We start from the raw sequence: 101,471 nt of genomic DNA on the forward strand, positions 1-101,471 counted from the left end.
AGAACGGAATGGGAAGGAATTGCAACAGGAAGCCGAAGCTTAGCTGCTGGCGGAGCGACTTCTTTCTTCGATATGCCGTTGAACAGTACACCTCCGACGATCAATAAAGAGAACCTGGACTTGAAAAAGGCTTGCGCAGATGAAAAATCAATCGTCAATCCATATTTCTGGGGCGGCCTTGTTCCGGAAAATATAGCTGACCTGAAAGATCTTCATGACAATGGAGTAATCGGATTCAAAGCTTTCATGTCTCCGAGTGGTATCGCTGATTTCAATCATGTGGACGATGTAACGATTTTCAAGGGAATGAAAGAAATTGCTTCTCTTGGCTCATTACTTGCAGTTCACGCTGAAAGTACAGTCATTTGTGACCAGCTTGCCGAAGAAAAGCAAAAACAAGGTAAAACTACAGCAAGAGATTTTGTCGAGTCAAGACCGATCATCTCTGAAATCGAAGCGGTCAGAAGAATTATCTCTTATGCAGAAGCAACAGGTTGTAAATTGCATGTTGTCCATGCGAGCAGCAGGAAAGTCGTCGAAGTCATTCAGGAGGCAAAAGACAGAGGCGTAGACATCACAGTTGAAACTTGCCCACACTATTTAGCTTTGAATGTACAAGACTTTGAAGCAAAAGGCGGCTTGGCGAAATGCTGTCCTCCGTTACGCGATCAAGACGAAGTCGAAGATCTATGGGCTGCGGTCGCGAACGGCGAAATTAATGTCATCGCATCAGACCATTCACCGGCTCCGGCATCTATGAAAACAATAACAGACAACTATTTTGAAGGTTGGGGCGGAATTTCAGGAGCTCAGTCGACATTGAACATCATGTTGACGGAAGGCTATTTCAAACGCAATCTTCCATTGGAGAAGATTGTAGAATTGACTGCAACGAACCCTGCTAAACTATTTGGCCTTACGAATAAAGGGGTACTAGAACCTGGCTATGATGCGGATATCGCGATTGTTGACTTGAATGAAAGCTTTGAACTGAAGAATGAAGATCTCTTCTACCGTCACCAACATTCACCATATGTCGGGTTTGAGTTCAAAGGAAAAGTCAAAACGACTATCGTCAATGGAGAAGTTGTCTTCGAGAACGACAAAATCGTCTCTGAGAAAACAACTGTTATTCAATAAAAACAAAAAACCAAAGCCCTTTCGAACCGGGCTTTGGTTTTTATTCATTTTCTCTTAAAAGTGATCCGATCATTAACGCTACGCGTATGCGCAATGAGTGCGCCGGATCGCGGAAAGAGCAATTTAGTATTTCTTCCGCCTTCTCGATACGGTATTTGACAGTATTTCGATGAATGTACAAGCGGCGTGACGTCTCCGAAATCTCGCACTGGGAATCCAAATACACTTGAATCGTTTTGACCAGTTCCTGATTTTCCTTTGTCTTCGGATGAGCGAGAGATTTCAATGTATTTTCATACAATGCTTTTAAATCTTTTTCAGGAATCGTGTTCAATAAATCCTCAAGCTCTTTCATTTTATAGAAATTGATGAACCCGAGCATATTCATATCATATCCGCTCATAATTGCTTCACAGGCTTCTGCATAAGCGGTTGTAATATCCTTAATGGACTGAACCGTATTGCTGACGCCGAAGGAGATCGAATAATCACCTTGTAAGTTTTCTTGACATTTCTCGACGAATTCGTTCACTTCTGATGGGTCAACTTCATCAGCGTATTGCAAGATCATAACGTAGTACTTTTCCTTCGTAAATAGAATGCCGTCCAGTTCGCTATGAACGATTTCATCTTCGAGCTGATCATAAATACTATTGTATAGTTCTCCAGCCTTTTTCTCGTACAACTGTAGGTCTTCGTAATTCTGGCCTTTTTGGTCTACAGTACAAATGATGCAAATATTATTCAAGTTCTCGTTTAAGCCGTAATAATTGGCACGGCTTAAAATTTCTTCATCAGAATGAATTCGATTCTCAATCAAGTCGTCAAAGAAGTTATTTTTGAGGAGTCTTGAGTTTTCTTCAATCGCCTGCTCCTTGATTATTGTAAACGTAATAACGTTGCCGGCCTGTTCAATCGCCATTTGTGAAGATGGGTAAGGCAATGTCATCGAATCGACAATGACAAGCATGCTCGGATGCTGCCGTTTTGTTTGAACAGGAAAAGTGGAAATGGATTGATGTTCCCTTGAAGGAATCGTAAAGGTACTTCCTTCCCGGGCTGAAGCTAAGTCTGCTTTCACTATATCGATGATTTCCTGTTCGGCCACCTTCATGGAATCCATCCGGAAATCGTGACTATGAGCGATTTTCTCTCCCCTGTGGTTCAGTAGGAGGGTAGGGCGGGATAAAAAATGCCCCAATTGCTCGATAAGCGCAGTTAAGCTATAGCCTTTGATCATCATATCGGAAAATTCTTTTTGGACATGCAACGCATAATAGAGCTGTTCCGATTCAGCATCATTTAAATAATTCAAGATGTGGCGGGAAACTTCACCAAGTGTATGTTTCGTTGGCAAATCAATGATTGGAAATGCCAGGTCATCGGCGAGAAGCTTCACTTCACGGGGTAATTCTTTGAAGAATCGGTTGATCTTAATAGCAAGGCCCGAACAGTTCAGCTCATGCATCTGTTTAATCAATTCGCAGAATTTCTCAGGGTCATCCTTGAATGCATATCCCGTCGTAAGAAGGAGGTGGTTTTCCGCCAAGAAATTGATGATGTCCGGCGTGTCGGATATATTTACAAACTGCACATTTCTTGTAAGACCGCGATGGCCCGCAAGTACAATGCTTTCTTTCATGCCTTCCAATATAAATAAATCGTTTATTGTTTTCATTAGCATAACCTCTTTTATAGAATTCCCAACTAGACTATTACACATACGTACCACTCTTTATTGTACGTTAAAAGTAAACAAAAATCAAGCGTGTTTTTGTTCATAGTAGACAATGAAATTTCCAACGAATAGATGTAAACTAGAATAGATATAGGCGAAAAATAAGGGAATACTATACGTTTCGGATAGAATTCATTCATGGGGTGAGGAAATGGTTGATTCGACAAATGTAAACTCAAATCGTCATAGAGGTGCGTTTGTTTTGAAGGCCATCGCAGCGAGCGATGAAGTTTCCCGTATCTTGAAGGCAAACCCGAACGGACATGTCCATAGTGTTTTTACTACTAGTTTCAATTTAGCCTTCGGTGGGCATCTTGTCCATGTTGGCGCATTGGGGAATGGCCTCGCACCATTCGGAATCGGTTTGGAACAAGCGGGTGCCCATCTGCTGACCACTTTGCTTGCTGTCGATTTGGAAGCTGTGTGGGATGAAGAATCAATGTCAGTGCTGTTCCCGAAAGGAATTACGCTTTCGTTAGGCGATGCAAAATGGACAGATCATAAAATACAGCCTTTCATTTACAATCGTACTACTCTTGAGGATAACTTCATGTTTTTAGCGAATCGGCTTCTTCAAGATGATTGGAATACTGGTTTAGCTGAAACGACGGAAGAGAAAAAACGAATCATCCAATATATAGTCGACCCTACTTCATCCATAGATGAAATCCCTGTCCTGGACAAATTGAATGACTTGAAAAATCTTGTTATGCATCATGAGTTGGACGAGAAAAAAGTCTTCGACTATTGGATTGGCAGGGGACTAGGGCTTACGCCGAGCGGAGATGACGTCATTACCGGAATTTGTGCAGTGCTATCGGCGCTGGAAGGGACAGACCAAACGTTTCTGCGGAAGTTAAAGCCCTATCTGAATGAGTATGGCCAAAAACGGACTACGTACGTCGCTTTGGAATACCTTCTCTATGCAACAGAAAACGAATTCCATTCCCATCTCCTGCAGTTATGTTATGTTTTAGATAAACCCCGCGGGGCTGAATTTTTGAAAGCCCTTGAAGAGATGAAGGAAATTGGTCATACGTCAGGTGCAGATACAGTAGTAGGCATGTTACTCGGCATGAAAGCTGCCGTTATTCATAAAAAAGAAAGGTGATTGTTATCAAGGAGTTAGTAAAATCAAGTAACTGGATTTCGGGCTTACAGTGGCTCTTTTTTATTTTCACGAATATCGTAGTCATCCCGATCACTGTCGGGGCAGCATTTGATCTCTCTCCGGAGACGATTGTTAATATGCTTCAGCTTTCCTTTATCGTTACAGGTCTGGCCTGTATTATCCAAGCGTTTTTTGGGCATAAACGTGCCATCATGGAAGGGCAATCTGGCCTTTGGTGGGGTGTCATTCTCACGCTTTGTACGACAGCTGCGGCTCAGGGGATGCCATTGCATATTTTAGGGGGCAGCTTGACGGTTGGTATTATTATTGTTTCGATCATTACTTTCTTGATCGGAGTAACAGGGCTCGGACCTCAGATAGCCAAGTTATTCACTCCTGCAGTGATGGGTGTATTTATGTTCTTGTTCGGCTGTCAATTGATCGGGATCTTTTTAAAGGGGATGCTCGGTATACCTTTTGGCAACCAGGCTGTAAACCCGCATATTGACTTGTCCGTTTCACTATTAGCGATTGTCATTGCGATTCTGATCATCGTTATTAGTGTGAAGGCTCCTTCAAGTGTTAGGCGATATGGTTTGCTGATCGGGATTATCGTCGGTTGGATTGTTTATGCGCTCATATTCAAGCCGGAAAGCACAATAAGCGGAACAACAAAATTCACCCTTGAATTATTCCCATTAGGGAAGCCTGCATGGGACGTCGGAATTATCATTACAACTATTTTAGCGGGTTTATTGAACACTGCGAATACGTTTGGCGCATTAAAAGGTACGGAAAGCATGTATGAGGTGGAAACGACAAAGAGAGAATACAGGGCATCATTCACCATTACAGGTGTATTCACACTCATTGCAGGTATATTTGGCCTTGTTCCAAACTCGCCATTCGTTTCATCTATCGGTTTCTTGAGCCAAACAGGGATCATTAACAGGATTCCGTTTGTTCTTGGTGGATTCATGTTCCTGATCATGGGACTTATTCCGCCACTCGGCCACTTTTTCTCACAGCTTCCGTTAAGCATCGGTAGTGCTGCGTTGTTTGTTTCTTATTTGCTTCTGCTGAATTCTTCTTTGAATTTCTTCAAGCAAGTTGAATTTAATACGGTCAACGTTTATCGTTCAGCAATTCCGTTGTTCGTAGGTGTTGTCATTATGACTCTTCCGGCAACTTATTTTGTTACGATTCCAGGCGTGATCCGTCCATTGCTAAGCAGTGGGTTGCTAGTGGGAATCATTCTAGCCCTTCTGTTGGAGAACCTCTTCAAATGGGATACTTACGGCGTGGAAGTAAAGACGGAACAAAAGGAAAAAGTAGATTCTCTTTCCGATGGAGCCATTAGTAAATCAGAATGATGAATAGGAATAAAGAAAAGGGCTCGAGAATATTCTCTCAGCCCTTTTCATTTATTTCAGTTGATTGGTTAAGAAAGTGATCACTTCGTCAAATGCATTTTGTACGATTGGGCTTTGCCAGTCTTCGTCAAACTGATGCTTCCCATCCGGAATAGTGATCAGTTTATGATCAACGCCGTTTTGTTGTAAACCTTCAGCCATCAAGACGGATTGCTCATACGGGACATCCTCGTCCTTCGTTCCGTGGAGGAGAAGGGTAGGCGGGTAGTCCGGCTGGATGTTGAACAGTGGACAGTACTTCGAAAGCTCGTCTTTTGCCAAGACTGGAATAAGTCCGCTTACTTCCTCGATCCAAACACCATGCTGCCTCGCGTGCATGTAGATGGCGTAACGCTTTTCAATCGGGCCTACCGAAATGATTTCATCAGAAACTAGCATTTTGGCCAAATCCCTGGGTACAGTTGTCATTGCAGAATAGTGGGGGCTCGGCTTTACCGCCCAATCTCCGGTGATATCGCCATAACCGTAGAAGGAAACGATTGCTTTCGGCTTGTTCCGGAATGTACCCGTCAGAAGTGCGAGATATCCGCCCGCTGAACTTCCGATAACAGCGATATTCGTCGGGTCATAGTCAAACTGCTTGATCCCTTCTTGTTCGATCCAGTCGAGGGCGTCTGTAATATCTTCTTGAATCGCAGGCAGTTTTGACTCTGGCGCTAACCGGTAATCGATTGAAAAGATGTTGAAACCTGCTTGGCGATAAAAATCAATCTGTTCTTTCTTCATATCTTCACGGGATCCCCATAGAAGTCCGCCGCCGTGTATATAGACAATCACTGGGCGGGACGATTCTGCAGCCGGGTAAAAGTCCGCTTTCAACTTGAAGTTATCCTTCTGTTTATAGATGATTGTTGTTTTTGACATGACGTCACGCTCTTTCCTTTGTTAGATATGCTTTCGTTAGTATTGTATAATAAGAGGAATAATATTTCGAGATAAGGACTCTAGGATACATGGAAGAAAGGGGTGTGGCAAATGGAGTTTAGAGTAAAGGATTTGTTGGCGATCGAGCCGATGAAGGATGCTGAAATTTTAAGTGGTCGTACGTTTATTCAAAATGTGATTGAAGGCGTAACGATTATGGAAGGACCTGATATCGCGAATTGGATCAAGGGCGGTGAAGTGATCTTAACAAGCCTTTATTCGATCCGGGATTTCAATGTGCAGGAACAAAAGGAGTTTATCGCCAAATTAGCTGAAAAGAGCGTGAGTGCTCTTGTCATTAAGAAGCATAGTGAAGATATTTCCGATCAATTGCTTGAAGCCGGCGAAAAGTACAGAATGCCGATCATACAGCTTCCGCAAGAAGTTCCCTTTGTCGATGTCATGTATCCGATCATGGGGGAGCTTTTCAATAAGCAGGTCACGAAGCTGCGATACTTTAAGGAGATCCATGATCGATTTACAGCTTTATCTCTTGCTGATAAAGGTCTAGAGAAAATCATTTACACACTTGAAAAGTTAATTGGAAATCCGGTTGCACTTTTTGATAGGAATTTCAGATGCATTGTATCGACGTACCCTGAACTTGAACAATTCGAAATGGTAGAGAAAGTACACTTTTACGAACAGACTTCCGGCATTAAATTTCCTCACTATCGCCAAATTGTAAAATACCCTGAACTGGATAATGTGAAAGGACATCAAATTGTCGTTCCGATAGAAGCGCTGAACCATAACAAAATGTATTTATTGATTGGCGAAATTAATAAATCACTTGGAGAATTGGATTTGATTGCTGTCGAAAACGCAGCGACTTCCTTATCCTTAGAATTAGTGAAGCAATTTGCCGTGGCGGAAGTGGAGAAGAAGTATAAAAACGATCTCATTGAGGAATTGATCAGCGGGAAAATCCAATCGATTCAAGCGGTGTATGAAAAGGCGAACGTCATCGGTTGGGACTTCACTGGTTCATTTGCTGCGGTGTTATTTAAAATTAATCGCCAGTCGGAAGGCGCTTTGAAACAAAAAGGCGACCTCGCTGACCGTGCGCATTTCCTTGTGAATGAAGCGATTCATCATTATTTGCCGAACGGTATCATTTCAAACAAAAGCAACCTCTTCATTGTTCTTTGGAAAGTTCAGAAGGTGAGTAAAAATGATGCTGCATGGATGGAAGACATAAAGAAAACAGCACTGACCATTCAAGCAGTCATTCAAAAACAAGCTAAAGACATCGATGTCCAAGTGGGAATTGGAAGTGCAGTAGGAGATATTGCCGAAATCCCGCAAAGCTATCGGGAAGCGCATGATGCACTGGATTTAGGCGAAACGTTAAACGGTCTGGCATCAATTACAGCGTTTTCGGAACTTGGGATTTTTCGGTTGCTGCGTCATATTAAGGATTCATCGGCTCTGCTGCAGTTCATCCCGAAATCCCTTAAGGAATTGCTTGATTACCAACAGGCGAATCAATCCGATTTGCTGGAAACATTACAAACTTTTTTGGAGTGCAATCAAAACGCGGCCCAAACTGCAAAACTTCTCTTTGTTCACTATAAGACCGTTGTCTATCGCTTGGAGAGGGTTAGAGAAATTACGGGGATGGACTTTGAAGACTCCGAAGAAATGCTGTCTGTACGGGTTGGACTTAAAATTCACGAACTACTTCAACGTGAAAACGCAGAATAGGTACAGAGGCAGCCGTTCGCGCTGTCTCTTTTTTGTTTTGTTATCCACTTTAGATAAATAATAGATAAATCTTTATCAACTCACGCTAAAGACTATTTAGTTTAGAACGCTTACAATTAGAGGTGGAGCTAAAAAGTCAGTCGTTTATGAAAAACGATTCATTGCATACTATCCGTATGATTACAAACAATAATTGCGTTCTACAATAGTAATAAGCATACATAACGCGGAAAAGGGTGGTGAAATAGATGAACGATATGAAAGACATTATACAAAAGCTTGATCTGGCGGAAGAAACAGCCGGCAGACTTAATTGGCTCGGTGACTTCGGCAAAGATTCCGAAGGCGGTGTTTCTCGTTTACTCTATACAAAAGAGTGGGTTGAAGGTCAACACGCTTTGAAAGACTGGATGGAAAACGAAGGACTTGAAGCTCGCTTTGATGAAATCGGAAATCTGTACGGTACATTAAAAGGGAAGAACGCAAACGAAACGGTTTTGACAGGCTCCCATGTAGATACAGTGACAAACGGTGGACGCTATGATGGTGCATATGGCATCATCGCCGGTATCATTGCGTTGAAATACTTGAAAAAGCATTTCGGCCAACCGGTCAGAAACATTGAAGTCGTTTCAATGGCTGAAGAGGAAGGAAGCCGTTTCCCTTACTCTTTCTGGGGATCCAAAAACATTGTCGGTTTAGCCAAACGAGAAGACGTTGAAACAATTACGGATTTCGATGGCGTCCCATTTGTTGAAGCAATGAAGAATGCAGGTTTCGACTTTAAAGAAGAATCGAAAGGTCCGCGGAAGGATCTGACAGCATTCGTGGAAGTTCACGTAGAACAAGGCAGCGTTTTGGAAACCGAGAAAACGGCTATTGGTGTAGTGAATAACATTGTTGGACAAAGACGGTATACGGTTGAGATAACGGGTGAAGCTAATCATGCCGGAACAACGCCGATGGGGTATCGGAAAGATGCCATGTTTGCGGCTAGCCATATGATTCATGAAATCATTTCAATGGCTAGAAATATCGGAGACCCATTGGTGACGACTGTTGGAAAGATTGAAGCTTATCCGAACATCGTAAACGTCGTTCCAGGAAAAACAATTTTCACGATCGATGTTCGTCATACTGAAAAAGAAGCGATCGTTTCATTTACAGAACAAATGACGGCTAGGATGCAAGAAATCTCCAAAGAGCATGGAGTTGAAATGGACATTGATCTTTGGATGGATGAAAATCCAGTTCCAATGGATCAAAAAGTTGTTGAGCTCATTGAGAAACAATGTAAAGAAAATGGCCTTAATTATAAGGTGATGCACAGTGGTGCGGGTCACGATTCCCAAATCTTTGCTCCTGTTGTTCCGACAGCTATGCTGTTTGTTCCGAGTCTGAAAGGAATCAGCCATAACCCGGCTGAATATACAGAGCCCGCTGATTTGGCGGAAGGTGTAAAAGCACTGATCGGTGCTCTATATGAGTTAGGCTATAAAGAATAATTTTGTAAATCGGGGTGTACGCCCGGAAATATAAACTATCAGAGGAGAATGTAACGATGGGTTATCCACAAGATATACTTTCAAGCAGGTCAATTATTAAACCAGGACAATATGCGCTAATCGCTCCAGAAGGATTAGTGAATAACGTCATCCCTGGATTTGAAAATTGCAGAATCTCCATTTTAGCTTCACCGAAACTGGGTGCAGGCTTTGTCGACTACATGGTCACAATGCATGAAGGCGGCAAGAACAGCGAAGGCTTCTGTGGTGAAGAAGACGTACAGAGCTTTGTTTATGTTATTAGCGGAAAAGTGAAAGCGAAAGCTGACGATCAAGAGTTCATTCTTGAAGAAAGCGGCTACCTATATTGCCCACCAGGCGTAAAAATGTATTTGGAAAACATGGAGTCCGGCGATTCCCGTTTATTCCTATACAAACAAAAACACATTCCATTAAAAGATGGACGTAAGCCATGGGTTGTTTCCGGGCATGCGAATGCTATCGAGTACATGAACTATGACGATATGCACAACGTTCACCTGAAAGATCTATTGCCGTTGGATCTTGAATTCGATATGAACTTCCATATCCTTTCATTCGATCCTGCAGCAAGCCATCCGTTCGTAGAAACTCATTATCAAGGACATGGCGCGTACCTGCTATCAGGTGAAGGCATGTACAACTTGGATAATGAATGGATTCCAGTTAAAAAAGGCGATTACATTTTCATGGCACCATATGTGCACCAAGCAGCTTATGCAGTCGGCAGAGAGCCTTTGACATATGTCTATTCCAAAGATTGTAATCGGGATGCATCACTATAATAATCCCAGTAAAGAGGTGTCAAGATGAGAGTAAGTAGAGATGACTTGAAAAGTCTAATCAAAACAAAGCTTGAAAAGGCTGGCCTAATAGAGGAACATGCTGATGTCGCGGCAGACGTGCTAACGTTTGCCGACGAGAGAGGCATTCACTCCCATGGCGCAATGCGCGTGGAGTATTATGCTGAACGAATTGCCAAGGGTGGAATGAATACAAACCCGGACTTTAAATTTGAAAAAACAGGCCCGGCAACAGGTATATTCCACGGCGATGGCGGAAACGGCCATACAGCAGCGAAATTAGCTATGGATGAAGCAATCAAAATGGCGAAGGAAAGCGGAGTTGCCATTATCGGAGTAAGAGATATCTCTCATAGCGGAGCAATATCCTACTTCACAAACCAAGCAGCAGATGCTGACTTGATCGGCTTCTCCGTTTGTCAATCAGATCCAATGGTTGTTCCGTTCGGCGGCGCCGAGCCTTACTACGGTACAAACCCGATTGCCTTCGCTGCGCCAAGCAGTAACGGAAAGATGATTACATTGGATATGGCGACAACTGTTCAGGCGTGGGGGAAAATTCTTCATGCTCGTTCCAAGAACGAATCAATCCCTGACACGTGGGCGGTTGACAGCAATGGGGAGCCAACTACAGATCCAATGAACGTTAATGCTTTACTGCCAATCGCAGGTCCAAAAGGTTATGGCCTTGCAATGATGGTGGATGTTCTCTCGGGCATCCTTCTCGGACTTCCGTTCGGCAATAAAGTTTCGTCAATGTACGAAGACTTGGCGGAATACCGGAAATTGGGACAACTTCATATTGTCATCAATCCAGCATTCTTTACAGGTTTGACATCTTTCAAAGATGACATTACCCAAACGATGGACGATCTGAATGGGATCAAACCGGCACCAGGCTTTTCGAAAGTCCTTTACCCGGGTCAAAACAATGATGTAGTCATTGAAGATTATAAGGAAAATGGAATTGAGATTGTCGATGACATTTATGAGTATCTAAAATCGGATGTCATCCATAATAACCAATATGACCATAAGAACCCATTCGCTGAATGATATCCATTCTTTAAATAGAGAGCATCGGTGTAAAACTTAATAGGGGTGAGCGGAATGAGAGTAAGTAGTGAGCAGTTGAACGAGTTGATTACAACGAAGTTGCATAAAGCAGGATTGACTGAGGATCATGCGCGTGGTGTTGCTGACGTGCTCGTTCACGCAGATGCCAGGGGAGTCCACTCCCATGGAGCTATGCGTGTAGAGTATTACGCAGAGCGAATTGCTAAAGGTGGCCTGAATGCAAATCCTGATTTCAAATTTGAAAAGACGGGTCCTGTTACAGCCATTTTTGATGGTGATAACGGTGTAGGGCATGTCGCTGCTAAATTGGCAATGGACGAAGCAATTCAAATGGCAAAAGAAAACGGAGTTGCTGTTGTCGGCGTGAGAAGAATCGGTCATAGCGGCGCACTTTCCTATTTTGTTCAACAAGCTGCAAATGAGAATTTGATTGGCATTTCAGTTTGTCAATCAGATCCGATGGTCGTTCCTTTTGGCGGAGCAGAGCCTTATTACGGAACAAACCCAATCGCTTTTGCTGCACCAGGCAAAGACGGTAAGGATATTACATTTGATATGGCTACAACCGTTCAAGCTTGGGGGAAAATTCTCCATGCACGTTCAAAAAACGAATCCATTCCTGATACATGGGCAGTTGATAGTGAAGGACACCCGACTACTGATCCATTTAAAGTGAATGCATTGGTACCGATAGCGGGACCAAAAGGATACGGACTCATGATGATGGTGGACGTCTTATCCGGAATTCTGCTTGGACTTCCTTTTGGAAACAAAGTGTCCTCCATGTACCATGATCTCACCGAATATCGAAATCTTGGACAGCTACACATTGTCATCAATCCGGAATACTTTACAGGATTAGGCGCGTTCCAAGAAAGCATTGCGACAACGATGCAAGATCTCAATAACATTAAGCCTGCTCCTGGTTTCGATCATGTTTCCTACCCTGGACAAAGAAGTGCCGAAAGGGAGAAGCAGTACGAGGAAAATGGCATTGAAATTGTAGATCACATTTATGAATATTTAACTTCAGATGTTGTTCACAACAATGCATTTGATAATAAAAGCCCTTTTGCTGAGTAAGACTTTTTAAGGATAAAGGGTGGTCAACTAAGTGGCCACCCCCTTTTCTGTGCGGATTTTACAAAAAAATAATTTAAGAGGTGCGTGAAAACATGCTTTATACGATCGTAAAACAGAATTCATACCAGGATTCAGTTAACCTAATGCTTCTAACGAACAAGATTTCAACAATGGAAGGCATTACTAAAGTTCAAATTATGATGGGAACACCTGCTAACAAGGATATCCTCAAAGCTGCTGATCTTTACACAGAAGAACTAGATAATGCCGCTTCAAATGATATGTGTATCGTTGTAGATACGGAACAGGAAGAGAAAATTGAAGAAGTACTCGAGGAAATCGATAACTATCTAAGCAACCAAGCAATTAGCGCTGGTAAAGAAGCTTTTGAAACGGTTAACTCTTGGGACAAAGCTGTAAATGCACTTCCTGATGCAAATATTGCTGTTATCTCTACACCAGGCCAATACGCTGCTGAAGAAGCGGAAAAAGCGCTTGACAGAGATATGCACGTCATGATTTTCAGTGATAACGTAACGATTGAAGATGAGCGTCGCATCAAAGAAAAGGCGCATGAAAAAGGTCTTCTCGTAATGGGTCCTGACGCTGGTACAGTTATCGTTTCCGGTGTTCCTCTTGCATTCGCAAACGTAGTGAAAACAGGGAAAATCGGTGTCATCGGAGCTTCCGGAACAGGAATCCAAGAAGTTACGACTGAAATTGATCGTCTAGGCGCTGGTGTAAGCCATGCAATTGGTACTGGCGGCCGTGACCTTGCTGACAAGATCGGTGCAATCACGATGCTTGATGGCCTGAAAGCATTGGCGCAGCACAACCAAACAGAAGTGATCACACTTATCTCTAAGCCACCTGCAAAAGAAGTCCGTGACGAAGTTGTCCAATTGTTGCACAGCATTTCAAAACCGGTTGTTGCAATCTTCCTTGGAGAAGAGCCGCATAACCATGAAGGAAATGTCTACTATGCAAACACACTAGAAGAGACAGCTGCACTTGCTGTAGATCTAGTAAAAGGCAACGAAATCAAATCAAATTACAACACGCTACATTCAGATGTACCTGCGGTTGAATTGAAGCCAGAACAAAAAACAATCAAAGGTCTATATTCAGGCGGTACGCTTGGATATGAAGCAGCTACGTTGATCAGCAGAGGCTTAAACCTTGGAGAAACTGACCATGACCAAGCTGGCTACCTTCTAAATGCAGACGGTTTTGAAGTAATTGACCTTGGGGATGATATTTACACACAAGGTAAACCACACCCAATGATCGATCCGGATACAAGAATCCAGTTCTTCCAAAAAGCTGCTCAAGACGAATCAACAGCAGTTATCTTATTTGACCTTGTTCTTGGATATGGTGCACACGAAGATATGGCTGGTGCATTGCTTCCAGGCATCGAAAAAATCCAACAAGAAACAAAAGCAAAAGGCAAAAACATTTACTTCGTAGCAACTGTTTGTGGTACGGACCAAGACCCACAAGGCATTGATGAGCAAAAAGCAAAATTAGCAGAAGCTGGCGTTATCATCCGTGATAGCAACAACCAAGCTACTCTTACTGCTTTAGCAATGCTTGGCATTGAAGTAGAAGTTGGAACAAAAGAAGTAGTTCCTGCGACTGTAGAAGCTGCAAACGTAGACTTCACGGTTTCAGAAGCAATCGAGAAGCTATTGAATGAAAAACCAAGCGTTGTTAACGTTGGTTTGAAGAGCTTCACTAATTCAATTACTGCAAACGGTGGCAGAGTCGTTCAATATGACTGGCGTCCAGTTGCTGGCGGAAACCCAAGATTGCGCAAAATCTTGAGCCTACTTAAATAATAAACAAAAGCGTTAGGAAATATTGATTTTTCAGGAGGAAACCAAATGTACGGACAATTTAAAACGATTGATGAAGCAAACCGAGCGGTTATCGATAAAGTTGTATCAGGGACACCATTTCTATTGGATGTAGTTCCAGCGAAATCTGTTATTGACGAACTAAACGGGAAAGTATTACTTCATGCCGGCCCACCAATTAAATGGGAAAACATGACTAGCCCGATGCAAGGATCTTGTATTGGTGCAACATTATTTGAAGGTTGGGCAACGAATGCTGACGATGCACGTGCAATGCTTGAAAACGGAGAAATCGAATTCATTCCATGTCACCACGTAAATGCAGTTGGCCCAATGGGCGGTATCACATCTGGAAGTATGCCTGTTCTTGTCGTCGAAAATCAGGACGGCGGAAACCGTGCTTACTGCACAATGAACGAAGGAATCGGTGCAGTACTTCGTTTCGGCGCGTACTCAGAAGAAGTTATCAACCGTCTAAATTGGTTTAGAGATGTTCTTGGTCCAACTCTATCCAAAGCTCTTCATATTAAAGGTGACGGCCTAAACGTCAACGTAATGATGGCAAGAGCGATTACAATGGGTGACGAGTTCCACCAACGTAATATTGCTGGTTCACTAATTTTCTTGAAAGACATCGTTCCATTCATTCTACAAACTGATGTCGATGAAAAAGACAAACAAGATGTCATTCAATTCCTAGCTGACACAGATCAGTACTTCTTGAACATTGCAATGGCTTCAACAAAAGCGGTTATGGACTCAGCTAGACAAATCCAACATGGTACAGTTGTAACTGCAATGTGCCGTAACGGATATGAGTTCGGAATTCGTATCGCTGGTATGGGTGACGAATGGTTCACAGCACCAGTAAATACACCACAAGGTCTATTCTTCACAGGATACGACCAAGACATGGCTTGTAAAGACATGGGTGACAGTGCAATCACTGAAACATTCGGCGTAGGCGGAATGGCAATGATTGCGGCTCCTGGTGTTACACGTTTCGTTGGTGCCGGCGGTATGGACGATGCAGTTGGAACAAGTAACGATATGATGGATATTTGTATCGATCACAACCCTAACTTCTCAATTCCAACATGGGACTTTAAAGGTGCACCACTTGGAATCGATGCAAGAAAAGTTGTTGCAACAGGAGTCGAGCCGGTTATCAACACAGGTATCGCTCATAAAGAAGCTGGTGTAGGTCAAATCGGTGCGGGTACTGTTCGTGCTCCATTGGCTGCATTTGAAAAAGCAATCGATGCATATGCAGTGAAACTTGGTTTAATCGAAGCAGAATAATGGATTTTTTGGAGAGGAATTGTTAAAAGCTAGTTCCTCTCCTCTCCTCTTTTCTGTAAAATAAAGAATGCTTCCAATGGAAGTGAAAGTCATACTCGCGTGAGTAAAGGAGAGTTATCAATGAGTAAAAGAGTTGTATTAGCTATCGGTGGAAATGCCATCATTAAAGAAGGACAAAAAGGTACGCTTGAAGAGCAAATCCAGAACATTGGTGAAAGTAGTGGTCCAGTCCTTGATTTGATCGAGCAAGGTAACACAGTTGTAATCACTCACGGAAATGGTCCGCAAGTGGGGAATACGCTAATTAAAAACCAAATGGCAGAATCTGTTGTTCCAGCTTATCCACTAGATGTATTGGACGCTGAAACACAAGGTAATCTTGGTTATTTGATCCAGCAAGAATTCAAGAACAAAATGGTTGAACGTGGCATTAACAGACCGATTGCAACAGTTGTTACACAATCCGTTGTTTCTAAAGAGGATCCAGCTTTCGCTAATCCGACGAAACCAATTGGTCCATTCTACACACAAGAAGAATTAGACAAAATCCTTGAGACAGAGAAGATTTCTTACATCGAGGATAGCGGTCGCGGATATAGACGCGTTGTCGCTTCTCCAAAACCAGTTAGAATCGTTGAGAAAGAAGCGATCGAAGCACTTCTTGACAAAGAAATCACTGTTATTACAGCTGGCGGCGGCGGAATCCCTGTCACTGAAGAAAACGGTATCCTAAAAGGTACAGATGCAGTTATCGATAAAGACTTCGCAAGTGCATTACTTGCAGCGGAAGTAAAAGCAGACTACCTATTCATCCTAACAGGTGTTGAACAAGTGGCGATCCACTTCGGAACTCCACAACAACAAAACCTGCTTGAAATGACAGTTGAAGAAGCACTTCGTTATATGGAAGAAGGCCACTTCCCGAAAGGAAGCATGGGTCCGAAAATTGAAGCTGCGATTATGTTCCTAGAAAAAGGCGGCAAAAACGTTGTCATCACTTCCATTGACAAGCTTAAAGATGCACTTGAAGGCAAAACAGGCACGCGTGTAACACTATAAAATAACCAGAAGGCAGCTCTAGTAGCTGTCTTTTGTCTATATTGGTATATATCACAGATGAATTGAACATGAACAGAGGAGGTATTTCGATGTCTGGTAATAATATTGATGATTATCTTCAGCAAGGGATTTATGGCCCGAGAGTAACGAAACCAGACGAACGTCGGAAATTTCTTGGGACAATCCGTGAGCGAATTGTCATTGCACTTACAAAAGAGCAAGTGAGGGAAAGAGGAGTATATAAACAAGTCGAAGAGGCCCTAAAAGAAAATAGAGAGGCCCGTCTATACTTGAATGGCAATATACACTATCGCGTGCTGTCAAAATACACGAAGATTGCTTCCAAATATGATGTCTCTTACAGATATGTTACAAATCAAGAACATGAAACTGAAATCGGTCTAATCCTCGCATATGACCATGCCATCAATAAAGAGGAGATCTTTGTAACAAGAGAAATTTCCACTACTGAGCCCCAAAAGAGCACTAAGAAAAGCCCTCTCTCCCTCATCGCCAAGCTATTTAAGCCGAACAATCGGTAAGCTAATTGTGTCGGTGCCTGTGCAAGGTTCATTTATGACAATTCAACTATTTGTATAAAAACTCATAAAGAAGCTGACTGATCATTGAATCTGTTGGTTTCTTTATTTTTTTTACTCAATTGTAGTGAATAGGCAGAATAGTTTGCTGCACAGGCACCCCAAATTTGGGTAGGTATAATATTCTCGATGATAGACAAATTAATAAGGAGTGGATTATAAGCTAGATGATTTTCGAGAAGAGGTAAAATTGATGAAAAAAAGTGCTAAGGGTATAGGCCTAGGGGCTACTTCCGCGATAGCGTGGGGAGTAGACACTGTAATAATTGGTATAATTATCGCGAGTACGCCTTTTAAAGAGTTCGTCATGCTAGCCCCAATAATTGCTGCTTTCATGCATGACTTTTTTTCTGCAATTTGGATTTCGTTGCTGATGATTGTTAAAGGGGAATTTATCAATGTCTTAAAGCTTTATAAAACGAAGAGTGGCGCTATTTTAGTGATGGGTGCATTGGCAGGCGGACCGTTGGCTATGAGTTTTTATTTTCTCGGGATTCAATACGCCGGAGTAACGTACGCAGCAAGCATTGCATCAATATTTCCTGGCATAGGAGCAGTGCTTGCTTTCTTTTTTTTGAAGGAGAAAATGAACGGAAGAACATGGTCCGGTGTTGTATTGAGCATTATTGGCGTCATTATATTGGCATATGTTCCAACGAAGTTCGATACTGAGAGCACCTTTTTCATCGGGATATTGTTTTCATTAGGAGCGGCCATCTTTTGGGGGCTTGAAGGCGTGATCGGTGCTTGGGGAATGAGAGGAAAAGAGGTCGTGCCGCTGTATGCGATTAATATTCGGCAAATCACTTCAGCCCTCAGTTATGGAGTTATCCTCGTTCCATTGATGGGTGGCTATCCTCTAGTATTTGAAGCGGCAACATCAAGCATCGTATGGGTCATCGTCATCGCCGGACTTTTAGGAACTCTTAACTATTCCTTATACTACTCATCAATTGATTTAATCGGAGCTGCAAGAGGACAATCACTGAACAATACGTATGTGTTTTGGGCAATCCTAACCGAGATTGTGTTTATCGGGACGGCGGTAAATTTACAATTTATCATTGGCGCGATCATCGTGATAGTAGGATCCATCCTTGTATCAGGAAGCGTTAAGCGAAGCTAGGGGCACGTGACGTAGTAGTTGCCTGTGTAGTGCATAATCAGTATAGTTTGCCGCACAGGCATCACTGCTAAGTGTGTACGGCTTATCGGGTATGCTCTAAGATTTGTTGCAAATACTGTTCTAATCGATTCGCAAAACCTTTGGAACCTAAATCACTCAGGATTTGAATGGATTGTCGTATTTTGTTTGTTCCGCTCTCTATATTTCCTGTTTTTAAATCATAAGCGCCACGTAAATGAAGTAAATTCACCCGCTCGAATAAATGATTCTCTGGCAGGGCAAGTTGCTCTAAATAGGAGAAGAACTCATTTATTTCAGCTTGAAATATTATTGGTTTATCAAAATCATTCACGGGTCCCAATAAATACGTGATGGTATTCATAATAATTGTTATGATGACGTCATTCACCTTTTTATACTGATGGTATCGATTGCTTTTTTCATATGCAGTTTTGGAAAGCTGTGCAACCATTTCAGGCGTAAGAAATAGCATCGTTGCATTATAAAGCATGAATTCATAATATCCCCATACTTCGACGCGAAATAAATAATTGGACAATAGCCGAATGTCTTCCTCGCTCGCTTCCTTATCTATAGCATTCTGATCAACAATATTTTCAAACACTTCAACCATCAACTTATTGTACTGGTATGTGGGAATTTTGTACTTCTCCCATTTTCTCATTTCCTCATTCTTTAAGTTTTTCAACTGTACGGAATTACTTTCGTAATAAGCAGTGTTTACATCTTTAAAGAATTGCTCAAGTTTATCGGGATTGTACTCATTGTGAATGTATAAAAACTCATCAAGACCGATTATTAGTTTTTTTGTAATCTCAGTTAATAATCCGAGACTAATGTCAGAATCGCCACGTTCAAATTTTGATAAAAATGAAATTGAACATATCCCTTCGGCTAGTTCCTTCATCCTTAACCCCTTTTGTTCACGAATTTGCCGAAGCGTTTCCCCATATGCTTTCATTCAAATCCCCCTCCTACGATTCGATTCCACTATATGAAAACTATTCCGTGTTCATTTAAATCTTACTATAAAATGAATGTAGATAGTTCGTTTTTAAAAAGGGGGATGACAAATGGTTGAGTATATGAATTATGTTGTCAAAAATGGAATGATTATTGATGTGGAGAATGGTAGGTCATTTTTAGGTTCGATTGAAATTAAGGAAACTAAAATACGAAAGGTTTACCAATCTAATGATCCATTGCCGGAAGGGGTTTCTGTCATTGATGCGCAGGGGAAATATATTATCCCTGGCTTGTTGGATATGCATTGTCATATCCAAGAAAGATTTGCACCTCATTTTTTGGCATCTGGGGTTACGACGGTGCGGAATACAGCGGGGAATGTATACATGCTTGAAAACTTGATACATGCACCCATCGATGCACCATCACCTACTGTATATGCCGCGGATCGAATGATTGACGGTACTCCGGGGCTTTGGGGGCCAACTAGCTTTGGAAACTTCGTTACTGATGATCCTGTCGAAGCTAGAAAAGAAGTAAGACGACAAGTTGGCGCTGGAGCGAAATTTATAAAAGTCTATGGCTGGGCAAACAGGGAAGTGATGCACGCAGCAGTTGACGAGGCAAAGAAGTTTGAGGTGGAAGTTAGCTGTGATCTTATCCATTCAAAGGACTTGAATGCCTTAGATGCCGCGCAAATTGGTGTCACTTGGTTTGAACATGCATCTGGATTTGCACAAGCGATTTATCCAGGATGGTATCCATCAGCCGACCAAACGGAGTGGAGTCACATTAACTGGGATACACCTGATGAGAATAAGATACAAGAGCTTTGTCAACAAATGATTCACTATAATGTAAAGCTCTGCCCAACTCTCGTTGTTACTGATCAAGTGGAGCAGTCCCCAGACTATTGGTATCCAAAAAACAATATAACAAAGTCGCTCGAAAAGAATAATATACTCATTGAGCACTGGCGCAATATGTCTGAGCAAATAGATCTATTAAATGAACAAGTTGGCAAGCTCAACAAGTTTACAAAAAAGATAGCGAAAACCTACTTTGATCTGGGAGGGACTGTCGTTACAGGTACGGATACCCCGGCATTAATTTGGACCATTCCGGGTATGGCGTTGCATAGAGAACTGGAATTATTCGTCGAAATTGGATTGACTGAGATGGAAGCTTTGCAAGCGGCGACAATAAAAGCGGCAAGATCAATTAACTTAGGTGCGGTCGGGGCAATAAAAGAAGGAAATATTGCTGACATTATCATTCTAAATAACAATCCGTTAGAGGATATTAAACATACAAAGGATATTCATCGAGTCATTAAGGGAGGTAAAGTTTTTAGTCTAGAGGAAATCCTTACTCATGTGCCTAGTGAAGATTATATGGAACAACAATTTAGTGAATTCCAAAGGAAATGGGAAACAGATGAATACTTGTAAATAACGAAGCAACGATTACCACTGGAGGGAAAAGCCATGAACGTCATAGTGGAATGGATATACAAATCGCCTAAAGGGATGGAGACCATTTTCCGTTCCGAGGAGATGGATGCAGCACAGGCTGTTCGCATTGCGGAAGATTTGGAGAGGACGGGGCGCGCAAAAAGCATAAAGTTCATCGACCGTTTCGACAGTTCGTGGACGGTTAAGGAAATGAAGGGCTATTTGAAAGGGATTGAAACGGAACCGCATAATATTACGGTTTATTTTGATGGGGGATTCGACCTGACGACGAAGGCTGCTGGTTTAGGCTGTGTCATTTACTACGATCAGAACGGGACGTCTTATCGTCTAAGAAGAAACATAGCTGTAACAGAGCTGATCTCGAATAACGAAGCCGAATATGCAGCACTTCATTTTTGCTTGCAAGAGTTGGAGCTGTTGAACGTTCATGACCTTTCCGTACGGTTCATCGGGGATTCCCGGGTCGTCATCAATCATCTGAGCGAGGAATGGCCAGTCATTGAAAACAATCTATACAGTTGGGGAGATCGAATTGAAGCGAAAATGAAAGAGCTTGGAATTCGACCGGAATATGAGTTGATATCGCGAAAAAAGAATGCCGAGGCAGACCGGCTAGCGACACAAGCAATGAATGGTATTGAAGTTTCGGCAACAATCGAAAGAGCGAAGGAATAAAAAAAGTTCCCGGTATGGGAACAAAAGCATTTCATAATAACCTATGTTAACTGCATTTTTTGCAATTCTTGCATTGGGATTTGTCTGCACCACATTTTTTACATTTTGCCACTCGATCACTCCTTTGCAAGCATATGTTCAAATTTATTCAGTTGCCTCCGGAGTTATGCCAGGAATGGCTCACTTTTTGAATTGAATGGCGAATGCCTTGGAACAGCTGTTACTTCAATGTTGGTATACAATAGGGCAAAAGCTACTGAGTAAATTAGGAGGCAATAAAAATGGAAATCGGTATTACAACATTCGTGGAAACGACGCCTGATGTAGAAACGGGTAAAGTTGTTAGTCATGCGGAACGCATCCGTGAAGTCGTGGAAGAAATCGTGTTGGCGGATAAAGTCGGGTTGGATGTATTCGGGGTAGGGGAGCATCATCGTGAAGATTTCGCCTGCTCATCGCCTGCTGTTCTGCTTGCAGCAGCGGCCGCACGGACAAGCCGAATTAAATTGACGAGTGCAGTCTCTGTTTTGTCCTCTGACGACCCTGTAAGGCTCTACCAACAGTTTGCAACGGTTGATGCGATATCAAATGGCCGTGCTGAAATAATGGCGGGCCGGGGATCCTTCATCGAATCGTTTCCTCTCTTTGGCTACGATCTTCAGGATTATAATGAATTGTTTGATGAGAAACTGGAATTACTATTGAAAATTAACGACTCCGAAAAGGTTACATGGAATGGGAAACATCGTTCTTCCATTCCGAATCTAGGTGTGTATCCACGACCTGAACAAAATCGTTTGCCAATTTGGATTGCGAGCGGAGGAACCCCGCAGTCAGCTGTACGTGCTGGCGTTCTTGGCCTGCCTCTTGTACTCGCGATTATTGGCGGCAGTCCGTTGCAGTTTGCGCCGATTGTGGAGTTATATAAACGAGCTGCTGAGAGGGCGGGACATGACGTATCGAAGCTAAAGATTGCATCCCATTCCCATGGGTTTGTAGGAGAGACAACAGCCGAAGCAAAGGATAAATTCTTCCCGCCAACGGCTCAAGTAATGAATGTCTTAGGAAAAGAGCGAGGGTGGGGGCCGTACACGCGTGAAACCTTCGAAGCAGCGAGCAGTTTGGAAGGGGCCATGTATGTAGGAGACGCTGCAACAGTCGCAGAGAAGATCATCTACCTCCGTAAAAATGTCGGAGTTGAACGTTTCATGCTCCACGTTCCTGTCGGTTCCATGCCGCATGAAGACGTTATGAGGGCGATTGAGCTGCTAGGAACGGAAGTGGCTCCCATTGTCAGAGCTGAAATTAAACGATGGGAAAAAGAAAACAAAAAATAACAGATATAGCTATAAAGTAAGGAGAAGACAAATGCAAAAACTAACGAAGATATCCGATCGACTTTATTATTTACCGCCTGTTCAAGTAACGGACCGCCCGATACTAGGGGCGATTGTCGGGGAAGAAAAGACAGTGCTCATTGACTCCGGTAATTCCTCACAGCACGCCAAGCTTTTTATACAACAGCTAGAGGAAATTGGAATCAGTGCGGATCTACTCATCCTCACCCATTGGCATTGGGACCATGTCTTTGGCATGCGTGAAATTGCCGTACCGAGTATTTCCTGTAAGGAGACCTACGGAAATATTCAAGAAATGCAGTCTCTATCCTGGGAAGACGAAGACTTGGATCAACGAGTAGAGGAAGGGACGGAAATCCCGTTTTGTGCAGACGCAATCAAGGAGGAATTCGGTTCTGAGCGGGATATCCAAATTCAGCTTCCTACGATTGTCTTCGAAAATCGAATGACAGTACATGTAGGTGGAGTGACTTGTGAAATTGAACACATCGGCGGCGACCATTCAAGCGATTCATGCATTGTGTTCATTCCGGAAGAAAAGGCACTGTTTTTAGGGGATTGCCTCTATGCGAATCTGTACGCGGAAAAGTGGAATTATACGGTGGGAAAAATACTGAAGCTCGTTCAGCAATTAGAAAAATACGATGCAGAAATTTACTTCCTCTCCCATCATCCAGCACCTTTAACGAAAGAAGAATTCAACTCGTTTTTGCAGCTGCTGAAAAATGCAGCCCTGCTCACCCAAAAGCATGAAGGGAGCGAAGAAGCCGTCCGCAAAGAAATGGCCAGCACCCTGCAACGAGAATTAAACGAAGACGAAATCGAAACAATCGGCTTCTTCATCAACGGATGGTGAATTGTGTGAGAATTGTGTGGGTGCCTGTGCAAGATACATTTATGACTATTTAACATTATGGATAAATATAATGCAGAATTATTATTTGACGTGGCAAAGACAGTGTTTCCGTTGTCAGTTTATTCAATTGTAGTTAATAAACTGATTAGTGTGCTGCACAGGCACCGCTATTAACTTTTATCTGTCGGTTTCCTGGAAATCGATTTTGATGATGTTGCCGGTATTTGTGGTGAAGGTGATGTTGATAATAACCCCGAATTCGCGCTGGTCGTCTTTTAACCATAACTTGAACTTTTCAATGGTTGTATCGTCTTTTGTTTCACTCCCGATATGCAAGTAGTCGACAATATTTGCGTCGGGGTATTTTTGTTTTGTCTCTTTGACTGCCAGTGCTCCCCATTTGGCGTATGCGGGTGTTTGTTGGTGCTGCTGCGTAGGGATAGTTAAATCTGCTACCGATGCATGAACTGACATGATTAATCCAAGCGTTACAAGTAAATTTTTCATGAAGTTTCAACTCCTTCTTCGGCTGATGCTGTTAGGATGAGTCATTTGCTTGGATTCATTCTGTTCGTGCACGAATAACTGATTTGCAGATTGTGAGAATAGGAGTTGTGGCAATGAAAAGGCTAGTCATACTAACTGTTGGCAAAACGCATAGCGGAAAAACTACATTTGCAAAGGCTTTGGAACAAAAGCTAACTAACTCCATTGTGATGGATCAAGATAACCATGGGGCATTTATTAATACATACTACAAGTCCTTACAACCGAAGACAGGACCGAATACGCTGAAGCACGCAATCTCCCGGCTAATTGTTGATTATGCGAAAGAGCATAGCGACTGCCATCTCATTATTTGCAATTCAAATCGAAGCCGGAAAGGTCGCGCATATTTGCTTGAACAGTTCTTTACTGGAAATGAATTCCATCGAGTCATCGTCCACTTTGACCTGCCGGATGCTGTACTTCAATCGCGCATTGCGAACAGTCAACGTGATACGGGGATCTTCAGAAGCGCGTCCAATTTCGAAGAAGTACTCGTTCGGCAAAACGTCGATTCGCTTAAGGAAGACGTCGTAGATCCAGTTGAGGGAGAAGGAGATCAGTTATTCGTAATTAAAAACAGTGATGAAGTTGAGGATGTTATCCAGAGAATTGTTAGGATGGCAAAACATATCCGCTAGTCACCGGCCAAGTATAGTTCCTTTGCGAACGGGAATCGTAAGGCCACTATATCCAAATGGAGGACTGGCAATGAAAAACGATAACTGGCCTGGGAAATTGACATCATGAAGTATTTATTGCTTGTCGGCGCGTTTATCTTAGCAGCGGGAACTTTCGGGAACCCTAGCAATGCTATGTTCCAAGACTCAACAATGAAAAATGCTGTGATAAATGAAGCCCTTTATCAGGAGATCAAATCTTACAGTGAGCAGCATGAAATCAAACCAATCGATGCCAAGGTGGATAGGGTCTGGAAGGCGATGCCGGGGTATAATGGGTTGATTGTAGACGTCGACGCCAGTTATGACAAGATGAAGACAGCTGGGAAGTTCGACGAGACAAAGCTCGTTTTTAAAGAAGTTCCTCCCTCTGTTCATTTGGATGATTTGGATCCTCAGCCAATCTTCAGGGGGAATCCTGACAAGCCGATGGTTTCTCTTCTTATTAATGTGGCGTGGGGAGATGAATATATCCCCACTATCCTTAACATCCTGAATGATCAACAAGTGAAAGCAACTTTTTTCTTCGACGGCAGTTGGACGAAGAAGAATCCCGATCTGGCATTGATGATTTATAATGATGGTCATGAAATCGGCAACCATGCGTATAGTCATCCTGATCTTCAAAAACGTTCCAGGACCGAGACGATGGAAGAAATCTCAAAGACAAATGATGTCATTGAGCAAACAATCGGCTTCAAGCCCAAATGGTTTGGACCGCCTAGTGGAAGCTTCAATCAACAAACGATTGATGTCGCACATGAACTTAATATGAAAATGATATTATGGACGGTCGACACGGTAGATTGGAAAAAACCCGAACCCTCTGAAATGGTGCAGCGCGTCGTATCAAAAGTGGAGAACGGCTCAATGATCCTGATGCATCCAACCGACCCTGTCGCTAAAGGGCTAGGGGCAATGATAGCTGATATTAAAGCGAAAGGGCTTCGACTCGGAACAGTGAGCGATCTTATGAGCGAAAACCGAATTGATTAAATAGAACGCCCGGCATCTGATGAAATATCATCAAATGCCGGGCGTACATTCTTACTGGATAAGGCTGATTTTATGTTATTCTTTCGTCTTCCAAGTTCCTCCACAGATGATGTGCTTCCCGCGCGATATGCTCCAGCAAATCAGGTGGAGAAGTTGTAGCAATTGCACATTTTTTAATGAGTGCGTCAAGTTCCAATTTGAATTCTTCCAGGCTTTTCGCTTCTTGAATGATCATTTCCTTGAAATGCGTCAAAATTGGAATCGTTTCATTGCGCGGTCTGCGTATCATTGTTCGGAGTGCAGTCGCTTGCATGTAAAGCCGCTCGAATTTTTGCATCATCTTCGTCACTTCAAAGTTCACTTCGTAATTCGATACGTCCGAGTAATGTCGTATATAACCGAGATGATCCGCCATTTGTCGCAGCCAAAAGACGGTTTCATGAATGATAGCATCTGCCGGGGAAACTTGGCCTCCGCTTTCCATCAGCTTATACACCCGTTGAGATTCTTCGGATTCGCGCACCATATGGTCTAGGAGTGATACTGGCGTAGAAATTATAACATCGCAGTGTAGTGATTTATCCATAGTATACGCGAGCAAGCTATGGAATTCCCGTGTGGCATGTTGTGCTTCGTCAATCAAGGTGCCAAGATCGCCTGTTTTCGATTCCGCTTTCTGCCAAATTCTACCTAACCGCTGAATGTTATTTAGGTTGGCACGAGCCAATTCAGTTTCGTAATGACTAATTTCCCTGTCGAAAAATCGGCCGTGGTCATAATCGTTCCGTAACCAAAAAGCGATAATCCCGTAGGCATCCCTTTCATAGTTATCCGTATAACCCAAAACCCCACTCCATTCCATGTATTCTCCTTACAGTTTGCCGACCCCTTGAATCAATTACTCACATTCCTCCCGTCTATTCATAGTCACCAATTAGATTGTATTCGCCATTCAACTCCTATATGACAAATCCGTGTATGTCCTACAAAGATGCTGCTTGTTCTATATAACGAACATAGATTCATTAAGGTGCTAAAAACATGAATTTGGGACTGTTCCAGAAACGCCAGAAAAATGGTAAACTGGATAGGTTCTACTTTTATGAAGGAAGTGTTTTGAAATGATCGGACGTAATGATCCTTGTCTTTGTGGCAGCGGGAAGAAATATAAGAAATGTTGTCAGTCGAAAAATGCAGTTTCCATTGAAACTGTTCAACAAGATGAACTGGAACGTGCATTGCAGACTTTCTACGACGAGTATCCAGAGCGGAAGGATATCCCTGAATATTTGAAGCTGGCGAATGAATGGAAACAGTCGTTAGGCACTTACATGCCCGAAGAAATGATTGAGGCGATTGCGATGGATGAGTTCTTTTTCAACCATCGATCTGATATTTGGTTAGGGTATTTGGACAAACAGAAGAAAAAGCTATTGCGGCCATCTGTATTACGAGTGGTTGAGACGTGGCAAAACCCGCGATCGTTCATCGGGGAAGTTATCGAAGTGGATGATACATATATAACGGTACAAATGATTTTTAATGATGAAATAATCAAGCTTCGCAGGGAGAGTGAAAAGCCGGTACCTGTTGGGGTCCACTTGTTCTGCTTCGTGTTGCCTGACGGTACGGATGATAAAAATCACTATTTGGCTGTATCAAGCTTACTCTTTTTCCCAACGGACCATACGAATGCAATTCAGGAATTCGCAAAAAGGTTTTCATCTGAAGAAGCACTTTCGGTTTCAACTTTCCTGAAAGAAAATGCATTGGATTTCTGGAAATGCCTTGGTGACGATGGGTATGAAGGCGGCGAATTCACCAATTTCGAAGCTGGCGTTCTGTTATCTGCAATTGAATTTTTGGAAAAGCACAATCGAGACCCGAAAGAGCTGCTAGATGTAGTTGAAGACTTTTTAGTGGAGCAGCAGCCCAATGCACGGAAGGAAATGGCGATTGCCGCAGGCGCAATTCGTTTCGGACAAGATAATTCATTTTTTGAACCGATTTCCATGCCATTGAAGGAAATCGCTGAATGGTTTGAAGTTTCTCCTTCATCCATGAATAAATACTCCAAAGACCTCGAGGCTTATTACACAGCCAAAGTTACAAATTGAATAGAGCTATTGTCCATCTGTTGCTTGTTTAAGCGGCAGGTGGATTTCTTAACTCTATCTTTATTATCGGAATATTGGTAGAATTTATTCATTCAATGAAAAGGGGATGGGAAAAATGGCATGGCCGACGCATATTGTAGCTTGTGGAGGGCTTGTTGAAGACAGGGAAGGCAACATGTTAATCGTGAAAACTGAACACGGCGGATGGGTATTTCCAGGTGGGCAGGTTGAAGTCGGGGAGAATTTGATGGATGGCGTAATCCGGGAAGTGAAAGAGGAGAGCGGCATCGATGTGGAAGTGAGCCACTTGATTGGCGTGTATACAAATTCAGCCATTTATAAATGGTATGACGGAGTGACCGACGTCCCGACAAAAATAATGTTCGACTTTGCCTGCAAGCCGGTTGGCGGAGAGCTTTGCACATCGGACGAGACGTCGGATTGCAAGTGGGTTCCTAAGGATGAAGTGCTTGCGTATATTACGCAGCCCGCAATCCGAGCCCGTATTGATGAGTATTTTAAGTTTGACGGGAATGTGGAGTATCAAGAATATGTCACACATCCTGGATTTGACGTGAAAATGAGCAGGAAGATGTAGGGTGAAAACTCCATGCTAGTGCAGTTATGCGTGATTACTGCGATTTATGAGCTTTTAATCATGTTTATGCGTGCATTCATGGATTTATGCGTGAATCCTCGAGTTTATGCGCAATTACGTGACTTTATGCGTGAATGGAAGATTTTATGCGCATCTGCAAGAATGGCACTCTACACTATAGACGAAAGTACGAGTTTGCCAGATTTCATTTACAAGTAAAAATTCTTCGTCTATACTAATGGCAACATAAAAACCAACTACATACCGATTCTGCACTAGGGGTGCCCACTATTGGCTGAGATGCGAGCAAGAGCTCCGATCCCTTACGACCCGATCAGGATAATACCTGCGTGGGGAAGTGTAGTGGCTTTCCGATTGTTTCATATTGGAGAAGTGCTACATCTTCCGGGATGTAGTTTTTTTTATGAAAATTTTTCGGGAGGTCGAAGGAAATGGAATGTGGATTAAGTCCAATCGTCGGATTTCGTTTTTCGTTATATCCGATGGCAGATGATTTTGTAAGTGTAATTAAAGGAGCGCTTGAATTAACAGATACGTCGAATGTTTGGATGCATACAGACGATGTCTCTACCGTCATTCGCGGCAAGCAGATTCATGTCTTTAACGTTGCGAAGGCGATTGCGTTGCATGCCGCGAAAACCGGCAAGCATATTGCATTGTCCGGGACGTTTTCGGCAGGGTGCCCGGGTGATACGGCGGGCGACGCGTATTTGGAAAAAGGCGAGAACATCGCGAATACAGATGCTACGAAGCAATATGTGTCATCTCAATTTGCGCTGTATCCGATGAATAATCCGTCGTATATGGACATCATTTATCGCGAAGTGGATAGGGCGAAGGAGCAGGGTGTCTTTAATGAATCGATGCATTATGCGAGCGGCATCCATGGGGATATCCATGATGTGTTTGCATTTTATGAAGAGGCTTTCAGCAATGTGCGTTCTGAAGAGCACAAGCATCTGGTCATGACGGTTTCGATGAGCATCAACAGTCCGTCGCACGGAGGACTGTAACATGCTTAAGTCGTGGAAGTTGAAAGAGGTTGTCCTCATGTCGCTGTTTTCTGTCGTGTTCGGGATTGTCTATTTGTTGTTTTTGCACGTAGGGAATATTTGGGCCGGGTTCATAGGCCCAATCGCTTATGAATGGATTTTTGGCATTTGGTTCATCGTGTCGATCATTTGCATGTATATTATCCGGAAACCTGGGGCTGCGGTCATTTCGGAAACGATTGCAGCTGCCATCGAGGTGCTATTAGGAAATGCGGTCGGTCCGCGTTTGATTCTCGCAGGTATTATTCAAGGGCTAGGGGCCGAGGCGGCTTTCGCCGCAACGCGCTATCGGCGATTTGATATATGGGTGCTAATGCTGGCGGGTGTCGGCGCCTCGGTATTCAGCTTCATTTATGGTTATTTCCTAGGTGGATTCACGGTGTTCAGCACAGGTTATGTGCTGCTCATGCTCGGTATCCGGATTGCCAGCGGCGCGGTCATAGCGGGCATTGGGGGCAAGGCGGTCGTCGATGGACTGCTCGCTACGGGATCACTCCGAGGCTATCCGATTACGCGTGCGAAAAAAGGTGAGGCGCGTGCGTGAAGTGATCCGGTTCGATAATGTAAGTTTCCGTTATCCCGACGAGGAGGAATGGATTCTTGAAGATCTTTCATTCTCCGTGGCAAGAGGGGAAAGGGTTGTCATAACGGGGCCCAGCGGGAGCGGAAAAACGACATTGCTTTATTTATGCAACCGGCTGTACCCGGAAAACTGCGATGGCATCGTAAAGGGTTCCGTTACTTTATTTGATAAAGAAAGCCAGAACTATTCGCCGGGTGAAGTGAATCACCGGATTGCGACCGTTTTCCAAGATCCGGATGCACAGTTCTGCATGATGACGGTCGAAGAGGAGCTTGCCTTCACGCTTGAAAACTTGAATGTGGAGCGGGAGGAAATGGATGGACGGATTAAAGACGTATTGGATTTGACAGGATTGACCAAGTTCCGTCATTCCGTCATCCAACAGCTATCCGGAGGGCAAAAGCAGCGGATTGCGACAGCATGTGCATTGATCATGGAGCCGGAAATCCTACTGCTCGATGAACCGATCTCCCATTTAGATCCGTATACCGCAAAGCAGTTCATTAGTTGGCTGGATGAGCTTCAACAGGAACAGTCTCTGACAATCTTGGCGATTGAGCATCGGCTCGATTTATGGGGAGGTTTTTTCGATCGTGAAATTCAGCTGGAGCGAATAAATGACGTGAATCCAATGAGCAAAAGGATCAGCAGCAAACAGGAAGGTCAGTCATTGGAAGTGGCAAACGTCGGCACGGAGTCATTTCTAAAAGACGTTTCATTCTCATTGAACCGGGGAGAAGTTACAATTCTGGCCGGACCGAATGGGAGCGGCAAATCGACGTTGCTGAAAGCATTATGCAATTTGATTCCTGCAAGTGGAACTGTGCGCCCTTCACATTTAGGATATGTCCCTCAATCACCGGAATTCTTATTCGTTACGAAAACGGTACGGGATGAGATTGCTTTCGGCGGCGGGGCGGATGCAGAAGAATTGCTATCTCGTTTGCACTTGGCGGCGGTTGCAGAGGCCCATCCGTTTGCCGTGAGCCATGGACAGAAGAGACGAGTGGCGATCGCTGCAATGCTGTGCGATGGCAGGGAAATCATTTTGATGGATGAACCGACATCGGGGCAAGACGCCGCATCCATGGTGGAGCTGTTCGGGTTGATTGACGAGCGGGCAAGGGAAGGGACGACCTTCCTGATTGTCACACATGATATGGAGTTTGCGTTTCATGTGGCGGATTCGGCTTTATTAATGCAAGATGGTGCTTTGACTGGGAAGTTTGATGCTGCTCTAGTATGGCGTGATGAAGAGCTGCTGGCGGACCATCATCTGCTTCAGCCAAAGGGGTGGGTGGAACATGAAGTCTGCTTTGCATAATATGAATCCTGCTGCAAAGTTCATTGTCGTCACGATTTGCATGTTGACGATGGCATTCTTCTTCAATCCATGGACGCCCTTGCTCATGTGGATCGGAGTGCTGCTCATCCAGCTGTTGTTCAGCAGGATTGATTGGAAGCTATGGATTCTGCTCATGATTCCCTTTCTCATCATGGCGTTCGGGTATTTTTGGACGACACTCGTCTTTGCAGAAGACAAGTCAGGGCCTGTCGTTCTATCGATTTGGTCGATTAACATCACGGAAGTCCAGTTGAATCACGCATTGTCATTAAGTTTTCGTGTCTTGGCGTTCTCTGGCTTATCACTATTATTCGCATTGACGACAAATCCCGTTTCATTCATTTTAAGTCTCATGCAGCAAATGAAGCTGTCGCCGAAAATTGCGTATAGCATATTGGTTGGGTATCAGTTTTTACCTGTCTTGAAGGATGAGTTTGTTCAGATCCAGCAAGCCCATCGTCTCCGAGGAGCGATGCAAGAGGAAAATGCACTCCGCCGACTGTTGCATATGCGGAAAATCCTTCTACCGATGCTGGCGGGGGCTGTCCGGAAAGCGGAAAGGGCCGCATTTGCAATGGAGGCAAGAGGCTTTACAGGTGAGAAAAGGAACAGCTTTTACAAAGTCGTCCGTGTCGGCAAGGTGGACGGGTATATGGTTAGCCTCTTCATGCTGCTCCTCGTTCTAAGCTGTACAAGTGTTTTGTATATCAATTAGCGTTGAGGGTCCCATTTGGAGTGGGACCCTTTTGCCGATTACTTCCATATGGTATAGTCGTTTGTAGAGAATAAAGATGATTCAGAAACCGGTTTTGGTAAAGGGGAAATGAAGTCATGATTGATGTAAGGGAATTGAAATTGGAGAAAGATAGACGTGTGATTATCACGTCGGATATTCATGCAAACTTACCGCTGTTTCAAGAATTGCTTGAGAAAGTGAACTATACGAAGGAAGATTATTTATTCATCAATGGGGATCTTTGCGAAAAAGGTCCGGATAGCCTTTCGACGGTGGCATTTGCGAGAAAGCTGAGCGTAGAATCTGATCGCGTCTTTATTACAAAAGGAAATTGTGATGTCGTCCACGATTATGTATTCAATCATGTGGAAGGCATCAAAAATTATATGGAGCAGCGGAAGCACTCCATTTTGAATGAAATGCTCGACCTCCACGGAAAGTCGCTGGACGAATTTGCGACGCTCCAGGAACTTGGCGAATTTTATAGGAGTCATTTTGGTGAGGTGCTTGCCTGGCTGGACCAACTTCCCATCGCCTATGAAACAGACGATTTCATCATCATTCACGCAGGTATAGAGGATATTCCGGTTTGGAAGGAAACAAGCCGCAAATATGCTTTATATGCCCAGGCATTTTATGAGAAAGGGCATCAGGCGGATAAGACGGTTATCGCAGGGCATTGGCCTGTCGTCAATTATCGGGCAAATGCAGTCAGCTCGAACTGTCCGCTAATCGATTTAGAGAAAAGAGTGATTGCCATAGATGGCGGCAATCAAATAAAAGAGGATGGGCAGTTGAACGCTATACTCATTGAAGGGGAAGACATCAGTTATACATACGTTGATGGATTGAATGAAAAAACAATTATACGGGATCATGTGGATGAAAGGGGGCGTGTCGGAACGGTCACCTATCCAAACTATGAATTGCGCCTCCTAAAGGAAGAGGAGTTCTTTACTTTGTGTGAGAATACAAACCTTGGCATTGAACAATGGATAAAAAATGAGTTCATTCATGAGGGCCGCTGTAAAAATGACTTGAGCACGACGTTTTTATCCGTCGAAAAAGGGGAAACTGTCTCGATTGTAGATGACCGCCACGATGGATATGCATTAGTGAAGTCGAGCAGCGGCGAAGTAGGGTGGATTCCGAAGGATTGTTTACTGTAATTCGAAAAGCTTCGAAGGCAGACGCCTGTCGAAGCTTTTTGGTGTGGGTCGAAGGTCACAAAATGACGATAAAGTTGTGAAAATGACCGATAACTTCCGGGAAATGATCGATAACTCACCCAGATTGAACGATAAAACTAGGGAAATGACCGATAACCATCAGGAATTGACCGATAACTTTCCACGGACCATGGGGAACAACTCCAAGAGCGAAAACGTCAAGCTCTGTAAGCAGAAAACTGAGTGAAAAGGAGGAGCTATGTGGTTAATTAGTACATATGTCATTAATATGCTCGGGTATATGATTGTTGCAATACCAATATATGTCATTGTCCGAATCATCATCATTAAAATAAGAAAGCAGCCCTTCAATAAATCACATGAACTGCTTCTTGCCGTATTCATCCTCTACTTAGTCGGCCTTGCCTCCCAAACGATTATTCCGAGGTGGAGTATGGGGGTGGATGGAAATACGGGTGAGTTCTATTTTCATGTTTACATGTTTGACAAGTTATCGAGCGTCAATATGATTCCATTCCGGACAATCATGAATTACTTTCAAGCCAATGAGTATGTGAGTGGTTGGAGCAGCGTATCACTCGTGAATCTTCTCGGCAACTTGTTCGTTTTTTCTCCCATTGGATTTTTCATTCCATTGCTATGGAGTAGGATGCGCTCGTTCGGTAAAATCGCCTTTATTGGGTTAGGTGTCACTTGCTTCATTGAAGGCACCCAATATTTCATCGGCCGTAGCACGGATATTGACGACATTATTTTGAATACGATCGGCGTCGTTATTGGATATTTTATCTTTCTCATTTGGAAAGTAGTTGCATCGCAAAAGAATTAGTTGACCTAAAATGATCGATTTGTTATGATAAATACAACTTTCAGAAAGCAGGTGATGTTTTATGGCTACAATCAATAAGGCTATTGCACAATTGATCGGCACCATACATTCACCTGCCATGCCTTCGTAATAGGCATGTTTCTTCTGTTATGCGCGTGAAAGCATGGTGTCCGATCCCGGAACCATGCTTTTTTCTATGACGTCTAGCTTCGGGCGCCAGAGTCTCGGGGTCATAAGTCAAAGCTGCTTTGTGGCAAAGAACGCCACAATGCATCTTTGCCTTATGCCTGAGGCCGGCAGGATGCCGGTCATGCAGTCGTTGCCGCAGGACGCGGCGCACTTAGACTGTAAACCACTCCGCAGGCGCCCTGCGCTTTTGTCTAGCACATAATAGGAGGAAAAACATTGATTAATTTAAACGAATACGGTTGGAATGAATTCCATCAAGATAATATGAAAACGATAGTAGAAGAAGTGAAAGTGGACAAATGTGTTCCAGGACGTGTAACGCTTGAACATAAACGGATGTACCGGGTAATGACGGCAGAAGGGGAGTGGCTCTCCGTCTGCTCGGGCGCATTTCAACATGCGGCCCATGAACGAAGGGATTATCCGGCAGTCGGGGATTGGGTAGTCGTCGAAAGGATGCCTGGGGAAGAGCGCGGCATTATCCACGCCATACTACCAAGGACTTCGCTATTCTCAAGAAAATCTGCGGGGTCGACAATTTCCGAACAGATTATTGCAGTGAATGTCGACATTGTTTTCCTCGTCATGTCGATGAATCACGACTTCAATGCAAGACGATTGGAACGGTACCTCGTTGCTGCCTATGATTCTGGTGCGACGCCGGTTGTCGTCCTGACGAAAATGGATGTTAGCGACGACCCCGATCATTATTTAGAGATGGCAAGGGCTATCGCATTCGGCACGGATGTTTTCCCGGTGAGCAATACGACTGGGGAAGGCATCGATCAGATTACGGATATGTTGACTAACGGCAAAACGGCAGCATTATTAGGTTCTTCCGGCGTTGGAAAATCATCGCTCGTCAATTCGATTTGCGGTGAAGGGAAGATGGCGGTGCAAGACATCCGGGAAGATGACGCAAAAGGTCGACATACGACGACCCACCGTGAGCTCATCAAAATTCCGACAGGAGGCGTGCTCATCGACACGCCGGGAATGCGAGAATTCCAATTGTGGAATGAAAGTGAAAGCCTCGATTCCGGATTCAAGGATATTGAGGAACTTTCAGCTGCATGCAAATTCGGCGATTGCGGACATGAAAGTGAGCCGGGCTGCGCCATCCGTAATGCACTCGAAACTGGAGAGTTGTCGGCTGAACGTTATGGAAACTACGTTAAACTCCAGAGAGAAATCGCATTCCTCGACCGGAAAATGGACCGCCAAGCACAAGCGGCCGAAAGGGACAAATGGAAGAAGATAACGAAGGGAATGCGGAAGCATCCATCTAAAAAGAAATGAACTGTAGTGGCAGGGGCAAAGGTGAAAAACCTTAGCCCCTGTTTTTTTTGATTAAAGCGCTAAAAGAATACTATTTGCTTAATGGGACATTCTACAGATGAAATCTTTACTTAAAGATTGGGGAGTCGTAGATGGAGTCAATCTGGTTGGAGTATGCCTGGACGCTGTTAATTCTAATAGGATTGGAAGCGTTATTATCGGCTGACAATGCGCTCGTACTTGCAGTCATTGCGAAACATTTACCGGAGGAAGAGAAAAAGAGAGCGATCAATTACGGAATCATTATGGCCTTCGTTTTTAGATTTGCTGCACTTTTTGCGATTTCTTTTATTGCGAATGTCTGGCAGATACAAGCAATAGGAGCCGCCTACCTTCTTTATTTAGGATTAAAGCATGTCATCAAGGCCCGTTTCGGGAAAGAAAATAAAAACATTCACAAGGACGATGAGAAGGAATCGGCTGGGAAAGGTTTTTGGCCAACGGTAGGGAAAATTGCATTAGCCGACCTCGCATTTGCAATCGATTCGATATTGGCTGCAGTTGCACTTGCCCTCGGACTTCCAGATTCCCCACTCGGCGATATTGGCGGCATGGATGGAGGGCAATTTATCGTCGTTGTTATTGGCGGTGTTGCTGGCCTTGTCCTCATCAAGTTTGCTGCAACCTGGTTTGTGAAGCTTCTCGACAAACGTCCGGCATTAGAAACAACAGCCTATGCAATTGTAGCCTGGGTTGGTGTCAAATTAGCCATCATCACCCTTGCCCATAAGGATATCGGTATCTTAGACCATGATTTCCCTCACAGTACTGTTTGGACCGTGATTTTTTATGGAGTATTAGTAGCGATTGCACTGATCGGTTGGTTTGCTCCTAGCAATAAATCCGGGAGCGACTAGGGAAGGATGCTTTGAGTTAAATGAGCGGGAGAACATCACTTGATGTCTCCCTTTTTTCATTCGCAAAAAAGTTCCTTCATGACAAAAGTCATCTCAAGACATGACAGAGCGTACTGAAAAAAACGCCACCTCCCATCTATGATAGGAATAAGGGGAGTGTGAGCATATGGAAACAGTTGTCGATATTAAAAATCTATCAAAAGAATTCAAAGGGAAAAAAGCGGTGGAGAACGTCTCGTTCACTATTCAATCCGGTGAAGTAGTTGCCATTCTTGGGCCGAATGGGGCGGGAAAAAGCACAACGATCCTTATGATGCTCGGATTGCTTCATCCGACTTCGGGTGAGGTTTCGCTTTTCAATCAACCGCCTCAACGTCAAATGGTGCGGGAAAGGATAGGGGTAATGCTCCAGCAAGTGAGCCTAATGGATGCGCTGAAGGTGAAAGAGGTGCTTGCTCTGTTCAGAAGTTATTATCCGAACCCGTTGACGATGGAAGAGATGATCAGGTTGACCGGTTTGCAGGAAAGTGAATTGAACAAGCGGACGGAGAAGCTTTCAGGCGGACAAAAGCGACGTGTCAACTTTGCGCTCGCAATGGCAGGAAATCCCGATCTCGTATTTTTTGATGAACCGACAGTCGGGATGGACAGTACGGCGCGGAAAGAATTTTGGGCAAGAGTCCGGCAGCTAGCAGGCGAAGGGAAAACGATATTATTCTCCACCCATTATTTGCAAGAGGCCGATGATGTGGCGACGCGCATCCTGTTATTCAACGAAGGAAAATTGATTGCGGATGGATGTCCTTCAACAATCAAACAGCGACTGCTGAAGAAGACGATTTCTTTCAAGACGGACAGTTCATTCCCGAAAGAAAAGTTTCTTGCAATGAATCATGTATCCGATATTTACGAGGAAAGTGGGAGAACCGCTATTCAAACGGAGGACACAGATCGCGTACTATCCTCTCTCTTCACTGAAGGAATAGCAGTTTCAGATATATCCATCGATAAAGGAAGACTGGAAGATGCCTTCGAGCAGTTGACCGTCGAACAGGGGGTATCGTGAATGAAGATGCTAATAAATGAATGCAAAATTGAAATGATCCGGATCTTCCGTAATCCGTATTTCGTCTTTTGGTCATTACTAATGCCGATCTTGTTTTATTTCATTTTCACGAAAGTCGTCAACACGGGGATGGATGATCAAGATTTGTGGAACAAGCATTTCCTTATGTCCATCGCAATATTTAGTGTAATGGGAAGCGCGATCATGACGCTCGGTATCCGGATGGTGCAGGAGAGGAATGAAGGGTGGACGACGTGGATCAAAGTCACGCCTCTGCCAAGTTCAAGCTATTTCATTTCAAAGATGATCGGCCAATCGGCAGTCCATCTGTTCTCGATTGCCGTCATTTTCATAGCAGGGATTATCCTGAACGGCGTGTCAATGACATTTGTGGAATGGTTATCGAGTGCGGCTTGGATAATGGTCGGTTCCTATCCGTTTCTTGCATTAGGCGTTCTAGTAGGCACAATGAAACGTGTGGACACGGCTTCGGGAGTCAGCAATATTATTTATTTAGCTTTGGCGATCACAGGCGGATTGTGGATGCCGATGGAAATTCTGCCGAAGACGATACAGCTGATTGGCTCTTGGCTGCCGGCATATCATTATGGGAATGGCGCATGGGGCATTATTCGCGGACAATTCCCTGAATTCAAAAGTATTGCGATTTTAACGGCTTATCTGTTTGTATTCATGGTATTATCAATCTATATAAGAAGGAGACAGGAAGCGGTGTAAGCATGAAAAACTTTAGGTTGTTTCCGAAAAGGTTTGGCTTCATCCCCCATATATTTTTAGTCTATCTCGTAATACCGCTCTATCAAGTGAACAATGAAGTAGGCGTGAAAGCGGTAATCGGCTATGGCCTGTTACTGCTTTTTTTCATCTCCTACCGGCAGTGCTATCAGCCGATCCGTTTAAGGGAATTTTATGCATGGTTGTCGATCCAAGTGGCTGTCACGATTGCCTTTGTAGTTTTTAATGATCCGTACAGCATTTTTTTAGCTTTTTACACTTCCAACTTCATTGGTTGGATTAACGATAAAAAGCAGTTCAAAGGCACATGGATAGTATTTGCCAGTATCATTTTAGTTTGTGCCGGTTGGATATTGTTTCAACATGGAATTTCAAGCTTCACTAGCCTCCTGCCTTTTTTGGTTGTCATCATTCTCTCTCCATACGGCATCCGGCATATGAATGAACGAATGGAATTGAAGAACCAATTGAATGAGGCGAATGAACAGATAAAGACGTTGATCAAACAGGAGGAGCGGGTGCGTATTGCCCGTGATCTGCATGATACATTGGGGCATACATTATCACTCATCACCCTGCAAAGCCAAGTCATCCAAAGGGTTGCGAGTGATCCTGAAAAGGTGAAGATGGAGGCTAAGGGGATAGAGCAGACTTCCCGTTCTGCGCTTCAGCAAGTCCGAGAGCTTGTGTCGGATATGCGGGTCAGTACGATAGAGGAAGAGCTAGCACATATGGAGCAAATCCTCGGAGCCGCCACTATCGAATTCCAATGCAATGCAATGGATATGCCCACGGAGCTATCACCGCTTCAGCAAAATATTGCGGGGATGTGCTTGCGTGAAGCTTCGACAAATATCGTGAAACATAGCAAGGCGTCTGCATGCTCGGTCACTGTGAAAAAAGATACGGCGGGACTCATCATCCGGATCCACGATAATGGAACCGGCATTGCAGATCGTCCGTGGGGCAATGGGTTGAAGGGGATGTCCGAGCGCCTTTCATTAATAGAAGGGGAAATGGAAGTGGAGTCCGAGTTGGGGACAGCCATCACGATTTCGATTCCAATTGTCGTGAAGACGAAGGAAGGGGCGATTGCCTTATGATTCGGATTGTCATTGCTGAAGATCAGCGAATTTTGAGAGGGGCTTTAGGCACTCTCCTTGATTTTGAGGAAGATATGGAGGTGGTCGGCCAAGCCGAAAATGGGGAGCAGGCATTGCGGCTGGCCCGGGATTTACGTCCGGATGTTTGTATTTTGGATATTGAAATGCCGTTGAAAAGCGGTCTTGAGGTTGCAGATGAATTAAAGGAAAGCGGCTCTTCATGCAAGGTGATCATACTGACGACATTTGCACGGCCGGGTTTTTTCGAACGGGCGATTAAAGCGAAGGTGCATGGCTATCTCTTGAAGGATGGCTCAATCGATGATTTGGCGGCTGCTATTCGAAGTGTCATGCAGGGGAAGAGGGAATTTGCAGCTGAACTTATCATGAATTCGTATAATGATGGCAATCCGTTGACTGAACGGGAAAGGGAAGTGTTGAAATTATCTGCGGATGGGATGACAGCGAAAGAAATCGGAGCTGCACTTTATTTATCTCCTGGGACGGTGCGGAATTACATGTCTGAAATTCTTCAGAAGGTGGAAGCGAAAAACAAAGTGGAGGCAATATCCATCTGTCGGGAGAAAGGGTGGATTTGAGTTTTCTCGGGATTGACATTATAGGCAATAGGTCATGAAATGGTGATAACTTTCAGGATTCGATAGATAACTTTCAATGTTCAATAGATAATTTTTGATATTCAATAGATATCTTTTGTTATTCAATAGATAAACCACAGGATTCAATAGATAACTAAAAACGGGCTGCAACTATCGACGATTATTCGTCGAGTCCGCAGCCCGCTTCACTTTTTACTTATTGCTTAACTGTTCTTCTGCTTCAACACTTTCTTCAACCGTCGCGTCATCAGTTCCTTCAGCCTTGTCCACTCCATTCACTTGGCCGACATTGATGAACAATTTTCCGTCTGCAAGCTTCCTTCTTTCATTTCCAAACCCATCTACAACTTTCACTTCGATGCGTGCTCCATCTGCCGTGACGCCCAGTGGAACAGTCCAGTAGCCGACGTAATGGCCAAGGGATGTCTCGCTCATCGGCAATTCAGTCGCGTTTGTCACATCACTTCCCCCTACATTCGTAAGCGGCATGTGGATGACGTAAGTTGCTTTCAAACCTGGTTCGCTGTCGAATTCAAATTTAACGGACTTTCCGGTTACTAAATGGACGTCCTCTTTCGGTGTCAAATTCGAAATTTCAGGTGCCGTATATTTTGCGGTGACAGAAACGGTTTGAATCGTTTCGTTGCCCGCAGCATCTGTAGCGATTACAGTAATGGTATTTACACCATCATCCAATAGGATCCGTTTGGAGTAAGTGCCATTTTCGGAAACAGTGGCTTGTTGGCCATTCACAGTCACCGATTTAAGATGGTCGTCCGTGACCGTACCTTCCACCGTGACGGTTTCACGGTTCGTTGTTTCACCATTCTTCGGGTTCGTTATCGTCAATTCCGGTTTCCTCGTGTCAAGTATCACTGTCACAGGGCTTGAAGTACCTGTCTTGCGGCCATCTAATAGAGACACGGCGGTAAATTCGTTATCTCCCTCTGTCAGAACTGTTTGGAATGAGAACTTTCCATCATTTCCGATGACAACCGAATCCACTTCTTCACCATTGTTCTGTAAAGAAATTGTCGTTGTCGGTGTAGCAGTACCTTCAATGACGATGTTTTCATCATTCGTAACGGTGCCAGTTTCAGGTGAAGTGATCATCGGTTCAAATACTTCGAAGCTGACACGTGCCCGGATCATGTAGTTCCCTTCAGCGGCAGGTGCAGGTGACCAAGAGCCGACGAACTGGTAGCTTCTTTTCGCATTCGTTCCGTTTTCATCCGTTGCAAGTCCTGGTGCATATGGATTCCCTTGCGACTGGATATACACCATATAGAAGTCGCCGTTCACGACGATATTATGCTCTGTCAGATCAACGACAGTCCATTCGCCATTCCGTTTCGCCTGTGCGTCGATCGGTCCAGCGATCTTTTGTCCAGGAGCCCCGTCTGCACCAGTTGCATCCCAGACTTCAACTGCAAATGCAGTTCCGCCCGGTACAGGCCATTCAGTATCCCAGAAGCGGAAAACACCTTCTGTTACAATACCTGAATCATTGCCTTCAGGAAGAGACATTTTGACGCCCCAACCATTTCCTGCATCGTAAAACGCACGTGCATTTTCAGCAGTTCCATCGTCGTATCCGATTTCACCGCCAGGATACGTAAAGAACGGTTCAAGCGCGAAATCAAATGACGTTTGTCCGCCGATTGTAATAGTTGCCTCTTGACCATGATATCCACGTGCCACCACTTTCAGCGTATAATCGCCTTCATATGCAGTGATTGTGAAATGTCCTGCAGCGTCGGTTTGGACAGGGGAGATGTTCGCATCTTCCACTAGAAGCAATGTCGCTCCTGCAATCGGCTCACCAGTTGATTGGTCTGTTACTGTTCCACTTATTGTGGCCTGGGGCATTTCTTCCAATGTGAAATTCGCGATTGACGTTTCATCTGCATTGATTGTTACGGTCTGAGCCTTAGATTGGTATCCGTACGCTTCCGCTTTTGCCGTAAAAGTTCCCGCACCGTGCGTCATCGTATACGAACCGTCCGCAGGATTCGTATAGACCGATCGATCCGTTTCGAGAATATTCACTTGTGCACCTAATGGCAGAAGGACAGGCGCAGCTTTATCGTCTTCAACAGGAGGTGCCGGTTCTTCTTTCGGCATTACGGGCTTAATCGTCTTAGGATCGACAGGTGTTTCAAGTGCTTCTTTCCCTTTTTCAATAATAAGATCTGGATTTTTGCCTTTTCCAGGTTTTAAAGCTTGAGGGCTAGTTTGAACATTGTTTTCAAACAATTTGTTTTTAGGAGTAAGCGAGATTGTACCAGTTTGTGATTGATCGCTTAAAGCGACATCGTCAATATACCAGCCCTCTCTAACTACGCTTCCATCGGAGAACGCATTGAATCCGATATAGACACGTTGGCCGCTATATGCGGACAGGTCCACTTCTGCATTAATCCAAGCATTTGAAGCTCCTTGGATCATAAGCAATTGCGTCCAATTCTCCATATCCGTGGAAATGAACACATGTCCATAATCCCAAGCTCTTCCGGAAGAGGACTGCTCAAAATTATGCCATTGCTTAAACTGCAAATAGGATGCGCCTTCTGGAAGATCAACCGGCGGCATGACAAGCGTGGCATTCATGCTGCTCTCATACATTCCGGCTAAATTCGTGGCGTATACTTTCTCTCCTGAGGCCGCATTTCCAGGACCAGAAGTCGGTTTACCCCATTCCCAGCTGTTTTTATTCCCGAACGAAGTCCATCCTACTGGCGACTGTTCAAAGTTCTCGAAGTAGCCGACTGTGATTCCCGGTTTGACGAGGACTGTAAATTCTTCGCTCGATACTTCATTGTTGCCAAAATCATTAATGACCCATTTGTAAGTGAATGCATTTCCGGAAATGACGTCGCCCGAAATTGTAACACCGAATTCACCCGATAGGTAGTCTCCGGATTTTCTCTCAGCTTTCATTGAACTCCATTGTCCGTCCGCATTTACATATTGCAGTGTCACGGAAGAAATGCTTATATTATCCGTCACGTTAATGCGTAGATCCAAGTCCATTCCCGCATACGTTTCCGTTGGCGCTGAGTGCTCGAATGTAGGCGGTTCGTTATCATCGCCTTGCTTCGTCACCTGACCTTCAAGCTTTCCGAGCCCGCTTGCGATGGATGAAACAGCCGCATACGCATCGACTAGACCGTGCCCATACCCATGGTTCGGGGTAGTCGGGTATACATTATCCGTCAACGGAGTCGCTGTAGCCAACAGCACCTGTTCCATTTCCTCGACTGAAATTGTAGCGTTCACTTGCCGGAGTAACGCAGCAACGCCTGAAACAGCAGGGCCAGCCATTGATGTGCCATTCCAGCCGCCTTCATAGCCGCTTCCAGGAACAGAAGAGCGGATGTTGACACCCGGTGCGGAAATGTCAGGTTTTATTTGATTGTAAGGGGAAGGTCCTCGAAGAGAGAAACTTGCCACTTTATTATTGATATCTGTTGCGCCTGTTGCAAAGGATTCCGGATAGTTCGCAGGGGCGGCAACCGATCCAGGACCTCCGGGGTTCGTTAGTGTCGTGTTGCCTGCGGAGAATTCAGGGAAGATTTCCGCGGCGCGCCAGTTCCTGACGACATCCCGGTACCATTCATCAAGGCCTGCACCGCCGCCCCAAGAATTATTGACAACGTCTGGAGCCAGGTCAACCCGCGCATTCCCGTTTGCATCAGTTGGAGCAAGAATCCATTGTGCGGCTGCCAATAAATCGCGGTCCGTTCCCCCGCTAGCAGTGAATGCCTTCACGGCAATCCACTTTGCGCCAGGAGCGACTCCAATCTGGTTATTCCCGCTCGGTTCGCTTCCGACCATCGTGCCGGTTACATGTGTACCGTGTCCATGATCATCATAAGGGGTTGTCCTTCCAGCCGTAGCATCGAACCAGTTGTAGTCATGGTTCACATCGCCGGTTCCCGGGTTGTACCCCCGGTATTTCTGTTTCAAGGCTGGGTGATCCCATTGCGCGCCTGTATCGATGCTTGCAACGACTGTACCCGACCCATCAATCCCCATTTCCCAAGCTTGTGGCGCATTGACACGCTCAACATTCCACTCGACATTCGCCAGTTGCGATTTGGGGGCTTCAGAGTTTTCAACTACTGTAGTTTGTAGTTGGCGCGTTTCATTCGGCAGAACCTTTTCCACTTCTGCGAATGTCCCAACTGCTTGTGCGATTTCCTTTGTCGCCGTTACCGCCATTCCATTGACGATATAGTAGGATGTGATGTCTTTTGCTTTGCCGGCTTTCACTTGCTGTTCAAGATACTGCATGACGTTTTGCTGCGATTCTAGGGAGGTCAATCGTAACTCGGAGACGACAGCCGATCTAGTCAGCATTACTGATTGCTTTCCGGAAAGGTTTGCCTGGCTTGCCTGTTTCCTTGCTGTAGCCGCCACTTGCTCCGTGTCGGCCTGATCCTTGAATTTAATTAGAAAAGTGACCATGCTCTCATCTTTAAAGCTTTCGAGCAATCGATTGCTGACTTTCTCTTTGGCTATCTCATTCGAATCTCGCAACGAGTGATGCAACTGTTTGTTCATTCCCGTGCTTGCCGCCAGTGCAGGTGTCATTAATGAAAACACCATCAGGATCGTTGCTGCAATGCTGAAGTATCTCATCCGTCTACGCTTCCTCAATTCCATTCCTCCTTTTTAGTTTCGACCGTCCCTTCTCCGAACCATCAAAAAAACACCATTCGCCCCCTTTCTCAATTGTTAAGGATCTTTGGTGTCGGAATCTCCGTATCTGGCTGTCTAGTAATATTATACAATTATTAAATTTGAAATAAATACTAAATCATCTGACTAGTTAATAAATAATGATAAGTAACTAACTTGATCCCCTTAGAATTGGGGAATTTATCATGGTTTACTATTGTTTATGAAAAGTCAAATAGTTAGCGTTAATGCTTTAGGAAAAGGGTTTGTGAGTGTAATGATGAAGTTGATTAATGGGGAGGGGAAGCGGAGGGAAAAAGAAAATAATGTAGAAGACCTATAATTGAAATGAAATGAGCTATTACTTATTTATAAACAATGAAATATGGGCATAATCTAATATTGAAAATGATGCTACCAATTAGGAACATCGATCCGAAAAATTTTCCCAAGTAGTAGTCCGTAAAAAAGAAGCCGGCAATTTGCCGGCTTCTTACATTCATCTACGAGGATTTTTGTGAATTCTTTCTTTTCTCAAATCCTCTTTCATATCATCCAAGTTGATCGTATCCACTGTCTGCATGTCTTCATGCATATCGAACAAACTTACGCGATCCGAAGAGGGAATCCCTTCAGGATGCGCTAAATAGCGAAAGTGGATCGTTTCTCGCTTTTCACTGTCTGCGGGCAGCTTCTCATCAGCCATAGCTATTGCCTCCCTATATCTGTTTCCTTATAGGATTGGCAATGACGGTGAATCTATTCGTACCCGATCATTCACAGTGGACAACTATGCTCGATTCAGCGCCTCCGTAATGGGGCAGTCGTCTTTTCTTTATTTGATATAAGTTTGCGGACAATCGGATATACAACCGGAGCCCATTTAATAGCTGTCTTGATTACTCTTCCTAATTTCATGAAATTCGCTCCTTACTAACCGTTTTCTTTAATTTGCCCTCTTCTGCAAATAAGTAAACAAAATCCGCTATTTCCTATGACAGTTTCACTATGTTAATCAACTTCTTGTTTGTCATATTCAAAACTTTTAAAAGAAATATGTTTGATTTTGAAAGTATTTGGATAGAACTGGGGAAATTGTTAAGAAGAGAGGAGCAATATTACTTGAGTAAGATGAAAATGATTATGTTGACCGCAATTATGACACTCTCATTCAGTGTCGTGACCGAAGCGGCTATATTTAGCCAGACAGAAAACGGAGAGGACATCACAAATCTTTCCCAAGAAGTGAGACCGAATCTTAATGATATTCCTTTTGCTGATATCTGGAAAGATGCGTTTCCGTTATTTTACCCGCCGTTAGAGTTACTGAAGGAAGAACCTGTAACATACACGGTCGCGGAAGGCGATAATCTATATCGAATCGCCTTAACTTACGATATGGCATTGGATGAATTAATGAGTTTAAATAATTTAACCGGAGAAGTAATCCACCCGGGTGATGTTTTGACAATTAGCGGAGAAAATCCTGGAAATGAAGTCGCTGCATTAGAAACTGTCATGGTTGCATCGATCACTCGGGATTCTATCCCAGAAAACGCACAAAAAAAACCGGTATTCAACGAATCCATTTCGAGCCCACCGGCAAGTTCAGGGACTGAAATGGTTGTAACTGCAACTGCATATACCGCCTATTGTCCCGGTTGTTCTGGGACGACAGCGTATGGGATCGATTTACGCTCCAATCCAGATAAGAAAGTCATAGCGGTAGATCCGTCGATTATTCCACTAGGAACGAAAGTTTGGGTGGAAGGCTATGGGGAGGCGATTGCCGGAGATGTTGGCAGCGCAATCAAAGGTCATAAGATTGATGTTTTCATCCCTTCCTATGATAGTGCGATGCAGTGGGGCGTTAAAAAGGTGAAGATAAAAATCATTAATTAACTAGATACGTATTGGGAATTGTTCACTATATATTCCCAGTACGTATTTTATTTGTTACACTATTAATTAACTAATTGATCGTCGGTTGGAGGGATGGAAATGAAAGATATGAATCAGAAGCTTTACGATTACTTGCTTGAAAGCATAGATGCCATTACAGATGCGTGGTTGTTGGAACGTGAAGAAAAGGATGGCTCAATTTATTCGAAGGATGCCGGTGATTGGTCAGAGCAGATGCTGCGCGAGCAAAACAGGCAAACGAATTTGACAATAGCAAGCAGTTTGTTGGAAGACCAGGAGGCATTTGAAAATAATAAAAAAAGTTGGGCGAAGCTTGTTGCGGAAAGTCGGGTTAGCAGCAGGACGCCGATCTATGAAGTCCTTGACGCATTAAGTAAGTTAAGGAAAACATTCTGGAATTTCATTGAACAGTTTGTCGATCGGGAAGTGGATCATGTCCTTCGTTCTGATATTCTGAATTGGGGAATCGTTATACATAAAGCGTTCGATGAAATCATAGTGGAGTTCACGACAAGATATGATGAGCTGATAAATTCACGGCTATTCGCTCAACAAAGCCTGATTGAAGAGTTGAATGCACCGATTATCAAGCTTAATTCGACAATCGGGGTACTGCCGATAATCGGGGACGTTGATACGACAAGAGTACAATCGATTAGTGACTATGTTCCGACTAGGTGTGTGGAGCTTGACGTCAGTCATCTCTTTATTGATTTGTCTGGTGTTTCCATAATCGATACGATGGTTGCGAATCATATTTATCAATTGATGCAGGTACTTGATCTGCTTGGGATTGAGTCGACTATGACGGGTATCCGACCGGAAATTGCTCAAACCTCCGTCCAATTGGGCCTGGATTTTTCAAAGATCCGTACGTTTGGTTCGTTGCAGCTGGCGCTTAAAAAGAATTTTAAGGAACTTGAAATATAATAAACGTAAATATGGAGTGTTCAGAACTTCGGTTTTCACCGTCAATCTGGACACTCCATTTTTTATCTGTAATTTTGAATGTCAATTCCGAATAGATCCATTAGAATTGCTCCCTTAGCATCTTCAGTAATTGTCTTGGAGCGTATCACGCCATACTCGGATACTGTCAATTCAAGGTCCTTTACTGTTGTTCTGCCTGCAGCGGTCGCTACTGTGACGATGTCAACATGGGTGAAGGTTGATTCGGGTGAAACTTGATTGAACACACATCCTTCATGGAAATCGTGAAGCTGCTTTTCGATTGTGGAAAATCGGTACAGTGGTCGGGACTCTCCATTCCGTGTTCTAATCAAATCAAAAATACCCTTACTGGATTGCTGTACCGCATAAGTTCCGCTGACATCTGTTTGCGGGTCCCCGTTCAATGGGATTGGAAGGATAGTGGAATCCCCAAATCCGACATCGACGAGATAAGGTTCATCCAATTGGACGATAATGGCGGCATGCGTTTCCGGCTTCGCCCACTGTCCATTCGGCCGGAATACAGTGGCGGCGATAAGGGAAGCGTTGTATTCTAGCTGTCTCAAAAGCCAATGAAATAGACCGTTCAATTCATAACAATAGCCACCACGATTCCGAAGTACGATTTTATCGTAAATCGTGTTCAAATTTAAATAGATCGGTACTCTGCGGATGACATCGAGATTTTCAAATGGAATTTTGGTCATATGCAGACGTTGCAGTTCAGACAACTGCTGCAGGGAAGGTTTGTTGTCATGTGATGCATTGAACCGGTCGAGGTATTTTTCAATTTCCATTCTATCGGCCTCCTAACAAGTAAAAATAGTATACCATTTTAAGAAATGGGCGACTCAATAAAAGGTCACTGCAAGGACTAATGTCCGCAGTGGCCATTCATGATCAAAGGTAAATTTATCTCAACCAACCATTACTACTATTGTTGTAATTTGTAAGCGCATACAATAGTAAAACAACAATTTGCGAAAAAGATGTAATACTTTCAGCTTATTACGAATATAAGGGTATTCAAGACTAATGATTTATGATATTGTAATAGAAAGATAATTCGGATATTAAGATGGTAGTCAGTATATATCCGATGAGAGAATGCGGGGGATTTCAGATGAGAAGACATAATGTTGTTTGCATCGCGATTATAAGTGCATGCCTATTCCTCCTAGTCGGCTTTAACGACCAGACAAAAAGGGTTCATAATCCTAACTTGCTTAGTATTGCTCATAGGGGCGCATCCGGTTTTGCCCCGGAAAATACCCGATCCGCGTTCCATAAGGCAGTCGAACTCCGTGCGGATTACTTGGAATGCGATGTCCATCTTTCAAAGGATGGAGAGCTCATTATCATGCATGATGATAAAATCGACCGTACAACAAATGGAAGCGGCTACATTAAGGATATGACATTGGATGAGTTGAAAGCATTGGATGCAGGAGGGGCATTTGGTGTTGAGTTCCAAGGCGAACCGATTATAACGCTCAACGAATTGATGGAAGAATTCTATGACCAGGTTGGATTATTGATCGAACTGAAAAATCCGCAGTCCTATCCGGGGATAGAAGAAAAGGTCGTTTCACTATTGACGGATTACAATGATATTAGTTCAATCATCATCCAATCATTCGATGTCGATTCCATGAAGAAAATACATACTTTATTGCCGGAGGTTGACGTGGCAATCTTGGTCCATCCTTCCGAATCGTTATTATCTGCGAAGAAGCTAGATGAATTGACGTCATTCGCATCGTATATCAATTTCAACGTGTCCTTCTTAAGCAAAAAAATGGTGGATAATATTCATGAACGAGATAGTAAAGTTCTCGTCTGGTCGAAAAAAGATAAAAGGTTAGTGTCGAAAGCACAAAGATTCGGCGTTGACGGCATCATCTCGGACTTTTCAAAATGGCCGACAGAAGAACCGATCTACTTGGTACAGGAATAGATGGATGAGAAAAAGCCGAAAAGCGATTTTCGGCTTTTTTTCGTCTAGACTCCGGGCGCTAGCCGCTCGGGTCATAAGTCGGCTCAGCTACACGGCAAAAGACGCCGTTTCGCAGATCCGCCTTATGCCTGTCGCAGCAGAGCTGTCACGAAGAACAGCTTTTGCGAGTAAAAGCGTAGCGTTACGAGCAGTTAGCGAGCGCCCTACGCTTTTGTTGTTTTTTATTCCCACCATTCAATTCCCACTTTTAGCGGAAATGATGGGAGAACTATAGTATGATGGACGGAATGGAGACAATCTGAAATGAAGAGTAAATCGTTCTATACTGAAATTTATCCATCAATACTATTGAGAGGAACTGTGAAAGTTGATCATTAGCATTTTATATGAAGATAATCATTTGCTTGTTGTAGAGAAACCGGTCAATTTGCCCGTTCAGGGTGATGACAGCGGAGATGATGATCTTTTAACATTATTGAAAGCGGATTTGAAGGAGCGGCATCAGAAGCCGGGGAATGTCTATTTAGGTCTTGTGCATCGGTTGGACCGTCCGGTAGGCGGCGTCCTTGTATTCGCAAAAACTTCAAAGGCCGCGTCCCGACTTTCCGACGTACTGCGGAAAAGGGAAATGGAGAGGGAGTACTTGGCTGTTGTCAGGGGCAGCTTAAGTGATGCGGGCCAATTGGAGCATTATCTATGGAAGGACACGAAGAAAAACAAGGTCCATGCTGTTGACGCATCCCACCCGGGCGCAAAGAAAGCCATCCTCCATTATGAAACAATTGACAGGAAGGATGGCATGAGTCTGCTCGCAATCCGGCTCCATACAGGAAGGTCACATCAGATCCGGGTACAAATGGCAGCATCAGGCGCCCCGCTGTACGGAGATCAGAAATACGGTCAGCATGTGAATCGGCCTGGTCAGCAGATTGCTTTATGGGCACATACCCTTTCTTTCCCGCATCCGACGACGAAAGAGATACTTACCTTCACTTCCAATCCGCCAGCCGAGCATCCTTGGCATATTTGGAAACAGGTCGGCGCTGTATCATTGATGAAATAAAAGGAAGTTTGCCCCCGGTTGATTGACATCGAAATTCAGTACCCCTACACTTAGATAGAGAAAACATGTTGGAGGAAACTATGACAAACCATCCGTTTATCCCGATCATTGTAGGGACTGATATCAATGCATACAATATGGCAATATCTTTTCACGAGGCCTACGGAATCAATCCGATCCTCGTCGGGAAGGAGCCTTTATCTTTCACAAGTTTAAGTACGATCCCCGGGGCAATCGAGCTTAATCCGAACTTGGGGGAAAAGGACGAGTTCGTTCGCTTCTTAAAACAAGTTGCAGCAAAATATAAGACGCAAGGGAAAAAGATGCTGCTCATCGGAACAAATGATTTATATGTCCGCATGATTATCGAGAGCCGTGAAGCGCTCAAGCGGGATTTCGTATTCAATTATATTGACGAAGAATTAATGAATAATCTGCTTGTTAAGAAAAATTTCTACCAGCTTTGCGCAGAGCATGGAATTGATACACCAGCTACATATTTCCATTCATGTGAAACAGACGACAGTTTCGATGAAGAAGTCATGTTCCCTGTTATCATCAAACCAAGCAACGGCGTGCAATATTACAAGCACCCTTTTGAAGGCATGCAGAAAGTGTATAAAGTCGATTCTTATGAAGAAATCCAACAAGTCATCAAGACAATTAAGAACAGTGGTTATCGTGACGACTTGATCATCCAGGACTTCATCCCGGGCGACGATACATATATGTGGGATTCCGTTTTCTACATTAACAGCAAAGGCAAATCCGAGCTGATCACGTTCGGACAAGTCGTTTTGCAGGAGCATACCGTGACAGCGATCGGCAATTATACAGCGGTCATCACCCGGTATAATGAAGAGATGATGCTGAAACTTAAAGGGTTCTTAGAGGCGCTGGACTACGTCGGCTACGCGAACTTCGATTTGAAATACGATCATCGCGACAAAAAGTTCAAAGTGTTCGAAGTGAATATCCGACAAGGACGTTCAAGTTATTACATCACTTCATGTGGGCATAACCTGGCGAAGAATTTTGTCGATGACCTCATTTATGGTGTCGAAAAGCCATTGACGCTATTGGACGAAAAGTTCCTATTCACTGTCGTTCCGAAAATCGTCCTGAGGAAATTTGTTGACAATGCCAAAGTACGTAAAGAAATCGATCAGCTGATAAGAGCAGGCAAATATGCCAATCCGTTGTTTTACAAGAGAGACAAAAGCTTCAAGAGGAAACTTTATCTTTTTATGAGACAAATCAATTACTACAGGAAGTATAGAAATAATAGATGGTCATGAAAACTCCCCGTTGCGTTTAGCGCATCGGGGATTTTTGGTTACTTCTTCATAGTTTACAGTCCCCGTGAAAGAGGAATAGATGATAGCTAACAATTTAGGAGGAATTAACACCATGAGAAAGCCAGAGAATCCCGTGATCGAGAACAAAAGGGATAAAATAATCGAAAGCCTTGTCGAAGAAGGCGTCTTTAAAATTAATGGAAAACAATTATATCAACTATCTTTATATGAGTTAATGAAACAGTATACTATGAAGGCAGAGTAAACTGACGTTGGGGGGATTTACTTGAAAGAAAAATTGGATGAAATGCGGCATGGATGGCTGGAAGAAGCGACTATCCAGCAAATGCAGGGAAGAATGGAGTCCGGTCATCTTACATCAGAAGAATTGACCGTCATGTATATGGATATAATTTCAAAGAAAGACTTAAATATAAATGCCATATTGGAACTGAATCCTCAAGCTCTCCAAATTGCCAGGTCGCTTGATGAGGAACGGCGCGGAGGCGTAGTACGTTCACTGTTACATGGCATCCCTGTGCTGTTGAAGGACAATATGGACACTGGAGACGGCATGCATACTAGCTGCGGGTCGTTGGCAATGAAAGACCATTATGCTGAAGAAGACGCATTTTTAGTGAAGAAACTCCGGGAAGCAGGCGCTGTCATTTTAGGCAAGACGAATATGACAGAATGGGCGAACTTCATGTCGGATAAAATGCGGAATGGATGGAGTTCTCGCGGCGGGCAAGTGAATAATCCTTATGGCCTTTTTGATGTGGGAGGATCGAGCTCCGGTGCCGCAGCTGCTGTTGCAGCCAATATGGCAGCAGTCTCCATCGGAACGGAAACAAGTGGATCCATCATCAATCCATCAGCGCAAAACGCGCTCGTCGGCATCAAACCAACTGTTGGATCAATCAGCAGAAGCGGCGTCATTCCGCTTTCATTCACCCAGGATACGCCAGGACCAATGGCGCGGACTGTGGAAGACGCGGCTATCACATTCGGTTTACTGGTAGGGTACGATGAAGACGATCCAGTTACTAAGGAAGCTGAACGTTTCAATGGAATCGATTGGCTTTCCTTGTGCGATACCGAAGCACTTAAGGGGAAAAGGATTGGAATCGCCCGATCGATTTTCGTTCGTGAGATTTCGGCGGAGAGGAAAGAGAAGTTCGAAGAAGCTCTCCGTCGACTCGAATCATTAGGAGCCGAACTAGTCGATGATATCGACCTAGGGACGATGGAAGACGATCTGGGGTACGATGTCCTCCTGTATGAATTCAAAGCTGCATTGAATGGGTATCTTGGTAAAACCTCACCGATAAACCCAATTCGTACGTTATCCGATATTATCCAATTCAATAAGGAACATCCGGAAGAGACGTTGAAGTTCGGACAAGTGATGTTGGAAAAGGTGGACCGGACGAGTGGTACTCTGACCGAGCCGGAATACATTGAAGCATTGTTGCGAAACCGTCATTTGGCGGGGGAATTGGCTCTCGATAGGGCTTTTGACGAGCATAAGATCGACGTGCTCGTATTCCCGCAGGATCATGGATGTAGTTTCAGTGCAGCAGCAGGGTATCCGGCAATCACGGTCCCATCGTCCTTCACTGAAGAAGGCGAGCCTTTTTGCATTACGCTATGCGGCAAGGCATTTTCCGAACCGGAACTGATTGGCTATGCATACGCATTTGAACAGTCTGCGCGTGCAAGGAGAAAGCCCTGACTTGAAAGAAACTCGAATTCGGTCCATTATAAGATAAGGAATAGGGAAAGCAGGGATGAGAATGTCCTTCTTGGAAAAAATGGACGATACTATTAAGAAAAAGTGGAAGTTTGAAAGGGAAACACCGATTCAATCGCAAATGATCCCGGAATTGTTGAATGGACGGGATGTAGTCGCAGAATCACCGACAGGAACCGGGAAAACGCTTGCGTATGTCTTGCCTATCCTCCAACAGGTGGACGGTAAAAAGATGCAGACACAAGCGTTGATCATGGCTCCTTCACAGGAGTTGTCAATGCAGATCGTCAATGTCATCCGTGAATGGGTTGAAGGAACGGATATTACCGTTACCCAATTGATCGGCGGGGCGAACATGCAACGGCAGATTGACCGTTTGAAGAAGAAGCCGACCATCGTTGTCGGAACTCCGGGCCGACTCGTCGAACTCGTGAAAGCGAAACGGTTAAAAATGCATGATATCCGTTATATCGTACTGGATGAAGGTGATCAGCTATTATCACGGGATTACCGCGTCATCGTGAAAGATTTGATTGAAGCGGCAAATCCCGAACGGCAAGTTGCCGTCGTCTCCGCAACAATTACGGATGAAATTGAACTTGTCGCGAAAAAGCTGATGAATGATCCGATCCGGCTACATGTCTCTGTCGAAGATATGCCGTTGTCGGGCAAAGTGGTCCATTCCTTTGTCAAGATGGAAGCGCGGGATAAAACAGACTTTCTGCGTGGTTTTTCCCATCTGCCAATAAGGGCACTTGCGTTTATGAATAATGTCGATCAGCTTCGCATGAAGGAAATGAAGCTGCAATATAATGAGGCGCGAGTTGCGGTCCTATATTCTTCAATGACGAAATTCGAAAGGCAGGAGACGTTGGAAAACTTCCGGAAAGGCGAGATCCGGATTTTAATAGCAACGGACTTAGCCGCTAGAGGATTGGATATACAAGGACTGACCCATGTCATCCACGTCGATGTCCCTCATACGGTCGAACAATATCTACATCGTTCAGGACGGACAGGACGTGCAGGCGAGGACGGAGAAGTACTCACGTTGCTATCGTATCCTGAAGAACGGACATACAGGAAGCTTTCAAAAGGATTCAAGCCTGTCCAAAAGGTCTGGTACAAAGGGAAGTTGACCGAAGGGAATTCGAAGACGGTGGGCAGTCAGAAAGAAGTAAATAAACCGAAGAAGAAATAAGGCAGGGGCTGTCCAGAAAGTTTGTTTTTACTGACTTTCCGGACAGCCCTATTTCGTCAGTGGGAGTGATTATTAGCCCGGATAAGTGATCATAAATCTTGTTGAGTGATCATAAATCTTGGTGAGTGATCATAAATGCGGATAAGTGATCTTAAAACTTGGTGAGTGATCATAAAGCCAGGTAAGTGATCATAAATCCGGATAAGTGATCATAAATCTTGGTGAGTGATCATAATTCCAGATAAGTGATCATAAAACTTGGTGAGTGATCATAAATCCGGACAAGTGATCATAAAACTTGGTGAGTGATCATAAATCCAGATAAGTGATCATAAAACTTGGCGAGTGATCATAAATCCGGGTAAGTGATCTTAAATCTCGGTGAGTGATCATAAATCCGGACAAGTGATCATAAATCCAGAGAAGTGATCATAAATCCAGAGAAGTGATCATATAACTCGGTAAGTGATCATAAAACCCAGCAAGTGATCATAATACTCAGCAAGTGATCATAAAGTGCCACTCCATGCAAAAGAGGCTGCCAGAAAGTCAATCCATCGACTTTCTGGACAGCCCCTTTACTTATATCTGGGTAAGAATAATGGGTTCGTCTTTTGTGACAATAATTGTATGTTCAATTTGAGCGACGAGGGATTTATCCGGAGTCACGAACGTCCATCCGTCTCCAAGTTCAATGATATGCTCGGCTTTTTCGGAGATGAACGGCTCGACCGCCAACACCATGCCTTCTTTCATCAATGTTTTATCCCATGCGTCATAATAATTAAGAATATGCTGAGGTTCTTCGTGCAAAGATGTTCCGATTCCGTGCCCAGTCAAGTTCTTTATGACTTTCAGGCCGTTATCCTTCGCTTCCCGCTCGACTGCCTTCCCGATCTGGTTCAAACTTGAACCTGCTCTCACTTTTGTCATAGCACGGTCAAAAGCTTGTTTGGCCACGTCGCAAAGCAGTTGCTTCTTTTCATCAGATGTACCGACGACGAATGAAATGCCGGTATCGGCAAAGTATCCGCCAAATGACGCGGACACATCGATATTGACAAGGTCGCCGTCTTGAATCACACGTGAACCCGGAATGCCGTGGGCAACTTCATGATTGACACTGATGCATGTATAGCCCGGGAACTCATATTGGTCAATCGGTGCGGATACAGCTCCGCGCTCAGCAAGAAGTCGTCCTCCGAGTTCATCAATCTCTTTTGTCGTAACACCAGGAACAGTCGCCGCTTTCATCGCTTCCCGCACCTCTGCGACGATGCGACCGATCTTTTTCAAAGCTTCGATCTCTTCGTTGTTCTTTACAATCATGATTTACAGGTCCCTTCTTTGAAACGTAATTTTCCATCTGATTATAACATAATTATTCAATCGTAAATAAACGTATGCCTATCCTAGTTGATTTTCAGTTTTTATTAAACCAGTTCTGGCTGAGGATTACTTTAAACTGGCTGATCATGATGATGGACCAGATTGGTAATGTTTAATTCGCTAACGAGGCCGTAAATCCATTAAAGGATTTATGTCCTTTTTTGTTGAATACTTAAAATAACGCAGTAGGTTAGTTTTACGAAGAAGATTTTTTTTGATTGCGTTGAATATGTTGATATATGTAAGTTGTTGCACGAAAGGGGTACCTTACTTCAAGTATGGGGATGGGGGTTGGTTTAATTGTACAATGGCTTTTACAGTAATTTTAGTTCAATTGTTGTTGCTTTGTTATGTTGGTGGATAGTGTTACTTTTCTTTCAAAGAATGGCATTCCGTTTAAATAATAGTTGGAAGAAAGATATCACTGTAACATTTATCCAAAGTGTATTTATAATAATCTTACTTCCAATACTCGCCAATTTCATTAGATGATGATAAATATGTTACTGCATTAACAACCGCTTCTTTACATGAAGGCTGGTGAGCTTCTTTGGAGGCTCTATTTTCGTGTTCAACATTAAGTTGGAAATAAGAGTTAGATTGAGACTAGAAGAATTAAAAAGAATCCCTTGGAAGTAGTAATGCTGAGGACTTGGGGTCTAGGTTGGTATGGTACAGGAATACTCATCGTCAAACAATTCAAGGAGGCGATATATTGAGAAAATTGGCTTTCATTTTTATATTACTGGTCTTCTTATTAACCGCATGCCAAGCAAATGATCCCCATGGAATTACACTGGAAGAAGTGCTCTCTTCATTTGAAGAACAGCAATTGTCACTAATAAATAGCAAAGTAAATAAGGACCATATTTTTGGAATGAAACTTAATGGAATTAGACCTTCTGCTTATGATATAGATAGGAAAAAGCTTTTAGTTTATATCTATGATTCAAATAACGAACGAGAAAAGGGTTGGGAAGATTGGCGTGAAAAAACAGCTAGTATGAATACGGTCGGATATAAAGTGTATGAGGTGAATAATGTGATGCTGTTTTACGTGTATGAAAAAGATCTAAATAGTGAAATAGACAGTGAGATACAAAATGCGGTAAATGGATTAAGTCGTTAATCGATTTTCAACTAACGCTGCAGGTTAATTGAAGAAAAAGTATAAATGTCAAGACAATGAATTGTATGAATAAAATGAGGTACCAGCCAACCGTGAAATTAGGAATTGTCCTGGGATGTGGTACTACATTTTTCATTCAAACCTTCCTGGTATGGAATATTATGTTGATAGTTAATTAGAAGGGGATGCATATGAAAAGATCAAAAGGGATGAGATGTTTTATATTCATATTTATATTCTTACTACTAGCACTAACAGCTTGTAATCCAAAACCTGAATTCAAATTGTATGAAGGCAAACCAATGAGAATAGCAGTAGTTGGAGAACCGCCAGAAGTGGAAGAAGAGCAAATAAAGTTTGATCAAGTTTCCTTCGACGAATTAACTAGTGAATCAATCAGTTCTTATAATGCCGTCATTATTACGGAAGAAAAGCTTGTCGAAGCTTCAGAAAGCCAGTATGCAGATTTGTACTTACAGTCAACCATTCCATTCTTTTTCATTTCAGCTAACAGCCATATTCCTTTTACGGTGAAGGACGTAGAATATGATTCCGGTTGGGAGTGGACTTCGGGGAAAAGCTATGCTGTTGGCGTTCTGACGATACAAGAAGAAGATGAAGAGGTCGTAAAAAGTTGGGGATTTGGTTTATATAACAATGAAAATAATGATGAACATATAAAAGCATTGTATGCAAGAATTTTTATGACAATTGAGGAACTACATCTTTAATAGAATCGGTTACTTGAAGATTGAACTGCTTTGAGGGTTCTATTTCTTGTTTACATAAAGTTGCAGGTTAGTTGCAGGTGTTGTTTACCGTGTGTTCAACAATCAGGCCATGCAGTTTAATAAAAGCTTTGTGAGAAGGGGTACTATAACAATGAAAAGCTGGTCAGGTTCAGCAGGTATTTGTATCAATGAACATAAGGAAATACTAATGGTCAAAAGTTTTGGGTCAGAGAGATGGGCGGTACCTTCTGGTGGTATTGAAGAAGGCGAAAGTCCAGAGGAATGTTGCATTCGGGAGATTAAAGAAGAAACGGGATATGACGTGAAAGTCATCAAAAAATTAAAAGTTAAAGAAACAACCATTAAAAATATAAAAGTAAAGACATATTATTTCAGGGTGGAAAAGATCGGCGACAGCAGTGGAATTAATGATCCTGATCAAATTATTGTCGAAGCCGATTGGAAATCCTTGTCTGATATAAAAACTATTAACCACGTCTATCCCGAAGATTTAGAGTTACTACTAGAACAATATAAACATCTTGAACAATCGGTCGCGTTCGAATAAAAAGGACCCTAAACATGTCCTTTTTCAATAGTAATCAATAATGCCTCTTAACAGAGCCTGCAATAAGAATTACCTTTTCATGTCTTTACTGTTGCCATGCAGCTAAAAATTTAAGATATACTCCAATTGATTGGAGTGGAGATCGGCGACCCCAGCGAACGCCGTTACGAAGAACGGCGTTTGCGAGCAATGTTTTTTCGACCCTGAGGGAGCAGGATGCCTTAATTTCTGCAAAAAGCGCAGAAATACGGCAAATCGAACCCTTCGCTGTTCGATTGGCTGAAGCCGTGCCCGCGGAAAGCGTCCGATCGGAACGGAAATCAATTATATTTGTAGTGGGTTAGAACATTTACTATCTACCCTAACATATTTCACTCACTATGCCTTCCTTCCCTATCATTTCAATACTTTCACGCCGTGGTAGACATTCCAGATGACGACGATAACAAACAGCAGTCCGTAGATGAGCATGAACAGGAAAGGGGCCAGTCCCCAAAAGTCGAATTGCCCTGTCAACATTGTGTACATCCTCGATTCATAGGAAATCATCGAAAACGTAAACAGGATGAAGCCGGCAATAAGGAGCACGACTGGAATAAGATGCGAGATAAGCGAACGTTTCGCATGCCCTTTCACGTCATGATCATCCGTGACAAAAAAGACGATTGCAGGCAAGAGAAGCGGTGAAAAGAAGATGCTGAAATAACAGAGGGCTGATAATAGTTTATTATTGGTCATAGGCTTACCTCCCGCAATTCTAATAAGTAGTTTACAATTCATCTTGCTTATAAGTACTGTAACATATACAATGTATACGACAATTGAATTACATGACCACAAGGGGTGCCTATAAGGCTGAGATTGGATATTCGTCCTAACCCTTCGAACCTGTAAGTTCATACTTGCGTAGGGATGTGGATGGAAACTGACAACGATCGATGTCTCGGTTCTATCCGGGATGTCGTTTTTTTGTTGCGAAAAAGTTTTAAAGCTGTTTAGTAACCGTAACCATGATGGGCATGTTTCAAACGTATCCATATATGTGATACCCGGTCGAGGCAGAAAAAACGCTTTTTCATTCCGTATCCCTCCGACTAAAAAAGGGGGAATTACAATTGGATCGCAAAAGACTTCAGTTAATGTTGGAGGTTGCCATTCTAGGAGCTTTATCGTTTGTATTGGATAACTTGACGCTATTTAAAATGCCTCAAGGCGGGTCCGTCACCTTATCAATGTTGCCGATCATCTTGATGGCATATCGATGGGGAGTTTCTGGCGGTTTATTGACCGGATTGATATCGGGTCTCCTGCAAGCTGTTATAGGGGGCTATATCATCCACCCCGTGCAAGGCGCTTTAGATTATTTTGTCGCATACACGGTTGTTGGATTGGCGGCGTCCACACTCAGATGGCTGATTAATAGCAAAGCGGCTGGACGCAAAGGCTCGATGGCTGCAGCAATAATTGTCGGGACGGTGTTGGGCGGCCTTCTTCGGTACTTGGCCCACTTTATTGGCGGTATGGTGTTTTTCGCTGAATATGCCGGAGACCAGCCGGCTTGGTTGTACTCCTTGGTATACAATGGATCCTATATGATTCCATCCATCATATTGTGTGCAATCGTAGCAGTTGTTCTTTTCACATCCGCGCCTAGACTTATTCAAAGAACATAAAAATAGCAGGGGTATGTGTCATCATGCTCCTGCTATTTTTTAATGCGTACGTCTGCCTGAAAACAGGAAGATGCATGCTATGATGACTGCTGATAAAAAGATGGCAGCTGCGGATATGAACAGCTCCTCCGTCCCGTTTTTAACGGCAATGCCGATAAACGCCCAAACAAAAACGAGATTCATCACATAATCCTTGTAGTGGTACATAAAATGTAAAGCGAAAGCCGTGGAAATCGTTAAAAAGATGACGGCCCATAAAGGATCACTTAACCCGAACCCAGTCCAACCATGGATCATTAGAAGATAACTGAAGTTCGAGATGGTCGTAATGAAAATCCACCCAGTGAGCAGGCTAAATGGCACTCTGCCAAGCAATCGGTTTTCCCGTTTCGGGAAGGTACCATATAAAGTGAGCAACACAATGAGAAGAACTATTTTCGTAATGACGGTTCCGGTGAACAATCCGAAGTGCCAAAGGACAATCCAAGCAATATGGAGAAGACAACTTAATACGAAAAGGTAAGTGAAGCGGTTTCGATGTGCGGAGCTCATCTCGTGGCAAGTCTTTTTGAAATTGAAAATCCAGAAAAAAAGCATGATATAGAGCAACCAACAGATGATCAATACATAGTCTGCCGGAATGAAAAGCAACGGCAGCCGATTTGTTATATCGCTTGTTGTGTTTCCATTCAGTGAGTAAAAGCTTGCGGTTATATTCAATAGTATGACTGTACATAGCGACAGGGTCATAAGAAGTATTCTAGACATAGTACATCCTCCCTCAGAACAGTATACATAGGAATGGGGGACTGTGCGAAGGAAAGTATGAAGTTTCCGTCACAAATCCATTATTTCGAATGCCGAAGATTCATGGTATAATAAAAACATGATTTAATTACAATTTTCCGAATGATTAGGGGGACTATAATTGACTACGACAAAAACATATTCACAAGTATGGGATTTAGATGTATTTTTCAAAGGCGGCAGCGGTTCGGAGCAGCTTCGTACTCACCTTGATACGGTAAAAGAGCAAATCGGTGCATTGGAAAACCTTGCAATTGCCACGCAAACACCTACAACCGTGGAAGATGCGGATCAAATTCTTCATGTAATTGATGAAATCAAAAACACTGCGAAGAATCTTAGGGAAGCGGGAGCGGTCATTGGATGTTTCATCGCCGCGAATACGAAAGATAAAAAAGCGCTTCTTCTCCAAGCTGAAGTTTCCTCGTTAGGAGCGAGGTTCCAGCCAGCCATTTTGAAGATCAAACTAGCAATTGCTAAGACTAAAGAAACTGTTTGGAAAGACTTGTTGGCGACCGAGCAACTATCCCAATTCGATTTTATTCTACAAGAATGGCGCGAAGAAGTTCAATTGAAACTGTCCGAGGAGGAAGAAAACCTTATCACTGCACTAAGTGTCGATGGGTACCAAGGGTGGGGCCAATTATATGATCGGCTTGTCGGGGACATTACGATTGAAATGACAATTGATGGGGAAGAGAAGAAGCTTTCCGTTGGCCAGGCGAATAATTTGAGCTCCCATGCAGATGTCGAAGTACGCAAGGAAGCGTTTAATAAACTTGAAGACGCATGGGGGGCGAAAGAGGATTTCTTTGCCTCAACATTGAACCACCTTGCAGGATTCCGCTTGGCTGTCTATAAGAAGCGCGACTGGGATTCCGTTCTGAAAGAGCCTCTCATGCGGAATCGGATGAGCCAAGAGACGCTTGACGCAATGTGGGGGGCTATCAGTGACAATAAAGCCCCTTTTGTAGAATATCTGAAGCGAAAAGCCGAACTATTGGGAAATGAAAATATGAATTGGTATGATTTAGATGCACCTGTCACTTCATCCACGAAGGAAATGCCGTTCCAAGAAGGCGCTGAATTCATCTTGGAGCACTTCGGCAAGTTCGGTCCGGAACTCGAGTCATTTTCGAGGAAAGCATTTGAGGATAGCTGGATCGAAGCGGAAGACCGGGCGGATAAACGTCCGGGAGGATTCTGTACGGGCATGCCGATTTCAGAACAATCCCGCATATTCATGACATATAGCGGCTCCATGTCCAATGTGGCGACGTTGGCACATGAACTGGGTCATGCGTTCCATTCATACGCATTGCGACCAGTCCATTATATGAACCGGCAATACGCAATGGGAGTTGCAGAGACGGCCTCCACTTTCGCTGAAATGATCGTCGCTGACGCTGCCGTCAAGTCGGCGGAAACAGAAGAGGAAAAACTAGCATTGCTTGAGGATAAAATCCAACGCAGTGTGGCATTCTTCATGAATATCCATGCACGCTTCCTGTTCGAGACGCGCTTTTACGAAGAAAGGAAAAATGGAGTGGTGCCTGCTGCAAGATTGAATGAGTTGATGGCTGAAGCACAAAGAGAGGCATATGGAGGAGCTCTTGATACAGTTCATCCGCATTTCTGGGCTTCGAAGCTGCACTTTTATATTACGGGGACACCATTCTATAACTTCCCGTATACATTCGGATACCTGTTCTCATTGAGCATTTATGCGAAAGCCATTGAAGAAGGGGAATCGTTTGAACAGAAATATATGGCTCTCTTGCGCGACACGGCCGTCATGTCAGTCGAGGATCTTGCGATGAAGCATCTCGGTGAAGATATAACTAAAGAGGAATTCTGGGCAAAAGGTGTGGCGTTATGTGTGAAAGACGTAGAAGAATTTTTGAAAATAGCTTCCGAAGAAAGGTGAAGACGCATTGATTCTGCTTGAAGGGCGAACTTGTTATTTGCGTATATTGACAGAAGACGATGCAGCGATATTCACCCAGTTGCTCAAAGCAAATCGGGAATATTGGACGGTCTTTGAGCCTCGTCATGAATCGAGCTACTATACGGTTTCTGTCCAACGGGATAAGATAAGGGAATCCATTTATCAAATGAGAGATCGGCGCGAATATAATTTTGGGATTTTTGACGCCGAAACAAGCAGGTTGATCGGTCATATATCGTTATACAGTATTAAAAGGCTGCCTTTTTCAAGTGGTTTCGTCGGTTATTCAATCGACGAACGGGAAACAGGAAGAGGTCTTGCGACAGAAGCGGTAAGAATCGTTACGAAATTCGCATTCGAAACCGTCTCGCTGCATCGGGTGGAGGCGTTCGTCTCTCCCCGTAATGCCGGTTCGGTCAGAGTGCTGGAGAATGCCGGTTTTATCCGTGAAGGATTGCTGAGAAAACTTTTGTACATTAACGGTTGTTGGGAAGATCATTATATGTATGCCTGCTTGGCGGACGACTATTGAAAGGGTAAGGCCGCCTGGCGGAAACTAGCTATAAAACTTAAAAACCGATTCTTCTAATGAAGAATCGGTTTTTGTCTTATTCATGTCATTTCCGCACCTAGTGCAGTATGCTTTTGTCTATTTCCCGGGAAATCCGGTGTCAGTTTTCGTCGATTGCTTCATATCCGTCGACGATGATATCCAAAAGACCGGTGTCCGGGTGGGCGACGAGGCCGTGTACAGCCACTTTGCGGTCCATAAGTGGGTGATTCCGCACTTGGTCAACACTTCTTTTGACGCTATCTGTGACGTCATTGAAGCCGCGAAGCCAATCTTTCATATCGATGCCCGAGTATTGTAAGGTTTTAAACAGATTTTTGTCTACTCCACGATCAACCATCTTGTCTATGATCTGTTTGGTGTCGATTGAGCTCATGCCACAGTCGTGATGCCCGATAATATACACTTCATCGGCCTGCAATTCATATAGGGCGATTATGATGCTCCTCATGATCCCGCCAAAAGGATGAGTGACGATAGCGCCGGCGCTTTTGATGATCTTCGCATCGCCGTTACGTAAGTTCATCGCTTTTGGGAGAAGTTCTGTCAGCCTTGTGTCCATACAAGTCAAGATGACAATTTTCTTATCGGGGAATTTTGTAGTGGCGTACTCTTCATATTTCTTCTCGTTTACAAATTCTTTATTGTACGCAAGGATTTCAGACAATAGTGTCATGATGAGGCCCCTCCATTTTTCAATTGGGATTTTAAGAGATGAAACATCTCTATTTTTAAAGATACATACAAACTATAGTAAGTAGTGTACAGAAAAAGAAAAGAGCTGCCAAGTGGCAACTCTTTGATTAATTTATTTTACTTCCGGTTTTGGATCAATTATTTCTGCATCGGCAGAATTGAGAGCCTTCCCGAGAAAATGCATTGTGAAAAATGCTGCTATACCAAGTACAATTGTGTAACCGATAACTGTAGTAAACATCAAGCCCATGATGAGACCCCTCCCTACAATAAATGTTAGTGTACATTCATTATACTACATTCCTGGAATAATTAAAGAGCAGATTCAATTCTATTACTAAATTGTGTCCGAAGTCAGAACGCCCAGTTTCCATTGCGGAAGATAGGTTCGATTGTTCCGTCCGCCAACTCTCCGTCAATATCCATTTCCTCCGAGCCGATCATGAAGTCGACATGGGTGATGCTTTGGTTCAATCCATGTTCTTCCAACTCTTCCGTCGACATCGTTTTACCGCCTTCCAGACAGAAGGAATAGGCACTGCCGATTGCAAGATGATTGGATGCATTTTCGTCGAACAATGTATTGTAGAAGAGAAGTCCAGATTCGGAAATTGGCGATGCATGCGGAACTAGTGCGACTTCTCCGAGATGCTTGGCTCCTTCATCCGTATCGATCAGATGTTGGAGTACTTCTTCACCTTGGCCGGCTTTCACTTCTGTAATCCGTCCGTCCTTGAAAGTGATTGTGAAATCATCGATAATATTTCCGCCGTAGCTTAGCGGCTTCGTGTTTTTGACGTATCCGTTCACGCCTGTCTTATGTGGGACTGTAAATACTTCCTCAGTTGGCATATTGGCCATGAACGCATTACCATCGACATTGACACTTCCGCCCCCAACCCAGAGATGCCCTTTTGGCAATTCAATCGTCAAGTCGGTGCCAGGTGCTTTGTAGTGGAGTTTGGCATATGCTTTTTCAGTCAGATAATCGGCCTTTTCGATCAATGTACGGTCAAGTTCCTTCCAAGCTCCGACCGCATCTTCCTGATCTGCCCGAACAGCTTTGAAGATGGCTTCCCAGAGTGCCGGGACTTGTTCAGATTCATCCAGCTCGGGAAACACTTTTGCAGCCCATGCCTTTGAAGGAGCCGCGACGACTGACCAGCTGAAGCGGTCGGCCATCATCATCTTCCGGTAATTGCCGAGTGCTTTTCCGCTTGCCTTCTGGACGTCTGCAATACGGGAAGGGTCCACACCTTTTAACAGGTCAGGACTTTGAGACACGATGCTGACGAAAGCCGCTCCGCCTTCTGCTAATTTTTCGCGTTCCATCACTTTCCATTCCGGGAAATCCGAAAATGATTCGGCAGGGGCCTTTTTATAGCGAATTTTAATCAGTTCCTCGTCGGCCCAATCGACGATGACATGTCTAGCTCCGGCTGTATAAGCCTTGTCAGCCAGCATTCTGACTAGTGGGGCTGTTTCAATGGAAGCGCTGATAAAGAGCGTCTGATCCTTTTGGATATTCGCCCCGACTTCTACGATCAGTTTTGCATAATTTTCTAACTTCTGTTCAAATGTCGACAACTAAACAACCTCCTTGGTCTGTATGTATTAATAGTACTAGAGTGTCAGAAAACAGGCAAAGGGAAAAATTCAAAAATACATAGTAATCAATACTGCCGGAATATGTGTACTATAGGTGACATTTCAATTTGAGATCATATTAATTATTCATGATTACTAAAGAAAGAAAGGAATATGTCGAAATAAGAAGAAGTAGACTGTATGACATGGAGGTACTGATATGGATTTATCAACGGTTTTTGGACTTATCCTTGGAGCAGTGGCGCTTTTTGTCGGTATGGCGATGAAAGGCGTTACACCTGATAATCTGTTAAATATAGCCGCAATCCTCATTATTATTGTAGGGACTGCGGCAGCAGTGGTCATCGCATTTCCGATGAAGGAGATCAAACGGGTGCCCAAGCTGTTCGGCATCATTTTCAAAGAACAGCAGTTGACGGCCGATTCAGATTTAATTAAGATGTTTTCAAGTTGGGCGGATGTCGCCAGGCGTGAAGGCTTATTATCTTTGGAAGCCAAGTCAGATGAAATTATTGATCCGTTTTTGAAAAATGGGCTTGGATTGGCAATCGACGGACAAAATGCCGATTACATCCGTGATGTACTTACCGAAGAGGTGGAAGCCATGGAGGATCGGCATTCGGCTGGTGCACTCATTTTCTCACAGGCCGGGACTTATGCGCCTACACTTGGTGTGTTAGGGGCTGTTGTCGGTTTGATAGCTGCGCTGAAGAACATGAATGACATCGATGCACTCGGACATGCCATCTCAGCGGCATTCATCGCGACGTTGCTGGGAATTTTCACAGGTTATGTACTTTGGCATCCATTTGCTAATAAGTTGCAACGGAAGTCGAAAGAGGAAGTGCGCCAGAAAATGATGATGATCGAAGGTATTCTGTCAGTCCTCGAGGGCGAGGCTCCACGGGTGATTGAACAGAAACTGGCGTCTTACTTGTCGATGGAAGAACGTCGGAAGCTCGCAGCTAAAAATACGAGCGACAAGGGGGCGGAACAGGTTGTCGAGGAGACGTAAGAGGAAGAATAAGGACGAAGGGCATATCAATGAATCCTGGCTATTGCCTTATGCGGACCTTCTCACTTTGCTATTAGCAATGTTTATCGTCCTGTTCGCATCCAGCTCATTGGATGAAGCTAAGTTCAGTCAAATATCTTCCGTATTCAACCAGATATTTGACGGGGGTACAGGCGTGATGGACAATAGTGCACCAACGCCCGTTCCGATTCCGAAAGACAGTGCAGGGGAGGAAAATGAAAACTCCTCCTATTTGGAGGACCAGCAGTCCCTTGAGGAAATCCAAGATAAACTGGATGAATATATTGCAGTTCAAGAGCTTGAAAATCAATTCCAAACGAAATTGACTGAAGAAGGGCTGCTGATCACGATCAGGGACAGCATCCTGTTCGAGTCAGGAAAAGCGACGATAAAACCGCAATATGCAACTTTGTCAAAAGACATTGCCAATCTGCTAGTATTTGAGAAGCCACGTCAAATTGTCATTACAGGACACACAGATGATGTTCCGATCAATAGCGCGGAATTCCCGTCAAACTGGGAGCTTAGCATGATGCGTGCGATTAATTTCCTGAAGACGATTGTCAACAATGACAAATTGGACCCGCAGCTATTCAGTGTGAAGGGGTATGGTGAAAATAAGCCCGTCGCTTCAAATGACACGGTCGAAGGAAGAAGCAAGAACAGACGGGTTGAAGTTTTGATTCAGCCTCTCGTTTTAAAAGATGGAACGTCAGTTGAATAATCAATGCAAAAACGGGTGAAGGATTTCTTTCGCCTGTTTTTTAAATGAAAAAGCCGATATGCCAGGTTTCCCTGACGTATCGGCTTTTCATTATTTGCGCAATGCCCCAAGTTCGGCTGCAATGGCTTGCATTTCATTCGGAGTGATCGTGTCCCTTTTCATGACCATCTCGTACATGTAAACCAAGTCCTCATACTGGGAAGTGCTGAAGTTTTCAGCTTTCATTGCATCCACATTGACCATACGAAGTTTCTCTTTGATCTTTTCAATCATATACGTTACGTTTTCAGCTGTTGGTTGAGATAGATCCATAATGTAGTCCGCCCTTCATTAGCATCGGATTTAATCATTACATTAATCTTACTTGCTGTCAACCGGTGCTGGTTTCCCCATTTTTTCGGCTTCTTTTTCCTCTTCAATCTTCGCTTTGAATCGTTTTGTCTCCATTAGGATGATGCCTGACAATCCAAGAAGACCGATCAAGTTAGGAATCGCCATCAAACCGTTCAGTACGTCTGCAAGAAGCCAAACGATGTCAAGGGATACAAGAGATCCGACGATGATGAACGCTACAAAGGCAATACGGTAGCCCAATACTGCTCCGTTTGTAGGGAAAAGGTATTGGAAACATTTTTCTCCATAGTAGCCCCATCCGAGTATAGTGGACGTTGCGAAGAATACGATACCGATTGCGACGATGATTGGACCAGCATCCCCAAGGAATGTTCCAAATGCCTGGGCAGTCAAGGCGCCAGCGTCAATCGATTTGTCTTGCCATTGACCTGACATGACGATTGTGACTCCAGTAATTGAGCAGATGACAAGAGTGTCAAAGAAAACTTGCGTCATGGAAATGAGTGCTTGGCGTCCAGGCATATCTGTTCTTGCAGCCGCCGCCGCAATCGGTGCGGAACCGAGCCCAGCTTCGTTCGAGAAGAGTCCACGGGCAACCCCGAAACGGATAGCAGCCCCTATTGCGCCGCCTGCAGCAGCCTCTCCTGTAAATGCAAACTTGAAAATTGTAGCGAATGCCTCAGGAACTAAATTGATATTCATGACCATGATTATTGCACCGGCGATGAAGTAGAAAAGTGCCATTATCGGTACGAAGAATGCAGTAACTCGTCCGATTGATTTGATTCCTCCAAGGATGACGAGACCCCCGAAGATCAATAAGGCAATTCCAGTAACTAAATGCGGGACATTGAATGTGCTATTCATGACATCCGCGACTGCTTTCGATTGTGTACCGTTACCAATACCGAAAGCTGCTAGCGCTCCAAATATTGCAAATGCGACACCGAGCCATTTTTTCTTTAGACCGTGTTCCAGATAGTACATTGGTCCACCGGCCATTTCACCTTTGGAATCCTTAACGCGGTATTTGACTGCAAGGATAGCTTCCCCGTATTTTGTAGCCATTCCGAAGAAACCTGCGAGCCACATCCAGAAGACGGCTCCCGGACCGCCCATGTATACTGCAGTCGCGACACCGACGATATTACCGACACCAACTGTGGCGGCCATCGCGGTCATCAGCGCCTGGAACTGGGAAATATCACCCTCAGCTTTTTTATCATGCTTGCGGGAAAATACTTGTTTCAGTGAATATGGCAATAAACGAACTTGGATAAATCCGAGTCTTACAGTTAAAAAGATACCCGTTCCCACAAGTAGGACAAGCAGCGGCGGTCCCCAAATAAATCCACTCGCCTTGTCCAAAAAGCCTGTGATTACATCCATCATACTACCCCCTGTTTTGTTTGTCTTTTTGATTCGGAATTACTTTTCAATCAAAAACATTCACCTCGTCTATCGACTCCCTCCCGTGAACACCATCTAATGCATTAGACTATTAAGAATATTGATAGTGTTATGGTTAATATGCCTTAACTGCTTCACATTAGTCAAGACTTTTTTATGGATTCGGAGTGATTGTTTGTTTTTTCATCCCGAGGGTATAATGATATATGCAAATTAGAATGATATTGGAGGGTATTACGTGGGAAATAGCAAATTTGGAAAATTTATCTTGTTGGGTGCCATAGTAGGCGGAGCTGTAAGCATGTTCGATAGAAGCACCCGTTACCAAGTGAAGAGAAAATCAAGCGCGATGATCGAGCAAGTAGGATATTATTCAAAGAATCCGGATGTACTGAAAGATAAGCTGCAACAACAGAAAGACAAGTACTTATCAATATACGAACAATTTTCAGGTGATGCTGCGTATATTAAGAATCAGGTCGAAGAGCTTAAAACGTTGACTCCGCAAGTGAAAGATCTGGTTGTCGGCACGAAAGATGCCTTTGTTGATTCGAAAGAGGAATACAAAGAGATTGTGAACGAGTCGAAAGAAGGTATGGAAGCAAAAAAGATATAAGCCCTGGAAGGAGTGAGTCGCATGTGAAGCATACAGACCGGTTACCTCCGAAGAAAGTTACGTACCCATCCGAAGAAGACAAGAACGGGTTCATGGCGAATTCCAAAGTCATGAAATTCCTTGATGATGTAAAGGATGGAGATTTGGAAAAATTCGATGTCACGACGTCGAAGGGATTTTGGAAGGAGCTCCTCGTGAGAATCAAGATGGTGGATATCACCGGATTAGGTTCTCAGTTGGCCTTCTTTTTCCTGTTGTCCCTTTTTCCACTATTAATCTTTTTGATAACACTATTGCCATTCTTGAGCATCGATGAATCTCAGGTATACCTGTTCATAAGGGATTATGCGCCTGAGAGTGTTTATACACTTATCCATGACACACTCGAGGAAATATTGAAAAACCGGAATGGGGGACTCTTATCAATTGGGGCCTTGGCAACGATATGGTCTGCATCCAAAGGAATGAACGCTCTTACTAAGGCAATGAACCGTTCGTATCATGTAGAGGAAACAAGGTCGTTCCTAGTAGCGAGAGCAATGTCAGTCGTATTTACAGTCGCTCTAATTGCCGTATTAATTGTAGCCCTTCTGTTATCGGTATTCGGTCAACAGATCGGAACTCTGGCATTCTCCTACTTTGGAAATGAAGAAAGCTTCCTAAGGCTCTGGGGCAGCCTGCGATGGGTTATACCTCCAATTCTGATCTTCCTTGTCTTTTCTGCACTTTACTGGGTCGTTCCAAATCTGAAGATCCGATTGAAAAGTGCGTTGCCCGGTGCGTTTTTTGCAACAGCGGGTTGGATATTAACATCTCTGGCGTTCTCCTTTTACGTTGGGAACTTCGCCAATTACTCAAAGACGTATGGAAGCATCGGAGGAATAATCGTCCTCATGATGTGGCTCTATTTTTCCGCAATCATCTTAATGCTTGGCGGACAATTGAACGCGGTCATGACGGAACGGAAGCAAGCAAAAATTGCGAAAGAAAAGAGCAATGCAGTCGGTTGACATGCATTGCTCTTTTTGTCATTTATTCTACTTTATTCAACATCCGCAATCCATTCAAGATGACGAGGATCGTGCTTCCCTCATGACCGATGACGCCTAACGGCAGATCTACGACTTGCATGAAATTGGAGATGATCAGAATAGCGATGACCGCGACGGAAAAGAAAACGTTTTGTTTCACAATTCGGTTCAACTTTTTAGAAACCTTCACCGCGTATGAAATGCGTGCCAGATCGTTTTGCATGAGGACGACATCTGCCGTTTCCAATGCAACGTCGGTGCCTTCACCCATCGCTATGCCGGATGTGGCTGTCGCCAAAGCGGGAGCGTCATTGATGCCGTCTCCTACCATCCCGACTTCTCCATGTTCCTTCAGAAGCTTCTTCAGTTCCTCTACTTTTGTTTCGGGCAGGCATTCTGCCACGTACCAGTCCAATCCTGCTTCATTGGCAATCGTTCTCGCAGTCTTTTCGTTGTCGCCTGTCAACATGATCGACTGTATTCCTAGATGTTTCAGATCTTTGATCGCACGGAATGCTTCAGGTCGCAGCGTATCTTTCAGTGCGATGACAGCGAGAATCCCTGTCGCATCTTTCATAGAAACGACTGTCTTTCCTTCATTTGAAAGGTCATGGACAATTCCGTCATGAAATTCATCAATCAATTTCGTCCCGACAAATTTCGGATTGCCGACGAGGATTTCACCGGAATTGGTGAATGCACGTATTCCATATCCAGGAACGTCCTCGATTTGTGGGCTCACTAACTGGGAAACCCCTCGCTCTTCGGCATATTTTACGATGGCGACTGCTAGTGGATGATTCGATTGTGCTTCTATGCTTGAAAGAAGGGCGAGAGCATGGTCGGAATCCGCGCTTTCACGAATGATAAAATCGGTCACGACCGGCTTCCCGGCAGTCAATGTACCGGTTTTGTCGAAAGCGATTGCTTTCAATGAACCGAGATGCTCCAAATGGATTCCGCCTTTAAACAGGACACCTCTTTTTGCACCGTTTGAAACGGCAGCTAACGTTGCAGGCATGATTGATGCGACGAGCGCGCAAGGGGAGGCGACGACCAACAGGACAATGGCCCGGTAAAATGTCGTCGTCCAATCCCAGGCGAATAGATAATGTGGTAAAAACATCATAATGATGACCGTGATAATGACGACTTTCACGTATGTGCCTTCAAATTTTTCGATGAATTGCTGGGAAGGTGACTTTTCACTTTGTGCATTTTGGACAAGCGTGATGATTTTCTGGAACAATGTTTCCGAACTTGGCTTCGTCATTTCGACTTGAATGGCTCCACTTATATTGACGGTGCCTGCGAACAATTCATCATCCTTTGCTTTCGTGACAGGTACCGATTCGCCATTAATGGCTGACATATCGACAGAAGTCGTCCCTTGGATGACAACGCCATCGACCGGAATCCGCTCTCCCGGTTTTACAAGGATACGTGAGCCGACAGACAGGGAGGCGGTAGCCACACTTACTGTTGATCCGTCTTCCTGGATGAGCCATGCTACCTCAGGCTGCAGTTCCATTAAAGAGGAGATTTCCTTATGGCTTTTATTCAGAGTATACGTTTCTAAGGCTCCACTAATTGCGAAAATGAAAATCAGGATGGCCCCTTCAGCCCAATAACCGATGATGGCTGATCCGATTGCTGCGAATACCATCAGCATCTCTACATTTAACTGCTTATCGGCAATCGTTTCCTCAATACCTTCTTTCGCTTTTGCAAAGCCGCCAATTAGAAAGGCGATACCATATAAGGAAATGGAAATCGTTGAAGATCCATCTTTTCCAATCAGCCAAGCCGCCAAAATTAAAATTCCCGAAACGATTGCTGCGACAAGTTCCAAATGAGTGGTCCAATGAGCCGGGCTTTGCATTGAGTCATTCGCTTGTGTTGTCATTTACTAACCTCCCATTGAGAATGAATTTCATCTTCATTTATTTGGTACAAGTTGAAAGTTTAGTATTGGCAGTGCAATACAGGTTTTTTTAGATGAAGCGATAATGATTATGATATTATAATTATTATAATTAGTAGTATAGCATGTTCAGAGAAAATGCGAAACTCATAACTCCACATAAAAAAACGGCACATCAGTAAAGATGTGCCTACAGTCTCTTTTCTTTTAAAATAGAGATATAGCTACAATGTTGATTTGCGCTGCGAGCGGACGCTTTCCGCGGGCACGGCTTCAGCCGCTTCCCTCGCTGCGCTCAGTCCAGGGTCTTCAGCTCGCGCTGTTCCTGCAGGAGTCGCCGCTCTCCGCTCCAATCAACGGTGTTTTCTATTAACTGAATGAGGTGATGGATATGATGACAAGGAATCAAATTAATGAACGCGAACAGTTGGAAATGCTGACCATAGAGCAGTTGGTTCCTCATGACCAGCTGGTGCGCAAACTGGATGCCACCCTTGATTTTTCCTTCATCTATCCATTAGTAAAGATTCTTATTGTCTTTGCCGATGCCAAAGAAAAGCATGGCATACGATGGACAACGCTCAGGGGACTTAATAAAATGTCCATGCAGGCGATGCTGACTTTTGCTGCCTTAAATCTTAAGAAGCTGGCCAGTTGGACGTGGAGAGCGCCGGCTATGGAGCTGAAATGATACCCCTGTCTTAAAGGATTTCCAGTTGATTGGAGTGCAGGGCGGCGACTCCTGGGGGATTAGCGCAGCGTGAAGACCCCGCAGGAAAAGCCGTAACGAAGAACGGCTTTTGCGACCAAAAGCGATAGCGTTGGGAGCACATCCGAGGAGGCTGAGGGCAAGCCCCCCGGAAAGCGTCCGCCCGGAACGGAAATCAACGTCGCGTCAGTCTAACGTTTTTGCATCAATGCGTCTTATAATACAAAAGGGATGGAAATCAATTCGATTTCCATCCCTTTTGTAGACACTCTGACGGCACATCAGTAACGATGTGCCGGGTTAAAGTCAATTAGCTAAAAACCTTTTCTTTGAATTGGGATAGTTTTTCAAGCGACGATTGATCTACATCTGCGTGCAGGCTGTTTCCGTGTGAATCCATCGTGACGACGGCTGTAAAGTCCTCGACACGTAAATGCCACATCGCTTCCGGAATGCCGAATTGGAGAAGATCAACGCCTTCAACCGCTTTAATGCAGTCTGCATAATATTGTGCAGCTCCGCCGATTGCGTTCAAGTACACTCCGCCATGTTCCTGCAGAGCAGCAAGTGTTTTTGGTCCCATTCCGCCTTTTCCAATTACGGCGCGGATTCCGAATTTCTTCATGATGTCACCTTGGTATGGTTCTTCACGAATCGATGTCGTCGGTCCCGCCGCTACGATATCGTATCCGCCGTCCTCATTCTTCAGGACGACCGGTCCGCAATGGTAGATGATCTGGCCATCTAAGTCGACTGGTGCGTCATTCTCCGAAAGATGCTTATGGATTGCATCGCGTCCCGTATACATGCGGCCGCTGATTTTAACGACATCCCCGACTTTCAGGTCACGGATCTGCTCTTCGCTGATAGGGGCAGTCAGTTCGACGACGCGGGACGACTGTTTCACTTCGGCTTGTCCTTCTTCTTGTTCGAATGAAAGCTTTTCACCTTCATTGTAATGCCAATTTGTAACGGAGCCTGTTGCCGGATCGAGATCTACAGCCATCCGGCGGTAAGCCCAGCAATTGTATGCGACGGAAACATAGAAGCTGGCCGGGATGCGGTGCATGACACCGATTTTACATCCTAGTAATGTTGCCTCGCCGCCGAAGCCCATTGTGCCGATGCCAAGTTTATTTGCAGACTCGAGTATATAAGATTCCAATTGTGCGAGCTCTGCGTTCGGATTTATATCATCCACAGCACGGAATAGTTGGTCTTTCGCTAGCTCATAGCCCGATGTCCGGTCGCCGCCGATGCCGACTCCGATGAAGCCCGCGGAACAGCCTTGCCCTTGCGCTTGATAAACGGAGTGGAGGATGCATTTGCGGATGCCGTCAAGATCTCGGCCCGCACGGCCTAAACCATCCAATTCCGTCGGCAGGCTATATTGGATGTTTTTATTCTCACAGCCGCCGCCTTTAAGAATCAATTTCACTTCAATATGGTCGTTTTCCCACTGTTCGAATTTAATGACTGGAAGGCCGTCGCCGAGATTATCTCCACTGTTTTCTCCAGTTAATGAATCAACGGCATTCGGTCTCAGTTTGCCATCTATCGTTGCTTGAACGAGCGCTTTTTTGATGGCTGCCGTGATCTCCAACTGATTGACTCTAATTGGGGTTTTGATTTTAAAAGTCGGCAATCCTGTGTCTTGGCAAATTGGAGAGAGTTTATCATCTGCCATATTGATGTTCTTCGCTATTGTATCAAGGCTCATTGCAGCCCGAGTGCCTGCATCTTCTTGTTCTCTGGCCGCCTTTACTGCACGACGGACATCCTTCGGAAGATTTGTGGACGTTTCGCAAATAAGGTCATACATACTTTTCTCAAGCTGTTCTATGTACATTCCCATTTCCCCCTAGAGCATCATTGATCTTTTTTTAGTTTATTCATCTGGTTTTCCAGTTCATCGACCAAACCGATAAGCTGATCGATATCATCGAGGTCTGTTGTTTCGGGTTCAATCGATTCAAGCTTCTCCAAAAATTGATGGAGACGATTTTTCAACTCGTTTACATGACTGTTGCTTTGCTTGTTGTCCAAGAAGTACACCTCTTTTCGTCATTGTAATCGTATACGAATTACAGGTTTTTTTCAATGAAGCAGAAGGTTATGGATATAAAATGATAATTCTGCTAAACAAAATCTTTACAATAGAAAAACAACATGCTATACTACAAGTAATCAATTGGAAAAGGAGGCCGTAGTGTAGAGACGAATCGAATCCTTACGAAAAGGAGGGGATCCGTTAACGTTTGACGGCCCTAGCCGATAAACGCCTACGAATTATATGCAAAATGAAAGTGAAGGTTCCATTCATACGTAAAGGCCCAGCCGTATTCTGATATCAGATATGGACTGGGCCTTATTCATTTATTACAAGAATTCATACGTCTCGACAACTTCGATTGAATCGATGACCGATTGGAGCATTGAACAGTTCTTCGCTGTCAATTGCATGATCTTCTCCATCTGTTCGTCTTTAATCGTTTCCCTTTCAATGAGGAAGTGAAGATGAATCTTCTCCACACGGTTTGCGAACTCCTCATTCCGGACAACTTCTTTTACCTCAATACTGATATTTTCCGCTGGCATTCTTTTTCTTTCAAGGATTTTGCGTAGAACGCCTCCGCTGCATACTGCAATGGATGAAACTAATAGCTGGTAGGGACGGAATCCATATTCGTCATTGGCGGAAATTTGCAGTTTGCCGAACGATGTTTCCGTTTCAAGACCATTTTCAGTCATATCGAATTTCATTCAAACCAATCCTCCTTATTCCACTTGTGCTACTATTGTATAGTAATTTCTCATAATTAAGGAGCGTATTGCTTATGCTTACTACATTATCCGCCCAACAGCGGCGGTTTTGGATACTTGTTATCATCGTTTCGATTTCAGGCTTTTCACAAGGCATGTTATTGCCGCTCATCTCAGCCATATTCGAGCGTGACGGGATATCAAGTGCATTGAATGGACTGAATGCAACTGGCTTATACATAGGTACGCTTCTCGTGTCGCCTTTCATGGAAGCGCCATTACGTAAATACGGATACAAACCTGTCATCGTACTTGGCGGCGTTCTCGTCTTTTCATCATTGCTCCTTTTCCCGTTATGGAAACATGTCGTTTTTTGGTTCATCTTACGATTGTTCATCGGGATTGGGGATCATGCCCTTCATTTCTCAACACAGACGTGGATTACGAGTACATCGGAACAGCATAGATTGGGCAGGAATATCGCAATATACGGCTTGTCATTCAGCTTGGGCTTTGCCGTAGGTCCGCTTTTTGCGCCGCTCGTCACTATCCATGAAGGATTACCATTCATCGTCTCAGGCTTATTATGCATGTCTGCATGGCTGCTCGTCTTTAAATTGAAAAATGATTTTCCCGAAGTGATGAAGGGGAATGTGGAAGCGGGAAGTTTTGTAAAACGGTCTACAAGCACAATCGCCATTGCATGGATCGCTTTTTTAGGCCCGTTCGGGTATGGGTTCCTGGAATCTTCATTAAATGCGATGTACCCGGTGTATGCGTTGCGTAGTGGGATGGAGCTCACATCCGTTTCCATGATCCTTGCCATATTTTCAATAGGAGGCATCGTTTCACAATTGCCGCTCGGTATGCTTTCGGACAAGTTCGGGAGAAGCACGATCCTCCCGATGACATATGGGGGCGGGGCAGTCGCATTCTGGGCTGCAAGCATGATGGGGAATTCAGTCCCATTCGTCATGGTGACTGTCTTCATCGCCGGCCTATTCGTCGGGTCCATCTTTTCACTTGGCATTTCCTATATGTCCGACCTGACTCCGAAGAATTTATTACCGACCGGTAATTTGCTTTGCGGCATCTTTTTCAGCATCGGGAGTCTGACTGGTCCGTTTGCAGGCGGGCTCTTCCTTGAATTCGTCGAAAACGTCAGTTATTTGCTCATCATCTCCGTTCTGTTCGGGGTGTTGTTTATCATCTCGCTTTACGGTACAAGAAGAAAAAGAACTCTTACTTAAAGGCAGCAAAAGATATACTAACGGATTCGGTTGATGGAGTAAAACAATAAAAAACACAGTGTTCCGGGACGCAATTCATATGCAAATGAATTGGCGTCCCTGTTTGTGTTGCATCAACCTCTAGAAGCTTAGAATTAGCAACATCACATAAATTTATGTACCTTTGTTAACTTCATTGTTAAACATTTGCTAATTGGATATTTAAAAGCTGGAAGACTTGAAATCTATGCTAAAATAAATTGAAGATTTCGAAATACTTGTATTCAACACAAACAGGGCAGGGTAATTGAAGAGTTGATTTTCCAAAGACAGGTGGAAACAATATGTTAATCACTAAGAATAATGGGTTTGGTTTTCTTGATTTTCTTGTAGTAGAAGAATATGAAATATATGATTATCATCGATTAGCTGGTTCATTTGCGGTAATAAAGTGTGATGAGAAATTTCTTTTATGCTATAACACTTGGAGAAAACAATGGGAATTGCCAGCGGGGAATAGGGAAGAAAACGAAACACCAAAGGAATGTGCAATCAGAGAACTTTACGAGGAAACTGGTCAAATTGTTTCAGATTTAGAATTTAAGGGTTTATTAAAAGTTAAAAACCTATCGAATGATGAAGTGAAATATAATCCAATATATTTTACTACTCTTGATGAACTCCAACCATTTCAAGAAAATAGTGAGACATCTGTAATAAAGTTATGGAATCTAAAGGAACTGGTTGGATATGTAGATGAGGTAGACATTAAAATATTTGACTATATTAAATAGAATTTTGCTTTGGTTCTTGGTAAACGAACGGGTGCTTTACCAGAAGATTGTTGAGTTGTCTAGACCGTTCTATTTTCTAATTCAACTAATGGAGGTTAGTTGAAGGGCGTTGTTTAACTTTTAATTTACACATTGCTACGGGGGGACTTATGAGAATTCACTATTATTTAGGTTGGTTTAATAATTTATTTCCAGAGAATCTGGGTAGGGTGTTACAGGAAGATATAACTGATAGAAAATCGCTTGCCATGATTAGCTCGAATCCATCTATTTTTGAAGATGATGGTGCTACTGAACGGTCGTGGCTCAATCAGGCTGGCATTATGTTTGATGAGTATCATTTAATTAATTACCGCGTACAGAAGGAAGATGCCCAATCGATAATTCAAAATGCTTCCGTCATTTTCTTGTTGGGTGGCAATATTCTTAATCAAAATAGTTTTTTGATGGAATATGAATTATCGGATTCGATTAAAGATAGCAACGCCGTTGTGATGGGAGCAAGCGCTGGAGCAATTAACATGTCCGCTAAATTTTTATGCTCGAAAAACTTTGGAGATGAAGTTAAAATGAGCTCTGTTTACGACGGAATCGGTCTTGACAATTTTTCCATCCTGTCTCATTTTGATCTTGAAAATAACATGGCTTTGGTTCAAAGCGAACTATCTCAACTATCGGAAGAAATAGATATTTATGCGTCGAATAAAGATTGCGCTGTACGTGTAAAAGGAGACAAAATCGACGTTTTTGGCAATGTTTTTTTAATTTCCGGTTCAAAGATTCAGAAATTAGATGAGACACTCTAGCCGTAGTGAATGGCTATGACTTAATTGAATTAATTTCATTATGCAAAGCCTCTATTTTTAATTTAGTGAAGGAGAACTAGGTAAAATAGGGTTGTTCGGAAAGCATAGATGTGCAGAGCGATATACTACAATCGGCACAATTCTGGTATTAGGACTTACATGGACCGTACAGCAATAGGGCCAGATTGTGGAAGACCTTTCTTCAAAGTCAATTAGAAACTATGTTAAAAGGATGTAATAGATATTGTGTTGGGTCGTACTTTAACTAGGGGGTGTAAAAATGGATTTCCTACTTTGGATAACTGTTGGTTTCATTGTGATCGGATTTGTTGTTCTCGTTTTTATGAAAAAAAGTATGGAAAGGAAGCTTTCTTTAATAATAGAAAACGAGGAAAGTCTGGAGAGTGAACAGACTTCAACTAAACCTATTGTTTGGTGGATATGGGGAGCCGTTCTTTGGGGAATAGTAAGCATCTTTTTAACCGTATGGTCTTTTTCCGTTTATACGTAAAAGGGATTTTTGGGGACAGTGAAATCCTTCTTTATGAAAGACTGTATTTATAAAATCGGGCACGAGCGCAGGAAATGTGTCTCTTATTTCTTCGGGTGTTTTAATTAACCTCAGTAAATGAAACTTTTTCATTCAATTGGCTGTAGTACTATATAATCGCCAAAATTGAATGAGGAGGGGTATCTTGAGGTATTTGAAGCTTTTAATAATCCTGGTTGCTATTTCAACGGTATTCATAACGGCTTGTAATCCTGGAGAGGAGGGGGGAGAAGAAAGGAAGGAAAAGAATATTGAGCAAGGCGTCAAACTGTTGAAGCCAAAGGAATTACCCGATGCTTTTCTAAACGGGGACTATGAGAGGGTGTACAGTCAGACGAGCAAAACGTTTCAGGATCAAGTTAGCTTGAAACAGTTCCGTAAGTCAGGTGAAAAATTTAATAAAGGTGTTACAAAATATATATTACAATCTGAAAATCCTTATGGTAATGGTGCCAAGCAATATAGTTGGATAGATGAAAGTGGTTCTAAAGGAATGATGGCAATCGTTGGGGAGGATGATAATTTCCACATATTGCAGATGAAGCCACTCGATGCGTATCCGGAAACTGACAACATATATACGGAAACAGTATTTGATTTTCCTTTTCAGGATAAGTGGTTTGTGTTTTGGGGAGGTACAAACAGTCTGCTTAATTACCATTATGAATTTGAAAACCAGCGCTATGCTTACGACTTTTTGATAAGGAATGACTACAGCACGTACGAAGGGGATCCTACCTTAAATGAAAGCTATTTTGCATTCGGCAAGGAATACTTGGCTCCGGCTGATGGAATAGTTGTGAAAGTAGAAAATGGTGTAGAAGATAATAACCCAGTTGGTAAAATGAATCGGGAGCAACCTTTCGGGAATTATGTCATCCTTGATCATGGTAATGAGGAATTCAGTTATCTCGTTCACTTTAAGTACCAATCGGTAGTAGTAGAGGAGGGGGATAAGGTCAAGAAGGGTGACCTACTCGGACTAGTTGGTAACTCAGGGAATTCCAGTGAACCGCATATCCATTTTCATGTGGCTGATTCTCCGGACCCGACGAATTCAAAAAGCATCAATATTAGATTTGACAGGGAGGATAAATTTAGCCAAGGCGATTTTGTAGAATAAGCAAAATCCATAAAAAGACCGCCTATTCCATATTCGAATTGGCGGTCTCTATTGTGAGTTATACTGCGTTTCCTATTCATCGAAAGGGATGCTTTCATTTCACCGCAAAATCGAATTCACATTTTCATATTCCATGACAAGATCGTCCAATGAACGGAATTCATATCCCGCTTTCTTGGCGTCGCGAATGAAATCCGGCAGTGCTTGCGCGTTATCGGGCGATACGGTATGCATAAGAATGACTGCTCCAGGATGAAGCTGATTCATCAACTCATTGTAGGCATAGTCGCGGCCGCGCGGTTTATTGGCATGCCAATCAATGAAAGCGACAGACCAGAACATGTGACGGTAGCCCAGCTCATTCCCTTTGCTTAATACAGCATCATTGAAAATCCCTTCAGGCGGCCTTGCATACACCGTCCGCTTTACCCCTGTCGTTTGATAAAGCAGCTCATCGAACTTTTTCCATTCCTCTTCCATTCTAGCTTCGGACAGATTCGCCATATTCGGATGCCCATAAGAATGATTTCCGATGATATGCCCATCCTTCACCATGCGTTGAACGAGGGGGGCGGCGCTTTTCAAATAATGTCCCGTCAGAAAGAATGTCGCTGGGACGTCTTCATTTTTCAATGCGTCCAAAATCTTTTCCGTATAGCCATTTTCATAGCCATTATCGAAGGTCAAATAGGCAATCTTTTCGTCAGGACTGCCTTTATATATAGCGCCATGCTTTTCAAGCATTGATTCCAAAGCGGGTCCTGCATTCGGAGGGACGCCATTCGTCGCCTTTTTGAAACCCCAATGGAATTCTTCCGCTTTTGCTGCGAACGGATTGAACAAAATACCGACAACGATTATGAAGGCAGCCATAAGTATTCCAGGTCCATGTTCTTCAACCATAGATTGCACATCTCCTTTTTGAGTAGGATGTGCGGAAATAAAGGAACTATACGCTTCTACAATAGATTGTCCAGTGCCAAGGACAACACAGGGAAATCGAATTCAAAGCCGTCTGCCAAAAGCTTTTCAGGTGTCACATATTGACCTTCCAATACGAGAGAACTCTTTTTCCCGAGAGCCAGCTTCATGATCGGAGAAGGAGCGGGGAACCAATGCGGCCGATGTAGAGTGGCTCCGATCATCTTCCCGAAATCATCCATCCGGAGAGGGAACGGAGCGGTGACATTGACAGCGCCTTCCAATTGGCTGTTTTCCATAATGTGCAGAACCGCTCTTGCAACATCTCGCACATGCACCCAAGAAACCCATTGCTGTCCGGTTCCTACTTTACCGCCAACGTACATTTTATACGGCAGGACCATAAGCGGCAAAGCACCTTCATCTTTCCAAAGGACGAGTCCGAATCGAGTAAATAAAGTCCTTATCCCAAGATCATTTAACGACTCCGCCTTCTTCTCCCAATCACTCACTGTCTTACCGAGAAAGTCCGTAGCAACTTCAGCAGATTTCTCCGTATAAATGGCTGCTTCGGAAGCAGGGTATATTCCGATTGCACTGGCATTGATAAAGAGGGACGGTTTTTCATCCAACTCGCCAATGATCCGGATCAATTCATCCGTCGCTTCCATCCTGCTTTCATAAATCCGTTTCTGATGAGCCTCTGTCCAACGCCCATCATTAATTGAAACACCCGCAAGATTAATGAACACATCCGCTTCGCCGATCTCATTCTCCGGACTAGCACCATCATGCAGCCAAAGCACATACTTCACTTGCTCGCTATCGTCTTTCTTCTTCCTTGAAAGAACAATGATTTCATGACCATTTTTCAAAAGTAAGTCTGTAATATGCCGTCCAATAAAACCCGAACCACCAGCAATAACAACTTTCATCTATATTCCCCCTTATTTCAATAAATAAGTATGTGAGAGATGTATTCCGGATTGGAGCGGAAGGCGGCGACTCCTGCGGGAACAGCACGAGCTGAAGACCCCGCAACGAAGCAAAGCGTAGTGAGGAGGCTGAAGCCGTGCCCGCGGAAAGCGTCCGCCTGAAGCGCAAATCCAGTTTGGAACTACAAAGCTGACCTCTTCGACCAGAACATGTATACTTATAGATAGCGAGGGAGGTCGACTAGATTTGCCTGTTATTACGAAAATAACACAACAAAAACGTGATAGCGAACGTTATAATATATTCCTTGACGAAACATATGCCTTCAGCGTCCATGAATCCGTTCTCGTCAAATTCGGACTCACAAAAGGAATGCAACTTGACGAATGGTCGATGGACGAAATCACATACGAAGACCAAATCGAAAAAGCATTCAACCGCGCACTCCACTACCTTTCCTTCAGAATGCGAAGCGAGTTTGAAGTGAAAAAGAAACTGAAAGACTTGGAATACGGGGAAGCAGTCATCCTCGAAGCAATCGTGAAATTAAGAAGGCTCGGATTCCTTGACGACGAAGCATTTTCCGAAGCATTGATGCGTACTCAAAAAAACGCTTCAAACAAAGGTCCGAAAGCGATCCAACAAGAATTGCAGAAAAAAGGGGTCGGGAAGGAGTTGCAGCAACAAGTGCTAGAAAGCTACTCAGAAGAAGAACAATTTGCAGTCGCAAAGAAATTAGCTGAAAAGGCGGCTAGGACGAACAGTTCAATCGCTCCAGCACAATTGAAGCAAAGAATCCAAAATGCGCTTGCCCGAAAAGGGTACTCCTTTGAGTTGATTAGAAGTGTTTTGGAAGAAATAGATTTCGGCAGGGATGAAGACGAGTGGGATTCGATCATCAGCTCTGTCGGTGAGAAGGCGTGGCGCCGTTATCAGTCGAAGTTTTCCGGATATGAATTAAGAAGACGGATAAAACAGGCGATGTACCAAAAGGGAATACCATTCGAACGAATAGACAGTTTCATCGAAAAAAAGGAGAACGAAGAAGATGGAGACTAAAAAATATAGTGAAATGAATGAACATGAGCTGCGGTCGGAAATCGGCAGTCTGATGGAAAAAGCGCGCAAGGCGGAGCAATTGGGTATGATCAATGAGTTCGCCGTCTATCAGCGCAAGGCGCTCATGGCGAAATCCTATATGATCGATCCGTCAACAATCGTTCCTGGTGAAATCTACAGGATCGAAGGCGACGAGGGCGTCTTTTTCCATGTTGACTATTTGAAAGGCCGTTTCGCTTGGGGATACCGTTTAGGCGGCGAACGTGCAGAAGAAGCGTTGCCGATCGCGATGCTGCAATCGGTTAAGACGGGTAAATAATAAGATCCATGCAAAAGCTTGCCGATTATATATTCGGCAAGCTTTCTCATGTCCTTTTCTACGTTTAGCTCCAGGCGCCCTACGCTTTTATCAGGAATTCGGAATGAAATTCAGTTTTTTACGGAGCTTGTCCTCCGAGAAGATCCACCCTGTATACGAATTGATCACTTCCATATCTTCATTAATATGCGCAACAGCGACGAACGGATAATAGCTCTTGCTCCGATAACGCAAATCGATGAGACGGACTTCATACAAATGCCCGACATGTGAAACGGACCATCTGTAGATTGGTGAGAAAGATACGAAAGCCTGTATATTCTTATCTTCCATCGCCGCATCGATATAAGGCGTTTTCGGCATCGGCTCGCGTTCGAATCTGTCATATATATTGACGGAACGCCCGTATGCCCGTCCGACGTAGTGACAATTCTTATTGGATGCGGCAACTCTCCATTGGAAAAAATGCATCGTCGGCGCGATGAAAATATCATCAGCATCCGGAATTGTATTGCGGACAGCATGTTTCACCGCCGCTTTGACGGCGAAACGCAATAAATAATAGAAGAAAACCACTATATACATAAGCGAGAAGGTCAGGACAGGTTCAGCGCCGAACATCCATGCAATGATTGCGATAATATGCAACGCAAAAATGATCGGATCGAATGTATTGATGACCCCTATGGCGACCCATTGATTGGAAAATGGCCGTAACGCCTGTGTGCCGTAAGCGTTGAAGATATCTACAAAGACATGTAAAAAAACCGCTAAGAAAGTCCATGCCCACAGATGAAAGAATGCCGCCTCTGGGAAAATGAACGACAGCAAAACCGATATGATAAGCGGCCAAAGCAGGACTGCCGGCACGGAATGGGTAATTCCACGATGGTTCCGTATATAAACCGCATTATTCCTCAATTTAAGAACAGTATCAACATCGGGTATCAATGAGCCAGATACGACGCCCATAAATACCGCCGTCATAGTGACGGAATCTGAGGCTACGACTGGATCCGCCAGTGATAAACCGCAAATGGCGGCACCCATGACAATATGTGTTCCTGTATCCAAAAGATCACTCCTTTACATAGCCACTGAATTGGCAGTGAAGCGTAACACACGCAATCATAATTCTTTTATTAGTATATACCCTATTTTTCAGTAACGAAAAGCATATGCAAAACGGAGGTAATCATGCAACTCTTTGAACGGAAACTTGAAAGTGAATTCAGGAAGGCACTCATCACATGGTATTTGGAAGAAAAGAGGGATCTGCCATGGAGAAGGACGTCGAATCCTTATCATATATGGGTATCTGAAGTGATGCTTCAACAGACACGTGTAGAAACGGTCATCCCTTATTACGAACGGTTTATTGAGAAGTTTCCGACGCTTGCCGACTTGGCCGCTGCGAAGGAAGAAGATGTTTTGAAGTTGTGGGAAGGTCTCGGATATTATTCCCGCGCTAGGAATTTGCAATCAGGCGTGAAGGAAGTTGTAGAGGAATATGGAAGCCGGATTCCCAAAAATCGAAAAGATATATCCCAGTTGAAAGGTGTCGGACCGTATACTGCCGGCGCTGTGCTCAGCATCGCATTCGGCGTTCCCGAGCATGCTGTAGATGGGAATGTCATGCGAGTTTTATCCCGGATCTTATTAATCGAAGAGGATATCGCCATTCCGAAAACACGGAAGATATTCGAGGAAGTCGTCATGGCGTTAATTGACAAGGAAGATCCTTCATCGTTCAATCAAGGTCTGATGGAGCTTGGGGCGACGATATGTACACCAAGACCGAATTGCCTTCTTTGCCCGGTCCGTGATTTTTGTACAGCGTTCCACGAAGGAAAGCAGGAGGAACTTCCCGTAAAATCGAAAAAAGCGAAGACGAAGACAGTCCCTATTCTTTCAATCGCCATCCGGAATATCAATGGGAAATGGCTATTGAGGCAACGACCATCGAAAGGGCTCTTAGCAAATATGTGGGAGTTTCCGATGGTGGAAAATACATCTGGATCTATCGAAGAAATTGTGAAAGCCGAGCTCGACTTAGACATCCGCTCGATTACACCATTGACTGATTTCAGACATGTCTTCTCCCATCTTACTTGGGAAGTGAAAAGTTATTTGGCAGTGACGGAGGATCGGGCTCCTGAAGGTTTCGAGTTCTTTTCGGAGGAAGAAGTGGAAGCATTGCCAAAGGCGGTTCCCGTGATGAAAATTTGGGACGAAGTGAAAAATCCAATGATTACCTAAAAAAATCCCGGAATAAAAAAACGGGCATTGAACATCATAGTGGTTACGGAGGTGAAAATCCATGACAAACAAAAATCGAAACAACTCTAACCAACAAACAACGCAAGCTTCGTTCACAAAACCAAACAAAGTCAAACAAGAAATCATGTCTGAAGAGTTTGGATCTGAAACAGACGTAAACGAAGTTCGCCAACAAAACCAACAATCGGAAATGAACAAAACAAACGTTTCCGGCGGAGCAGGAAGTTTCGGTAAACAGTCGAAATAATGGATGGACATCACCGGCCGGCAGCAAAAGCTGCCGGTTTTTTATATATCTGTATCGAAGGGTAAACGTTTCAATTTTGATCGGCCAATTGGTATAATGTACGAATATTAGGGTTTCCGACATTTAAAGGTGGTTTTACTGATGACAATACCGAAAGAAGGCGAAACGATACAGGTACATAGCTATAAGCATGATGGCAATATCCACCGTGTGTGGCAAGAGACAACCGTTTTGAAGGGGACGCGGAATATTGTGATCGGGGCGAACGAACGGACGCTTGTCACAGAAGCGGACGGCAGGACATGGCTGACAAGGGAGCCTTCAATCTGTTATTTCCATGCCGAACATTGGTTCAATATCATTTGCATGCTTCGCGAAGATGGGGTCTATTATTATGTGAATATGAGTTCACCCTTCGTATATGACCATCAAGCACTGAAATACATCGATTATGACCTTGATGTGAAAGTGTTTCCGGATATGAGTTATTTGATCCTGGATGAAGATGAATATGATGACCATAAAAAGAAGATGAAATATCCAGGTGTCATCGACCAAATACTGAAGCGAAATCTGGATAAACTTCTTATGTGGATCAAACAGCGCAAAGGGCCATTTGCACCGGACTTCATAGAAGTATGGACTTCCAGGTATCAGTTCTATAAACAGGTAAAGAAAAATGACCAATGAGAGCCTGTCTGCGTTCATGCAGTTGGGCTTTTTATTGTTTTAGGAGGATGAAAATGGGAGACAGTATAAAAAGATATATGAAATTTGTTAAGCCGTACAATTGGCAGATCGTCTTGACAATTTTAATCGGCATCGTGAAATTCGCAATTCCTTTATTCATTCCTTACCTTATTAAAATCGTCATCGACGATATTATCATGGCGGATACGTTGACCGATGCGGAAAAGACGAAGCAGCTTTTCTTATGGATGGGAGGAACCGTATTACTGTTTTTCATCATCCGGCCGCCTGTTGAATATTATCGACAATACTTCGCGCAATACGTCAGTAATAAAATCTTATACGATATCCGTGAAAACCTATATGGACATTTGCAAAGGCTCGGGCTGCGTTACTACTCGAATACGCGGGCGGGCGAGGTCATTTCACGCGTCATAAATGATGTCGAACAGACGAAAAACTTTGTCACAATCGGCTTGATGAATGTGTGGCTCGACTTAGCGACGATCATTATTGCGACATGCATCATGCTTACAATGGATGTTCCGTTGACAATCGTGACATTGCTTGCATTCCCTTTTTATGCATATAGTGTGAAGCACTTTTTCGGAAAGCTTCGGGACTTGACGAGAAAGCGTTCGCAAGCACTTGCCGATGTGCAAAGTTATTTGCACGAACGTGTGACGGGAATAAGCGTCATTAAAAGCTTTGCGCTTGAGGATACAGAACAAGAGCGTTTTGACCGTACGAACGGCAATTTCCTCGATAAGGCAATCGATCATACGAAATGGAATGCGAAAGCGTTTGCGGTCGTGAACACGATTACGGATGTCGCTCCATTGCTCGTCATTTCCTATGCGGGCTATCAGGTGATCAACGGTTCTTTATCCGTCGGCGTAATGGTCGCCTTCATTGCGTACATAGATCGTCTGTACAATCCGCTTAGAAGATTAGTCAATGCTTCGACATCACTGACGCAATCATTCGCTTCGATGGACAGGGTTTTTGAATTGATGGAAGAACCCTATGATATTAAAGATAAGAGCGGTGCAAAAGCATTGCCGCACATCGAAGGGGAAATCCAATTCGACCATGTCGATTTTTCGTATGGAGAAGATGAAGAGCCGGTGCTCCGTGACGTCAACTTTACGGTCAAGCCGGGTGAGACGGTCGCGCTAGTCGGTATGAGCGGCGGAGGGAAGTCGACGATTGTCAGTCTGATACCGCGGTTTTACGATGTGACAGAGGGATCGATCCGTATCGACGGCCATGATTTACGTGATATCCAATTGAAATCATTGCGTGACCAAATAGGGCTCGTCCTCCAAGACAGCATCCTCTTCAGCGATTCGGTGAAGAGCAATATTCTGATGGGGAATCCTGAAGCGTCGGACGAGGAAGTGATTGCCGCAGCTAAAGCCGCAAATGCGCATGACTTCATCGAATCGCTGCCGGAAGGGTACGATACGACTGTCGGGGAGCGAGGCGTGAAATTATCTGGCGGTCAAAAACAGCGGATAGCGATTGCACGTGTGTTTTTGAAAAATCCGCCGTTGCTCATTTTGGATGAAGCGACCTCCGCTTTGGATCTAGAAAGTGAAGCGCTCATCCAGGAATCCCTCGAACGGCTTGCCAGTGACAGGACAACCTTGATTGTTGCACATCGGCTATCGACCATTACCCATGCCGACAAGATATTTGTCATTGATCACGGAGAGTTGAAGGAAATCGGAAGCCATGAAGAACTCATGGCGAAACAAGGGATCTATTACAATCTGTTTCAAGTTCAATCGTTATAATCGTGAAGCTACCGGGAGAAGAACCGGTAGCTTTTTTTATTCTGCCATTCGGCAATCGCGACGAATGATGTCCCCCTTTGCCCTAAGATAGTTGCTCCGCGTTCTAAACCTAGTGGAAGTACTATGAAAATTGCATATTGCCTTTTTATTAATAGAAAGTATAATGGGTTTAATCGAATGTTTCAGAAAACACATAAAGCGAAAAGGTGATCTGATGAACAAAAGGAATAAAATTCTTGATGTAAAAGACTTGCAGACTACCTTTTTCACAGACTCCGGAAAAGTCCCAGCGGTTGATCACATCGACTTTCATCTTCGAGATGGCGAGATTTTAGGAATCGTAGGGGAATCAGGATGCGGAAAAAGTGTTACCTCCCTATCAATAATGGGGCTCGTACCTAGTCCGCCTGGAAAAATTGCAGGCGGGGAAATTGTGTACAACGGACGCGATCTAATCGGTTTATCAGAAAAAGAGATGAGACAGATCCGAGGTAATGACATAGCGATGATTTTCCAGGAGCCGATGACGTCTTTGAATCCACTATTTACGATTGGCAATCAAATGGTCGAAGCCATCTCGATTCACGAGAAAGGATGGTCAAAAAAGAAGTCAGAGGAAAGGGCCATCGAGATGTTGAAGTTGGTCGGCCTGCCTCGTGCCGAAGCTTTGCTGAAAGATTATCCGCACCAATTGTCCGGTGGGATGCGGCAAAGGGTCATGATCGCGATGGCACTCGTCTGCAACCCGAAAATATTGATTGCGGATGAACCGACGACAGCTCTGGATGTGACGATCCAAGCGCAAATATTGAAATTGATGAAAGATTTGAATGTACGATTGGGGACTGCCATATTATTGATTACCCATGATCTTGGAGTTGTTGCGGAAACTTGTGAGCGGGTCATCGTCATGTATGCGGGGCAAATCATCGAAGAGGCCCCGACCAAACTCATTTTTGAAGATCCCCAGCATCCGTATACAAAGGGCCTGATTCAGTCAGTGCCGGATATGCGTGTTAAAAAGGATCGGCTTCATTCCATTCCAGGGAATGTGCCGAAGCCAGGTTCCATAACGAGCGGCTGCCGGTTCGCGGCACGGTGCGAATTTGCGTTTGACCGGTGCTATCAGGAAAACCCGGAGCTTTATGAAACTGCGGATGTCCATCAGACGAGATGTTTCCTATATGACGAAGGAAGGGTGAAGTCGGATGTCCACAACGCCTTTGTTGAAAGTTGAAAACCTGAAAAAGTACTTTCCCGTAAAAAAAGGGATGTTCGGAAAAACGGTCGGTTATGTGAAGGCTGTCGACGACGTCTCGTTTTTCGTTAATGAAGGGGAGACGCTTGGAATCGTCGGTGAAAGCGGTTGCGGAAAATCCACAACGGGGCGTGTGCTCATGCGCTTGCTGGAACCTACAGACGGACAAATCGAGTTTGACGGGAAAGACCTTGCGTCATTGAGTCATGAAGAGATGAGAAAAACACGCCGCGATATCCAGATGGTTTTCCAGGATCCTTATGCATCGTTGAATCCACGCCATACGATAGGCAAGATTTTGGAGGAGCCACTCATCGTCCATGGCGTTTCGGACGCAAAGGAAAGGAAGAAGAAGGTCCGCGAGTTTTTGGAAATCGTCGGATTGAATGCCTATCATGCGAAGCGCTATCCCCATCAATTCAGCGGGGGACAAAGGCAACGGATCGGTATTGCACGCGCCTTAATGACGAATCCGAAACTGATCATAGCAGATGAGCCCGTTTCGGCGTTGGACGTTTCCATCCAAGCGCAAGTATTGAACTTGATGCAAGATCTTCAAAAGGAGTTCAACCTCACTTATATTTTCATCGCCCATGATCTCGGCGTCGTTCGTCATATTAGCGATCGTGTCGCTGTCATGTATTTAGGGAAGATGGTGGAGGTTGCGGATAGTGAACAGCTTTACGAAAAGCCGTTGCATCCATATACACAAGCGTTATTATCTGCTGTGCCCGTTCCGGATCCGGAATATCAGAAAGAACAGATCATCATAGAAGGAGACATCCCCAATCCTGCTGACCCGCCAACCGGGTGCACATTCCATACACGTTGTCCATTCAAGATGGACATTTGCACTAAAGTTTCACCGCAACTCACGGAACAAACTACCGGTCATTCTGTCGCCTGCCACCTATACGTGAGTCAGGTCGACGATGATATAAAACAATTGGAGGGGTCTCTATGAATAAAAAGAGAATGTGGTCAGCTGCGTTATTATTATTGCTAGTTCTGTCTACTGTACTCGCTGCCTGTGGCGGCGAAGGGAGCAGTGGAAGTACAAAGGATACATTAGTCTTCGGCCGCGGCGGCGACTCAACTTCGCTTGATCCGTCGAGGGTCACGGAAGGCGAAACGTTTAAAGTGACAGTCAATCTATACGAAACGCTGTTGAATTTCGGCAAGGAAGATACGACAATCCAGCCAGGCCTTGCAAAAGAATGGAACACGGATGACGGTTTGACGTACACATTCAAATTGCAGGAAGGCGTCAAATTCCATGATGGTACCGATTTCAATGCTGAAGCGGTCGTCAAGAACTTTGAGCGCTGGGCGAATGGGGATGCGGATAAATTCCCGTATTACAAATCCATGTTCGGCGGATTTAAAGACGATGAAGAGCACGTGATCGAGTCAGTCACAGCTGACGGGGATCACACGGTCATCATCAAGCTGAAACGGGCACAGGCTCCGTTCTTGAAAAACATTGCAATGAGCATGTTCGCAATTGCAAGCCCGACAGCATTCGAAAAAGGCGATGACCAATTTGAAAGGAATCCTGTCGGTACGGGCCCATTCAAGTTTGTTAACTGGAAACCGAATGAATCGATCACGATTGAAAAATTCGATGAGTATTGGCAAAAAGGATTGCCGAAATTGGATAAAGTCATTTTCCGATCCTACCCGGACAACTCCGCACGTTTGAATGCACTTATTGCCGGGGAAATCGATCTTGCGGACGGCATCAATCCTGCTGACGGTGAAAAGATCGAAGGGAATGCCGATCTGCAATTGATTGAACGTCCGTCGATGAACGTCGGGTATCTTGGGTTAACGGTGACTCGCCCTCCTTTCGATAAGAAAGAAGTGCGTCAGGCAATGAACTATGCAATCGATAAGAAGACAATCATTGAATCATTCTTCGAAGGAAGGGCGAATAGCGCGAAAAACCCGATGCCGCCTTCCATTTCAGGCTATAACGATGACATTGAAGAGTATGAATACAACCCTGAAAAAGCGAAAGAACTTTTAGCGAAAGCAGGCTATCCAGACGGCTTCGAAATGGAACTATGGGCTATGCCTGTTCCGCGTCCGTACATGCCGGATGGAGCAAAAGTTGCTGAGGTCATTCAAAGCAATTTAGCTGAAATTGGAGTCAAGGCGAAAATCGTATCCTTTGAGTGGCCGACGTATCTCGATAAAGCGAGCAAAGGGGAAGCGGATGCTTTCATGCTTGGCTGGACAGGGGATAACGGTGATGCCGACAACTTCCTATATGTTTTATTAGATGAAGATAATATTGGCAGCAACAACTATACGTACTTCAAAAACGATGAAATGCATAAACTATTCATCGATGCGCAAACGGAAGTGGATGAGGATAAACGAATCGAGCTTTATAAGAAAGCACAAGAGATCATCCATGAAGAGGCGCCTTGGGTACCAATTGCGCACTCTACACCACTTCTCGCGGCATCTAAGGATTTAACTGGATTCGTTCCGCATCCGACAGGATCAGATTTATTATCGAACGTAGAATTCAAATAATGGAACCGCTTTTCACGTTGCGTTGACCAGTAAGGGGGGAGTCGTTCGATTTCCCCCTTTTCCTATGGAGTGGCAGTTGGGGAAGGTGAAGTTTGTCGGAATCCGAATGATTTTGGTGAGGTGAATGAAATGCTCAGTTACATCGGCAAAAGATTATTGCAGTTAATACCTGTTCTTCTTGGTATGGTTTTCATCGTTTTCATGATGGTCCGGGCGATTCCCGGAAACCCTGCCCAAGTCATTTTAGGGCAGCAGGCGTCGCCAGAGGCAATCGCAGCAATGAACGCGAGACTTGGGCTGGACCAACCGTGGTTTATTCAATTTTTCAAGTATTTAGGTGGAATCTTACAAGGCAATCTTGGGGAGTCCATGCGCACCCGGCTTCCAGTCGCCGATGAAATTTGGCCGCATCTGGCCGCAACGATGGAGCTCGCTTTCTTTGCAATGATAATCGCAATAATCGTAGGAGTAAACGCAGGCATCGTCTCGGCGTGGTTCCAAAATTCGTGGTTTGACTACATAGCGATGATTTTGGCGCTCGTTGGTGTTTCCATGCCGATCTTTTGGTTGGGGCTTTTAGGACAATGGGCATTTGCTATTGAATTCAGCTGGCTTCCTACAGCAGGGAGGGAGCAAGTAAGGGATCCCGTCCATGCGATCACCAATCTGTACATCATCGACACGATCATCCAAGGCCGATTCGATCAATTATATCAAGTGCTTCGCCATCTCATATTGCCCGGCATTGCATTGGCGACGATTCCGATGGCGATCATCGCGCGGATGACGCGCTCAAGCATGCTAGAGGTCATGCGTTCCGATTACATCCGAACTGCCCGGGCGAAGGGGCAGAAAATGTTTTGGGTCGTTTACAAGCATGCGTTCAAAAATGCAGTCATTCCCGTATTGACGATTATCGGTCTGCAAATGGGAATGCTTCTCGGCGGCGCCATTTTGACTGAAACAATCTTTGCGTGGCCGGGCATCGGGCGGTATATTTACGACGCCATCAACTTCCGGGATTATCCCGTCATTCAATCCGCTATTCTTGTTGTCGCCTTCATCTTCGTCATGATCAACTTGATTGTCGACTTACTTTATAGTCTGATCGATTCGAGGATTAAATATGACTGAGGAAGGGGGAATGCGGAATGTCTGAATTTACACCTAAAATGGACGGAATTGTGGAAGCGGAAATAGAGAGGACGACGGGCCCGTGGCGTGAGGCTTGGAGAAACTTCAGGAAGAGCAAGGTGGCGGTTGCCGGAATGGTCATCATCCTCTTTTTCGTGCTTCTAGCCATTTTCGGTCCTTTCATTGCAAAAGAAGGGATCAATCAGCAAATGCCTGCAGATCGGCTCCAACCGCCTTCAGCGGAATATTTGCTTGGAACGGATGATTTCGGCAGGGATATCCTGTCACGCATTATCCACGGAGCACGGATATCGCTTTCTGTCGGATTCCTATCAGTCATCGCCTCGGTCATCGTCGGCAGTTTCCTAGGAATTGTTGCCGGCTACTACGGCCGGTGGACGGACACGATCATTTCAAGGATTTTTGATATTATGCTTGCATTTCCATCGATTCTGCTCGCTATTGCTATCGTTTCCGTTTTGGGGCCAGGACTTGAAAATGCCTTGATTGCCATCGCGATCATCAACGTTCCGAATTTCGGGCGATTGATACGATCTAAAGTGCTGAGCATCAAGGAAGATGAATATATTATGGCGGCAAAGGCGATCGGAATGAAGGATGCCCGTATTTTATTCTCACACATCCTGCCGAATTCGATGGCACCCGTCATTGTACAAGGGACGCTGGCCGTTGCAACTGCCATCCTGGAAGCTGCAGCACTGGGCTTTCTCGGACTCGGTGCCCAGGCGCCGCAGCCCGAATGGGGGAAAATGCTCGCCGACTCGAAGTCGTATTTGCAGTCCGCCCCATGGACGATGATCTTCCCTGGGCTTTCCATCATGTTGACAGTGTTAGGTTTCAACTTGATGGGCGACGGCTTAAGGGATGCGCTCGATCCGAAAATGAAAAACTAAAAAAACCATCCTTGGGATTTTCCAAGGATGGTTTTTTAATAGATCTCGTTTTGCATTTCATTGCTAACTTCGTGTCCGTGCCTTCGTTGATTGGAAACAATCAGCCGGTCCAGATACTCCAACTGTTCTTCGTAATTCAATAAAGAGGATAGGACATGGAGGAGGTGGTAAGCGGTGAATTCTTCCTCTTCCTTTGTGATAGCAATTTCCTTCGCGAAAATATCCATCACTTCCTGACGTTGGATGAATTCCTCATTCAAACTATCCATCATCCGGTCCGCCTTCAATTTGCCTACAAATTTCAGATGGATCTGTTCATGATAAGTGAGCAATGCATCTAGCCGCTCCTGAATCATCATCCGGAAATGTTCCGGCAGGTTGATCAGTTCGTTTTCGTAGTTATGAAGCCTCGCCAGCACCTCATAACTGCTTTTTGATGTTGCAATCATCTGTCTGTATATGACAAGCTTTCGCGCCTTCGAGCGGGAGTTCTTCTTGAAATAGCTCCTTTCCTCTTTGTATAGCGAATAGAGCAGATCGACATTCGAAAGGCGTTCCTTTATTTTCACCAACGATTTTTTCGTTGCAATATGTTCGGATGCCTGTCTGCCCGCAAGCCGTATCCATCTGATGATTTCGTCCTGCGCTTGGTGGATCGCCTGAAATAGCTTCGTTTCATACTTCGGAGGCATGAACAGCAAATTTACGACAAAGGCGGATAAGACCCCGATTACCATGGTGACGAATCGGAGCAGAGCGAAGGATAGAAATGCATCCCCTTTGATCTCCATGATGGCAATCATCGTCACTAAAGCTAAGGAAATTGATTTCTCCAGCCCCAACTTCAGCATGATTAAGATGATGATGACCGCCGCAAATCCAACAGTTACAATTTGATGTCCAAATACTAGCACGAAGGTGATGGCTGTAATGGCGCCGATCAGATTACCTTGGATCTGCTCAATTATAGTTAAATAAGATCGGTAAATGGATGGTTGAATCGCAAAGATGGCCGCAATTCCTGCAAAGACAGGATTCGGCAAGCTGAGCATCTCCGCCAGAAACAATGCGGCAACGATTGCTATACCCGTTTTGAAGATGCGGGCGCCAAGTTTCATATGATTATCCTTTCTACTAAAGGTATTTATGTTGTGTGCGGTTTCTTATTTGTTCATTTGGAGGGAAAGTTCTTGGAATGAACGGTCCACCGCCTCTAGTGTATGAGTGATGTCCTCCTCTTTATGAGCAATTGTCAGGAACCAAGCTTCATATTTAGATGGGGCGAGGTTGATGCCGTTTTCGAGCATCAGTTTAAAGAACTTAGCGAAAACTTCTCCATCTGTCTGTTCAGCCTGCTCATAGTTCTCTACTATAACATCAGTGAAGAACAAAGTCAGCGCACCGCCAAGACGATTGATTGTTAGTGTGATGCCGTGCTTTTCCGCCAATTGAAGGATGCCTTCTTCAAGCATTCCTCCCAGCCTGTCCATCTCTTCGTATACGCCGGGTTGCTGCAATACTTCTAGGCAAGCGATACCGGATAGCATGGAAGCGGGATTTCCAGCCATCGTCCCGGCTTGGTAGGCAGGGCCGAGGGGGGCAACGGTTTCCATGATTTCTTTTTTGCCGCCATATGCACCGATTGGCAAGCCGCCGCCAATGATTTTACCGAAAGCAATTAAATCGGGAGTCGTTCCAAGCAGAGTTTGAGCACTGCCATAATGGAAACGGAATGCTGTGATCACTTCATCATAAACGATGAGTGCGCCTTTTTCCTTCGCAAGGTCATGGACAAGTGGAAGGAATCCTTCGTTCGGTTCGACGATGCCGAAATTCCCGACAATAGGTTCGACTAGCACACAGGCCAGTTGGTCTCCCCATTTTTCCATTGCTTCCTTATAAGCATCCGGATCATTGAATGGAATTGTGATGACTTCTTGAGCGATAGATGCTGGGACTCCCGCTGAATCGGGTGTTCCTAAAGTTGCCGGACCGGATCCTGCGGCTACAAGTACGAGGTCTGAATGGCCATGGTAGCAGCCTGCAAACTTCATCACTTTTGTCCTTCCGGTGAAGGCGCGGGCTACACGGATTGTCGTCATGACAGCTTCGGTTCCTGAATTGACGAATCTGACCTTGTCCATGGAAGGGATCGCTTCTTTCAGCATCTTAGCAAATTTGACTTCATGCCTCGTAGGAGTCCCGTATAAAACCCCGGTCGTTGCCGCCTTTGTAATCGCTTCTGTAATATGTGGATGAGCATGGCCTGTGATGATTGGACCGTAAGCACCTAAGTAATCGATATATTTATTCCCGTCAACATCCCAGAAATAAGCGCCTTCCGCACGCTCCATCACTGTGGGCGCTCCACCGCCGACCGCTTTATAACCGCGGGAAGGGCTGTTTACGCCTCCGACGATATGTTCACATGCATCTTGATAGATTTGTTCTGAATTAGTTCTGTTCATTTCAATTCCTCCGTTCAAATCGGTACACACTCTATTTTATACAAACTTGGGCCGTTACGCCAAAGAAATTGAAACTAGGCGGGTTGTCCGGTACGATTGTATAAAGAAAAAGTTGGAGGGATCGATATGGAAAAGTTGGAAGGTATGCAGGCGCCACAGTTTTCATTGCCGGACGAAAACGGTGAAATCGTTTCGCTAAGTAATTTTGAAGGGGAGAAGTATGTCATTCTTTACTTTTATCCGAAAGATGCCACTCCCGGCTGCACAACGCAGGCATGTGATTTCAGGGATGCGCATCAAAGCTTCAGTGATCTGAATGCTGTCATTCTTGGGGTCAGTCCTGATAATGAAGCATCACATCAACGGTTCATCGAAAAGCAAGGACTGCCGTTTTCGTTGTTGGTGGATGAAAACCATGAAGCAGCTGAAGCATACGGTGTATGGAAATTAAAGAAAATGTTCGGCAAGGAATATATGGGCATCGAGCGATCCACGTTTCTGATCGACCCTACTGGAACTGTAGTGAAGGAATGGCGGAAAGTGAAAGTGAAGGGGCATATTGAAGAAGCGCTTGCGACATTGGAGCAATTGACGAAGAAGGCGTAAGGGGGAAATGGGATGAATGTTTTATTCACTTTCAAGATCAAGGATGAACAGATGGATAAATTGGAGTCGGATTTTCCCGCATTTCAATTTAGCTTCCATAAGAAGATTGATGAAGTTCCGCTCGATGAATTCGAAATCATCGTCACGTATGGAGAGGACATAACTATAGAGGTGCTAGATAGAGCGCCATCCCTTAAGTGGCTGATGGTTGCTTCCGCTGGGGTGGAAAAGATGCCGCTTGCAGCTATTGCAGAAAAAGGAATCATCGTTAGCAATGTACGTGGAATCCACAAAACACCGATGGCTGAAACGGCACTTGCTCATATACTGTCGCTAGGGCGGGCACTGCCTACAATAGCGGAGCAGCAAAAACGGAAAGAATGGAATACGAAACTACGCCAATCGGAATTGCGAAAGTCGACTGCGCTCATCCTCGGCCCAGGGGCGATTGGATCTGAAATCGGTCGTTTGCTTCAAGCGTTCGGAGTCCGGACAATCGGTTGCAATCACTCAGGGGATCCAGCTCAGTTCATGGACGAGACCATCCAATTCGAAGAGCTTGTAAACAAACTTCCGGAAGCTGATATTGTCGTATCCGTATTGCCTAGCACACCTAAAACGAAGGAATTGCTCAAGGATAGCCATTTCCAAGCGATGAAGGAGTCAGCAATATTCATGAATTTAGGCAGAGGCGACCTCGTAAAGGAATCGATTCTCGTGGATGCTTTGAAAAACGGAGAAATCGGGCACGCGGTGCTAGATGTATTTGAAAAGGAACCGTTGCCAATAGAAAGCGAGCTATGGTCTTTATCGAATGTAACCATTTCTCCGCATGTTTCCAGCCATTCCGGGAAATATATTGAGAGGGCGCTTGAGTTTTTCACGGAAAATCTGGAGAAGTGGCAAAAAGGGGATAGGAACTTAATCAATTTGATCGATACTGAAAAAGGGTATTGACCAGATGTCTTCTTTTCCAATGGAACAGCACTTTAGTTGACAAACATGCCTATTCTCAGTAAACTAATTATAATGATTATAAAGAAGTAATCTTTATGGATTGGAGTGTTGGCGATGTCTGAAGTGTTTTTGAAAGACGCGCTTGTCACATTGAAGGAAAGTGGTGTGCGTATTACACCGCAAAGGCATGCTATATTAGAGTTTCTCATTTCTTCCGAGACGCATCCTACTGCTGATGAAATATATAAAGCGTTAGAAGCCGATTTTCCAAATATGAGTGTTGCGACCGTATATAATAATCTGCGTGTTTTCCGGAATGCCGGGCTAGTAAAGGAACTCACTTATGGTGATTCGTCGAGCCGGTTCGATTTTGTTACACATGATCATTATCATATCATTTGTGATAATTGTGGAAAAATCGTCGACTTCCACCATCCCGGACTTGAAGAAGTTGAGCATCTTGCTTCCCATGTCACGGGATTCGAAGTGAATTCCCACCGACTCGAAGTATATGGAACATGTCCTGAATGTGCTGCAGGCGTCAATAAAGCAAAATAAGAAAACCGGTTCCGAGGTTAAAAGACGGAACCGGTTTTTTGTTATTTTTTTTCTGAAGCTTCTTTTTTACTTTCCGGACGGTTATACGCCACATCGAATTCCTTACCTTCCAAAGAAGGATCCAATGTAAGTGGCTCTCTGCAATGACCGCACATATCAACGCGTCCAAGCATTTTAGTCGCTTTGCCGCAATTCGGACAGACGATCTGCACAGCCCTCGTCGACAAGGTTCCGATCCAAGCATAAACGACCGTGCTGCCAAGAATCGCAAGGAGCCCTAGTACCATGAATATCAACATGATGATTTCATTCTTCCTGAAGAATATCCCGAGATACATAATGACGACCCCGATGAAAATCAGGGATAACGCAAATGACCGGATCCGATTTATTTTATTTTTATAAGGTTTCATCCATAATCCTCCTTAGAATGACTGTAATGAATGAGGAACATCTATAGAAACGATTTGAATGTTCCTCAATTAATATAGCACAAATTCCATACGCATCATATTTTACGAATTTTGAATGAAGGGTTTTTCAGAAGACGCGTCGAAAGAAATAAAAGTGGAGGTGTCATAATGGAACAGGTTCTTAGACCGATTTATCAAGAACGCGCAAGCTCGCCTGAAACGTTGGGTGTCATTCTTGTTGAAAAAAGGGGTGCAGGCGATCCGATAACAGACACGTTTGACGAAATCATGCTCATCATTACATCTAATGAAGAAACACCCATATATACAAAACACTATACGGATGGAACAGGGAAAGCAGCGATGCACGTCATCAGCGAAAAACAATTGAGGAAATGGCTTTTGCTCGGGACAAGAAGGAAAGTTGTCGACTGGTTGTTCTATGGGAAGATTTTCTTTGACCGCAACGAATTTGTTGAGAGCTTGAAAAACGAGTTGAAGGAGTATCCTTTCTATGGCCGTAAGATAAAGATGGGACTCGAGCTTTCCAGATTAGTGAGAGTGTATATGGAAGGAAAAATGTTTTTTGAGCAGCAAAACTATATGGATGCGTATCATCATGCGATTCAATCCCTTCATCATCTAGCCAGGCTGACTGTTATTGAAAAGGGATCATCTCCCGAAGTGACTGTATGGTCCCAAGTGAAAAAGATAGATCCGGCAATCTATAAACTCTATGAAGAACTAATCATGAGCGAAGAACCGATAGAGAAAAGGCTGGAGCTCTTATTCCTTGCAAGTGAATTCTTCATTCATAACCGGACGTTGGACGGAGCAAGGCATATCATGGATGTCATGTCGACGAAAGAGAC

The 101,471-nt window shown here is 44.1% G+C and carries 98 protein-coding genes, 1 pseudogene and 2 riboswitches (2 of these 101 cut by a window edge); of the genes and pseudogenes, 72 read left to right on the top strand and 27 right to left on the bottom strand.

What is annotated here, in order from left to right; all coding sequences use genetic code 11:
- Positions 1-1,140 carry the 3' portion of an allantoinase gene (locus tag OC538_RS15345; protein ID WP_262177091.1) on the top strand. Its footprint begins 204 nt before the window's first position, so 1,140 of the gene's 1,344 nt are visible here — the last part of the coding sequence; the start codon falls outside the window, past its left edge; the stop codon is at positions 1,138-1,140.
- Between the two features lie 40 nt (positions 1,141-1,180).
- Here OC538_RS15345 and OC538_RS15350 read toward each other — a convergent pair whose 3' ends face one another.
- The gene (locus tag OC538_RS15350) at positions 1,181-2,818 is read right to left on the bottom strand and encodes a PucR family transcriptional regulator (RefSeq protein WP_262177093.1); all 1,638 of its coding nucleotides are present in this window, start codon (positions 2,816-2,818) and stop codon (positions 1,181-1,183) included.
- A 211-nt stretch (positions 2,819-3,029) separates the two neighbouring features.
- Here OC538_RS15350 and OC538_RS15355 point away from each other — a divergent pair, with 211 nt between their 5' ends.
- Positions 3,030-3,989, top strand: a complete 960-nt coding sequence (locus OC538_RS15355; RefSeq protein ID WP_262177094.1) for a DUF2877 domain-containing protein — start codon at positions 3,030-3,032, stop codon at positions 3,987-3,989.
- Positions 3,986-5,362: a uracil/xanthine transporter gene (locus OC538_RS15360; RefSeq protein ID WP_262177096.1), complete on the top strand. Its 1,377-nt coding sequence runs from the start codon at positions 3,986-3,988 to the stop codon at positions 5,360-5,362. The genes OC538_RS15355 and OC538_RS15360 overlap by 4 nt, the downstream gene beginning before the upstream one ends.
- Positions 5,363-5,413: 51 nt before the next feature.
- Here the strand turns inward: OC538_RS15360 and OC538_RS15365 are convergent, their stop codons facing one another.
- Entirely contained in the window at positions 5,414-6,286 is an 873-nt protein-coding gene (locus tag OC538_RS15365; RefSeq protein WP_262177097.1) for an alpha/beta hydrolase, read from the bottom strand.
- Positions 6,287-6,397: 111 nt separating this feature from the next.
- Between OC538_RS15365 and OC538_RS15370 the strand changes: the two genes are divergently transcribed.
- From OC538_RS15370 to OC538_RS15415, 10 genes are all read left to right on the top strand, one after another.
- On the top strand, positions 6,398-8,053 hold the full coding sequence (locus OC538_RS15370) for a PucR family transcriptional regulator (RefSeq protein WP_262177099.1): 1,656 nt from the start codon (positions 6,398-6,400) through the stop codon (positions 8,051-8,053).
- 248 nt (positions 8,054-8,301) lie between these two features.
- Complete coding sequence (gene allC / locus OC538_RS15375) at positions 8,302-9,558, top strand: allantoate deiminase (RefSeq protein WP_262177101.1); 1,257 nt, start codon at positions 8,302-8,304, stop codon at positions 9,556-9,558.
- 56 nt (positions 9,559-9,614) lie between these two features.
- A complete protein-coding gene (allE, locus tag OC538_RS15380; protein WP_251696539.1) occupies positions 9,615-10,382 on the top strand; it encodes a (S)-ureidoglycine aminohydrolase in 768 nt (255 codons plus the stop codon).
- Between the two features lie 24 nt (positions 10,383-10,406).
- A complete protein-coding gene (gene allD, locus OC538_RS15385; RefSeq protein WP_251696537.1) occupies positions 10,407-11,456 on the top strand; it encodes an ureidoglycolate dehydrogenase in 1,050 nt (349 codons plus the stop codon).
- A gap of 54 nt (positions 11,457-11,510) precedes the next feature.
- Complete coding sequence (allD, locus tag OC538_RS15390; protein ID WP_251696535.1) at positions 11,511-12,560, top strand: ureidoglycolate dehydrogenase; 1,050 nt, start codon at positions 11,511-11,513, stop codon at positions 12,558-12,560.
- A gap of 92 nt (positions 12,561-12,652) precedes the next feature.
- On the top strand, positions 12,653-14,401 hold the full coding sequence (gene fdrA / locus OC538_RS15395) for an acyl-CoA synthetase FdrA (RefSeq protein WP_251696533.1): 1,749 nt from the start codon (positions 12,653-12,655) through the stop codon (positions 14,399-14,401).
- Between the two features lie 45 nt (positions 14,402-14,446).
- Positions 14,447-15,721 carry a DUF1116 domain-containing protein gene (locus tag OC538_RS15400; RefSeq protein WP_251696531.1) on the top strand — a complete coding sequence of 425 codons (1,275 nt, stop codon included), beginning with the start codon at positions 14,447-14,449 and terminating at the stop codon, positions 15,719-15,721.
- 120 nt (positions 15,722-15,841) lie between these two features.
- A complete protein-coding gene (gene arcC, locus OC538_RS15405) occupies positions 15,842-16,780 on the top strand; it encodes a carbamate kinase (RefSeq protein ID WP_251696529.1) in 939 nt (312 codons plus the stop codon).
- A gap of 89 nt (positions 16,781-16,869) precedes the next feature.
- Positions 16,870-17,322, top strand: coding sequence for a YueI family protein (locus OC538_RS15410; RefSeq protein WP_251696527.1), 453 nt, complete (start codon positions 16,870-16,872; stop codon positions 17,320-17,322).
- A 250-nt stretch (positions 17,323-17,572) separates the two neighbouring features.
- Positions 17,573-18,505 carry a DMT family transporter gene (locus OC538_RS15415; protein ID WP_262177110.1) on the top strand — a complete coding sequence of 311 codons (933 nt, stop codon included), beginning with the start codon at positions 17,573-17,575 and terminating at the stop codon, positions 18,503-18,505.
- An 82-nt stretch (positions 18,506-18,587) separates the two neighbouring features.
- Here the strand turns inward: OC538_RS15415 and OC538_RS15420 are convergent, their stop codons facing one another.
- A complete protein-coding gene (locus OC538_RS15420; RefSeq protein ID WP_262177113.1) occupies positions 18,588-19,487 on the bottom strand; it encodes a helix-turn-helix domain-containing protein in 900 nt (299 codons plus the stop codon).
- Between the two features lie 112 nt (positions 19,488-19,599).
- Between OC538_RS15420 and OC538_RS15425 the strand changes: the two genes are divergently transcribed.
- The 4 genes from OC538_RS15425 to OC538_RS15440 all read left to right on the top strand — a co-directional run bounded on the left by OC538_RS15425 (position 19,600) and on the right by OC538_RS15440 (position 23,856).
- The gene (locus OC538_RS15425) at positions 19,600-20,943 is read left to right on the top strand and encodes an amidohydrolase family protein (protein ID WP_262177116.1); all 1,344 of its coding nucleotides are present in this window, start codon (positions 19,600-19,602) and stop codon (positions 20,941-20,943) included.
- A 36-nt stretch (positions 20,944-20,979) separates the two neighbouring features.
- Positions 20,980-21,642 carry a reverse transcriptase-like protein gene (locus OC538_RS15430; protein ID WP_262177119.1) on the top strand — a complete coding sequence of 221 codons (663 nt, stop codon included), beginning with the start codon at positions 20,980-20,982 and terminating at the stop codon, positions 21,640-21,642.
- A 281-nt stretch (positions 21,643-21,923) separates the two neighbouring features.
- Complete coding sequence (locus OC538_RS15435) at positions 21,924-22,979, top strand: LLM class flavin-dependent oxidoreductase (RefSeq protein WP_262177122.1); 1,056 nt, start codon at positions 21,924-21,926, stop codon at positions 22,977-22,979.
- Positions 22,980-23,010: 31 nt separating this feature from the next.
- Positions 23,011-23,856, top strand: coding sequence for an MBL fold metallo-hydrolase (locus OC538_RS15440; RefSeq protein WP_262177125.1), 846 nt, complete (start codon positions 23,011-23,013; stop codon positions 23,854-23,856).
- A gap of 177 nt (positions 23,857-24,033) precedes the next feature.
- Here the strand turns inward: OC538_RS15440 and OC538_RS15445 are convergent, their stop codons facing one another.
- Entirely contained in the window at positions 24,034-24,363 is a 330-nt protein-coding gene (locus tag OC538_RS15445; protein WP_262177128.1) for a YqzG/YhdC family protein, read from the bottom strand.
- Positions 24,364-24,476: 113 nt separating this feature from the next.
- Between OC538_RS15445 and OC538_RS15450 the strand changes: the two genes are divergently transcribed.
- Positions 24,477-25,043, top strand: coding sequence for an ATP-binding protein (locus OC538_RS15450; protein ID WP_262177131.1), 567 nt, complete (start codon positions 24,477-24,479; stop codon positions 25,041-25,043).
- A 105-nt stretch (positions 25,044-25,148) separates the two neighbouring features.
- Positions 25,149-26,078 carry a polysaccharide deacetylase family protein gene (locus OC538_RS15455; protein ID WP_262177134.1) on the top strand — a complete coding sequence of 310 codons (930 nt, stop codon included), beginning with the start codon at positions 25,149-25,151 and terminating at the stop codon, positions 26,076-26,078.
- A gap of 70 nt (positions 26,079-26,148) precedes the next feature.
- Here the strand turns inward: OC538_RS15455 and OC538_RS15460 are convergent, their stop codons facing one another.
- Complete coding sequence (locus tag OC538_RS15460; RefSeq protein WP_251696507.1) at positions 26,149-26,940, bottom strand: DUF2935 domain-containing protein; 792 nt, start codon at positions 26,938-26,940, stop codon at positions 26,149-26,151.
- A 259-nt stretch (positions 26,941-27,199) separates the two neighbouring features.
- On the opposite strand from OC538_RS15460, the gene OC538_RS15465 reads away from it, so the two are divergent.
- From OC538_RS15465 to OC538_RS15530, 14 genes are all read left to right on the top strand, one after another.
- On the top strand, positions 27,200-28,195 hold the full coding sequence (locus OC538_RS15465) for a YecA family protein (protein WP_262177137.1): 996 nt from the start codon (positions 27,200-27,202) through the stop codon (positions 28,193-28,195).
- Between the two features lie 115 nt (positions 28,196-28,310).
- Entirely contained in the window at positions 28,311-28,793 is a 483-nt protein-coding gene (locus OC538_RS15470) for an NUDIX hydrolase (protein ID WP_262177140.1), read from the top strand.
- Positions 28,794-29,060: 267 nt separating this feature from the next.
- Positions 29,061-29,167, top strand: a riboswitch (TPP riboswitch).
- Positions 29,168-29,245: 78 nt separating this feature from the next.
- A complete protein-coding gene (locus OC538_RS15475; protein WP_262177142.1) occupies positions 29,246-29,827 on the top strand; it encodes a Ykof family thiamine-binding protein in 582 nt (193 codons plus the stop codon).
- A 1-nt stretch (position 29,828) separates the two neighbouring features.
- Positions 29,829-30,410, top strand: coding sequence for an ECF transporter S component (locus tag OC538_RS15480; RefSeq protein WP_262177144.1), 582 nt, complete (start codon positions 29,829-29,831; stop codon positions 30,408-30,410).
- The gene (locus tag OC538_RS15485) at positions 30,403-31,773 is read left to right on the top strand and encodes an ABC transporter ATP-binding protein (RefSeq protein WP_262177146.1); all 1,371 of its coding nucleotides are present in this window, start codon (positions 30,403-30,405) and stop codon (positions 31,771-31,773) included. The genes OC538_RS15480 and OC538_RS15485 overlap by 8 nt, the downstream gene beginning before the upstream one ends.
- Entirely contained in the window at positions 31,754-32,509 is a 756-nt protein-coding gene (locus OC538_RS15490; RefSeq protein WP_262177148.1) for an energy-coupling factor transporter transmembrane component T family protein, read from the top strand. The genes OC538_RS15485 and OC538_RS15490 overlap by 20 nt, the downstream gene beginning before the upstream one ends.
- Positions 32,510-32,625: 116 nt before the next feature.
- A complete protein-coding gene (locus OC538_RS15495; RefSeq protein WP_262177151.1) occupies positions 32,626-33,699 on the top strand; it encodes a metallophosphoesterase in 1,074 nt (357 codons plus the stop codon).
- Positions 33,700-33,958: 259 nt separating this feature from the next.
- Positions 33,959-34,549, top strand: coding sequence for a VanZ family protein (locus OC538_RS15500; protein WP_262177153.1), 591 nt, complete (start codon positions 33,959-33,961; stop codon positions 34,547-34,549).
- Positions 34,550-34,957: 408 nt separating this feature from the next.
- A complete protein-coding gene (rsgA, locus tag OC538_RS15505; protein WP_262177827.1) occupies positions 34,958-36,037 on the top strand; it encodes a ribosome small subunit-dependent GTPase A in 1,080 nt (359 codons plus the stop codon).
- A gap of 131 nt (positions 36,038-36,168) precedes the next feature.
- Positions 36,169-36,933, top strand: coding sequence for a TerC family protein (locus OC538_RS15510; RefSeq protein ID WP_262177156.1), 765 nt, complete (start codon positions 36,169-36,171; stop codon positions 36,931-36,933).
- A gap of 166 nt (positions 36,934-37,099) precedes the next feature.
- A complete protein-coding gene (locus OC538_RS15515) occupies positions 37,100-37,999 on the top strand; it encodes an ABC transporter ATP-binding protein (protein WP_262177159.1) in 900 nt (299 codons plus the stop codon).
- Positions 38,000-38,737: an ABC transporter permease gene (locus tag OC538_RS15520; protein ID WP_262177162.1), complete on the top strand. Its 738-nt coding sequence runs from the start codon at positions 38,000-38,002 to the stop codon at positions 38,735-38,737. It begins immediately after the preceding gene.
- Between the two features lie 2 nt (positions 38,738-38,739).
- Positions 38,740-39,858, top strand: a complete 1,119-nt coding sequence (locus OC538_RS15525; protein WP_262177165.1) for a sensor histidine kinase — start codon at positions 38,740-38,742, stop codon at positions 39,856-39,858.
- Positions 39,855-40,457 carry a response regulator transcription factor gene (locus tag OC538_RS15530; protein WP_251696482.1) on the top strand — a complete coding sequence of 201 codons (603 nt, stop codon included), beginning with the start codon at positions 39,855-39,857 and terminating at the stop codon, positions 40,455-40,457. Before OC538_RS15525 ends, OC538_RS15530 begins: the two co-directional genes overlap by 4 nt.
- 213 nt (positions 40,458-40,670) lie before the next feature.
- Here OC538_RS15530 and OC538_RS15535 read toward each other — a convergent pair whose 3' ends face one another.
- The 3 genes from OC538_RS15535 to OC538_RS15545 all read right to left on the bottom strand — a co-directional run bounded on the left by OC538_RS15535 (position 40,671) and on the right by OC538_RS15545 (position 46,079).
- Positions 40,671-45,146, bottom strand: a complete 4,476-nt coding sequence (locus OC538_RS15535; protein ID WP_262177169.1) for a S8 family peptidase — start codon at positions 45,144-45,146, stop codon at positions 40,671-40,673.
- A 514-nt stretch (positions 45,147-45,660) separates the two neighbouring features.
- Positions 45,661-45,867, bottom strand: a complete 207-nt coding sequence (locus OC538_RS15540) for a hypothetical protein (protein ID WP_251696465.1) — start codon at positions 45,865-45,867, stop codon at positions 45,661-45,663.
- A gap of 95 nt (positions 45,868-45,962) precedes the next feature.
- On the bottom strand, positions 45,963-46,079 hold the full coding sequence (locus OC538_RS15545; protein ID WP_262177173.1) for a hypothetical protein: 117 nt from the start codon (positions 46,077-46,079) through the stop codon (positions 45,963-45,965).
- 213 nt (positions 46,080-46,292) lie between these two features.
- Here OC538_RS15545 and OC538_RS17935 point away from each other — a divergent pair, with 213 nt between their 5' ends.
- Entirely contained in the window at positions 46,293-47,063 is a 771-nt protein-coding gene (locus tag OC538_RS17935; protein ID WP_316044327.1) for a 3D domain-containing protein, read from the top strand.
- Between the two features lie 99 nt (positions 47,064-47,162).
- Entirely contained in the window at positions 47,163-48,014 is an 852-nt protein-coding gene (locus OC538_RS15560; protein WP_262177175.1) for an STAS domain-containing protein, read from the top strand.
- 62 nt (positions 48,015-48,076) lie between these two features.
- Here the strand turns inward: OC538_RS15560 and OC538_RS15565 are convergent, their stop codons facing one another.
- A complete protein-coding gene (locus OC538_RS15565) occupies positions 48,077-48,832 on the bottom strand; it encodes an arylamine N-acetyltransferase family protein (protein WP_251696462.1) in 756 nt (251 codons plus the stop codon).
- Positions 48,833-49,158: 326 nt separating this feature from the next.
- On the opposite strand from OC538_RS15565, the gene OC538_RS15570 reads away from it, so the two are divergent.
- From OC538_RS15570 to OC538_RS15595, 6 genes are all read left to right on the top strand, one after another.
- On the top strand, positions 49,159-49,992 hold the full coding sequence (locus tag OC538_RS15570) for a glycerophosphodiester phosphodiesterase (protein WP_251696460.1): 834 nt from the start codon (positions 49,159-49,161) through the stop codon (positions 49,990-49,992).
- A 367-nt stretch (positions 49,993-50,359) separates the two neighbouring features.
- Positions 50,360-51,055, top strand: coding sequence for an RluA family pseudouridine synthase (locus tag OC538_RS15575; RefSeq protein ID WP_251696456.1), 696 nt, complete (start codon positions 50,360-50,362; stop codon positions 51,053-51,055).
- 80 nt (positions 51,056-51,135) lie between these two features.
- Entirely contained in the window at positions 51,136-52,353 is a 1,218-nt protein-coding gene (locus OC538_RS15580) for a carboxylate--amine ligase (protein WP_262177180.1), read from the top strand.
- A gap of 112 nt (positions 52,354-52,465) precedes the next feature.
- Entirely contained in the window at positions 52,466-52,618 is a 153-nt protein-coding gene (locus tag OC538_RS15585; protein ID WP_251696452.1) for a Fur-regulated basic protein FbpA, read from the top strand.
- Positions 52,619-52,639: 21 nt separating this feature from the next.
- A complete protein-coding gene (locus OC538_RS15590; protein ID WP_316044313.1) occupies positions 52,640-54,088 on the top strand; it encodes an amidase family protein in 1,449 nt (482 codons plus the stop codon).
- A 61-nt stretch (positions 54,089-54,149) separates the two neighbouring features.
- Positions 54,150-55,307 carry a DEAD/DEAH box helicase gene (locus tag OC538_RS15595; protein ID WP_251696451.1) on the top strand — a complete coding sequence of 386 codons (1,158 nt, stop codon included), beginning with the start codon at positions 54,150-54,152 and terminating at the stop codon, positions 55,305-55,307.
- Positions 55,308-55,889: 582 nt separating this feature from the next.
- On the opposite strand, the gene map is transcribed toward OC538_RS15595, so the two are convergent.
- Positions 55,890-56,636 carry a type I methionyl aminopeptidase gene (gene map, locus OC538_RS15600; protein WP_262177184.1) on the bottom strand — a complete coding sequence of 249 codons (747 nt, stop codon included), beginning with the start codon at positions 56,634-56,636 and terminating at the stop codon, positions 55,890-55,892.
- Between the two features lie 775 nt (positions 56,637-57,411).
- Between map and OC538_RS15605 the strand changes: the two genes are divergently transcribed.
- The 3 genes from OC538_RS15605 to OC538_RS15615 all read left to right on the top strand — a co-directional run bounded on the left by OC538_RS15605 (position 57,412) and on the right by OC538_RS15615 (position 59,124).
- Positions 57,412-57,825 (top strand): hypothetical protein, encoded by a 414-nt coding sequence (locus OC538_RS15605; protein WP_262177187.1) that lies wholly within the window; start codon positions 57,412-57,414, stop codon positions 57,823-57,825.
- A gap of 191 nt (positions 57,826-58,016) precedes the next feature.
- Positions 58,017-58,556, top strand: coding sequence for a hypothetical protein (locus OC538_RS15610; protein WP_262177190.1), 540 nt, complete (start codon positions 58,017-58,019; stop codon positions 58,554-58,556).
- Positions 58,557-58,707: 151 nt separating this feature from the next.
- Positions 58,708-59,124 (top strand): NUDIX hydrolase, encoded by a 417-nt coding sequence (locus OC538_RS15615; RefSeq protein ID WP_262177192.1) that lies wholly within the window; start codon positions 58,708-58,710, stop codon positions 59,122-59,124.
- Positions 59,125-59,520: 396 nt separating this feature from the next.
- Here OC538_RS15615 and OC538_RS15620 read toward each other — a convergent pair whose 3' ends face one another.
- Positions 59,521-59,862, bottom strand: coding sequence for a DUF4870 domain-containing protein (locus OC538_RS15620; RefSeq protein WP_251696443.1), 342 nt, complete (start codon positions 59,860-59,862; stop codon positions 59,521-59,523).
- A 91-nt stretch (positions 59,863-59,953) separates the two neighbouring features.
- A riboswitch (TPP riboswitch) is annotated at positions 59,954-60,054 on the top strand.
- A 185-nt stretch (positions 60,055-60,239) separates the two neighbouring features.
- Between OC538_RS15620 and thiT the strand changes: the two genes are divergently transcribed.
- Complete coding sequence (gene thiT / locus OC538_RS15625) at positions 60,240-60,797, top strand: energy-coupled thiamine transporter ThiT (protein WP_251696442.1); 558 nt, start codon at positions 60,240-60,242, stop codon at positions 60,795-60,797.
- Between the two features lie 39 nt (positions 60,798-60,836).
- Here thiT and OC538_RS15630 read toward each other — a convergent pair whose 3' ends face one another.
- Positions 60,837-61,565, bottom strand: a complete 729-nt coding sequence (locus OC538_RS15630; protein WP_262177200.1) for a tryptophan-rich sensory protein — start codon at positions 61,563-61,565, stop codon at positions 60,837-60,839.
- Between the two features lie 160 nt (positions 61,566-61,725).
- Between OC538_RS15630 and OC538_RS15635 the strand changes: the two genes are divergently transcribed.
- A complete protein-coding gene (locus tag OC538_RS15635) occupies positions 61,726-63,531 on the top strand; it encodes a M3 family oligoendopeptidase (RefSeq protein ID WP_262177202.1) in 1,806 nt (601 codons plus the stop codon).
- Positions 63,532-63,538: 7 nt separating this feature from the next.
- Positions 63,539-64,084 (top strand): GNAT family N-acetyltransferase, encoded by a 546-nt coding sequence (locus OC538_RS15640; RefSeq protein WP_251696439.1) that lies wholly within the window; start codon positions 63,539-63,541, stop codon positions 64,082-64,084.
- A gap of 139 nt (positions 64,085-64,223) precedes the next feature.
- On the opposite strand, the gene OC538_RS15645 is transcribed toward OC538_RS15640, so the two are convergent.
- The 3 genes from OC538_RS15645 to OC538_RS15655 all read right to left on the bottom strand — a co-directional run bounded on the left by OC538_RS15645 (position 64,224) and on the right by OC538_RS15655 (position 66,406).
- On the bottom strand, positions 64,224-64,799 hold the full coding sequence (locus tag OC538_RS15645; RefSeq protein WP_251696438.1) for a beta-class carbonic anhydrase: 576 nt from the start codon (positions 64,797-64,799) through the stop codon (positions 64,224-64,226).
- 132 nt (positions 64,800-64,931) lie between these two features.
- Positions 64,932-65,069 (bottom strand): hypothetical protein, encoded by a 138-nt coding sequence (locus OC538_RS15650; RefSeq protein ID WP_251696437.1) that lies wholly within the window; start codon positions 65,067-65,069, stop codon positions 64,932-64,934.
- Positions 65,070-65,173: 104 nt separating this feature from the next.
- On the bottom strand, positions 65,174-66,406 hold the full coding sequence (locus tag OC538_RS15655; protein ID WP_262177206.1) for an aminopeptidase: 1,233 nt from the start codon (positions 66,404-66,406) through the stop codon (positions 65,174-65,176).
- Between the two features lie 220 nt (positions 66,407-66,626).
- On the opposite strand from OC538_RS15655, the gene motA reads away from it, so the two are divergent.
- Both motA and motB read left to right on the top strand, forming a co-directional pair.
- Positions 66,627-67,442, top strand: coding sequence for a flagellar motor stator protein MotA (gene motA / locus OC538_RS15660; RefSeq protein ID WP_262177207.1), 816 nt, complete (start codon positions 66,627-66,629; stop codon positions 67,440-67,442).
- Positions 67,426-68,187: a flagellar motor protein MotB gene (gene motB / locus OC538_RS15665; protein WP_262177209.1), complete on the top strand. Its 762-nt coding sequence runs from the start codon at positions 67,426-67,428 to the stop codon at positions 68,185-68,187. The genes motA and motB overlap by 17 nt, the downstream gene beginning before the upstream one ends.
- Positions 68,188-68,277: 90 nt before the next feature.
- Here the strand turns inward: motB and OC538_RS15670 are convergent, their stop codons facing one another.
- Together OC538_RS15670 and OC538_RS15675 are read right to left on the bottom strand one after the other, a co-directional pair.
- Positions 68,278-68,499: a DUF1128 domain-containing protein gene (locus OC538_RS15670; protein ID WP_251696430.1), complete on the bottom strand. Its 222-nt coding sequence runs from the start codon at positions 68,497-68,499 to the stop codon at positions 68,278-68,280.
- Between the two features lie 48 nt (positions 68,500-68,547).
- Complete coding sequence (locus tag OC538_RS15675) at positions 68,548-69,930, bottom strand: alanine/glycine:cation symporter family protein (protein ID WP_251696428.1); 1,383 nt, start codon at positions 69,928-69,930, stop codon at positions 68,548-68,550.
- A 259-nt stretch (positions 69,931-70,189) separates the two neighbouring features.
- Between OC538_RS15675 and OC538_RS15680 the strand changes: the two genes are divergently transcribed.
- On the top strand, positions 70,190-70,567 hold the full coding sequence (locus OC538_RS15680; protein ID WP_262177210.1) for a YtxH domain-containing protein: 378 nt from the start codon (positions 70,190-70,192) through the stop codon (positions 70,565-70,567).
- 23 nt (positions 70,568-70,590) lie between these two features.
- The gene (locus OC538_RS15685) at positions 70,591-71,577 is read left to right on the top strand and encodes a YihY/virulence factor BrkB family protein (RefSeq protein ID WP_316044314.1); all 987 of its coding nucleotides are present in this window, start codon (positions 70,591-70,593) and stop codon (positions 71,575-71,577) included.
- Positions 71,578-71,599: 22 nt separating this feature from the next.
- Here OC538_RS15685 and OC538_RS15690 read toward each other — a convergent pair whose 3' ends face one another.
- Entirely contained in the window at positions 71,600-73,504 is a 1,905-nt protein-coding gene (locus tag OC538_RS15690) for a heavy metal translocating P-type ATPase (protein ID WP_262177212.1), read from the bottom strand.
- Positions 73,505-74,057: 553 nt separating this feature from the next.
- Here OC538_RS15690 and OC538_RS15695 point away from each other — a divergent pair.
- Positions 74,058-74,213 (top strand): annotated as a pseudogene (locus OC538_RS15695) (transposase); the annotation flags it as partial.
- Positions 74,214-74,541: 328 nt separating this feature from the next.
- Here the strand turns inward: OC538_RS15695 and OC538_RS15700 are convergent.
- The 3 genes from OC538_RS15700 to OC538_RS15710 form a co-directional block, all read right to left on the bottom strand.
- Positions 74,542-76,080 carry a fumarate hydratase gene (locus tag OC538_RS15700; RefSeq protein ID WP_316044315.1) on the bottom strand — a complete coding sequence of 513 codons (1,539 nt, stop codon included), beginning with the start codon at positions 76,078-76,080 and terminating at the stop codon, positions 74,542-74,544.
- Positions 76,081-76,100: 20 nt separating this feature from the next.
- The gene (locus OC538_RS15705; RefSeq protein WP_251696423.1) at positions 76,101-76,277 is read right to left on the bottom strand and encodes an SE1561 family protein; all 177 of its coding nucleotides are present in this window, start codon (positions 76,275-76,277) and stop codon (positions 76,101-76,103) included.
- A 333-nt stretch (positions 76,278-76,610) separates the two neighbouring features.
- Positions 76,611-76,994, bottom strand: a complete 384-nt coding sequence (locus tag OC538_RS15710; RefSeq protein WP_262177214.1) for an OsmC family protein — start codon at positions 76,992-76,994, stop codon at positions 76,611-76,613.
- 74 nt (positions 76,995-77,068) lie between these two features.
- Here OC538_RS15710 and OC538_RS15715 point away from each other — a divergent pair, with 74 nt between their 5' ends.
- The 5 genes from OC538_RS15715 to OC538_RS15735 all read left to right on the top strand — a co-directional run bounded on the left by OC538_RS15715 (position 77,069) and on the right by OC538_RS15735 (position 81,496).
- On the top strand, positions 77,069-78,244 hold the full coding sequence (locus OC538_RS15715; RefSeq protein WP_262177215.1) for an MFS transporter: 1,176 nt from the start codon (positions 77,069-77,071) through the stop codon (positions 78,242-78,244).
- 323 nt (positions 78,245-78,567) lie between these two features.
- Positions 78,568-79,017, top strand: coding sequence for an NUDIX domain-containing protein (locus OC538_RS15720; protein WP_262177217.1), 450 nt, complete (start codon positions 78,568-78,570; stop codon positions 79,015-79,017).
- Positions 79,018-79,166: 149 nt separating this feature from the next.
- On the top strand, positions 79,167-79,823 hold the full coding sequence (locus tag OC538_RS15725) for a Type 1 glutamine amidotransferase-like domain-containing protein (protein ID WP_262177218.1): 657 nt from the start codon (positions 79,167-79,169) through the stop codon (positions 79,821-79,823).
- Positions 79,824-80,103: 280 nt separating this feature from the next.
- Positions 80,104-80,334 (top strand): hypothetical protein, encoded by a 231-nt coding sequence (locus OC538_RS15730; RefSeq protein ID WP_262177220.1) that lies wholly within the window; start codon positions 80,104-80,106, stop codon positions 80,332-80,334.
- 184 nt (positions 80,335-80,518) lie between these two features.
- Positions 80,519-81,496 carry a M23 family metallopeptidase gene (locus OC538_RS15735; protein WP_262177221.1) on the top strand — a complete coding sequence of 326 codons (978 nt, stop codon included), beginning with the start codon at positions 80,519-80,521 and terminating at the stop codon, positions 81,494-81,496.
- A 99-nt stretch (positions 81,497-81,595) separates the two neighbouring features.
- On the opposite strand, the gene OC538_RS15740 is transcribed toward OC538_RS15735, so the two are convergent.
- Both OC538_RS15740 and OC538_RS15745 read right to left on the bottom strand, forming a co-directional pair.
- Positions 81,596-82,399 carry a polysaccharide deacetylase family protein gene (locus OC538_RS15740; RefSeq protein WP_262177223.1) on the bottom strand — a complete coding sequence of 268 codons (804 nt, stop codon included), beginning with the start codon at positions 82,397-82,399 and terminating at the stop codon, positions 81,596-81,598.
- Positions 82,400-82,455: 56 nt separating this feature from the next.
- The gene (locus OC538_RS15745; RefSeq protein WP_262177224.1) at positions 82,456-83,352 is read right to left on the bottom strand and encodes a TIGR01777 family oxidoreductase; all 897 of its coding nucleotides are present in this window, start codon (positions 83,350-83,352) and stop codon (positions 82,456-82,458) included.
- A 247-nt stretch (positions 83,353-83,599) separates the two neighbouring features.
- On the opposite strand from OC538_RS15745, the gene recX reads away from it, so the two are divergent.
- Entirely contained in the window at positions 83,600-84,412 is an 813-nt protein-coding gene (gene recX, locus OC538_RS15750; protein ID WP_251696409.1) for a recombination regulator RecX, read from the top strand.
- Positions 84,402-84,731: a YfhH family protein gene (locus OC538_RS15755; RefSeq protein ID WP_251696408.1), complete on the top strand. Its 330-nt coding sequence runs from the start codon at positions 84,402-84,404 to the stop codon at positions 84,729-84,731. The genes recX and OC538_RS15755 overlap by 11 nt, the downstream gene beginning before the upstream one ends.
- A 90-nt stretch (positions 84,732-84,821) precedes the next feature.
- Here the strand turns inward: OC538_RS15755 and OC538_RS15760 are convergent, their stop codons facing one another.
- Entirely contained in the window at positions 84,822-85,805 is a 984-nt protein-coding gene (locus OC538_RS15760; protein ID WP_262177226.1) for a metal-dependent hydrolase, read from the bottom strand.
- A 123-nt stretch (positions 85,806-85,928) separates the two neighbouring features.
- On the opposite strand from OC538_RS15760, the gene mutY reads away from it, so the two are divergent.
- From mutY to nikC, 9 genes are all read left to right on the top strand, one after another.
- On the top strand, positions 85,929-86,990 hold the full coding sequence (gene mutY, locus OC538_RS15765) for an A/G-specific adenine glycosylase (RefSeq protein ID WP_262177228.1): 1,062 nt from the start codon (positions 85,929-85,931) through the stop codon (positions 86,988-86,990).
- Positions 86,991-87,051: 61 nt separating this feature from the next.
- A complete protein-coding gene (locus tag OC538_RS15770) occupies positions 87,052-87,258 on the top strand; it encodes a gamma-type small acid-soluble spore protein (RefSeq protein WP_251696405.1) in 207 nt (68 codons plus the stop codon).
- Positions 87,259-87,399: 141 nt separating this feature from the next.
- Positions 87,400-87,948: a DUF402 domain-containing protein gene (locus OC538_RS15775; RefSeq protein WP_251696403.1), complete on the top strand. Its 549-nt coding sequence runs from the start codon at positions 87,400-87,402 to the stop codon at positions 87,946-87,948.
- A gap of 53 nt (positions 87,949-88,001) precedes the next feature.
- A complete protein-coding gene (locus OC538_RS15780) occupies positions 88,002-89,747 on the top strand; it encodes an ABC transporter ATP-binding protein (RefSeq protein WP_262177230.1) in 1,746 nt (581 codons plus the stop codon).
- Between the two features lie 214 nt (positions 89,748-89,961).
- Entirely contained in the window at positions 89,962-90,984 is a 1,023-nt protein-coding gene (locus OC538_RS15785) for an ABC transporter ATP-binding protein (protein WP_262177232.1), read from the top strand.
- Positions 90,956-91,969 carry an ABC transporter ATP-binding protein gene (locus OC538_RS15790; protein WP_262177233.1) on the top strand — a complete coding sequence of 338 codons (1,014 nt, stop codon included), beginning with the start codon at positions 90,956-90,958 and terminating at the stop codon, positions 91,967-91,969. The genes OC538_RS15785 and OC538_RS15790 overlap by 29 nt, the downstream gene beginning before the upstream one ends.
- Positions 91,966-93,549, top strand: a complete 1,584-nt coding sequence (locus OC538_RS15795) for an ABC transporter substrate-binding protein (RefSeq protein ID WP_251696395.1) — start codon at positions 91,966-91,968, stop codon at positions 93,547-93,549. The genes OC538_RS15790 and OC538_RS15795 overlap by 4 nt, the downstream gene beginning before the upstream one ends.
- Before the next feature lie 129 nt (positions 93,550-93,678).
- Positions 93,679-94,683 carry an ABC transporter permease gene (locus OC538_RS15800; RefSeq protein ID WP_251696393.1) on the top strand — a complete coding sequence of 335 codons (1,005 nt, stop codon included), beginning with the start codon at positions 93,679-93,681 and terminating at the stop codon, positions 94,681-94,683.
- 17 nt (positions 94,684-94,700) lie between these two features.
- Entirely contained in the window at positions 94,701-95,597 is an 897-nt protein-coding gene (gene nikC / locus OC538_RS15805; protein ID WP_262177235.1) for a nickel transporter permease, read from the top strand.
- A gap of 35 nt (positions 95,598-95,632) precedes the next feature.
- Here nikC and OC538_RS15810 read toward each other — a convergent pair whose 3' ends face one another.
- A complete protein-coding gene (locus OC538_RS15810; RefSeq protein ID WP_251696389.1) occupies positions 95,633-96,715 on the bottom strand; it encodes an FUSC family protein in 1,083 nt (360 codons plus the stop codon).
- Between the two features lie 45 nt (positions 96,716-96,760).
- Positions 96,761-98,065 carry a glutamate-1-semialdehyde 2,1-aminomutase gene (locus OC538_RS15815; protein WP_316044316.1) on the bottom strand — a complete coding sequence of 435 codons (1,305 nt, stop codon included), beginning with the start codon at positions 98,063-98,065 and terminating at the stop codon, positions 96,761-96,763.
- Positions 98,066-98,191: 126 nt separating this feature from the next.
- Here OC538_RS15815 and bcp point away from each other — a divergent pair, with 126 nt between their 5' ends.
- From bcp to perR, 3 genes are all read left to right on the top strand, one after another.
- Entirely contained in the window at positions 98,192-98,671 is a 480-nt protein-coding gene (gene bcp / locus OC538_RS15820) for a thioredoxin-dependent thiol peroxidase (protein WP_251696388.1), read from the top strand.
- 12 nt (positions 98,672-98,683) lie between these two features.
- The gene (locus OC538_RS15825) at positions 98,684-99,628 is read left to right on the top strand and encodes a D-2-hydroxyacid dehydrogenase (RefSeq protein ID WP_251696386.1); all 945 of its coding nucleotides are present in this window, start codon (positions 98,684-98,686) and stop codon (positions 99,626-99,628) included.
- A 114-nt stretch (positions 99,629-99,742) separates the two neighbouring features.
- On the top strand, positions 99,743-100,186 hold the full coding sequence (gene perR, locus OC538_RS15830) for a peroxide-responsive transcriptional repressor PerR (protein WP_251696384.1): 444 nt from the start codon (positions 99,743-99,745) through the stop codon (positions 100,184-100,186).
- Between the two features lie 41 nt (positions 100,187-100,227).
- Here the strand turns inward: perR and OC538_RS15835 are convergent, their stop codons facing one another.
- Positions 100,228-100,599, bottom strand: coding sequence for a YgzB family protein (locus tag OC538_RS15835; RefSeq protein ID WP_251696382.1), 372 nt, complete (start codon positions 100,597-100,599; stop codon positions 100,228-100,230).
- Positions 100,600-100,767: 168 nt separating this feature from the next.
- Between OC538_RS15835 and OC538_RS15840 the strand changes: the two genes are divergently transcribed.
- Positions 100,768-101,471, top strand: partial view of a nucleotidyltransferase-like protein gene (locus OC538_RS15840; RefSeq protein ID WP_251696380.1) — the 5' portion only. It continues 169 nt past the right edge of the window; only the first 704 of its 873 coding nucleotides appear in the window; the start codon lies at positions 100,768-100,770; its stop codon lies off the right edge, out of view.

Origin of the sequence: Saccharococcus sp. Marseille-Q5394 (assembly GCF_946901335.1) — a bacterium.
Classification (GTDB): domain Bacteria; phylum Bacillota; class Bacilli; order Bacillales_A; family Planococcaceae; genus Sporosarcina; species Sporosarcina luteola_C.

What these genes read in the sequence shown, in the direction of transcription:
- OC538_RS15730 (WP_262177220.1), top strand. Translation starts at nt 80,104, where the DNA reads ATGGATTTCCTACTTTGGATAACTGTTGGTTTCATTGTGATCGGATTT.
- OC538_RS15545 (WP_262177173.1), bottom strand. Translation starts at nt 46,079, where the DNA reads ATGAAATTAGGAAGAGTAATCAAGACAGCTATTAAATGGGCTCCGGTT.
- OC538_RS15420 (WP_262177113.1), bottom strand. Translation starts at nt 19,487, where the DNA reads ATGAAAGCATATGGGGAAACGCTTCGGCAAATTCGTGAACAAAAGGGG.
- OC538_RS15745 (WP_262177224.1), bottom strand. Translation starts at nt 83,352, where the DNA reads ATGAAAGTTGTTATTGCTGGTGGTTCGGGTTTTATTGGACGGCATATT.
- OC538_RS15710 (WP_262177214.1), bottom strand. Translation starts at nt 76,994, where the DNA reads ATGAAATTCGATATGACTGAAAATGGTCTTGAAACGGAAACATCGTTC.
- OC538_RS15425 (WP_262177116.1), top strand. Translation starts at nt 19,600, where the DNA reads ATGGTTGAGTATATGAATTATGTTGTCAAAAATGGAATGATTATTGAT.
- OC538_RS15585 (WP_251696452.1), top strand. Translation starts at nt 52,466, where the DNA reads ATGAGAAAGCCAGAGAATCCCGTGATCGAGAACAAAAGGGATAAAATA.
- OC538_RS15615 (WP_262177192.1), top strand. Translation starts at nt 58,708, where the DNA reads ATGAAAAGCTGGTCAGGTTCAGCAGGTATTTGTATCAATGAACATAAG.
- allC (WP_262177101.1), top strand. Translation starts at nt 8,302, where the DNA reads ATGAACGATATGAAAGACATTATACAAAAGCTTGATCTGGCGGAAGAA.
- OC538_RS15515 (WP_262177159.1), top strand. Translation starts at nt 37,100, where the DNA reads ATGGAAACAGTTGTCGATATTAAAAATCTATCAAAAGAATTCAAAGGG.
- OC538_RS15465 (WP_262177137.1), top strand. Translation starts at nt 27,200, where the DNA reads ATGATCGGACGTAATGATCCTTGTCTTTGTGGCAGCGGGAAGAAATAT.
- OC538_RS15510 (WP_262177156.1), top strand. Translation starts at nt 36,169, where the DNA reads ATGGAGTCAATCTGGTTGGAGTATGCCTGGACGCTGTTAATTCTAATA.
- OC538_RS15645 (WP_251696438.1), bottom strand. Translation starts at nt 64,799, where the DNA reads ATGACACTATTGTCTGAAATCCTTGCGTACAATAAAGAATTTGTAAAC.
- OC538_RS15725 (WP_262177218.1), top strand. Translation starts at nt 79,167, where the DNA reads ATGAGAATTCACTATTATTTAGGTTGGTTTAATAATTTATTTCCAGAG.
- OC538_RS15570 (WP_251696460.1), top strand. Translation starts at nt 49,159, where the DNA reads ATGAGAAGACATAATGTTGTTTGCATCGCGATTATAAGTGCATGCCTA.
- OC538_RS15535 (WP_262177169.1), bottom strand. Translation starts at nt 45,146, where the DNA reads ATGGAATTGAGGAAGCGTAGACGGATGAGATACTTCAGCATTGCAGCA.
- nikC (WP_262177235.1), top strand. Translation starts at nt 94,701, where the DNA reads ATGTCTGAATTTACACCTAAAATGGACGGAATTGTGGAAGCGGAAATA.
- OC538_RS15810 (WP_251696389.1), bottom strand. Translation starts at nt 96,715, where the DNA reads ATGAAACTTGGCGCCCGCATCTTCAAAACGGGTATAGCAATCGTTGCC.
- OC538_RS15540 (WP_251696465.1), bottom strand. Translation starts at nt 45,867, where the DNA reads ATGGCTGATGAGAAGCTGCCCGCAGACAGTGAAAAGCGAGAAACGATC.
- OC538_RS17935 (WP_316044327.1), top strand. Translation starts at nt 46,293, where the DNA reads ATGAAAATGATTATGTTGACCGCAATTATGACACTCTCATTCAGTGTC.
- OC538_RS15455 (WP_262177134.1), top strand. Translation starts at nt 25,149, where the DNA reads ATGAAGTATTTATTGCTTGTCGGCGCGTTTATCTTAGCAGCGGGAACT.
- OC538_RS15495 (WP_262177151.1), top strand. Translation starts at nt 32,626, where the DNA reads ATGATTGATGTAAGGGAATTGAAATTGGAGAAAGATAGACGTGTGATT.
- perR (WP_251696384.1), top strand. Translation starts at nt 99,743, where the DNA reads ATGTCTGAAGTGTTTTTGAAAGACGCGCTTGTCACATTGAAGGAAAGT.
- OC538_RS15740 (WP_262177223.1), bottom strand. Translation starts at nt 82,399, where the DNA reads ATGGTTGAAGAACATGGACCTGGAATACTTATGGCTGCCTTCATAATC.
- OC538_RS15650 (WP_251696437.1), bottom strand. Translation starts at nt 65,069, where the DNA reads ATGGGCTTGATGTTTACTACAGTTATCGGTTACACAATTGTACTTGGT.
- OC538_RS15790 (WP_262177233.1), top strand. Translation starts at nt 90,956, where the DNA reads ATGTCCACAACGCCTTTGTTGAAAGTTGAAAACCTGAAAAAGTACTTT.
- OC538_RS15525 (WP_262177165.1), top strand. Translation starts at nt 38,740, where the DNA reads ATGAAAAACTTTAGGTTGTTTCCGAAAAGGTTTGGCTTCATCCCCCAT.
- OC538_RS15770 (WP_251696405.1), top strand. Translation starts at nt 87,052, where the DNA reads ATGACAAACAAAAATCGAAACAACTCTAACCAACAAACAACGCAAGCT.
- fdrA (WP_251696533.1), top strand. Translation starts at nt 12,653, where the DNA reads ATGCTTTATACGATCGTAAAACAGAATTCATACCAGGATTCAGTTAAC.
- OC538_RS15670 (WP_251696430.1), bottom strand. Translation starts at nt 68,499, where the DNA reads ATGGATCTATCTCAACCAACAGCTGAAAACGTAACGTATATGATTGAA.
- OC538_RS15430 (WP_262177119.1), top strand. Translation starts at nt 20,980, where the DNA reads ATGAACGTCATAGTGGAATGGATATACAAATCGCCTAAAGGGATGGAG.
- OC538_RS15795 (WP_251696395.1), top strand. Translation starts at nt 91,966, where the DNA reads ATGAATAAAAAGAGAATGTGGTCAGCTGCGTTATTATTATTGCTAGTT.
- map (WP_262177184.1), bottom strand. Translation starts at nt 56,636, where the DNA reads ATGATTGTAAAGAACAACGAAGAGATCGAAGCTTTGAAAAAGATCGGT.
- OC538_RS15775 (WP_251696403.1), top strand. Translation starts at nt 87,400, where the DNA reads ATGACAATACCGAAAGAAGGCGAAACGATACAGGTACATAGCTATAAG.
- OC538_RS15675 (WP_251696428.1), bottom strand. Translation starts at nt 69,930, where the DNA reads ATGGATGTAATCACAGGCTTTTTGGACAAGGCGAGTGGATTTATTTGG.
- allE (WP_251696539.1), top strand. Translation starts at nt 9,615, where the DNA reads ATGGGTTATCCACAAGATATACTTTCAAGCAGGTCAATTATTAAACCA.
- allD (WP_251696535.1), top strand. Translation starts at nt 11,511, where the DNA reads ATGAGAGTAAGTAGTGAGCAGTTGAACGAGTTGATTACAACGAAGTTG.
- OC538_RS15560 (WP_262177175.1), top strand. Translation starts at nt 47,163, where the DNA reads ATGAAAGATATGAATCAGAAGCTTTACGATTACTTGCTTGAAAGCATA.
- mutY (WP_262177228.1), top strand. Translation starts at nt 85,929, where the DNA reads ATGCAACTCTTTGAACGGAAACTTGAAAGTGAATTCAGGAAGGCACTC.
- OC538_RS15715 (WP_262177215.1), top strand. Translation starts at nt 77,069, where the DNA reads ATGCTTACTACATTATCCGCCCAACAGCGGCGGTTTTGGATACTTGTT.
- OC538_RS15690 (WP_262177212.1), bottom strand. Translation starts at nt 73,504, where the DNA reads ATGACAACACAAGCGAATGACTCAATGCAAAGCCCGGCTCATTGGACC.
- OC538_RS15500 (WP_262177153.1), top strand. Translation starts at nt 33,959, where the DNA reads ATGTGGTTAATTAGTACATATGTCATTAATATGCTCGGGTATATGATT.
- OC538_RS15595 (WP_251696451.1), top strand. Translation starts at nt 54,150, where the DNA reads ATGTCCTTCTTGGAAAAAATGGACGATACTATTAAGAAAAAGTGGAAG.
- OC538_RS15460 (WP_251696507.1), bottom strand. Translation starts at nt 26,940, where the DNA reads ATGGAATGGAGTGGGGTTTTGGGTTATACGGATAACTATGAAAGGGAT.
- OC538_RS15410 (WP_251696527.1), top strand. Translation starts at nt 16,870, where the DNA reads ATGTCTGGTAATAATATTGATGATTATCTTCAGCAAGGGATTTATGGC.
- OC538_RS15440 (WP_262177125.1), top strand. Translation starts at nt 23,011, where the DNA reads ATGCAAAAACTAACGAAGATATCCGATCGACTTTATTATTTACCGCCT.
- arcC (WP_251696529.1), top strand. Translation starts at nt 15,842, where the DNA reads ATGAGTAAAAGAGTTGTATTAGCTATCGGTGGAAATGCCATCATTAAA.
- OC538_RS15755 (WP_251696408.1), top strand. Translation starts at nt 84,402, where the DNA reads ATGGAGACTAAAAAATATAGTGAAATGAATGAACATGAGCTGCGGTCG.
- OC538_RS15720 (WP_262177217.1), top strand. Translation starts at nt 78,568, where the DNA reads ATGTTAATCACTAAGAATAATGGGTTTGGTTTTCTTGATTTTCTTGTA.
- OC538_RS15475 (WP_262177142.1), top strand. Translation starts at nt 29,246, where the DNA reads ATGGAATGTGGATTAAGTCCAATCGTCGGATTTCGTTTTTCGTTATAT.
- OC538_RS15445 (WP_262177128.1), bottom strand. Translation starts at nt 24,363, where the DNA reads ATGAAAAATTTACTTGTAACGCTTGGATTAATCATGTCAGTTCATGCA.
- OC538_RS15815 (WP_316044316.1), bottom strand. Translation starts at nt 98,065, where the DNA reads ATGAACAGAACTAATTCAGAACAAATCTATCAAGATGCATGTGAACAT.
- OC538_RS15785 (WP_262177232.1), top strand. Translation starts at nt 89,962, where the DNA reads ATGAACAAAAGGAATAAAATTCTTGATGTAAAAGACTTGCAGACTACC.
- OC538_RS15355 (WP_262177094.1), top strand. Translation starts at nt 3,030, where the DNA reads ATGGTTGATTCGACAAATGTAAACTCAAATCGTCATAGAGGTGCGTTT.
- OC538_RS15435 (WP_262177122.1), top strand. Translation starts at nt 21,924, where the DNA reads ATGGAAATCGGTATTACAACATTCGTGGAAACGACGCCTGATGTAGAA.
- OC538_RS15700 (WP_316044315.1), bottom strand. Translation starts at nt 76,080, where the DNA reads ATGTACATAGAACAGCTTGAGAAAAGTATGTATGACCTTATTTGCGAA.
- OC538_RS15800 (WP_251696393.1), top strand. Translation starts at nt 93,679, where the DNA reads ATGCTCAGTTACATCGGCAAAAGATTATTGCAGTTAATACCTGTTCTT.
- OC538_RS15580 (WP_262177180.1), top strand. Translation starts at nt 51,136, where the DNA reads ATGACAAACCATCCGTTTATCCCGATCATTGTAGGGACTGATATCAAT.
- OC538_RS15530 (WP_251696482.1), top strand. Translation starts at nt 39,855, where the DNA reads ATGATTCGGATTGTCATTGCTGAAGATCAGCGAATTTTGAGAGGGGCT.
- OC538_RS15415 (WP_262177110.1), top strand. Translation starts at nt 17,573, where the DNA reads ATGAAAAAAAGTGCTAAGGGTATAGGCCTAGGGGCTACTTCCGCGATA.
- OC538_RS15480 (WP_262177144.1), top strand. Translation starts at nt 29,829, where the DNA reads ATGCTTAAGTCGTGGAAGTTGAAAGAGGTTGTCCTCATGTCGCTGTTT.
- OC538_RS15835 (WP_251696382.1), bottom strand. Translation starts at nt 100,599, where the DNA reads ATGAAACCTTATAAAAATAAAATAAATCGGATCCGGTCATTTGCGTTA.
- OC538_RS15490 (WP_262177148.1), top strand. Translation starts at nt 31,754, where the DNA reads ATGAAGTCTGCTTTGCATAATATGAATCCTGCTGCAAAGTTCATTGTC.
- OC538_RS15370 (WP_262177099.1), top strand. Translation starts at nt 6,398, where the DNA reads ATGGAGTTTAGAGTAAAGGATTTGTTGGCGATCGAGCCGATGAAGGAT.
- OC538_RS15350 (WP_262177093.1), bottom strand. Translation starts at nt 2,818, where the DNA reads ATGAAAACAATAAACGATTTATTTATATTGGAAGGCATGAAAGAAAGC.
- OC538_RS15400 (WP_251696531.1), top strand. Translation starts at nt 14,447, where the DNA reads ATGTACGGACAATTTAAAACGATTGATGAAGCAAACCGAGCGGTTATC.
- OC538_RS15520 (WP_262177162.1), top strand. Translation starts at nt 38,000, where the DNA reads ATGAAGATGCTAATAAATGAATGCAAAATTGAAATGATCCGGATCTTC.
- OC538_RS15365 (WP_262177097.1), bottom strand. Translation starts at nt 6,286, where the DNA reads ATGTCAAAAACAACAATCATCTATAAACAGAAGGATAACTTCAAGTTG.
- OC538_RS15450 (WP_262177131.1), top strand. Translation starts at nt 24,477, where the DNA reads ATGAAAAGGCTAGTCATACTAACTGTTGGCAAAACGCATAGCGGAAAA.
- motA (WP_262177207.1), top strand. Translation starts at nt 66,627, where the DNA reads ATGGATTTATCAACGGTTTTTGGACTTATCCTTGGAGCAGTGGCGCTT.
- allD (WP_251696537.1), top strand. Translation starts at nt 10,407, where the DNA reads ATGAGAGTAAGTAGAGATGACTTGAAAAGTCTAATCAAAACAAAGCTT.
- OC538_RS15780 (WP_262177230.1), top strand. Translation starts at nt 88,002, where the DNA reads ATGGGAGACAGTATAAAAAGATATATGAAATTTGTTAAGCCGTACAAT.
- OC538_RS15620 (WP_251696443.1), bottom strand. Translation starts at nt 59,862, where the DNA reads ATGACCAATAATAAACTATTATCAGCCCTCTGTTATTTCAGCATCTTC.
- OC538_RS15610 (WP_262177190.1), top strand. Translation starts at nt 58,017, where the DNA reads ATGAAAAGATCAAAAGGGATGAGATGTTTTATATTCATATTTATATTC.
- bcp (WP_251696388.1), top strand. Translation starts at nt 98,192, where the DNA reads ATGGAAAAGTTGGAAGGTATGCAGGCGCCACAGTTTTCATTGCCGGAC.
- OC538_RS15825 (WP_251696386.1), top strand. Translation starts at nt 98,684, where the DNA reads ATGAATGTTTTATTCACTTTCAAGATCAAGGATGAACAGATGGATAAA.
- OC538_RS15565 (WP_251696462.1), bottom strand. Translation starts at nt 48,832, where the DNA reads ATGGAAATTGAAAAATACCTCGACCGGTTCAATGCATCACATGACAAC.
- OC538_RS15470 (WP_262177140.1), top strand. Translation starts at nt 28,311, where the DNA reads ATGGCATGGCCGACGCATATTGTAGCTTGTGGAGGGCTTGTTGAAGAC.
- OC538_RS15630 (WP_262177200.1), bottom strand. Translation starts at nt 61,565, where the DNA reads ATGTCTAGAATACTTCTTATGACCCTGTCGCTATGTACAGTCATACTA.